This window comes from Cohaesibacter sp. CAU 1516 (genome assembly GCF_005771485.1).
Lineage (GTDB): Bacteria > Pseudomonadota > Alphaproteobacteria > Rhizobiales > Cohaesibacteraceae > Cohaesibacter > Cohaesibacter intestini.
In genome coordinates this window covers 57672-173014 of sequence record NZ_VANT01000001.1, presented here as the reverse complement: position 1 = coordinate 173014, position 115343 = coordinate 57672, and the positions used below count along the sequence as shown (strand labels likewise).

The 115343-nt window shown below is 56.5% G+C and carries 96 protein-coding genes (1 of these 96 only partly in view); 49 read left to right on the top strand and 47 right to left on the bottom strand.

The genetic code is table 11. The features are described 5' to 3' along the window. The 3 genes from FDK21_RS00735 to FDK21_RS00725 all read right to left on the bottom strand — a co-directional run. Window positions 1–605, bottom strand: partial view of an ATP-binding cassette domain-containing protein gene (locus FDK21_RS00735; protein ID WP_245418507.1) — the 5' portion only. 208 nt of this gene lie to the left of the window's left edge; 605 of the gene's 813 nt are visible here — the first part of the coding sequence; its start codon is at window positions 603–605; its stop codon lies off the left edge, out of view. Then, complete coding sequence (locus FDK21_RS00730) at window positions 581–1663, bottom strand: ABC transporter permease (protein ID WP_138147167.1); 1083 nt, start codon at window positions 1661–1663, stop codon at window positions 581–583. The genes FDK21_RS00735 and FDK21_RS00730 overlap by 25 nt, the downstream gene beginning before the upstream one ends. Before the next feature lie 118 nt (window positions 1664–1781). Further along, entirely contained in the window at window positions 1782–2804 is a 1023-nt protein-coding gene (locus FDK21_RS00725; protein ID WP_114010729.1) for a sugar ABC transporter substrate-binding protein, read from the bottom strand. Window positions 2805–3072: 268 nt separating this feature from the next. On the opposite strand from FDK21_RS00725, the gene FDK21_RS00720 reads away from it, so the two are divergent. Next, window positions 3073–4290, top strand: coding sequence for an ROK family transcriptional regulator (locus FDK21_RS00720; RefSeq protein ID WP_138147166.1), 1218 nt, complete (start codon window positions 3073–3075; stop codon window positions 4288–4290). A 34-nt stretch (window positions 4291–4324) separates the two neighbouring features. Here FDK21_RS00720 and FDK21_RS00715 read toward each other — a convergent pair whose 3' ends face one another. Both FDK21_RS00715 and FDK21_RS00710 read right to left on the bottom strand, forming a co-directional pair. Next, entirely contained in the window at window positions 4325–5329 is a 1005-nt protein-coding gene (locus FDK21_RS00715; protein ID WP_138147165.1) for an aldose epimerase family protein, read from the bottom strand. A gap of 39 nt (window positions 5330–5368) precedes the next feature. After that, a complete protein-coding gene (locus FDK21_RS00710) occupies window positions 5369–8764 on the bottom strand; it encodes an acyl-[ACP]--phospholipid O-acyltransferase (RefSeq protein ID WP_138147164.1) in 3396 nt (1131 codons plus the stop codon). 490 nt (window positions 8765–9254) lie between these two features. Between FDK21_RS00710 and FDK21_RS00705 the strand changes: the two genes are divergently transcribed. Continuing rightward, window positions 9255–9878, top strand: coding sequence for a ferric reductase-like transmembrane domain-containing protein (locus FDK21_RS00705; protein ID WP_114010724.1), 624 nt, complete (start codon window positions 9255–9257; stop codon window positions 9876–9878). A 23-nt stretch (window positions 9879–9901) separates the two neighbouring features. Here FDK21_RS00705 and FDK21_RS00700 read toward each other — a convergent pair whose 3' ends face one another. The 5 genes from FDK21_RS00700 to xylF form a co-directional block, all read right to left on the bottom strand. After that, window positions 9902–11551 (bottom strand): VCBS repeat-containing protein, encoded by a 1650-nt coding sequence (locus FDK21_RS00700; protein WP_138147163.1) that lies wholly within the window; start codon window positions 11549–11551, stop codon window positions 9902–9904. Then, window positions 11548–13005: a di-heme oxidoredictase family protein gene (locus FDK21_RS00695; RefSeq protein WP_171021894.1), complete on the bottom strand. Its 1458-nt coding sequence runs from the start codon at window positions 13003–13005 to the stop codon at window positions 11548–11550. The genes FDK21_RS00700 and FDK21_RS00695 overlap by 4 nt, the downstream gene beginning before the upstream one ends. Before the next feature lie 231 nt (window positions 13006–13236). Next, window positions 13237–14016: an ATP-binding cassette domain-containing protein gene (locus FDK21_RS00690; RefSeq protein WP_114010721.1), complete on the bottom strand. Its 780-nt coding sequence runs from the start codon at window positions 14014–14016 to the stop codon at window positions 13237–13239. Between the two features lie 3 nt (window positions 14017–14019). Then, entirely contained in the window at window positions 14020–15321 is a 1302-nt protein-coding gene (locus FDK21_RS00685) for a sugar ABC transporter permease (RefSeq protein WP_114010720.1), read from the bottom strand. A 190-nt stretch (window positions 15322–15511) separates the two neighbouring features. Continuing rightward, the gene (xylF, locus tag FDK21_RS00680; RefSeq protein WP_138147161.1) at window positions 15512–16537 is read right to left on the bottom strand and encodes a D-xylose ABC transporter substrate-binding protein; all 1026 of its coding nucleotides are present in this window, start codon (window positions 16535–16537) and stop codon (window positions 15512–15514) included. A 206-nt stretch (window positions 16538–16743) separates the two neighbouring features. Here xylF and FDK21_RS00675 point away from each other — a divergent pair, with 206 nt between their 5' ends. From FDK21_RS00675 to FDK21_RS00660, 4 genes are all read left to right on the top strand, one after another. Further along, entirely contained in the window at window positions 16744–17976 is a 1233-nt protein-coding gene (locus FDK21_RS00675; protein WP_114010718.1) for an ROK family transcriptional regulator, read from the top strand. A gap of 345 nt (window positions 17977–18321) precedes the next feature. Further along, window positions 18322–19770: a xylulokinase gene (gene xylB / locus FDK21_RS00670; RefSeq protein WP_138147160.1), complete on the top strand. Its 1449-nt coding sequence runs from the start codon at window positions 18322–18324 to the stop codon at window positions 19768–19770. Next, window positions 19770–21077, top strand: a complete 1308-nt coding sequence (gene xylA, locus FDK21_RS00665) for a xylose isomerase (RefSeq protein WP_138147913.1) — start codon at window positions 19770–19772, stop codon at window positions 21075–21077. The genes xylB and xylA overlap by 1 nt, the downstream gene beginning before the upstream one ends. A gap of 274 nt (window positions 21078–21351) precedes the next feature. Further along, entirely contained in the window at window positions 21352–21618 is a 267-nt protein-coding gene (locus FDK21_RS00660) for a hypothetical protein (protein WP_114010716.1), read from the top strand. Window positions 21619–21757: 139 nt separating this feature from the next. Here FDK21_RS00660 and ugpC read toward each other — a convergent pair whose 3' ends face one another. The 6 genes from ugpC to FDK21_RS00630 form a co-directional block, all read right to left on the bottom strand. After that, window positions 21758–22813, bottom strand: a complete 1056-nt coding sequence (ugpC, locus tag FDK21_RS00655; RefSeq protein ID WP_138147159.1) for a sn-glycerol-3-phosphate ABC transporter ATP-binding protein UgpC — start codon at window positions 22811–22813, stop codon at window positions 21758–21760. Between the two features lies 1 nt (window position 22814). Then, window positions 22815–24080, bottom strand: a complete 1266-nt coding sequence (locus FDK21_RS00650) for a hypothetical protein (RefSeq protein WP_210238654.1) — start codon at window positions 24078–24080, stop codon at window positions 22815–22817. A 4-nt stretch (window positions 24081–24084) separates the two neighbouring features. Beyond that, complete coding sequence (locus FDK21_RS00645; RefSeq protein ID WP_114010713.1) at window positions 24085–25284, bottom strand: carbohydrate ABC transporter permease; 1200 nt, start codon at window positions 25282–25284, stop codon at window positions 24085–24087. Next, the gene (locus FDK21_RS00640; RefSeq protein ID WP_245418506.1) at window positions 25281–26570 is read right to left on the bottom strand and encodes a sugar ABC transporter permease; all 1290 of its coding nucleotides are present in this window, start codon (window positions 26568–26570) and stop codon (window positions 25281–25283) included. The genes FDK21_RS00645 and FDK21_RS00640 overlap by 4 nt, the downstream gene beginning before the upstream one ends. Before the next feature lie 70 nt (window positions 26571–26640). Then, on the bottom strand, window positions 26641–28005 hold the full coding sequence (locus FDK21_RS00635; protein ID WP_171021893.1) for an extracellular solute-binding protein: 1365 nt from the start codon (window positions 28003–28005) through the stop codon (window positions 26641–26643). Window positions 28006–28151: 146 nt separating this feature from the next. Beyond that, a complete protein-coding gene (locus FDK21_RS00630) occupies window positions 28152–29237 on the bottom strand; it encodes a substrate-binding domain-containing protein (protein ID WP_210238653.1) in 1086 nt (361 codons plus the stop codon). Between the two features lie 496 nt (window positions 29238–29733). Here FDK21_RS00630 and FDK21_RS00625 point away from each other — a divergent pair, with 496 nt between their 5' ends. Both FDK21_RS00625 and FDK21_RS00620 read left to right on the top strand, forming a co-directional pair. Next, a complete protein-coding gene (locus FDK21_RS00625) occupies window positions 29734–30186 on the top strand; it encodes an isoprenylcysteine carboxylmethyltransferase family protein (protein WP_138147156.1) in 453 nt (150 codons plus the stop codon). Beyond that, window positions 30186–30878: a TetR/AcrR family transcriptional regulator gene (locus FDK21_RS00620; protein WP_138147155.1), complete on the top strand. Its 693-nt coding sequence runs from the start codon at window positions 30186–30188 to the stop codon at window positions 30876–30878. Before FDK21_RS00625 ends, FDK21_RS00620 begins: the two co-directional genes overlap by 1 nt. 28 nt (window positions 30879–30906) lie before the next feature. Here the strand turns inward: FDK21_RS00620 and FDK21_RS00615 are convergent, their stop codons facing one another. From FDK21_RS00615 to FDK21_RS00605, 3 genes are read right to left on the bottom strand one after another with little or no spacing between them, the layout of a single operon-like run. Beyond that, window positions 30907–34398, bottom strand: coding sequence for an error-prone DNA polymerase (locus FDK21_RS00615; RefSeq protein ID WP_138147154.1), 3492 nt, complete (start codon window positions 34396–34398; stop codon window positions 30907–30909). Beyond that, window positions 34395–35960 (bottom strand): DNA polymerase Y family protein, encoded by a 1566-nt coding sequence (locus tag FDK21_RS00610; protein WP_246657463.1) that lies wholly within the window; start codon window positions 35958–35960, stop codon window positions 34395–34397. Before FDK21_RS00610 ends, FDK21_RS00615 begins: the two co-directional genes overlap by 4 nt. Next, window positions 35908–36606 (bottom strand): hypothetical protein, encoded by a 699-nt coding sequence (locus FDK21_RS00605; RefSeq protein WP_138147152.1) that lies wholly within the window; start codon window positions 36604–36606, stop codon window positions 35908–35910. Before FDK21_RS00605 ends, FDK21_RS00610 begins: the two co-directional genes overlap by 53 nt. Window positions 36607–36990: 384 nt before the next feature. Between FDK21_RS00605 and FDK21_RS21020 the strand changes: the two genes are divergently transcribed. The 3 genes from FDK21_RS21020 to FDK21_RS00595 all read left to right on the top strand — a co-directional run bounded on the left by FDK21_RS21020 (window position 36991) and on the right by FDK21_RS00595 (window position 39306). After that, window positions 36991–37125: a hypothetical protein gene (locus FDK21_RS21020; protein ID WP_280955318.1), complete on the top strand. Its 135-nt coding sequence runs from the start codon at window positions 36991–36993 to the stop codon at window positions 37123–37125. A 385-nt stretch (window positions 37126–37510) separates the two neighbouring features. Next, entirely contained in the window at window positions 37511–38815 is a 1305-nt protein-coding gene (locus FDK21_RS00600; RefSeq protein WP_138147151.1) for a DUF4147 domain-containing protein, read from the top strand. Window positions 38816–38835: 20 nt separating this feature from the next. Then, complete coding sequence (locus FDK21_RS00595) at window positions 38836–39306, top strand: YaiI/YqxD family protein (RefSeq protein ID WP_114010706.1); 471 nt, start codon at window positions 38836–38838, stop codon at window positions 39304–39306. A 15-nt stretch (window positions 39307–39321) separates the two neighbouring features. Here the strand turns inward: FDK21_RS00595 and FDK21_RS00590 are convergent, their stop codons facing one another. From FDK21_RS00590 to FDK21_RS00570, 5 genes are all read right to left on the bottom strand, one after another. Beyond that, window positions 39322–40479 carry an iron-containing alcohol dehydrogenase gene (locus FDK21_RS00590; protein WP_138147150.1) on the bottom strand — a complete coding sequence of 386 codons (1158 nt, stop codon included), beginning with the start codon at window positions 40477–40479 and terminating at the stop codon, window positions 39322–39324. 143 nt (window positions 40480–40622) lie between these two features. Next, window positions 40623–41501, bottom strand: coding sequence for a metal ABC transporter permease (locus tag FDK21_RS00585; RefSeq protein WP_138147149.1), 879 nt, complete (start codon window positions 41499–41501; stop codon window positions 40623–40625). Beyond that, window positions 41498–42364 (bottom strand): metal ABC transporter permease, encoded by an 867-nt coding sequence (locus FDK21_RS00580; RefSeq protein WP_114010703.1) that lies wholly within the window; start codon window positions 42362–42364, stop codon window positions 41498–41500. Before FDK21_RS00580 ends, FDK21_RS00585 begins: the two co-directional genes overlap by 4 nt. A 3-nt stretch (window positions 42365–42367) precedes the next feature. Further along, a complete protein-coding gene (locus FDK21_RS00575) occupies window positions 42368–43246 on the bottom strand; it encodes a manganese/iron ABC transporter ATP-binding protein (protein WP_114010857.1) in 879 nt (292 codons plus the stop codon). Between the two features lie 148 nt (window positions 43247–43394). After that, window positions 43395–44294, bottom strand: a complete 900-nt coding sequence (locus tag FDK21_RS00570) for a metal ABC transporter substrate-binding protein (protein ID WP_138147148.1) — start codon at window positions 44292–44294, stop codon at window positions 43395–43397. A 418-nt stretch (window positions 44295–44712) separates the two neighbouring features. Here FDK21_RS00570 and FDK21_RS00565 point away from each other — a divergent pair, with 418 nt between their 5' ends. The 3 genes from FDK21_RS00565 to FDK21_RS00555 are packed head-to-tail and all read left to right on the top strand — an operon-like array spanning window position 44713 to window position 48242. Next, window positions 44713–45405, top strand: a complete 693-nt coding sequence (locus FDK21_RS00565; protein WP_171021892.1) for a YiiX/YebB-like N1pC/P60 family cysteine hydrolase — start codon at window positions 44713–44715, stop codon at window positions 45403–45405. Window positions 45406–45419: 14 nt separating this feature from the next. Beyond that, on the top strand, window positions 45420–47708 hold the full coding sequence (locus tag FDK21_RS00560; protein WP_138147147.1) for an MMPL family transporter: 2289 nt from the start codon (window positions 45420–45422) through the stop codon (window positions 47706–47708). Between the two features lie 21 nt (window positions 47709–47729). Further along, the gene (locus FDK21_RS00555; RefSeq protein ID WP_114010699.1) at window positions 47730–48242 is read left to right on the top strand and encodes a hypothetical protein; all 513 of its coding nucleotides are present in this window, start codon (window positions 47730–47732) and stop codon (window positions 48240–48242) included. Window positions 48243–48265: 23 nt separating this feature from the next. Here the strand turns inward: FDK21_RS00555 and FDK21_RS00550 are convergent, their stop codons facing one another. From FDK21_RS00550 to FDK21_RS00530, 5 genes are all read right to left on the bottom strand, one after another. Further along, entirely contained in the window at window positions 48266–48958 is a 693-nt protein-coding gene (locus tag FDK21_RS00550; RefSeq protein ID WP_138147146.1) for an RluA family pseudouridine synthase, read from the bottom strand. 112 nt (window positions 48959–49070) lie between these two features. After that, window positions 49071–50483, bottom strand: a complete 1413-nt coding sequence (gene lpdA / locus FDK21_RS00545) for a dihydrolipoyl dehydrogenase (protein ID WP_138147145.1) — start codon at window positions 50481–50483, stop codon at window positions 49071–49073. Between the two features lie 12 nt (window positions 50484–50495). Further along, window positions 50496–51794, bottom strand: coding sequence for a dihydrolipoamide acetyltransferase family protein (locus FDK21_RS00540; protein ID WP_138147144.1), 1299 nt, complete (start codon window positions 51792–51794; stop codon window positions 50496–50498). Further along, window positions 51794–52810 (bottom strand): alpha-ketoacid dehydrogenase subunit beta, encoded by a 1017-nt coding sequence (locus tag FDK21_RS00535; protein ID WP_138147143.1) that lies wholly within the window; start codon window positions 52808–52810, stop codon window positions 51794–51796. The genes FDK21_RS00540 and FDK21_RS00535 overlap by 1 nt, the downstream gene beginning before the upstream one ends. Before the next feature lie 3 nt (window positions 52811–52813). Continuing rightward, the gene (locus FDK21_RS00530) at window positions 52814–54040 is read right to left on the bottom strand and encodes a 3-methyl-2-oxobutanoate dehydrogenase (2-methylpropanoyl-transferring) subunit alpha (RefSeq protein WP_114010694.1); all 1227 of its coding nucleotides are present in this window, start codon (window positions 54038–54040) and stop codon (window positions 52814–52816) included. 615 nt (window positions 54041–54655) lie between these two features. Here FDK21_RS00530 and FDK21_RS00525 point away from each other — a divergent pair. From FDK21_RS00525 to FDK21_RS00495, 7 genes are all read left to right on the top strand, one after another. After that, on the top strand, window positions 54656–54910 hold the full coding sequence (locus tag FDK21_RS00525; RefSeq protein WP_114010693.1) for a hypothetical protein: 255 nt from the start codon (window positions 54656–54658) through the stop codon (window positions 54908–54910). Then, entirely contained in the window at window positions 54897–55154 is a 258-nt protein-coding gene (locus tag FDK21_RS00520; protein ID WP_114010692.1) for a DUF4212 domain-containing protein, read from the top strand. Before FDK21_RS00525 ends, FDK21_RS00520 begins: the two co-directional genes overlap by 14 nt. Window positions 55155–55177: 23 nt before the next feature. Further along, window positions 55178–56953 carry a sodium:solute symporter family protein gene (locus FDK21_RS00515; protein ID WP_114010691.1) on the top strand — a complete coding sequence of 592 codons (1776 nt, stop codon included), beginning with the start codon at window positions 55178–55180 and terminating at the stop codon, window positions 56951–56953. Window positions 56954–57120: 167 nt separating this feature from the next. Further along, entirely contained in the window at window positions 57121–58962 is a 1842-nt protein-coding gene (locus FDK21_RS00510) for a DUF294 nucleotidyltransferase-like domain-containing protein (RefSeq protein ID WP_138147142.1), read from the top strand. A gap of 183 nt (window positions 58963–59145) precedes the next feature. Continuing rightward, window positions 59146–59667 (top strand): hypothetical protein, encoded by a 522-nt coding sequence (locus FDK21_RS00505; RefSeq protein WP_138147141.1) that lies wholly within the window; start codon window positions 59146–59148, stop codon window positions 59665–59667. A gap of 176 nt (window positions 59668–59843) precedes the next feature. Next, window positions 59844–60248 carry a response regulator gene (locus tag FDK21_RS00500; protein WP_198662986.1) on the top strand — a complete coding sequence of 135 codons (405 nt, stop codon included), beginning with the start codon at window positions 59844–59846 and terminating at the stop codon, window positions 60246–60248. A 76-nt stretch (window positions 60249–60324) separates the two neighbouring features. Further along, window positions 60325–62472, top strand: coding sequence for an exonuclease domain-containing protein (locus tag FDK21_RS00495; protein WP_171021891.1), 2148 nt, complete (start codon window positions 60325–60327; stop codon window positions 62470–62472). Here FDK21_RS00495 and FDK21_RS00490 read toward each other — a convergent pair. Then, window positions 62466–63416: a DMT family transporter gene (locus tag FDK21_RS00490; protein WP_246657462.1), complete on the bottom strand. Its 951-nt coding sequence runs from the start codon at window positions 63414–63416 to the stop codon at window positions 62466–62468. The genes FDK21_RS00495 and FDK21_RS00490 overlap by 7 nt on opposite strands. Before the next feature lie 136 nt (window positions 63417–63552). Here FDK21_RS00490 and FDK21_RS00485 point away from each other — a divergent pair, with 136 nt between their 5' ends. Then, the gene (locus tag FDK21_RS00485) at window positions 63553–65037 is read left to right on the top strand and encodes an ATP-binding protein (RefSeq protein ID WP_114010686.1); all 1485 of its coding nucleotides are present in this window, start codon (window positions 63553–63555) and stop codon (window positions 65035–65037) included. Between the two features lie 26 nt (window positions 65038–65063). Here the strand turns inward: FDK21_RS00485 and FDK21_RS00480 are convergent, their stop codons facing one another. Beyond that, a complete protein-coding gene (locus FDK21_RS00480) occupies window positions 65064–65486 on the bottom strand; it encodes an Lrp/AsnC family transcriptional regulator (RefSeq protein WP_138147139.1) in 423 nt (140 codons plus the stop codon). A gap of 112 nt (window positions 65487–65598) precedes the next feature. Here FDK21_RS00480 and FDK21_RS00475 point away from each other — a divergent pair, with 112 nt between their 5' ends. The 9 genes from FDK21_RS00475 (at window position 65599) to FDK21_RS00435 (ending at window position 75277) form a co-directional block, all read left to right on the top strand. Continuing rightward, window positions 65599–65910, top strand: a complete 312-nt coding sequence (locus FDK21_RS00475; RefSeq protein ID WP_114010684.1) for a cupin domain-containing protein — start codon at window positions 65599–65601, stop codon at window positions 65908–65910. A 357-nt stretch (window positions 65911–66267) separates the two neighbouring features. Further along, the gene (locus FDK21_RS00470; protein WP_114010683.1) at window positions 66268–67287 is read left to right on the top strand and encodes an ABC transporter substrate-binding protein; all 1020 of its coding nucleotides are present in this window, start codon (window positions 66268–66270) and stop codon (window positions 67285–67287) included. Between the two features lie 78 nt (window positions 67288–67365). Beyond that, a complete protein-coding gene (locus FDK21_RS00465) occupies window positions 67366–68877 on the top strand; it encodes a sugar ABC transporter ATP-binding protein (RefSeq protein ID WP_138147138.1) in 1512 nt (503 codons plus the stop codon). Beyond that, complete coding sequence (locus tag FDK21_RS00460) at window positions 68877–69851, top strand: ABC transporter permease (protein ID WP_114010681.1); 975 nt, start codon at window positions 68877–68879, stop codon at window positions 69849–69851. The genes FDK21_RS00465 and FDK21_RS00460 overlap by 1 nt, the downstream gene beginning before the upstream one ends. Next, complete coding sequence (locus tag FDK21_RS00455; RefSeq protein WP_114010680.1) at window positions 69848–70837, top strand: ABC transporter permease; 990 nt, start codon at window positions 69848–69850, stop codon at window positions 70835–70837. Before FDK21_RS00460 ends, FDK21_RS00455 begins: the two co-directional genes overlap by 4 nt. Before the next feature lies 1 nt (window position 70838). Then, on the top strand, window positions 70839–71870 hold the full coding sequence (locus FDK21_RS00450) for a LacI family DNA-binding transcriptional regulator (protein WP_114010679.1): 1032 nt from the start codon (window positions 70839–70841) through the stop codon (window positions 71868–71870). Between the two features lie 121 nt (window positions 71871–71991). Beyond that, the gene (locus FDK21_RS00445) at window positions 71992–73236 is read left to right on the top strand and encodes a Gfo/Idh/MocA family oxidoreductase (protein WP_138147911.1); all 1245 of its coding nucleotides are present in this window, start codon (window positions 71992–71994) and stop codon (window positions 73234–73236) included. A gap of 59 nt (window positions 73237–73295) precedes the next feature. Continuing rightward, window positions 73296–74315, top strand: coding sequence for an SIS domain-containing protein (locus tag FDK21_RS00440; protein WP_246657461.1), 1020 nt, complete (start codon window positions 73296–73298; stop codon window positions 74313–74315). Then, window positions 74312–75277, top strand: coding sequence for an ROK family protein (locus FDK21_RS00435; RefSeq protein WP_138147137.1), 966 nt, complete (start codon window positions 74312–74314; stop codon window positions 75275–75277). Before FDK21_RS00440 ends, FDK21_RS00435 begins: the two co-directional genes overlap by 4 nt. A 52-nt stretch (window positions 75278–75329) precedes the next feature. Here the strand turns inward: FDK21_RS00435 and FDK21_RS00430 are convergent, their stop codons facing one another. The 3 genes from FDK21_RS00430 to FDK21_RS00420 are packed head-to-tail and all read right to left on the bottom strand — an operon-like array spanning window position 75330 to window position 76737. After that, the gene (locus tag FDK21_RS00430; RefSeq protein ID WP_245418502.1) at window positions 75330–75836 is read right to left on the bottom strand and encodes a helix-turn-helix transcriptional regulator; all 507 of its coding nucleotides are present in this window, start codon (window positions 75834–75836) and stop codon (window positions 75330–75332) included. Continuing rightward, a complete protein-coding gene (locus tag FDK21_RS00425; RefSeq protein ID WP_138147136.1) occupies window positions 75833–76477 on the bottom strand; it encodes a cytochrome b/b6 domain-containing protein in 645 nt (214 codons plus the stop codon). The genes FDK21_RS00430 and FDK21_RS00425 overlap by 4 nt, the downstream gene beginning before the upstream one ends. Beyond that, window positions 76477–76737: a PepSY domain-containing protein gene (locus FDK21_RS00420; RefSeq protein WP_114010676.1), complete on the bottom strand. Its 261-nt coding sequence runs from the start codon at window positions 76735–76737 to the stop codon at window positions 76477–76479. Before FDK21_RS00420 ends, FDK21_RS00425 begins: the two co-directional genes overlap by 1 nt. Before the next feature lie 346 nt (window positions 76738–77083). Here FDK21_RS00420 and FDK21_RS00415 point away from each other — a divergent pair, with 346 nt between their 5' ends. Further along, on the top strand, window positions 77084–78784 hold the full coding sequence (locus FDK21_RS00415; RefSeq protein ID WP_171021890.1) for a tetratricopeptide repeat-containing sulfotransferase family protein: 1701 nt from the start codon (window positions 77084–77086) through the stop codon (window positions 78782–78784). A 72-nt stretch (window positions 78785–78856) separates the two neighbouring features. Here FDK21_RS00415 and mnmA read toward each other — a convergent pair whose 3' ends face one another. Then, window positions 78857–80035 (bottom strand): tRNA 2-thiouridine(34) synthase MnmA, encoded by a 1179-nt coding sequence (mnmA, locus tag FDK21_RS00410; RefSeq protein ID WP_171021889.1) that lies wholly within the window; start codon window positions 80033–80035, stop codon window positions 78857–78859. 304 nt (window positions 80036–80339) lie between these two features. On the opposite strand from mnmA, the gene FDK21_RS00405 reads away from it, so the two are divergent. The 11 genes from FDK21_RS00405 to FDK21_RS00355 all read left to right on the top strand — a co-directional run bounded on the left by FDK21_RS00405 (window position 80340) and on the right by FDK21_RS00355 (window position 94495). Beyond that, window positions 80340–82694 carry a flagellar hook-length control protein FliK gene (locus FDK21_RS00405; protein ID WP_171021888.1) on the top strand — a complete coding sequence of 785 codons (2355 nt, stop codon included), beginning with the start codon at window positions 80340–80342 and terminating at the stop codon, window positions 82692–82694. 22 nt (window positions 82695–82716) lie between these two features. Further along, window positions 82717–83394: a flagellar hook capping FlgD N-terminal domain-containing protein gene (locus FDK21_RS00400; protein ID WP_114010673.1), complete on the top strand. Its 678-nt coding sequence runs from the start codon at window positions 82717–82719 to the stop codon at window positions 83392–83394. A 258-nt stretch (window positions 83395–83652) separates the two neighbouring features. Next, window positions 83653–83925, top strand: coding sequence for a DUF1153 domain-containing protein (locus tag FDK21_RS00395; RefSeq protein ID WP_114010672.1), 273 nt, complete (start codon window positions 83653–83655; stop codon window positions 83923–83925). Between the two features lie 371 nt (window positions 83926–84296). Continuing rightward, window positions 84297–85934 (top strand): flagellar basal-body MS-ring/collar protein FliF, encoded by a 1638-nt coding sequence (fliF, locus tag FDK21_RS00390; protein WP_138147133.1) that lies wholly within the window; start codon window positions 84297–84299, stop codon window positions 85932–85934. 11 nt (window positions 85935–85945) lie between these two features. Further along, window positions 85946–87001, top strand: coding sequence for a flagellar motor switch protein FliG (fliG, locus tag FDK21_RS00385; RefSeq protein WP_138147132.1), 1056 nt, complete (start codon window positions 85946–85948; stop codon window positions 86999–87001). Window positions 87002–87100: 99 nt separating this feature from the next. Next, complete coding sequence (locus FDK21_RS00380; RefSeq protein ID WP_171021887.1) at window positions 87101–88087, top strand: FliH/SctL family protein; 987 nt, start codon at window positions 87101–87103, stop codon at window positions 88085–88087. Further along, window positions 88080–88424 carry a flagellar motor switch protein FliN gene (fliN, locus tag FDK21_RS00375; protein ID WP_114010668.1) on the top strand — a complete coding sequence of 115 codons (345 nt, stop codon included), beginning with the start codon at window positions 88080–88082 and terminating at the stop codon, window positions 88422–88424. Before FDK21_RS00380 ends, fliN begins: the two co-directional genes overlap by 8 nt. Before the next feature lie 13 nt (window positions 88425–88437). Then, window positions 88438–89811 carry a sigma-54 dependent transcriptional regulator gene (locus FDK21_RS00370; RefSeq protein WP_114010667.1) on the top strand — a complete coding sequence of 458 codons (1374 nt, stop codon included), beginning with the start codon at window positions 88438–88440 and terminating at the stop codon, window positions 89809–89811. A gap of 78 nt (window positions 89812–89889) precedes the next feature. Then, window positions 89890–92070, top strand: a complete 2181-nt coding sequence (flhA, locus tag FDK21_RS00365) for a flagellar biosynthesis protein FlhA (protein WP_280955317.1) — start codon at window positions 89890–89892, stop codon at window positions 92068–92070. Between the two features lie 299 nt (window positions 92071–92369). Beyond that, window positions 92370–93602 (top strand): FAD-dependent oxidoreductase, encoded by a 1233-nt coding sequence (locus tag FDK21_RS00360; protein WP_138147130.1) that lies wholly within the window; start codon window positions 92370–92372, stop codon window positions 93600–93602. Beyond that, entirely contained in the window at window positions 93587–94495 is a 909-nt protein-coding gene (locus FDK21_RS00355; RefSeq protein WP_138147129.1) for a glycosyltransferase family 2 protein, read from the top strand. Before FDK21_RS00360 ends, FDK21_RS00355 begins: the two co-directional genes overlap by 16 nt. Before the next feature lie 23 nt (window positions 94496–94518). On the opposite strand, the gene FDK21_RS00350 is transcribed toward FDK21_RS00355, so the two are convergent. Next, a complete protein-coding gene (locus FDK21_RS00350; RefSeq protein ID WP_114010663.1) occupies window positions 94519–94932 on the bottom strand; it encodes a universal stress protein in 414 nt (137 codons plus the stop codon). Window positions 94933–95004: 72 nt separating this feature from the next. Continuing rightward, on the bottom strand, window positions 95005–96369 hold the full coding sequence (locus tag FDK21_RS00345) for a sodium:alanine symporter family protein (RefSeq protein WP_114010662.1): 1365 nt from the start codon (window positions 96367–96369) through the stop codon (window positions 95005–95007). A 450-nt stretch (window positions 96370–96819) separates the two neighbouring features. On the opposite strand from FDK21_RS00345, the gene FDK21_RS00340 reads away from it, so the two are divergent. Continuing rightward, window positions 96820–97677, top strand: a complete 858-nt coding sequence (locus tag FDK21_RS00340) for a DMT family transporter (protein ID WP_138147128.1) — start codon at window positions 96820–96822, stop codon at window positions 97675–97677. A 22-nt stretch (window positions 97678–97699) separates the two neighbouring features. Here FDK21_RS00340 and FDK21_RS00335 read toward each other — a convergent pair whose 3' ends face one another. The 3 genes from FDK21_RS00335 to fliI all read right to left on the bottom strand — a co-directional run bounded on the left by FDK21_RS00335 (window position 97700) and on the right by fliI (window position 100270). Then, window positions 97700–98131 carry a paraquat-inducible protein A gene (locus tag FDK21_RS00335; RefSeq protein ID WP_138147127.1) on the bottom strand — a complete coding sequence of 144 codons (432 nt, stop codon included), beginning with the start codon at window positions 98129–98131 and terminating at the stop codon, window positions 97700–97702. 374 nt (window positions 98132–98505) lie between these two features. Then, window positions 98506–98916, bottom strand: a complete 411-nt coding sequence (gene fliJ, locus FDK21_RS00330) for a flagellar export protein FliJ (RefSeq protein WP_114010660.1) — start codon at window positions 98914–98916, stop codon at window positions 98506–98508. A gap of 13 nt (window positions 98917–98929) precedes the next feature. After that, the gene (gene fliI, locus FDK21_RS00325) at window positions 98930–100270 is read right to left on the bottom strand and encodes a flagellar protein export ATPase FliI (protein ID WP_114010659.1); all 1341 of its coding nucleotides are present in this window, start codon (window positions 100268–100270) and stop codon (window positions 98930–98932) included. A gap of 368 nt (window positions 100271–100638) precedes the next feature. Here fliI and FDK21_RS00320 point away from each other — a divergent pair, with 368 nt between their 5' ends. After that, complete coding sequence (locus FDK21_RS00320; protein WP_114010658.1) at window positions 100639–101340, top strand: response regulator transcription factor CtrA; 702 nt, start codon at window positions 100639–100641, stop codon at window positions 101338–101340. Window positions 101341–101589: 249 nt separating this feature from the next. Here the strand turns inward: FDK21_RS00320 and FDK21_RS00315 are convergent, their stop codons facing one another. The 7 genes from FDK21_RS00315 to FDK21_RS00285 form a co-directional block, all read right to left on the bottom strand. Then, the gene (locus FDK21_RS00315) at window positions 101590–102549 is read right to left on the bottom strand and encodes a protein-glutamate O-methyltransferase CheR (RefSeq protein WP_138147126.1); all 960 of its coding nucleotides are present in this window, start codon (window positions 102547–102549) and stop codon (window positions 101590–101592) included. Further along, window positions 102549–103775 (bottom strand): chemotaxis response regulator protein-glutamate methylesterase, encoded by a 1227-nt coding sequence (locus FDK21_RS00310; RefSeq protein WP_138147125.1) that lies wholly within the window; start codon window positions 103773–103775, stop codon window positions 102549–102551. The genes FDK21_RS00315 and FDK21_RS00310 overlap by 1 nt, the downstream gene beginning before the upstream one ends. Before the next feature lie 35 nt (window positions 103776–103810). Then, window positions 103811–104176: a response regulator gene (locus tag FDK21_RS00305; protein ID WP_114010654.1), complete on the bottom strand. Its 366-nt coding sequence runs from the start codon at window positions 104174–104176 to the stop codon at window positions 103811–103813. Between the two features lie 33 nt (window positions 104177–104209). Beyond that, window positions 104210–104701 (bottom strand): chemotaxis protein CheW, encoded by a 492-nt coding sequence (locus FDK21_RS00300; protein WP_114010653.1) that lies wholly within the window; start codon window positions 104699–104701, stop codon window positions 104210–104212. Continuing rightward, window positions 104698–107508, bottom strand: a complete 2811-nt coding sequence (locus FDK21_RS00295) for a chemotaxis protein CheW (protein WP_138147124.1) — start codon at window positions 107506–107508, stop codon at window positions 104698–104700. Before FDK21_RS00295 ends, FDK21_RS00300 begins: the two co-directional genes overlap by 4 nt. A gap of 238 nt (window positions 107509–107746) precedes the next feature. Continuing rightward, entirely contained in the window at window positions 107747–108451 is a 705-nt protein-coding gene (locus tag FDK21_RS00290; protein ID WP_114010850.1) for a histidine phosphotransferase family protein, read from the bottom strand. 250 nt (window positions 108452–108701) lie between these two features. Beyond that, window positions 108702–109109 carry a YHS domain-containing (seleno)protein gene (locus tag FDK21_RS00285; protein WP_171021886.1) on the bottom strand — a complete coding sequence of 136 codons (408 nt, stop codon included), beginning with the start codon at window positions 109107–109109 and terminating at the stop codon, window positions 108702–108704. 513 nt (window positions 109110–109622) lie between these two features. Between FDK21_RS00285 and FDK21_RS00280 the strand changes: the two genes are divergently transcribed. The 4 genes from FDK21_RS00280 (at window position 109623) to FDK21_RS00265 (ending at window position 115266) form a co-directional block, all read left to right on the top strand. Next, window positions 109623–110141 carry a DUF1134 domain-containing protein gene (locus FDK21_RS00280; protein ID WP_245418514.1) on the top strand — a complete coding sequence of 173 codons (519 nt, stop codon included), beginning with the start codon at window positions 109623–109625 and terminating at the stop codon, window positions 110139–110141. A gap of 216 nt (window positions 110142–110357) precedes the next feature. Then, window positions 110358–111893 (top strand): hypothetical protein, encoded by a 1536-nt coding sequence (locus tag FDK21_RS00275; protein WP_138147122.1) that lies wholly within the window; start codon window positions 110358–110360, stop codon window positions 111891–111893. A gap of 200 nt (window positions 111894–112093) precedes the next feature. Next, complete coding sequence (locus tag FDK21_RS00270; RefSeq protein WP_138147121.1) at window positions 112094–113923, top strand: ABC-F family ATP-binding cassette domain-containing protein; 1830 nt, start codon at window positions 112094–112096, stop codon at window positions 113921–113923. A 239-nt stretch (window positions 113924–114162) separates the two neighbouring features. Continuing rightward, complete coding sequence (locus FDK21_RS00265; RefSeq protein ID WP_138147120.1) at window positions 114163–115266, top strand: DUF4062 domain-containing protein; 1104 nt, start codon at window positions 114163–114165, stop codon at window positions 115264–115266. Window positions 115267–115343: the final 77 nt, after the last annotated feature.

Sequence of the window (115343 nt, the reverse complement as noted above, 5' to 3'; positions counted from 1 at the left end):
ACCTTACGGGATTCTTTCACCCCAAGCGCTGCTGTCGGTTCATCCATGATCACCACACGAGAGCCAAACGCCGCAGCACGGGCCACAGCAACCCCCTGACGCTGACCACCTGACAGGGATTCAACCGACTGGTTGATATTCTGAATGGTCAACAGGCCCAACTCGGTGAGCTTGTCACGCGCGATCTTTTCCATCTTCGCCCGGTCGAGCATTCGGAAATAGGTTCCCAAAGGCCCTTCCTTGCGAATTTCACGCCCCATGAACATGTTGTCGGTGATCGACAAGGCAGGAGACAGAGCGAGATTCTGATACACTGTCTCGATACCCGCATTGCGCGCCGCCATCGGGGAGTTGAACTGTACCTTCTCCCCATAAAGCCGGATTTCCCCGGCATCTGGTATCAAGGCACCGGAAATCGCCTTGATAAGCGTGGATTTGCCTGCGCCATTATCCCCGATCACCGCACGGATCTCGCCCGGATAGAGATCGAAATCCGCACGATCAAGAGCGGTCACCCGACCATAGCGCTTGGTGACACCCCGCGCCGTGAGGATCGGTTCTGCTTCATAGTCAGGTCCGGTCATGACGCCACCTTTCTGATCCATTGGTCGATTGCAACAGCGATGATGATCAACAGGCCAATCAACAGATAGGTCCATTGCGGATCTGTCCCGATCAGCCGCAAGCCGAGCGAGAAGACGCCCACGATCAAAGCACCGAACAACATACCCAGAATGGAGCCACGCCCGCCAAACAGCGAGATCCCGCCAATCACCACAGCCGTGATGGATTCGATATTGGCATTCTGACCAGCAGTCGGCGACACCGACCCCAACCGGCCAATGAGCGCCCAACCGGCCAAGGCACAGATCAAGCCACCGATCACATAGACCGAAATCAGAGTTTTCTGTACCTGAACACCAGACAGCTCTGCTGCATCCGGGTCATCCCCGAGCGCATAGACATGCCGTCCCCATGCGGTGTAATTGAGCACATAGGCCAGAATGAAGACCAGCGCCAACATCATGATCACACCATAGGTGAAGACAGCGCCGCCAATGATGATCTTCTCGCCAAAAAACTGCAAAATGGGGGCTTCTGCGGCGATTTCCTGACTGCGGATGGTTTCGTTTGCCGAATAGAGAAAGTTGGTCGCCAGCACGATCTGCCACATGCCCAGTGTGACAATGAAGGGGGGCAACTTGACCCGAGCCACCAGCACACCATTGATGAAACCGCAAAATCCGCCAACTGCGAATCCGGCCAGCACCGCCAACTCGGGCGGCATGCCATATCGGAAAGCGACCTGCCCCATCACGGTCGAAGACATCACCATCACCGCACCAACCGACAGGTCGATACCGGCGGTGAGAATGATCATCGTCTGCGCGGCACCCAGAATGCCGACAATCGCCACCTGCTGCAGGATCAGCGTCAGCGCAAAGGGTGAAAAGAGCTTCGACCCCAAAATGAACCCGAAGATCAGCAGCGACAGGATCAGCACGATCATCGGCACGAAGGCCGGATTGGAGTGCAGGATCTGCTGAATGCGCTCAACGCCGCTTTTCTTGTTGCTGTCAAAGGAAGCGACGCCCTTTTCGCTGCCTTCCAGCACCCGTTCAAAATCCTGCATCTTGCTGGATTTTGTTTCCGTGTCTGCCATCTATACCTCCCACCGGGCCATACCCGAAAGCCCGGTTCTGTGCGATAAAAAGGGCGGCCTCCAGCACGCGAAAGCCGCCCTGTTTTGTCTCACATTAAAGTGGATGATCCCTCAAAGATCAGCCCCAGCACCGGTCGGTACCTTCTTTGACGTCGATGGATTCAACGCCAGCAGCAGGCTTGTCGGTGACGAGGTTCACGCCGGTATCAAAGAAGTTTTTGCCCGGAGTGTTGGCAGGTTTGGTACCGTCTTTTGCCCATGCAGCAATCGCTTCAATGCCTTTGGAAGCCATAAGCAAAGGATATTGCTGGGAGGTAGCGCCAATGACACCGTCTTTGACGTTGGCAACGCCTGGGCAGCCGCCATCAACAGACACGATCAGGGCATCATTTTCACGACCAAGGGCTTTCAATGCTTCATAAGCACCGGCAGCAGCTGGTTCGTTGATGGTATAGACCACATTGATTTCCGGATCCTGGGTCAGAAGGTTTTCCATTGCCTTACGGCCGCCTTCTTCGTTGCCTGCGGTCACGTCATGGCCAACGATACGCGCGTCGGTTTCATCACCCCATTTGTTTGGATCGCCGAGGTCGATACCGAAGCCTTGCAAGAAGCCCTGATCGCGCAGAACGCCAACGGACGGCTGGGAAACGGCAAGGTCAAGCAATGCGATTTTGGCGTCTTTGGCTTTGTCACCAAGCGTAGCAGCAGCCCATTTGCCGATCAGTTCGCCAGCAAGGAAGTTGTCGGTAGCAAAGGTTGCATCAGCCGCATCAATCGGCTCAAGCGGGGTATCCAGCGCAATCACCAGAAGGCCGGCTTCGCGGGCCATGGTCACGGCAGGCACGATGCCTTTGGTGTCGGAAGCGGTGATCAGGATGCCTTTTGCACCATCAGCGATGCAGGTTTCAATCGCTGCAACCTGGCTTTGGGAATCGCCATCGATCTTGCCAGCATAGCTTTTAAGGGTAATGCCGAGTTCTTTTGCCTTGGCCGTCGCACCTTCCTTCATTTTAACGAAGAATGGGTTGGTGTCGGTCTTGGTAATCAGACAGGCACCAATATCAGCAGCGGATGCATAGGTGACGCTGGCAGCGCTCATTGCCAAGGCAACAAGGGTGGTTTTGACGATGGATTTCATGGTTTCCTCCCAGGATTCAAATCCATTTTGATAATGCTTCTATGCAACCTGTTGCTCTCCCAAACGACATAGCTGCGAAGCTCAATTTCTCAATTGCGAAAAAAGAGTGACATCGAAATTCGACCTTGTCAATAAATAAATCCAATTGATTTATTAATTAGACTGTGAGAAGCTGCCGCTCGGCGCGCACAGACAAAAAGCGCAAAAAAGCGACAGAAAACACACTCAGAACAGGGTGCGCCGGGAGGAATTGTGTTGGGGAAAGACCATGCAGCCAGGTCTTGAGACAAATGACCGCATATCGGATCCATCTGGCGGCTCCAATCAGACGCGCGTGCGGGCCTATAATGAACGGCTCGTGTTATCGCTTGTGCGCCGTCACGGCCATTTGCCAAAATCCGAGATTGCACGCCGCTCCGGCCTCAGTGCCCAGACGGTGTCCGTCATCATGCGCAGTCTGGAGGCTGACGGCTTGCTGCTCCGTGGCGATCCGATCCGTGGCAAGGTGGGCCAGCCTTCGATCCCAATGGCGCTCAATCCCGGCGGTGTCTATTCCTTTGGCTTGAAAATCGGCCGCCGCTCGGCCGATCTGGTGCTGATCAATTTCCTTGGCGCCCCCCTGACATCCCAGCGCATCACCTATGATTATCCGATGCCCGATGCGTTGCTCGACTTCGCCAGCACAGCCATTCTTGACGCGTCAAAAACCTTCAGCGACGAAGACCGCCAGAAGATCGCGGGCATTGGCATCGGTCTACCCTTCCAGCTATGGAACTGGGAAGAACAGGTCGGCGCCCCCAAGGGGACAATGGATGTCTGGAAGCACTTTGACATCGCCGCCGCTCTTGAAGAACGTTGCCGTTTCCCGGTCTTCCAGCTCAATGACGCCACCGTGGCCTGTGGGGCCGAGCTGACCTTTGGCCGCGGCCCGGAATTCGCCGATTTCGTCTATTTCTTTGTCGGCACCTTTGTTGGTGGCGGCATCGTGCTCAATCATTCGGTCTATTCGGGTCGCACAGGCAATGCTGGCGCTTTTGGCCCGATGCCATTGATTTCAGCCGATGGCACATCCACCCAGTTGCTGGCGGAAACCTCACTCTATTCGCTGGAAAAGTCACTCCTCAAGGAAGGGCGCGACCCGACATTCCTGCGGCATGCAGAGGCCAATTGGGATGATCTGGGTGAAATACTCGAAGAATGGCTCGACCATGTGGCCCACTATCTGGCCATGGCGGTCATTTCTGCCTGTGCGGTGATCGACTTCGAAGCCGCCATCATTGACGGCTCCTTCCCGGTAGAAATCCGCAAGCGACTGGTCGAAAAAGTCAGTGCCTCGATCGACACCATCGACTTGCAAGGCATCGTTCTGCCTTCGATTCAAGAAGGCACCATTGGCTCAGGTGCCCGTGCCCTTGGCGCGGCCACCTTGCCATTGCTCAATCGCTATCTGCTGGATCAGAGCGTGCTGTTCAAAGAATTAAGGTAGCTGCCCTGATCTCGCTTGCCAGCAGATCAACCAATCAACCTTTGGAAAAGACATATTGCGTCTGCTGACGATAGGTCTCACCCGGTCGCAACACGGCTTGCGGGAAAGCCGGATGGTTGGGCGCATCTGGCCAGACCTGTGGCTCGAGACAAAAGCCTGCTCGTGGCCCCATCTCACACCCGTCAAGCCCAATCATCCCCGCCTCGATGTAAGAGCCATCATAGGCCTGCACACCCGGCTCAGTGCTCAACACAGCCATACGCACCCCGGATGCGGGGCTTTCAAGACGTGCAATCAGCCGCAGCGCCTGTCGCTCGTCCGTTAGACAGAAATTGTGATCAATCGAATGCTCCGCAAAGGCGTCCCCCAGCCGTTTTGGCGCCCGGAAATCCATCCAAGTTTCTGCCACCGGTGCAACCTCGCCGGTCGGAATGGCTTCCTCATCCACCGGCAGATAGTTTTCGGCCTTCACCTGCAGGACATGATCATCAATGGTCGGACCACCATCAAGATTGAAATAGCTGTGGTGCGCCAGATTGCACAAGGTCGCCTTGTCGCTGGTGGCTTCCATTTGAATGTCAAGGCAGCCACCATCCAGCAACGCATAACGCAGCCGGATCTCCATCGCGCCGGGATAGCCCATATGGCCGTCCTCAAGGTGGCAAACCAGTGTCACAGCATCCGCCTCCAGCGTCTCGATGGACCAGAGCCGCTGCGAGATGCCATCGACACCCCCATGCAAGCAGTGTTTGCCAAGGAAGTTCTGATCCACCTGATGGGTCTCCCCATCCAGCGTGAAACGACCATCGCAAATCCGATTGGCATAGCGTCCCGCCATTGCGCCGAAATAGGGCGACTGGGTGAGATAGGGTGCAAAGCTGTCAAACCCTAGCACCAGCGGTTTGTCATGACCATCAAGGCGCAGATCCTGCACCACGGCCCCAAAGGTCAGGACCGAGGCCGTCAGCCCGCCGCCCTTCAGAACCACCCGTTCTACGGACCGGCCATCCGGCATGGCCCCGAAAATCTCACGAGACATAACGTCCTCCCCCAAATCAGCGTCTTCCAGCCAAGCCGGCTAGGCCTGGCCATCCATATATTCTTCTTCAATCATCTTCTGTACCGAGACAAAATCCACCTTGCCTGTCCCCAGAACGGGCACCGTACGGACGACAATTTCCGCAGGCACCAGCAACTCGGTCGCCCCTTGCGACTTGGCAAAGGCTGCAAAATCCGGACGGTTGGCGTCTGGATTATCGGTGACCATGATCACCCGCTCGCCGCGTTTGGGATCGGGGATGCGAGCTGTAGCGGACAAAAAGCCCGGCCACAACTGATCGGCCAACGTTTCAATCGCAGCCATGGATACCTTCTCACCAGCAATTTCGACAAACCGCTTGGCACGACCAATGATGGTGATATAGCCATCGTCATCGATGGTAACGATGTCACCGGTATCATGCCAGCCCTCTTTGGGCGGCTCCAGCACGCCTGGATTTTCCGCCCGCAGGTAACCGGTCATCACGTTGGCCCCGCGGACAAACAATTGCCCGCCTTCCTTGACCCCCGGCACAGGTTCGAGTCTCGTCTCGATCCCCGGCAAAGCCTTGCCGACCGAGCCAGCCTTGAAGAACATCGGTGTATTGAGCGAAATGACTGGCGAGGCCTCTGTCACCCCGTAACCTTCAAGGATGCGCACACCGAACCGCTCCATGAACAATTCCCGCGTGGACGCCTTCACCGGCTCCGCACCGGCAACGCAATAGCGCACAGAACGGAAATCAAACGGATGCGCCGTGCGGGCATAGCCATTAAGGAACGTATCGGTGCCAAACATGATGGTCGCGTTCGAGCCATAGAGCAATTCCGGGATCACCCGATAATGCAGCGGCGAGGGATAGAAATAGACCGGCATGCCGCGCACCAATGGCAAGATCGTGCAAGCCGTCAGGCCGAAGCAGTGGAAGATCGGCAACACATTGAAGATACTGTCCTGCAGACTGAAATCAATCACGGCCCCGGCTTGTGCGGTGTTCGCCAGAAGATTGCGGTGATTGAGCACCACGCCTTTGGGCACCCCTTCCGAACCGGACGTGAAGAGAATAACCGCCGTGTCATCCGCGCCCCGCTCGACAATCGGCTTGGTTCGATTGAGCAGGCCGGAGATCTTCTCGAAGCTGCCAATCTTGTTGCGCATGTCGTCGACCCAGACAATCTGCACGTCATCCTTCAACCCTTCGATCAGCTCTTCCAGCTTGGCGCCCTCGATGAAGGCATGCGAGGTCAGCAGCACCTTCACTTCTGCCGTCTTCAGAGCGGAACGAATGCTGGCAAGACCGGAGGTGAAGTTGATCATCGCCGCAACCTTGCCTGCCGACATCAGTCCCAGCAGAACGGCCACAGTGCCATTGGCATTGGGCAGCATCACGGCAATCCGCTCGTCATTCGGGAAGTCGTGATAGAAACGGTTGCCCAGCACCCGCGCACCGGTCAGCAGCCGTCCATAGTTAAGACGCCCAGACAGAGGATCCTCCAGAGCATGACGACGCATACCCAGATCACGCCCCACATCGATGATCGATTTTAGCACCGATTGTTCGACATTGGTGGTCCGGTAGACCAGCTCCGACATCAGCCGTTGCAACGCCGCCCCTGCTGCCATCCGACGCTTGCGACCCTTGAAGCGCTCAGGCACTTGCAACCGCACGGGCTCCAGAATGGTGACCTTGACCTTCGGGAAAAACTGCCGCCGCACCTTTTGCGACCCCATCCGTGAGGAATAACTCCGCTCCAGCCCATCGATCCGGATCGGCACCACCATCGAGCCGGTCATATCGGCCGCCATCGCAGCAACATCATAAACCTTCATCAGGCCACCGGTATCGGTGACCCGCGCCTCAGGGAAAATCACCAGTGGCTTGCCGCTCTGGATCGCCTGAATGAGATCCTGAGAGGCCACAGGCAAGGACGGTTCGAGAATGATATAATTGCAAAAACGCAGGAAAGGATGGACCCACCATGCCTTGGCGGTTTTGGCATCAATGGCAAAGACAGGTTCGTCTTCGGTGATCGCCATCGCCAGCGGTCCATCGAGGAAGCTGACATGGTTACAGGCCAGAATCGGTGCTTTGCCAGCCTTCTCGAGATTTTCCCGCCCCTCGACTTCCAGCCGAGAGAAGGTCCGAAACAGAATACTGACCAGATCCCACAAAGGATTGGTCGGCAAATAGCGCAGCATCATCCATGCCACGACCACATTCAGCAGCCCAAGGAAGAAGAGGATCTGCGGGATCGAGACCCCTTGCGCCTGCGCCAGAGCCAAAGCCCCGCCCGACACGAAGATGAAAGCCGCATTCATCACATTGACCGCCGCGATCACCCGCGCCCGCCGGCTTTTCTTGGCCCAGGTCTGCAAGCCGGTGAAGGCAGGCACCACCAACAGCGCCCCCGCAATGGCAAGACCACTGAGATCAATTCCGACGCGGATGGCTGCGGTATGCGTGAAGAAATCAACCAGCCCATCAAAGGCGATCGGTGCTTTGAGATTTGAAAGGTTCCACGCCAGCTGGAAACAGAAAAAAGCGACCAAAGCCGCGCCAAAGGGTGCAGGCAGCAACACCACCCGCCCGGCGCAGAGCCAGGCCGCAATCGCCGAACCAAAGGCCACAGAGATCGCGAAAATAACCGAATAGATCGTCACCACCATCGGTGAGCCACCCATAATCTGGGTGACAAAGGTTGGCACCAGAGCGGTGATCACGCCCCCCAGCAACCAGAACCACGATACGATCAGGCTGGCGCGCCACAGCTTCTTGCTGCCATAAAGTTCCCCCAGCAGCTGGCTGGTCGAGGCGAATATGTTGCGATTGATCACCAGATCCGGCGCGCTGGAGCCCGTATTGGGGATTTTGCGGCTAATCATCCAACAGCCAACCGCAAAGATCAGCATCATCGGCCCGAACAGCGTGATATCAACCCCGCCCGTTGCCGCCAACCCTGCCACGATGGTGCCTGCCAGAATGGCAACAAAGGTCGCCCCTTCCACCCACGCATTGGCCACGGGCAATTCCCGCCGCGGCAGATGATCGGGCAGGATGCCATATTTGATCGGCCCGAAAAGCGCTGACACCACGCCGAACAGGAACAAGGCCACCATAGAAAGCCAGATCGAGCCAAGCCCGATACCAAGCACCGCCACCACGGCGGCCCCGATTTCGGCCAACTTGAGCTTTTCAGCCATCCGCCCCTTGTCATTCTTGTCGGCCAGTTCCCCGCCAAGCGCCGACAGGATCAGAAACGGAAACATGAAAATGGCGCCAGCCATGGTCACCAGTGAGCCAGCCTCTTGCGTCGCCATTTTGGCAAGGATCAGAAAGATCAGCGAATAGCGAAGAAAGTTGTCATTGAAGGCAGACAGAAACTGAGTCCAGAAAAGAGGCGCAAACCGTTTCGATCTCATCATATGCGGGCGCATGAGTGGGCTTTCTTTTTCTTGTTGCTATAGCGTCGGCACCGGCACAACGAAAAAACAGATGGAGCGGCGGCCTGGCAAAATACGAAAACCATGATGGTGCCTCAGCGTCTCAACAGGCCGCAAGGCTCCATGCATGCAATCGGTCAAGCCCGCATGGGCCCGGGAACAATCGGGGATCCACGAAAAGGCGGGCATGAGAACCGAAAAGTAGCCTACTTTCTAGGCGACAAAAACCGAGAAAAAATTGATCAAGAGCAGATTGCAAAAAAGATTCACAGCCAGTTCGACGAAAAAAGCACCGACCGACCCGCAACAGGCGACAGAAACGCCGTTCAAGCCCGTTACAGTTGAATACAATTTGATACCAAACATGACTGGAACTCACCCTGTCCGAGCCAATAATCTGTCCTGCATAAACGGGATCTTGGCCACCGTCAGATCCTGACTCCGATTTCAATCACCCTTGGCTTTCACGAACGGATTTCAGGATATGTCTGCATCCTCTACAATCAAACGCTTTTTCAGCAGCCCTTATGTCTTTTGGCTCCTCATCGCGCTTCCTTCCTTTGGCATGATCGCCGGAGCCCTGCAGGGCAACGACCTGCATCGGCTGCTCCATCCAACCGGGGAATTTGCAGCCCGCTTCATGATCATAACCATGATCCTGACACCCTTGAAAATGCTGTTTCCCAAAACTGGCTGGATCCGTTGGCTGGCCCGCCGCCGTCGCTATCTGGGCGTCGCCGCCTTTGGCTATGCCGCGCTACATACCCTATATTATGTGATTGATCTGGGCACCATGTCCGCCCTGCTGGCAGATTTTGTCAAAACCGGTATCTGGACCGGCTGGCTGGCCTTCGTGATTTTCGTGCCTCTCGCGCTGACGTCCAACGACCTGTCCATCCGCCTGATGGGGCCACGCGGGTGGAAAATTCTCCAGCGCACCGTCTATGGCGCAGCCCTTGCCACTTTCGCCCACTGGGTGTTCCTCGAATATCACTTCGGGCCGGCTCTGGCCCATTTTGTGCCGCTCGCATTGCTGGAAATCTACCGTATCTGGAAGAATGCCACAGCGACACCCAACCCAAGGTCAGGCCATCGTGCGACGGCCTGATTTAACACTGGCAGCAAGCGGCGTCAGTTTTGCAAAGCCGCCTGTGAAGGCAACCAGACATCGGCGGTGGATTTGCCCCGTGTGATCCGGGCATGCTGATTGGCAAACAGACGGATCCACGGGCTCCATTCTCCATCCGGCCATTGAACCCGCGCAACGGCACGTTCCGCCACTCCGATACCGAAATGATGCCATCCGGCCTTGCCCCCCGCATGGCCACCGCCAATGGTGATTTCCCGGCTCTGGGTTCGATCTGCAATTCGCACCTCAAGGAAGGAGCCTATGGCATCCCTGTTGGGACCATCCTGAAGCAGCTGGAGAGCCACCCAATTGCCCATGGGAGCAGCAATCGCCTCGTCCGTCGCGCCGTCCTTCGTTTCAACCTGCCCCATATTGCGCCAGATCTGGGCATTGACCTTACGATTGACCACAACACTGTCGAGCTGACCATCCAGATTGAGGTCAACCAGAGAGCCGCCCCGTCCGCGGGCAAAACTCAACATGTTGGCCTTGTCGGCAGCTTCCTCGAACGAACCATCTGGCATGCCAAGCAACAGGCTGTTTGGATCTTCCATGGCAAAATCCGTCATCGCCTCGACATTGCCCTTGGTCACGAACAGATCAATGAAACTGTCATTGTTGACATCATCAAACTGCGCATGCCACGAGGTCGACGGATTGACATTGTCGCCAACAAAAGGCCGATGGGCGGTGATGCCTCGCTGAAACGCCCCGTCTTCAAAATCCGGCTCTCCACGGCGGGAGGTCAGGATCTGCAACTTGTTGTCGGCCATTGAGGTGATGTAATAGTCGGGCCGACCATCGCCGGTCAGGTCTGTCGAGGCAATTCCCATGCCCCAGACCCGCACCCGACGCCAGCCATCGCCGGAGCGATATTCCTCTGGCTGTTCTCCTGCCCGGACCTTCCACAATTGCTCGTGACCGCCGCGATAATATTGCCGGTCATTGGCGATCCGCAAATCGGGTTTGCCGGAGCGATCCCAGTCGGTAAACATCATCGACAGGGCACAATAGCCCGGCTTCAGACTTTCATGCCGATAGCCGCCCGATCCATCGGAACCGCTGGGACGAAAGAAATCGGTGTCATGACAGGTGCCAAAAGGGGCACCCGGTTGGTCGCGATCCACATAATTGCCAATTGCCAGCGTTGGCAGGCTTTGGCCTTCTTCCCACATGGCCGCAAAGGCCGTCGACCAGGCCTGACCGCCATCAAACGACCAGCGTTTGTTGGCTTCCTCGAACTGGCAATTACCAAGACCGCGAAACAGCTTATTCTCGCCGACACGCAGGACCAGAAGGTCCTGAATGCCGTCGCTATCGATATCAAGGGGATAGGCCCCACTGACCGCTTCTATGGCCAGGGGGCTATCCGACTTTTTTTCAAATGACAGAGCTCCGCCAAGTGTGCTGCGATTGACATAGAGCGCTGCTGGATCAGAGCCCCCCGCCAGATAGAGCTCCGGATAACGGTCGCCATTGCAGTCAAAGGCTGCAACACCGCCGCCAACAAAATATTCCCAGCCGCCATTGTAGCTGTGCTCAACTCCGGATGTCTCCGTCACTTCAACCATATGAGGCGCTTCTACCGCCAGTGCATGGGACGCAAACACGCCGATGACACCGGCAGATATAGCATAGATAATCGCTCTCATTGCTGTATCTCCGTGGCTAGAGTAAGGGTAAGGGATTGTAGATATTGTATTATTTTTCGCTGTTCGAGATCTGACAGCTTTTCGAAGGCCAACCGTGCCTCTTTGGCTTGCCCACCGTGATGTCCGATCACTTCCCTGAGGGTAGAGACGTCACCACGATGACCATAAGGGGCCGTGCTGCCGACACCCCAAAGACGGGGTGTCAGGAATTGGTCATTCGGAATGAACCGCTGAGACAGACGCTCATTGCCAAAATGACTTTTCTCGGCATCGGCGATCACATGGCGCTTGAAGTCTGAAAAGACTGGCACCATCCATTCACCCTTCTCATTTTGCTCCAATCCTGCCGAGGACAATTGGAACGAGAAGACGGCATCAGAGCGATCAGACGCCCTGAGATTGCCCGCTGCGTTATAGGGGCCGGGTTCGACAAATGTCAGCGATTTGAGCGGCAAGGCCTTCACATGGCATTGCGAACAAAGCGCCTGATCGAACAGATCGGCTCCCTCTTTCACCGCATCCTGCAGAACGGGATGCTCGGGCATGGTCTGGACAGGCGTCGGCAAAGCCGCCTGAAACAGAACAACAGCAGTCAGGTCACCGGACAGCAATTCCTGTTTGTGACCATCTTCATCAAAATCGGCGGAATGGGTCCATTGCATACCCCAGCGCTCATCGCTCTGCATCCCATGGTGGGTGTTCATCGCATTGATGCTGAACTGGCGCAGAGAAGTGAAGACCCCTTTCTGGCTGAACGGACGAACGATCAGATCGTGATCAATGCCTTCGATCTGTTCGACATTGACGAACCCGTCCGGCTGCACGGTCAAGGAGCCGAATTCGACCCCCTTGGCAACCAGAGGCACGGTCACCGACTGACCGCTTGCACGCGCCTGATCGACCGCATCACGGCGCAGAGCACGAAGCTCGGCAGTCATTTCGCGCGCCAGCAGCTCCACAAGGCCGGAGCCATGCAAGTGCGGCGTGCCACGCTCATTGGAGAATTGTGCTTCAAGCGTATCAAACTCGGCATCAGACACGCCCACAGAGGTGAAAACATTGGCGACAAACTCACCTGCACCGCCAGACGCTGGCTGATTGTGACAGCCATTGCAAGCATTGGAATCCGGACCCGAAGTGCGGAACAGGGCCGGCACACGACCGGGGCGGCGCTTGACGGGCACTTCCGCCTGTGTTGCAGCAGGGCGCCCAGCTCCATCGAGTGTGGTGAATTTGGCGTCGAACAACATCCGGCCATGGGCGTTGATTGCCTCGACGGACATGGTTGCAAGGTCGGACAGATCAAGATGCTGGCGCACTGCGCGTTCATCACCGATCACCGGAGACGCACCTGTCTCCGCAGCGGCGGAACCGACCGCAGCCACCCCGAAAACGACATAAGACGCAAAGCACAGGGCAGCGCAATGCAAGGGTTGCTTCCAACCTGCTCGCATGGATTTCCTCCCGAAATACACCTTGATCATCCCCCCTCCTCAGGGTTTTTCGACAAAGCCAGCGCCTGATTGTTATCATTGACGTAAACTGGCCGACCAGAGTGTATGTTAACGTAAGCTGCCACAAACGGAAGCTCGACTTAGAGATGGGTTCCCCACCATTGAAAAAGGACCCGATGTGACTACTCAGCATAGCACATCGGGTCCTTGATTGTACTTATAATCTTGGATCTATATGGTTTCGCCCGTATGCGGATGTTTGCCAAGAATAATCATCCCCAGAATGTCATCCTCGGTCACCTCATCGACCTTGACGGTTCCGACAAGCTTGCCATTCTTCATCACCGACGCCCGATCACACAGCGCCTTAACCGCGTGAATATCATGATCGATAAGGAAAATTCCCAATCCTTGCATCTTCAGTTCCTGAATGAGATCGGCCACCATCTTGGTTTCTTCGACACCGAGGGCAGCGGTCGGCTCATCCATGATCAGGATCTTGGCATTGAAGTATACGGCGCGACTAATCGCGACACTTTGACGCTGACCACCGGACAAGGCAGACACCGGGGAAGAGAATCGCTGGAAGCGGGGATTGAGTCGTCCCATGATCTTCCGGGTTTCCGCTTCCATCTGCGCATCATCCACGAGCCCCACACCATTCACCAGCTCACGGCCAAGGAACATGTTGGAGGCGGCATCGAGATTGTCTGCCAGCGCCAAGGTCTGATAGATCGTCTCAATATTATATTCGCGTGCGTCGCGCGGATTGTTGATCTCGACCATCTCGCCATTGACGAAAATGTCGCCACTATTTTTCTTGTAGGCACCCGAGAGCATCTTCATGAGACAGGACTTGCCCGCCCCATTATGTCCCAACACCCCGACCACTTCGCCGGGATAAAGGTCAACCGTCACGTCATCGACCGCATTGATGCCGCCGAAAGACAGGTTCATATTGCGCATTTCAACGAGCGGCGTGCCGCGATCAGCTTGTGCAGAAGTTGGCATCGATCAGTCTCCCGTTCTCTTGCGATAGACAATGTCGACATAGACAGCCAGAACCAGCACGATACCGACGACAATATTCTGATAAGGCGCTTCAACGCCCACCATGGCCATGCCCGATTGCAGCGACTGCATGATCAACGCACCCAGAATGGCACCATAAATGGTTCCGACACCACCAGCCAGAGCCGTACCGCCAATGACCGCGGCGGCAATGACCCGCAATTCGTCAAGCGTCCCGATATCGTTGGAGTGGAAGTTGAGGCGCGCCGAGGCAACCACCGCAGAAATGGCGCAGAGCACGCCAACCATGGCGAAGATCTTGACTGTCAGCAGCCGGGTATTGATGCCCGACAGGGCTGCTGCTTCCGGGTTGCCGCCTGTGGCAAAGATATAGCGACCCAGACGGGTTCGCTGCGCAATCACCGTCATCACAGTCGCCACCAGGATCAGCACCAGCACCGAATATGGCACACCATAGCCTTCGCTATAGCCCTCAGGCATCACTTCTCCGCGCGCTTCGAACAGACGCTTCAAACGACCAATCGGCACATCATAGGCATTGAGCATCCAGACAAATCCGAGGATCGCTCCGACCGCAATACCGCCGATGATCAACTCTGCCCAGACCGGCTTGACCGGGAAATCGTGGGCAATCTTGTTGCGGCGCGCCCCGAACAGCAAATAGACAACAAACACGGCAACCAGCACGCCAAGTACCCAGCTGCCACTTTCCCCGAGTGTTCCCTCAATACCGCCAAGAGACACGAATGCTGTGTCGAGCGGCCCGATGGTCTGGCCATCGGTCAAGTGCCAGGCGACGTTGCGCCATACAAACAATCCACCCAGCGTCACGATAAAGGCCGGGATGGTCAGATAACCAATCAGCCAACCATGGAAGGAGCCAACCAGAGCCCCAACCACAAGGCCGACAACAATGGCGATCGGCGCGATCATGCCAGAGCCGAGCTCCAACCCGAACCAACCGGGCAGGACGGCAGTCTGGATCATGGCCATCACCGCCGAACAGGTCGCGAGCAACGCGCCCACTGACAGATCGATATGCCTTGTGACGATAACAAACACCATGCCGGTCGCCATGATGGCAACGGACACTGTCTGGATCGTGAGATTGAAAATGTTGCGAGGAGTTAGAAAACGACCGCCAGTCCAGAAATCAAAAACGATACAGATAATGACAAACGCACCGATCATGCCGAGCAGTCGGGTGTCAATTTCCATTGTATCGATCAGGGTTTTCCGCGCTTGTTTTGGCAGGCCGCGATTGGTAGTCACGCTATCGCCCATGTGCTGCTCTCCAGCATGCAAGTTATCATTACCTCTGCCGCGCAAGGCAGAAGCTGATGGTCAATGCTTGATTGTTGTAGCTTGTTTGCTCCCGCTTCCAACCCGGTGGCCTGCAGGCCACCGGGTCATTGCGGGTATTTGAAGCAAAGCATTGAACGGCCACCTGAGTGTTGGGGTGACCGCTAGTCGCTTAGTTACAAGGAGCCGGACCGTTGGTAACGCCCTGGCAAAGTGCTTCAACAGAGATCCAGCCACCATCGGTGACAACGGTGAGGTTGTCTTGGGTGATCGGGATCGGAGCCAGGAAACGAGCGGTCATTTTGGTGCCTGATGGGGAAGTCCATGCGCCAGCGCCTTCGACATCCGCCATTTCAGTACCACCAGCCAGAGCAACAGCGATTTCTGCAGCTGATTTGCCGAGGTCACGCGCGTCTTTCCAGACGGACACAGTCTGAGTGCCCTTGGCCACACGGTTCAAGGCGGCATGATCGCCATCCTGACCGGAAACCGGGATACCTTCCATGCCCTGAGCAGTCAGAGCCGCAACAACACCACCGGCGGTGCCGTCGTTGGAAGCCACAACAGCGTCAACCTTGTTGTCGTTGGCCGTCAGGATCTGTTCCATGTTGCGCTGGGCGTTGGCTGGCAGCCAGCCATCGGTGTAGGCTTCGCCAACAATCTTGATGTCGCCGGACTTCACCGCAGCATCAATGATTTCCTGCTGACCACCACGCAGGAAGTCTGCGTTTGGATCAGTTGGAGAGCCCTTGATCATGACATAGTTGCCCTTTGGCTGTTTTGCAAAAACAGCCCGAGCCTGCATACGACCAACTTCCACATTGTCAAAGGTCAGATAGAAGGCGCGATCATCTTCGATGAGACGGTCATAGGCAATCACAGGAATGCCTTCATCGGCAGCATTCTGAACAGCCGGAATGATTGCCTCGGTGTCCTGAGCCAAAACGATCAGCGCATTCACGCCCTGAGCCATCAGCGCTTCAATATCGCTGAGCTGTTTGGACGAAGAAGACTGGGCATCGGCGGAAACATACTTGGCGCCGGCAGCTTCAAGAGCCTTGACGATTGCTGCTTCGTCAGTTTTCCAACGTTCTTCCTGGAAATTCGACCAGCTGACACCAACGACGAGATCTGCGGCGAGCGCAGGCGTGAATACAGACGCGCTCAAAAGAGCCGCCATAAGCAGTGATTTTTTCATATCTGTTCCTCCCAAGAACATAACAGCCAGTTCAGCATGGGCTGCTGCAACTATCAATACCATCATTTATTTTAATGCTCAAATTAAAAATGCAACTCTTTTCTGTTGAGTTAGAAATTCTGCAAGATTTTCCGATCGAGGGGCGTTAGTATGTCGTTTGAAACACATCAAGATTTGCAAAAAGATCCACAAACAAAGCCAGCCAGATGAACAACCGCACAAGAAAGCCGTCACAAATTCCCGAACAACGCAATCAGGGGCGGCATCTGGTCTTCTCTCACATTCGCAACAATCATCAAGTTGCCCGCATCGATATTGCCCGCGAGACCGGTATGAGTCCGGCCACCGTTACGGCCATAACCGCAGAATTGCTCGGCGCTGGGCTGATCGAGGAAGTACAGCGCACGATCGAGCCGGGTCAGTCCCGCAGAGGCCGTCCGCGTGTCGACCTCAAGCTACGCGGCGAAGCCCATTTCGTGGCCGGGATGAAACTCACCAACAAATATGCCACGGCGGTGATTCTCGATCTGGAAGGCAACCAGTTGGGCAACGCCCAGCTACCCATGCCAAGACCGCGCCTGAGCAACAAGGAATTTCAGGATCTGATTGTCGCCATGGTGGATCTGGTCACCCAATCCGCCAAGATCGAGATCAAGGACCTGTCCTGTATCGGCGTCGGCATCCCCGGCACGGTTCAGGCCGAAAACGGCTTCGTCGACTGGTGTCCGCTGATCGAGGAAGAACAATGCAACCTGCAAGAGGTCTTGCAGGAAGTACTGCCCATGCCCGCCTTCATAGAGAATGACGCCAATGCGGTTGCCATGGCGGAGCTGTGGTTCGGGTTTGGCCGCGATGCCCCGGATTTTCTGGTTGTCACCATCGAACAGGGCGTCGGCCTTGGCATCGTGATTGACGGCAGGATCTATCGAGGCACACAGGGCTTCGGCGCGGAATTTGGCCACACCAAGGTCCAACTGGAAGGGGCCTTGTGCCGCTGTGGCCAGCGCGGCTGCCTTGAAGCCTATGTCTCCGACTATGCCTTGCTGCGCGAAGCGGAACTCTTCATTCAGAAACCCGGCAGCGGGGATGAGAACAACCGTCTGGCCGAACTGTTTGAAATGGCCCGCAATGGCGACATGATGGCCAAATCGATCTTCGATCGCGCCAGCCGGATGTTCGCCATGGGGCTGGCCAATCTGGTCAATCTGTTCGACCCGTCTCTGGTGATTTTGGCTGGTGAACAGATGCAGTTCGACTATCTTTATGCCCAGACCGTTCTGGATGCAGTCAAATCCTCGACCATTCAGAAAGGGCACCATGCCCCTGAAATCCGCATCCACAAATGGGGAGACCTGATGTGGGCAAAGGGCGCTGCTGCCTACGCTCTGGAAGAGATTGTCCGCATCACGATCGACCAGCTCAATGCCCCAGACCCGTAACATGCCTTCCTGACCCTTCCTGACCCTTCTTGACCCGCCAGATAGCCCCGAGCCGCGCGCACGTCTCCAGACCTTGTCACGGGACAGTTGGCCCAAACCCGAGGCCCCTCCCCTCGCAATGCCAAGGGCCGCGCACCACGGCAACTGTCCACAAGATCGCAACCGGTGACCACGACCGAAATATCGGTCAATCTCAATCATCTGCCGCATAAGCACAATCGGTTTCGCAGTGCGAACACTCCTTTCGCTTGATTTATTTTACGAACTAAAATAAACTTTTCTGGCGAAATATCTCCGGCCCGTTCACTCCGATCTTGGATGCCACGGACCGGTTGGGAGGAAATCATGTATTTAGGAATTGACCTGGGCACGTCCGGGATCAAACTGCTGGTTATGGACGAACGCCAGCAGATTGTGGCCACCGTCAACCAACCCCTTAGCGTCGAACGCCCAGACACGGGCTGGAGCGAGCAGGATCCGGAAAGCTGGATCAACGCCACCGCAAAGGCCTTCGACGAACTGGCTGCCAATGCCCCGCAGGCCGTCAAGGACATCCGCGCCATTGGCCTTTCAGGCCAGATGCATGGCGCCACCATGCTCGATGCAGACGACAAGCCCGTCGCCCCCTGCATCCTGTGGAACGACACCCGCTCCTACAAGGAAGCAGCCAAACTGGACGCCACCGAAGGCTTCCGCAGCCTGACGGGCAACATTGTCTTTCCCGGCTTCACCGCCCCGAAACTGGTCTGGATGCACAACAACAAGCCAGACCTGTTCGACCGGATCAAGAAAGTTCTGCTGCCAAAGGATTATCTCCGCCTCTGGTTGACCGGCGATTATGTCTCTGATTATTCCGACAGCGCAGGCACCGCCTGGCTTGATGTCGGCAGCCGCACCTGGTCGGACCAGCTGCTTGCCGCAACCGGCCTTGATCAGTCCCACATGCCAGCCCTTGCCGAAAGCATCGAAAGCACCGGCAAGATTCGTCAAGCGCTGGTCGAACGCTGGGGCTTCTCCCCTGACACCATCGTGGCTGGCGGCGCGGGCGACAATGCAGCATCCGCTCTGGCGACCGGCATCGTCGCTGAAGGCGACGCCTTTCTGTCTCTGGGCACCAGTGGCGTGATCTATGCCGCCACCAACAGCTACCGTCCGCTGCCAGACAGCGCCGTGCATACCTTCTGCCATTCGACCGCCAACCACTGGTGCCACATGGCAGTGATTCTGGCAGCAACCGATGCGCTCAACTGGTATGCCAAGCTGGTCGGATCGGATGCGGCCACCCTGACCAAGGCACTGGGCAATGAGGTTCACGCACCGGGGTCAACGCTCTTCTTCCCTTATCTGGGCGGTGAGCGCACCCCGCACAATGACGCCAGCATCCGCGGCGGCTTCATCGGCCTTGCCCATCCGGACGATCGCGACAGCCTGACCCGCACCGTGCTCGAAGGCATTTCCTATGCCTTCATGGATGGCATCAAGGCACTGGAAGCCGCAGGCACCCATCTTGACCGACTGATTGCCGTCGGCGGTGGCTCTTCGTCCGATTATTGGCTTTCTCTGCTCGCCACCATTCTGGGCAAACAAATTGACCGCCCCGCCGCCGGTGATTTCGGCGGTGCCTTCGGTGCGGCCCGCACAGGGCTGGTTGCCGATCTGAAATGCGATCCCGCAGAGGTCTGCACGATGCCGACCATCGACCAGAGCTTCCATCCAAACACTGACCTGCAGCCTGCATTTGCAGACGCTTATGCCCGCTATGCCGCTGCCTATCCATCCCTGAAGGATCTTTGATCATGACTGACTTTTTTGGTTCGCTCTCCAAAATCAAATATGAAGGCCCAGACAGCGACGATCCGCTCGCCTTCCATCACTATAATCCAGACGAGATCGTCATGGGCAAAAGCATGCGCGACCATTTGCGCTTCGCCGTGGCCTATTGGCACAGCTTTGCATGGGAAGGTGGCGATCCCTTTGGCGGCCGCACTTTCGATCGCCCATGGTATGGCGACGGCATGGACCGCGCCAAACTGAAAGCCGACGTCGCTTTCGAGCTGTTCGACATTCTCGACGCGCCTTTCTTCTGCTTCCATGACGCAGACGTTCGCCCCGAAGGCAACAACTTTGCCGAAAGCCTGTCGAACCTCAACGAGATCGTCGACTATTTCGAAGAGAAAATGGCAACCTCCAGCACCAAGTTGCTCTGGGGCACTGCCAACATGTTCTCCCATCGCCGGTTCATGTCCGGCGCCTCCACCAATCCGGACCCGGATGTCTTTGCCTACAGCGCGGCCACGGTTAAAAGCTGCATGGATGCCACCATGCGTCTTGGCGGCGAGAATTATGTGCTCTGGGGTGGCCGCGAAGGCTATGAAACCCTGCTCAACACCGACATCGGTCAGGAACTCGACCATATGGGCCGCTTCCTTGCCATGGTGGTCGACTATAAGCACAAGATCGGCTTCAAAGGCACCATTCTGGTTGAACCAAAGCCGCAGGAACCTTCCAAGCATCAATATGATTATGATGCCGCGACCTGCATCGGCTTCCTGCGCAAATATGGCCTTGAAAATGAGGTCAAGCTGAACCTCGAACAGGGTCATGCCATCCTTGCCGGCCACAGCTTCGAGCATGAAATCGCCGTGGCCTGCGCCGATGGCATGCTTGGCTCCATCGACATGAACCGCAACGACTATCAGTCTGGCTGGGATACTGACCAGTTCCCGAACAATGTGCCGGAAGTGGCCTTGGCCTATTATCACATCCTGAAATCGGGTGGCTTCACCACCGGCGGCACCAACTTTGACGCCAAACTGCGTCGCCAGTCCCTTGACGCCGAAGATCTGGTGGCCGGTCACATTGGTGGCATGGACATCTGTGCCCGTGGCCTGAAGGCGGCGGCTGCCATGATCGAAGATGGTGGTCTGGAAAATGCCCTCAAAGCCCGCTACGCCGGTTGGGAGCAGGATGCGAACAAGGACATGCTGGCCAATGGTACGTTGGAATGCATTTCCGAGCGCGTCCTCAAGGACAACATCAACCCAGAGCCACGCTCTGGTCAGCAGGAAAAACTGGAAAACTGGGTCAACCGCTTCGTTTGACTTTGCTCTCCCCCTCCCCAACTTCCCCAAGAGCGGCTCCGGCCGCTCTTTTTTTGTTCAAAGGCAAGAAACAGCTTCGCCCGGCTTTTGGATCGTTCTAAGTAAAGGTGCGACATATGCGACCTTTGTTGGCAGCCTTTAGAATATTCATCTAATTTACGAACAAAGTTACAAGTCAATTACACGAATCTGATTGCATTTTTCACCCATATATGCAGCCATTGATAGAACGGATACTTTCATCCGCAGCCCGAACCAATCAAAAGAGGGCAAAATGCTGGATATTATCATGTGGGGGTGCGTCAGCATGGCGGCGGCAAGCCTGCTGAAAACCATTATCCCGTTGCAACTGGACGAGCGAGCTTTGCTCTACTATCTGCGGACCGACCCGAAAGCCCAGAAATGGGTATATCGGTTCGGTGAAAAAAAAGCGGCCAGTTTGTCACGCCAAATCTTCATGCCACTTTGCATTGTCACCTCGGTCGCAATCATCGCCTACAGCCTGTGGCTGGTTGCGCTGGCCATGACGACAGGCGCCTGAAGCGGCGTTCGAACTGCAGCACCAGATCGGCCCATCGGCCCTTAGACCCATCTCCTGAGACACAAATAGGGAGCGGAGAACCGTTCCCTATTGTCGAGCAGAATGCTCTTGGGAGATTTTCTGGAAGGGCTACCCATCCTTACGAGCGGGGCAACGCCTGCCCCTCGGCATCGAAGAAATGCAGTTTTTCCGGATCAAAGACCAACCCGACCTTATCGCCAGATCTGACCGCCGTATTGCCATCAACCCGCAAGCCAATAGCCCCGAGTGAGCCGCAGTCAACCAGCAAGTGGGTGTCGGCCCCGAGATATTCGACAATATCGACCACCCCATCGCACTGCCCTTGACCGACATCACCCAAAGTAATGGCTTCAGGTCGCACACCGAGATAGACCGCAATCCCCTTTTGGGTCTGGGCGCCGCCTCTGCCCTCTTCCAGCTGGTAGCGGTCACCATCGGTCTGGCATGGCATGATATTCATCTTCGGAGAGCCGATAAACTGCGCCACAAACAGATTGTCTGGCCGCTCATAAAGGGTGCGGGGCGTGCCGACCTGCTCGATGATGCCATCCCGCAAAACGACAATCCGATCCGCCAATGTCATGGCTTCCACCTGATCATGGGTCACATAGATCATTGTGGTATCCAGCTCGCGATGCAGCTTGGCGATCTCATAACGCATCTCGACCCGCAAAGCCGCATCTAGATTTGACAGTGGCTCATCAAACAGGAACGCGGTTGGGTTGCGCACGATCGACCGCCCAATGGCAACCCTCTGTCGCTGACCACCGGACAATTCTTTCGGACGTCGATCCAGATAGGCCTCAAGCTTCAAGGCCTTTGCTGCGTCATCGACCTTGGACTGGATTTCCGATGTGGGTGCACCGGCGGTTTTCAGGCCAAAGCCCATATTGTCACGCACATTCATATGTGGATAGAGCGCATAAGACTGGAACACCATCGCCAATCCCCGCTCAGCCGGAGGCTTGGCCGTGACGTCTTGGCCTTCAATCAGGATTTCGCCACGTGAGCATTCCTCAAGACCGGCAATGGTCCTGAGCAAGGTGGATTTACCACAGCCCGACGGGCCGACAAAGATGATGAACTCCCCTTCTTCAATATCGAGATCCACCCCCTTAATCACCTGCAGATCGCCAAACCACTTCTCGACGCCATTGAGTTTAATGGATGACATATCACGCCTCCTTTGGATCTTTGGACACCCAGGCAAGCCAGCTGGCTGCCGTCCAGGTGAAGACACCCCCGCCCGCAGGTGTGCCATCTTCCGGGTCAAAATATTCAGCAAAGCCGCCGCCTTCAATCAGCCGCGCACAATCGGAGCGAATCCGCTCGGCCTCTGACCGATAGCCAGCATCCTCAAGCCCGATGCCAATCAGTGTATTGACAATCACCCAGACCGGACCGCGCCAATAGCGCTTGGGATTATAATGTGGGCTGGTCGGATCAAGGCTCGCCACTGCATGGGGGGAAGCGATCAGGAAGCGCTCCAGATGTGGCAGCATGCGCTTGTCATCAATCCCCGCATACCAGCACAGAAACGCCGCCGACGTGACATTGCCCGCAAACAGTCCGGTACGCAGATCCTTGGCATCATAGCAGCCAATATCCTCGTTCCAGAGGCTCTTCACGCCCTCTTCGAGCGCCACGATCCAGCCATCAATCTCGGACACGTCGCGGCCCAGTTGCTCACCCATCCATTTCAAATCGCGGTTGGCCCGCAACAGGGTGAAGGTGAGGGTCGGGTCTGCCACACGGAACAGGCCATCATCCAGAATCCGCTGTTCGTCCCAACCATTGTCACGAGCGAAATAGAGGATCGCCAGATAGACGTCATAATCCCGCTTGGTTGGGCGCATCTCCGGATTGACGTGAGACGTGTCGCGCCGCGTATAGTCACCGACATTGCTGGCATCGACATTGGCCATTGCCGCATCCCAGTCGGCAGCATTGTCGCGCCCCGATTCCCACGGATGGGTTACACAGATTGCCCCGCTTTCGCCGCGATGACGCATGAACCAGCCATGCCATGCAACAAATTTGTCAAACAGAGCCTCAAGCTTCTCCTTGCCAAACGCGATGTCCTTTTCAAACAAGGCCCGCGTGAAGGTCGCTGCCACCGGTGGCTGGCTGATGCCCGACGAGGACACAGCATTGCCCGAACACTTGTCCGTGCCCCAGACGTCGGGACCGGGAAAATAGCCATCGTCTTTCTGGTGAAACAGGATATGAGGCACCATGCCATTCTGCCACTGGCCAGAGAAAAGCGTTTCGATTTCCTGCCATGCACGCGGCAGATCGAATTCGGCAAAGCCATAGGCCGCAAAGGCACTGTCCCAGTTCCATTGATAAGGGTAGAGCCCTTCGGTTGGAACCGTATAGCCGCCGCGATCATTGCCACGCAGAATGGCAATGGCCTGATCGGAGAGGGAAAGTGTCGTCATCATCTTATCCTTTAACAGAGCCTGCGGTCAGGCCTTTGGTCATGAAGCGTTCAAGACCGAGAAACAGCACCATGATGGGGAGCGTGGCGATCACCGCACCTGCCATCAAATGCTGGCGCGGCACTTCTGACGAGTTGAGCATGGAGACGCCCCGCGTCAGAGTGAATTTGGAAGGGTCATCAAGCAGCATGAAGGCGAGCAGAAACTCGTTCCACGCAATCATGAAGACATAAAGCGACACCGAGGCAAGGGCTGGCAGAGACAGAGGCAGAGTGATTTTGAGGATCACCCCAAGACGGCTGAGACCGTCCATCAGGCCTGCCTCCTCCACCTCGGCCGGAAGACCGCGGAAATAGCCTTGCAGCATGTAAAGCGCCACCGGAATGGTCGTCACCGGATAGATTAAAAGCAGACCAAACAACGAATTACGCAGACCGAACATCGAGAAGCCGACATAGATCGGCAGCGCCAGCACGATCATCGGCACCATATAGATCAGCAGGATCGAACGGGACATCATGGCCTGCCCACGAAAGCGCAGCCGCGCCACCGCATAGGCCCCCGGCACACTGAAGAGCAGCGTCACCAGCACCGTCATGATGGAGATCAGTATCGAGGTGAACAGATAGCTGGCGAAATTATAGTCGGTGAACAGCTCGGAATAGGAGCGGAACAGATCCCAGCCCTTGTCCCACTCAATAGAGAAATCGAGCGGATTGAGCAGCAAAGCCTGCTGGCCCTTGAGGGACGTCATCACCATCACATAGAAGGGCACAATCACGACCGCAGTGAAGAAGACATAGCCAAAACCGGTAAGGAAACGAACGATGGCATCCTCGAATTGGTGCCGATTGAGCGCGGCGGCTGGCAGATGCCCCAGCATGACCCGAAGCGGCAAATACAAACCGGCTGCCAGCACCAACAGGCCCAACCCTTGTGCCACCGGGCTCTGATCAAGCGGGATGGCAAAGGGCTGCATCAGGCTCGTTGCCAGAATGACGATCAAAGCAAGCCCGACACCCAGCAGGCGATGCCCGACATAAAGCGCAATGCCACCGATCGCCACCCCTTGCAGCAAGGACACCAGCCAGATAGGCCGCACCGGCAGGCCAGTGGAGAAGGCCAGCAGAATGGTCAGGCAGACAATGATGGTGAGGCTCCACAAGGCGCCCAGCACCGGAGCAACAAACAATCCGTGTTTCATAGTCCTTCCTCCCGGCTCATGAAACGGAAGAAGAAGAAGGAGAAGGCCAACAGACAGGCAAAGATCACCACGGCGACGGCTGCACCCGCGCCAATGTTGGAAATCGCAAAGGCCTGCTCATAGACATTCACCGTCAGGGTTCGCGTCCCCGCATTGCCGCCGGTGAGCAGAAAAATGTCGTCGAACTTGTTGAACGTCCAGATGAAACGCAGCAGGAACAGGACCGACAGAATGCCCATCAATTGCGGCAGGGAGAGATAGTAGAATTTCTGGAAAGGTGAGGCCCCATCCATATCCGCGGCCTCATACATATCCGTATCGATCGATTGCATGCGCGCAAGAATGAACAGGAACGACAGCGGGAAATAGCGCCAGATCTCGAAAATCGTCACCGAAATCAGCGCCAAAGGACGATCGCCAAAGAAGTTGATCGGCGCAGAGATCAGCTCCATCTGCACCAGAAGCGCATTGAAGGACCCGGAGAAAGGATCAAGCAGGGTCACCCAGGTGAAGGCCACCGCAATCACCGGAGCCACATAGGGGAACAGAAACAGACCGCGCAGAATCCCCTGCCCTTGGAAGCTTTTGTTGAGAATAAGCGCCGCCATCATGCCAACGATCAAGGCCCCCACCGTGCCGACCACCGTGTAGAAGGTGGTCACCCACAGCACTTCAACAAATTCGGAGCTGTCAAAGACCGCACGGAAATTCTCGAAGGTGAATTCAAGACTGAACAGATCAGACGAGGCATCCCCTTCCATCACAGGCACACTGTCGCGGATGTTGATGCCACTATCCAGGAAGGCCTGTTCGGCAATCACCTCGATTTGCAGCTTCTCGCGATAGCCCGGCTTCCAGTCGCCGAAATTACAGGACAAGCGCCCTGCAGCGATGGCGCATCGCTCATCAAGCTCTACCGGCACAAGTCCGTCCGGCCAGTCATCCACCATCGTGACATTGGCAATCGGCTTTTCGCGCGAAGAGTTTTTCAGACGGAACTCAACGATCGATGCATCCCCGGTGGCCTTTGGCTTGCCTTTGAGACGCTCATAGACATCGGGTGTCGTGGGGCGCAAATCGCCCAGATTGATCGGCTTGGCGCTGATCCAGAAGATCGCCAGCAAAGGCAGGATAATCACCAGAGCCACGCTGATTAGCGTGGGCAGCAACAATCCCCAGGCAAGGCGCGCTTCGCGCTTGGCCAGTGGCCCGGCGCTGGGTGGCGTGGATACAGGATCCCGCGTCCGGCGTCCGCTGGGACCGGCTTGAGGTTCGGACATCGACATGAGAATGCGCTCCATTGTCATGCCGGGCAGACCGCGCCGCCCGGCATGGAAGGATCAGGATGAGGCTGGCTTACTTGATTTTGGCCAGTTCTTCATTCAGAGCAGCCACCGCTTCGTCAGCCGAGATGGCATCATCGGTGAACTTGCGCACGATCTGGTTAAACACCTGAGCGTTGATCATCTTGGAGGCAAGCGCCAACTGGCCTTCCTTGACGCCCCAACGCTGGGCCACATCCAGACCACCAACGATTTCGCCAATCATCTCGGAAGGATACAGATCACCCAGCGGTTTTTTGCGATCCACACCGACAGGCAACTTGGCCCATGCTTCGGTGAATTTGGTTGGATTGCCCTTGTCACCACGGCGGGTCGGGAATTTGCCTTCCGGCGCGATGCTAAGGGTTTTGGTATAGCCTTCATTCATCGAATAGGAGACGAATTTCTGAGCCGCTTCGATATCCGCATCAGACGTGATGCCGAAATAGCGAGAGTCACCCCAGGCAGCCCCGCCTTTGTTGGATGGTCCGGCAAAGTTGGTGACGATACCGGTTTTTGAAGCCAGTTCCGGGCTGGTTGGATCATCATTGATGGTTGGAGGAGCGGAATCGCGCAGACCCGCCAGCTCGTCAAGAATGAATGGCGACCAGATGATCATCGCAGCCTTGCCAGCGAAATAAAGTTCGCGGGACTGTTTCCAGTAAAGCTCGCCCGGAGGAGAGGCCTTGACGATGGCCTTGTAGAATTCGAGCACTTCCTTGGTTTTCGCCGGATCAAGCGCCTTGAAGCCATTGTCATCCACTGGCGACACACCATTGGCAAGGAAGACATGCTCGAGCACCTGGCTCATGAAATTCTCGTCAACCTTGGTCGCGGCAACGAAGCCGTACATTTCCGGCGGATTATGAAGGGCCTTCAGTGCAGCTTCCACGTCTGCAAAGGTAGACGGGGCCTTGAGGCCCTTGGCATCGAACAGATCCTTGCGATAGACAATCATCTGCGTCCAGCCATCGACCGGCACAGAGGCGTACCCATTGTCGGTCGCTGCCATGCTCAAGGCACCGGGTGCAAAGGTATCTTTGCCCAACTGATCAACCACCTCGGTCGCAGCATCCGAATCCAGAATGCCCGCTTCCACCCATGGCAGCGCATATTGCAGCGGATGATAGATAACGTCAGGCAGATCACCGGCCGCAAAAGCAGCGGTGGCGCGGGTGCCAAGGTCTTTTTCCGTTACCGGAATGACTTCGACCTTGATGCCCGTTTTGGCTTCAAAGTCTTTGGCCATTTCCTGCTGTTTGGCCAGACGAGGGGTCTGTTCTTCGGTGGTCCAGAGCCGGATGCCATCGGCCGACGCAGTGACCATGGAGAAGCCGAGCGCCAGAGCGTACCCGAGCAGCAGGCCTGTCAGTTTTTTGCTGGTGCTAGAAAATTGCATTGTCGAACCTCCCAATTCAACGGTTTTGAAATATCGGAATTTTGGTCCGATGCAAGCTGATGACTGGATTAGCCGACTGCATCGGACCTTGACGAAAAGCGGTTTGCCAATCGCCCGGACCAGCCAGACGACCGCCAAACAGCCAGTTAAGGTGAGACCGGCGGGCCGTCAGAGGCTCGCTCGATCAATTTTGCTTCGCCCAGCTGGCGGAGAGTTTCAGGCGCAGCCCCACGGATGCGCTTGATCAGCAAATCGGCAAGGCGTCTTCCTGCCTCGCGATTGTCAACGGAAAAACTGGTCAGCGGCGGCGAGGCAAACTCGCCTTCCGAAATACCGTCATAGGCCATGACCGACAGGTCCCGTCCAATGTCGAGATTGGCCGCCTTGGCCGCCTGATAAAGCCCAAGGGCGGCAAGATCGACCGCACAGATGATCGCCGTTGGGCGGATGGGTTGCGACAGCAGGGCGATCCCCTCGCGCAACCCGTCTTCCTTGGTGACGGCATTGGACCGCATCAACGCCCGATCCACCGGCAGCCCAACCTTTTCCAGACCAGCCAGATAGCCCTGAAGCCGCAGCCGGGCATACATGTAATAGTCGAGCCCATTGATAAAACCGATGCGTCGATGACCAAGCCCGTAAAGGCGCTCGACGGCCTGCTCCATTGCCAGTTCGCCGCGAATATCAAACCAGCCGCAGTCTTTGTCGTCGCCAGTACGGCCAAACATAATGAAGGGGATATCGTGGGACCGCAGATAATCAACGCGCGGATCATGCTCACGGGTCCGCGGCAGGATGAAGCCATCCACTTTGCGCTCGCCACTCAAACGTTCGATGGTCTCCAGAACGGCTTCGGAATTTTCCGCCGTCGCCACTGTCAGTGTCCAGTTTTCCTCACTGGCCCGCCGCGAAATACCGTCAATGAAATTGGCGAGGAAGGGACGGTGGCTGCCATGCCCCCCCACATTGAGCACCATCCCCAATGACTGGATGAGCCCTGTACGGATCGCCTGTGCCTGCGCCAAGGGCTTGTAACCCAGCTGGGCGGCTGCCTTGGCCACTCTCAGACGGGTGAGCTCGGCAATATCATTATAGCCATTCAAGGCCCGCGACACCGTGCTCTTGGACATACCCAAATGGTCGGCGACGTCATTGATCGTCACGCGCGGCTTGCCCGAGCGCCTGTAGCCGTTCCGCCGAATAGCATCTTGGATATCTTCAACTTTACTCACGATGTCCTCCACGAGAAAATGCTGATTTACGAAACCGGTTTCGGCAACAGCCAGAGTCCAAGAAACCGTCATTTTTGTCCAGTCAAAGAAGATTTATTTCCCAATTGGCGAAATCGGTTTCTGAGACTGGTTGAGAAGGCCTGCATCGCTGGTTTGCAAAATGTTACGAAGAATCAGCTTTTTAACACAGATCTGCCACCTCACCGGTTGCCCATGTAGAACAATCGGATTGCGTGTTTTTATTGACGTCACACGCCCATACCAACCTGTGGACTTTATCGGTTTGAGGGGTCAGTGGTGTCTCAAAAGTGAATATCTGGCGTTGTAGCCATGCTCTCATCGCAACAACTCAGGTCCCTGAAATGACAACCGCATTTGGCATTAGGTGTCATTGGGTCCAACACCACCTCTTGAATAAATTTATACTTGATCATATTTATCAAACTACAATCTATCAAGCACCACCCCACTTTACCATTCCTCGCAAGAGCATCCGATGATCCCGTTGCTTCCCCCTGCTCTGACGGCCCTGCTGACCATCGCACCCCTGTCCCTGCTGGGCCTTTCCGCCCCATCTGGCCTGCAGATAGCCCCCTTTTGGCTTGTCTGGACAGGCGCAGCCTTGTGCATACCGGCCGGACTTCTCATCGCCCTTGCCGGCAAGATACAGTTCCATCGCAATGACAGCGAAATCCACCCTTTCCGTACACCGCGCAATCTGGTCACCGGCGGTTTGTTTCGCATCAGTCGCAACCCGATGTATCTGGGCTTTCTGCTGCATCTCACCGGCATCGCCTTGCTCGTCAATCTCTGGCCCGCCCTGTTGGCACCTCTTGCCTTTTTCGCGGCAGCCAATCTCTGGTACATCCCACACGAAGAACAAGCCGCGATAGACAGTTTCGGCGAGGCCTACATAACCTATTGCAACAATGTCAGGAGGTGGCTCTGATGGCACGCCCACGCATCGACGCCGACCGCGTCAAGGAACAGATCATCGAGATTGCCCGTGAATTGGTCATCGAATCCGGTGGCAAGCGTCTCGTCCTGTCCGACATCGCCGACCGAATGGGGGTCTCCCAACCCTATATCTATACCCACTTCAAGAACAAACAGGCCTTGTTCGCTGTTTTGGCCGAGCGCTGGTTCACCGAGCTGGAAGAAGCGGGCCAAGCCATCTGTGCCACCGAGCGTGCATGGCAATGCAAACTGCGCGACCTGATCCAAACCTTCCTGACCATCAAGAAGGCGGAATATGAAAGAGACCCGGCTTTGTTTGTTGCCTGTCTGGAATTGGCGTCGCCCCATCGTGACATTGTCGAACGCCATGTCGCCCACCTGCACGGTTTGGTGCGGCAAATACTGACCGAGATCGTCCCACCGTCCCAGCTCAACACCATGGCCCATATGGTACTGGATGCCACATCGGCCTTTCGCGTTCCCTATGAAATTGCTCGTGCCCCCGAGCGTGCAACGCCAGAACGGGCCGAAGAGGTGATCGCCGCTCTGATCCACTATCTCGAAAGCTGCTTTGCAGAAAATCTCACCACAAGCGATATCCTGTCCGATCCGTCTAATGCAGACGCGCACCCTGCCTCCAATCAGGCATCCCGGACGCAGAAGACGGATATTCTCCCGGTCTAAGCTTTGCCGCACCAACAAGACCCCCTGTTTAATGGAAATCCCGGCTCGGAAACAGTTTCTTGGCCTGCTCACGCGGATGCCGTGCCCGCGCCACACTGCGCGACCGCGCCAAGGCTTTGGAGGGCTTGACCCGTGGCGCCTCATCAGCCTGAGGATTGGTGATGCCCACCGCATCATCCAGCGGGTGACCAAGCTCGGACAGGCGGTGAGACAAATCCTCCACCCGCTCGGCAATCAAATGAACGACAATGCCTTCCTTCTGCAAATGGCCATGCACCCGCAGCAACCGCCCGGCAATCACCGCCCGGCGGAAGGCTTTGTAGACTTTCGGCCAGACCACCACATTCGACACTCCGGTTTCATCCTCCAAAGTGACAAAAATCACCCCTGACGCCGTCCCCGGCCTTTGCCGTGTCACCACCAGCCCACAGACGCTGACCTTCTTTTGCGTGCAAGTCAGCAAGTCCCCGTGGCAGGTCAAATCCGGCATCGAAGGGCGCAGCAATTCCATCGGATGAGCTCTAAGAGACAGGCGCGTGGCGACATAATCCTCCACCACTTCCTCTCCCAGATGCATTGAGGGCAACTGGACCTTCGGCTCGGTGATGCATTCCCCGTCAATCGGATCATTGAACAAAGGCAACGGCTTGAGGCCCGACAAAGCCTTGACCTGCCAGAGCGCCTCGCGCCGATCCATTTCCATACTAACAAAGGCATCGGCCTCTGCCAGCCGCTCCAAGGCCGCCGAGGACAGACCCGCCCGCTGCCACAAGCTCTGCGGATCGGGATAGCCATTGCCTCGCGCAGCCTCGATCCAGACCGCATCCTCCTGCGAAAACCCCTTGATCTGGCGAAAACCAAGCCGCAAGGCCCATGCCCCGTCGCCGCGCCGCTCCAACCCATTGTCCCAGCCGCTATGATTGACGCAAATGGGCCGCACCTCGATCCCATGCTCGCGCGCATCGCGCACAATCTGCGCCGGAGCATAAAAACCCATCGGCTGGGAATTGAGCAAGGCGCAGGCAAAAATCGCCGGATGATGGCATTTCAACCATGCCGACACATAGGCCAGCATGGCAAAGGCCGCCGCATGGCTTTCGGGAAAGCCATATTCGCCAAAGCCCTCAATCTGCGAAAAACACCGCTCGGCAAAGTCCCGGTCATAGCCCCGCGCCATCATCCCCGCCATGAAACGCTCACGGAAGGTATGGATCGTCCCCATCCGCCGGAAGGTCGCCAGCGAGCGCCGCAGCCGGTCGGCTTCTTCGGCCGAAAAGCCCGCCGCCACAATGGCGATCTGCATCGCCTGTTCCTGAAACAAAGGCACCCCGAGGGTCTTGCCCAGCACCGCTTCCAGCTCGGCTGACGGATAATGCACCGGCTCACGCCCCTGCCGCCGATTGATGTAAGGATGCACCATGCCGCCCTGAATGGGCCCGGGCCGGACAATCGCCACCTCGATCACCAAATCATAAAAGCGCCGCGGACGCATCCGCGGCAGGAAATTCATCTGCGCCCGGCTTTCCACCTGAAACACCCCCACCGCATCGGCAACGCACAGCATGTCATAGGTCGCCTTATCCTCCTGCGGCACGGTGCCGATGACAAAATCCAGCCTCTCATGGCTGCGCAACAGATCAAAGCTCTTGCGGATGCAGGTCAGCATGCCAAGGCTCAGAATATCAACCTTGAGGATACCCAGCGCATCAATGTCATCCTTGTCCCATTCGATGATGGTGCGGTCTTCCATCGCCGCATTCTCGATCGGGCAAAGGTCATCCAGCCGTCCCTTGGTGATGATAAAGCCGCCCACATGCTGGGACAGATGGCGCGGAAAACCGACAATCTCGGCAATCAGCCGCAAGGTCTGCATCAGCCGCCGGTCGCCGGGTTCCAGCCCCAGCTCCCGCATCCGCCCCATATCAACGCCCTCATTTGACCAGCCCCAGATCTGGCCGGACAGGGCCGCCGTCACATCCTGCGACAGCCCCATCACCTTGCCGACCTCACGGATCGCCGAGCGCGAGCGGAAATGAATGACCGTGGCGCAAAGCCCCGCCCGGTGGCGACCATATTTCTGATAAATATGCTGGATCACCTCTTCGCGCCGCTCATGCTCGAAATCGACGTCAATATCCGGCGGCTCGCCGCGATGCTCCGAGACAAAGCGCTCAAACACCATGGTGATGGTTTCCGGCGCCACATCGGTGATGCCCAGCGCATAGCACAAAATGGAATTGGCCGCCGACCCGCGCCCCTGACACAGAATGTCCTGTCCCTTGGCAAAGGCAACAATGTCATGCACCGTCAGAAAATAGGCAGCAAAGCCGAGCTTTTCGACCAGCGCCAGCTCCTTGTCGGCCAGCTTTTGCGATTGCTCTGGCACCCCTTGCGGATAGCGCCGCTTGAGACCTTGCCGGGTCAGGCGTTCAAGCCGCGCCTGCGGCCCCTCGTCCCCCGCCACCTCATCGGGATATTGATAGCTCAATTCGCTGAGACAAAAATTGCAACGCCGGGCAATTTCATTGGCCCGCCTGAGCGCCGCCGGATACCGCCGATAAAGCCGCACCATATCCGCCGCCCCCTTTAACCGTCGCTCCGCATTGGGCAGGGCGCGCGCGCCGATTTCATCGATGGTGATATGCTCGCGCATGCAGGTCAGCACATCGGCCAGTTGCCGCCTTTTGCCGTGATGCATCAACACATCCCCCACCGCCACCATCGGTGCGGCCAGCCGATAGGCAAGGCTTGAGCAAGCATCAAAATAAAGCTGATCCGAGCCATTATAGGCAGGCGCCGCGCCTAAAAAGACCGAGCCGGGAAAGCGCTGCACCGCCGCCTTGATGTGCGCCACCACATCCCCATGGCCAAGCCCTTGCTGCGGCAGGGCAATCAACATCATCCCCGAACAGCCGCCCAGCATGTCCCCATGCAGCAAATGGCACGCGCCCTTGCCCGCCCGCCTTTTGCCAAGGGTCAGCAAGCGGGTCAGCCGCTCGTAAGCGGCCCGATCCGTCGGCAACGCCACCCAGTCAAGACTGCTATCCTCCAGCACCAGCCGCGCCCCGACAATCAGCCGCGGCAGCTTCACGCCTTCGGGTCGGGTCAAAGGCTGCTGATGGGGAGTGTCCAGCACCGCGCGGCTCGAGGGATTGATCCGCTGGCTCGAGCGCACCTTGATCGCTTCATCGCTTTCGCGCTGCAATTCTTTGAGCGCAGAATAAGCCCGCACCACCCCGGCCAGTGAATTGCGGTCGGTGATGGCGATCGCCTCCAATCCCAGTTCAGCGGCCCGTGTCACCAATTCCTCCGGATGCGAAGCGCCCTTGAGGAAGGTGAAATTGGATATCACGCAAAGCTCGGAATAAAGCGGCGGTCGCAATTGCTCGAATTGCTGCGCTGAAACCGCACCGGGCTGAGGTCCGGGATGCGGGCCGCTGGCCGGTGTTCCTTGGGCTGACTTTCCTTGCGCCGCTGTGCCAGCGTTCTTGCTCTGCACCTGATCATCTGGGGCGCTCATGCAAATTCCCCCTGCACGAACCAGCTCGACAAGTGGGACAGCCGGTTCTGTGGCGTATGAAACAGCCACAAGCGCCAGCCCTGCCGGGTTTCCACCCACCAATAGTCCCTCAAACCCGACCGCCAGAGCGGGTCTTCCCACCACCATTCCGGTGCAATCCGTTCCGGCCCACGGGCGCGGCTGACTGCCAGCTGCATCCGCCGCCAACGGAAATGGGCCGGAGGCTCTCGCCGGGCGGTGTGCTCGTCTGATGAAAGGGGCAAGACAATCGGCTCGGGCGGAAACAGCCGCACAGGGCGCGGTAAGCCAGAAACAGGGCCAGAGACTGGGCCAGAGACTGGGCCAGAAACAGGAGCTGCTTTAGATCCAGCTTTGGGCCATTCATCCACCGCCATGCTCCACGCAGCAGGCTGCAGCGAAAAGCTGCGCTCGGGCACATGGCTGTCGGCGGGCAAAAAGCGCAACACATTGTCCAGCCCGATCCGACTACCAAGCCGGGTGATCAGATCATCAAGCGGCTGGGAGACTGCCTTGTTCTTCGCTCCTGCGTCCATCTGAGAAACGAGTGCAGCAGGCACCGTCTGCTCGGCCGCCATCGGCTCGACGGCCAGCGCTTCCAGCCGCACCATGTCGATGCCAAAGCCTGCATCCACCTCGCCAACCCCGCGTTCGAACAAAGGCAGGATCCGCTCGGCCTCCCGCATCGAGCGCGCGAGGCGCAATTCCACCTGACTGGCGGCCAGATCCAGCCGCCGCATGGTCAATTGCAACACCCGCGCGCCAGCGCCGCGCTGGTCCAGCTTGTCGCAGAGCCGGTCCAGCAATTTCCCCGCCACCGCCATCACATCCTCGGTCAGGCCAATCGGCTCGGGCAAACTCATCCGCACCCCATAATGGGCCGGTTCCGTCAGGGGCGAAATTGCTTCCTCCCGATGCCCCAAGGCCTGATCGAGCCGCATCAAAGGCTCAAGACCAAAGCGCCGGGTCAGTGTCGCGCGCGGCAAGGCATAAAGCTCTTCGATGCTGCGCACCCCCAGCCGCAACAGCCCGGTCACCAGCTTGTCCTCAAGCCGCAAGGCCGCCACTGGCAAGGCCCCGAGCGCCGACAAGCTTTGACCCGGCGCCACCAGCCGCTCGGACAACGGCCGGTCTTGCGCATAATGAGCCAGCGCCCACGCCCCGCCGCGTGTCTCCGCCAGCCCCATTTGCACTGACAGGCCCGCATGGCCCAGCCGCTCCTCAAGCCGCTCAAGCAAAGCCAACTCGCCACCAAACAAATGGGTCGATCCGGTGACATCCATCACCAGGCCATCCTCCCCTTCCAGCCCGACCCAAGGGCAATAGCGCCCCGCCCAACGGGCCAGCAACAGAAGAAACTGATGATCGGCGTCCTGATCCGCCGGCATGGTCTGCAAGTTTGGACACAGGGCACGGGCATCGGCCAGTCCCATGCCCCGCTCCAACCCCTCCTGCTCGGCCAGCCCATTGAGGCAATAAAGGCGCTCGGTGTTATTCTGCTGCCACGTGAGCGCAAAAGGCATCATCGCCGGTTGGTGCCGCATAATGCGGTCGCTCGCCAGCCTCGGAAACCACAATGACACGACGCGTCTCTGCATCCCAGATGATATCCCAACTTCCCAATGTTCCTGATTTGTTCTTTATAATCTGCCAGCGTTGTAGAGTCGAGTCACCAGACCGCCCTGCATAGGATGACAGGGAGGAGTCCGCAGGAGTCTGCCGAAAAAGCGGTGCACAATGCCAGCGGCTTTCCGCTGCATTGGTCCCCATCCCCTCGCCAATCAACAGGATACCCGTCGCCCGCCCCTCTTCAGCAGCCAGCTGCAGCCGTCGCCCGGCGGTGAAGGAAACCGGTTGCGCCATTTCCGCCACCACAGCCGCCACCGCACCGGAGCGCAAGGCCTCTTCGGCACAGGCCTGCATCGATTTGTGGTCGGGCACCCGTACCAAAAGCAGATGCTCCGGGTCACAAAAGGCAGCCAGCCCGTGCGGATTGAGCTGATCGCTGCGCCATCCCTCAACCAGCCACAAAACAGCCCGTGCCTGATACCCGGTCTTGCGATCGGGGCAACGGGCCATACCGGCAGCGATCGCCGCAAAAACCACCCCCCCATGGCCGACCACTTCATGCACCCGCCCCTGTTTGAGCGGAAAAGCATCCGCCAAAGACTGGGAAAGAGACTGAGACATGAGAACCCCCTCCTTGATAAGCACCAGTGAAAGCCCGGAGGATGCATCAACAAAAGCGACGCCAAAACCGGGCACAAAAGGAACATAAAGAGAACGTATCACAAAAAGTCAATCCCGTCAGCCTTTTGTATCGTCATAATTATTTTGCATTCCGAAAAATATATCCATGCATTTTATGCATAGGTGTGTCGCACAATCATCTCTTCCGAAAAATTAGAAAAATGGCAGAATAGAGCCAACAACAGACAGAAAACACACACAGCAACCACAGCATCCGATCCAATCAGCCCCGGAATTTAGACATCAAACCAGCTGAAAAGATCATACAGAATGCAGCGCAAATTCGGGCCAAGGCAGGCTCGAAACAGCATGATGAGGTAAGCCATGTTCGACAAAAACAGCACGCCCTTTTCTTTCGCCCTCAACATCTTCAAAAATGTAGGCAAATCCGAGCCACGCATCCATCCGGACCGCCGCGACTGGGAATCCATGACATTCTATCGCCGTGGCGAAGAGTGACCATCTGACCGCAAGAATGGCGGAAATCTGGGGATCGAGTGGAAAATCTGGGGATTGGACAGGCCTGTTCAAAGGTATAACTTCCCCGGCTAAGACGAAAGTATTAAAGTTACTTTCGTAAGTGAGCCAACGAAGCCTCTCCCCAGAGGCACCGTCATCTGCGACGGGGGGCCGCCGAAACGCATACTGCCTCTCCCCGATAACGTATGCAATCGGACCCGCCCGGATGACCCTCATGCCCTGCACCCGATCACTTGGGAGCAGGGCATTATTTTTTTGTGCCTCACCCAACAATCCACCCATAAACTCTGGCCCTTTGCTGTGGCCACTTCTATAGTCTGCCCAAATTCGATGACAGAAAATCACGCCAAAGGGAGAGAAGCAGATGGCAGAGCAGCAGAAGGACAACCAATCCTTGAGAGATCTGGCTCTGGCGTTATTTCAGGTGGGTGTGGATGCGGCCAATCCGGCCCATGGGCTGGCACGCGCCTTTGAAAAGCACCCTCTGCTACCGCTTGAAACCGGCCGTTACCTGATCATTGCGCTGGGCAAGGCCGCCAACGCCATGGCGGAGACCTGCCTCAAGGCCCTGCCCGACGGCACGCCCTTTGAGGCCTTGGTGGTCACCAATTATGAAAATGCCAAGGCGATTGATGGGGCCTCCTGCTTTGCCGCCGGACACCCGGTCCCAGATGCCAATGGCCTTGCCGCCGGTCAGGCCATCATCGCTCTGCTAGAAGGCGCAACGGCTAAAGATCAGGTGATCGTGCTGATCAGCGGCGGCGGCTCCGCCCTTGTCCCTGCTCCGATTGACGGGATCAGCCTTGAGGACAAGATCGCCGTCAACAAGCTGCTGCTGGCCAATGGCTACGCCATCCATGAAATGAACCTCGTCCGCCAGACCTTGTCGCAGCTCAAAGGTGGCGGTCTCAGCCAATTGGCCCACCCGGCCAAGGTGCAAAGCTATATTCTCTCAGACGTGGTCGGCGATGATCTGAGCACCATCGCCTCCGGCCCGACCAGCCCGCCGCTGGGAACTGCCAAGGACGCCATGGCCCTGTTCGCAGACAAGGGCTTGCTTGATGCCTTGCCCGGCGCGGTACGAACGGCCCTTGAAACCAAGGCCAGCAGCGAGCAAGACAGCCCCCCCGCCGATCTGTCCAACAGCAGCAACAGCCTGATCGGTTCGAACGCCATCAGCCTTGAAGCCATTCTCGAAGCCCTGCCAATGGGCTGGCGTGGACTGATCCTCGATGATTTGCTCGAGGGCGATGTCGAAGAGGTCGCGCCCATGCTGCGTGACGCAGTGGCCGAAGCCCCAAATGGTCACAAGACAGCCTATATCTGGGGCGGAGAGACCACAGTCACCCTGAAAGGCGATGGCAAGGGGGGCCGCAATCAGGAACTGGCAGCCCGCTTTGCTCTGGCCGCAGAGGCCGAACCAATCACCGGGTGTTGGGTGTTCCTGTCCGGTGGCACCGATGGCCGCGATGGCCCGACCGACAGTGCCGGAGGGCTGGTTGATCCGGATAGCCTTGCAAGAATGCGAGATGCAGATACAGACCCTGCGGCTCTGCTGGCCAACAATGACAGCTACAAGGCATTGCAAGCCTCAAGCGATCATATCGAGATCGGCGCGACCGGCACCAACGTCGCTGACATCCAGATCTGTCTCATCGATCGCAGCTAACGGAATCAAGAGGCAAGACAATGACGAGCAAAGACACCAAGCCGCTCGAGATTCTCGTTGATGCGGATGCCTGCCCGGTGAAGGAAGAGATTTACAAGGTTGCCGAGCGGCATCAGGTGCCGGTCACGCTGGTCGCCAACAGCTTCATGCGCATCCCCCGTGACCAGCCGGTCACCTTCATCAAGGTTGAGGATGGCCCGGATGTCGCCGATGATCGCATTGCCGACGCGGCGCACGGCAACAGCGTGGTGATCACCGCCGATATCTTGCTGGCCCAGCGCTGCATAGACAAGGGTGCGCCAGTGATTGGCACCAACGGCAAACCCTTCACCGACAGCAGCATCGGCTCGGCTGTCGCCATGCGCAATTTGATGGCCGATCTGCGCGAGCAGGGAGAAGTGGGGGGAGGCCCGCCGCCTTTTTCCAAAGCCGACCGCTCGCGCTTTCTCTCAAGCCTGCATGAGACGCTGGAGCGCCTCAAGCGCAGCTAAGGGCATTAAAGCACCCTACCAAGCGGCCTTATAGATCGCCAAAGCAGCCACCTCATCCACTGGGCGCGGATTGTTGACCAACAGGCGGGTCTGCTTCATGGCTTCTGACGCCAGATGTGGTAGATCACTGCGCTCGATCCCCACCTGACGCAATTGGGTTTTCAGCCCCAATTCCGAGCAGAGATCGGCCATCCGGGCAACGAACTGGGCCGTCCGGCGATCCGGCGCAACCAGCCGCAGATCCGGGAAGACCAGCGGGGCCAACTTCCCATAGGCTTCATCACAAACGGCTGCATTGAAGGCCATCACATGGGGCAGAACCAGCGCATTCGATAGCCCGTGCGGCACATGATAAAGCCCGCCGATTGGGTAGGCCAGCGCATGCACCGCCGCCACAGGACTGTTGGCAAAGGCCTGACCTGCAATCAGCGACCCCAACAGCATGTTGCTGCGAACCTGGAGATTGCTGCCATCGCGTACCGCTGCCACGATATTGGCCCCGAGCAACTCAAGCGCCCCCTTGGCGAGGCCCTTTGAAATCGGATTGTTGTTGAGAGACTTGGAGCTATAGGCCTCAATGGCATGCACCATGGCATCCACCCCGGTCGCTGCCGTCACTTCAGCAGGCAACCCAAGGGTCAGCTCCGCATCCAGCACCGCCCAATCAGGGATCAGTTGCTGCGTCACCACCCCTTTCTTCTCCCCTTCACCAACGGTGATGATGGAAATCGGCGTGACTTCCGACCCTGTTCCGGCAGTGGTGGGAATGAGGATCAACGGCAGGCGGTTACCCTTGGCCTGATCGACGCCATACAGATCCTCCAGAGCCTCGCCGCCGCCAACCAACAGAGCGACAAGCTTGGCCACATCAAGAGATGAGCCACCACCAAAGCCGATGATCGCCTCCACCTGATGGTCCAGCGCATGGGCTTTTGCCGCTTCCACGACGCAGGCGGGCGGATCCGCCACCACTTCATCGAACACAGCAACCTTGACGCCTGCCTTTTCCAAAGACGCGATAAAGGGGGCAAGCAGCCCGGCTGCCACCAGCCCCTTGTCCGTCACGATCAGGATCGAACGGCCAAACTGGGCGGCAATCTCCGGGCCAAGCTTTGCTGACACCCCAGCCTCAGCACGGATGCAGGGCGTGGTTCGAAAGGTAAAAGCAGACATGATTCCTCCAACTCAAATCTGCGACAGGGATACTCCCACTCTCCCGTCACAAACAAGCCCCGGATAATCACTAAGCCGAAACAGCAGATCCATAAACGCGCTTTGCTGTTCACAACTTGCGCAAGGCAGGCCCACCACGTCCGTTACGGGTGATAGTGATGATCACCACCGCGCGAAACCACCATTTGTCGTGAGATCGCTCGATTGCGTGACAAGCTCATCACAAAGCTGATCACGAACAGGGTGGACATGACCAGCACGATGGTCGGCGCCGAGGCACTATCGAGAAAGAAGCTGAGATAGACCCCAACAATCGAACAGCCCACAGCCACCACCACCGCAACGATCAGCATGGCATTGAAGGTGCGGGTCAGCAAGAAGGCAATCGCTCCGGGTGCAATCAGATAGGCAATCGCCAAAATCAGCCCCACCGACGTCAAAGCGCCCACCACGGTGAGAGAAATCACCGCCAGCAATCCATAATGCAAAAACCGCGTCGGAAGACCTATGGCCATCGCATGTTGCGGATCAAAGGCATAGGCCAACAGGTCAAGCCGCTTGAGCAGGATGAACGCACAGGTCACCAGTCCGACAAGCAACGCAGTCATCAGCTCATGCCACTGCACACCCAACATGTTGCCATAGAGAATGTGATCGAGATGCACCTCTGTCTCAATTTTCAGATAGAGCACAATGCCAAAGGCAAACATGCCGGAAAAGACGATGCCGAGGATCGTGTCTTCCTTCACCCGGCTATTCTCTTTCAGCCAACCGGTAAAAACCGCACAAAACATCCCGGCACAAAAGGCCCCAACAACCAGTGGGATATTCAACAGATAAGCGATCACGACGCCGGGGAAGACGGCGTGGGAAATGGCGTCCCCCATCAGGGACCAGCCCTTCAGCACCACATAACAGGACAAAAGCGCCATCGGCACGGCGACAATCACCGCCACCCAAAAGGCCGACTGCATGAAAGGAAACAGAAAAGGCATCAAGGCCATATCGAGAAAGTCGCTCATACCACCGTCTCCTTGGGCTTCAGTGCCTCGCGCGCCTTGCGGCGGGCGGCCAGCATGCCATGCTTGGGGGCCAGCAGAAAAACCACCAGAAAGATCAGCGTCTGCAGAACCACAATCACGCCGCCCGTCGCCCCATCCAGAAAGTAACTGATATAGGCACCAACAAAACAGGTAAGAGAACCAATCAGCACCGACACCAAAATCAGCCGTGGAAAGCGATCACACAGCAAATAGGCTGTCGCCCCCGGTGTCACCACCATAGCAATGACCAGAAAAGCCCCCACCGTCTGCAAGGCCGCCACCGTCGACGCACTGAGCAAGGTGAAAAACAACACCTTCAGCCAATCGGGATTGAGTCCGATGGACCGGGCATGGCTTTCATCAAAGAAAGCGACCATCAAATCTTTCCATTTGAGCAACAGGATCGTCAGGGTCACCCCGCCAATGATCAACAATTGCAAACTGTCGCTTTTGGTGATCGCCAGAATATTGCCCAGTACGATGGTTTGAATATTCACCGAGGTTGGTGACAGGGACACCATGAACAAGCCAAGCCCGAAAAAGGAGGTAAAGATCAACCCGATGATCGTGTCTTCCTTCAGCTTGGTACGCTGATTGAGAAACAGCATGGTGGTCGCGGCCAACCCGCCGGCAATGAATGCGCCAATCGAGAAAGGCAGTCCAAGCATATAGGCCCCGGCGACACCGGGCACGATGGAGTGGGACAAGGCATCGCCGATCAGCGACCAGCCCTTGAGCATCAGATAGGAAGACAGAAAGGCACAAATGGCTCCGACCAGCGTGCTGATCAACATGGCATTGCGCATATAGTCATAGGCAAAGGGTTCAAGCAGTGTCTCCATGTCTCACCCCTTGCTGCCGGACACATGGCCAGCAGCATCGCCATCGGTCTCTTCGGCCTCGCCATAGAGCACCAGCGGCCGCTCATCATCGGTCAGCACGGTGACTTGACGCGTATCATCATCATCATGCAGCTCTTCGCCACCCAGAATGAAATGGCGCAGAACCCCGCCAAAGGCCTTTTCGAGATTGGCCTGAGTGAAAACATCGCTCGTCAGACCAGAGGCCAGCACCGTGCGATTGACCATGATGGTGCGGTCGCAAAATTCCGGCACCGACCCCAGATTGTGGGTGGAGACCAGCATCACATGGCCTTCATCGCGCAAGGTTCGCAGAAGAGTGATAATCTGCTCTTCTGTCTTCACGTCGACCCCGGTGAACGGCTCGTCAAGCAGAATGACTTTGCCTTCCTGTGCCAGCGCTCGAGCGAGAAAAACCCGCTTCTTCTGACCGCCGGACAGTTCACCGATCTGGCGCTTGCGGAAATCCTGCATACTGACCCGTTCCAGCGCCTGCTGGACCATCGCATGATCATGTTTGGACGGAATGCGCAGCCAATTCATATGGCCATAGCGCCCCATCATCACCACATCCTCGACCAGCACGGGAAAGTTCCAGTCCACGTCTTCGGCCTGCGGTACATAGGCCACAAGATTATGCTTGAGAGCCTCCGCCCCCGGCATACCTAGAATGGTCACAGAGCCTTTGGCCAGTGGCACAAAGCCCATCAGCCCCTTGAACAGGGTGGACTTGCCCGACCCATTGACCCCGACCAGCGCTGCAATCGAGCCACGCGGGACGGTGAAATTGGCGTCATGCAGGGCCGTATGGCCATTGCGATAGGTCACAGTGATATCGCAGGCTTCCAGTCCGATTTCCGACATCTCACCCTGTCGGACAGGCGCATTTTTCATGGTCATCTTCAACAATCAACCAAAACAAAGCTTGTCACATGGAGCCAGGCTCATGCGACAAGACAATGCCTTCTAGCGTTTCAATTGCCCGGCACTTGGGAGCATGCCGGGACAGGTCCTATTGCTTTGCCAGCCCATCCGCGATGGTCTGCGCGGTCACTTTCAACAGATCAAGATAGGTCGGAACCGGTCCGTCGGCTTCGGACAGGGAATCCACATAGAGAACGCCACCATACTTGATCCCGGTTTCCTCGGCCACCTGTTTGGCGGTCTTGTCAGATACCGTGCTTTCGGAAAAGATCACCGGTATGCCCTCGGCCCGGATTGTGTCGATCACCCGCTTCACCTGCTTGGGTGTACCCTGCTGATCCGCATTGATCGGCCAGAGAAACAGTTCCTTGAGCCCAAAGTCCCGTGCCAGATAACTGAAGGCGCCTTCACTGGTCACCAGCCATTTCTTATCGTCCGGAATCGCCGCCAGACTGTCCCGGATCGGATCAGAAATCGCCCGTATCTTGTCCTTGTAGATCTCAGCATTGCGATTGTAGATGTCGCCATGATCAGGATCATACTTAACCAGCGCCTTGCGGATATTCTCCACATAGATCAACGCGTCACTGAGCGACATCCAGGCATGTGGGTTCGGTTTGCCCTCATACGGCCCCGCATTGATTGACATCGGCTCGATACCCTCTGTCAGCACGACACTCGGCACATCGCGTAAATTCTGGAAAAAGCGCTCGAACCAAAGCTCCAGATTGAGACCATTCCACAAAATGAGGTCCGCCCCCTGACCGCGGATCAAGTCACGCGGGGTGGGCTGATAATTGTGGATTTCGGCACCCGGCTTGGTGATCGATTCCACCTCGGCAACATCCCCTGCAATGTTGCGCGCCATATCGGCAAAGACCGTAAAGGTCGTCACCACCTTGAATGTCTTCTCAGCAGCGAAGGCCGCCTGCATTGGCAACAGGGTGATCATCATCACCACCACGGCCAATCTCTTCAAAAGCTTCATCAAACCATCTTTCCATAAGGCAAAGAACTGCAACAGGGACGAGCCTAACAAGCCCTTCCAATAATTACAACTGCTTTTAAGAAGCATTCGCAACTAGTAACAAAAAATCGCCATTTTCAGGACGTTTCCGAGAAACTCCCGATCAACCTTTGTGCCCAAATCGTACAGATGTAGCCCTTGCTAGGCGCATAAGTTGCAGTTTTATGAAAAGAGGCGCATCCTTTTATCAAAAAGCGACCACAAAGCTGACCTAACAGAACAAGCGACCATCCAGAAGCCACCTCAGAAGTGACCCGAACCGATCATGAGCACAACAGACCAGACCTGTTATCCCGACGTGCAAAGACTCAAGCCCGTCAGGCTCCCCACGGTCAGACTGGGGTTGCTAATCCTGCTATTGGGTCTTCTTGGAGCAGATATGGGCAACAGCCTTTATCGAGCCAAACCCCTGTTCAGCAGCTTTTTCACCCTTGTTACCCGTTCCTATGCCAACAGTATCGGGCTGATCGAAACACGCAAAGGCCATCTGTCCAATCATCCCGAGCTGGTCCAAACGGTCACTGACGGCCTAAAACCCTTTGATATTTTGCTGATCGCCGCCCCCTTCAAGGCGACAGCCATGACCACACCGGGCCATTATACCCATGTGGCGATCTGGCTTGGCGACGGAACCGATTGGCACCAACGTCAATGGGACGAAAATCCGCGTTACAAAAAGCTTCTCAACGCTGTTCGGGATGGACGATCCGTCGTCCAGTCGGACCGTTTTGGTGTTCGCATGGGCAGTCTTGATGAGCTACTCAATGCTGATGAAATCATTATTTTCAGGTCGGACAATTTGCAGAAGACCGATTTTTACTTTGACCGCATCGTGGAAAATATGGGAAAAGCCTATGACTACAATTTGGACGGGCTCAACCAGCAACAATTGATCTGCACTGAACTGGTCTCCAGCATCTTCCCTGATCTTCCGGTCGATATGACCAGATGGCTGGGACGCAGTTTCATTGTTCCTGATCAGATCAAGCAGGGTCTTGAGCAGGCAAGCAACTGGCACAGCTGGTTCTATGCCGATGCCCAGACCGAGGAGAGCGCCCGCCTCGACGAGTGAGAGTATCGACCGACATGCAAAGTCTTGGTCTGAACAAGGCGGCTCCCAAAATTGCCTCCAATGCCCCGTTGATTGCCATTATCGCACTGGCTGTCACCCTGCTGACCACCTATTTGATGGTCACACAGACGCGCTTCACCGGTGACATCACCGACAATCTGGCCAATGATAGCGAGAGCTATCGCAGCTTTGTGGCACTGGAAAACCGCTTTCGCGCCTTCTCGCAGGACGAACTGCTGCTGATCAAGAGCGCGGATCTCTCCAACCCCGAGACCTATCAGGCCTTTCAGACTTTCCTGCTCGATCTGCAATTTGCCAGTCAGGTTGAAGCGGCCTTCTCCATCTTTTCCCTGCCGGATGTCACACGGGCAACGCAAACCGCTTCACAGGACAGCGACGAGCTGGCAGAGCCATCCTTTTTCCTCACCAGCCCGCAAATCCGCACCAAACCGATTGCCGAGCGGCTTGACGCCCTCCGACAACAGGTACCGCTCGCAGACAAAATGCTCAGCGAAGACCTGACCGTAACGCTCATTTCCCTGATGACCGGCTCTGCCGAAGAGGGCAAATCCGCCAAACTGACCCCGGAAAGTCTTGCCGAAATCAAGGCACTCGCCGCCCCCTATCAGCAAGCCTTCACCCTGTCCTTTGTCGGCATCCCGGAAATCCAACGCACCATCCGCGACACCCTGCATGGGGACCAGACCAAACTGACCATCGCCTCGATCCTGCTCTGCGTCGTGGTGGCTGGTGCCATTTTCCGGTCTTGGCGCGGCGCGCTGATCTGCTCGGTGCCTCCGGTCACCGGGGTGATCTGGTATTTCGGCTTTCTGGCACTTTTCTCCATTCCGGTTGATTTCCTCACCACCATCGTGCCAACCATGGTCATTGTCGTCGCCTTTGCCGATGGGGTGCATCTCTATATGTCGATCCAGCGCAAAAGGTCTGACGGCCTGCCGCGCAAGGACGCCATCGCCTATGCCATCACCACCACGGGCCCGGCCTGTTTCCTTGCCAGCCTGACCACCTCGCTCGCCTTTATCGGCATTGGCCTTGGCGGCGCAACCACCATGGAGCGCTTGTCCTTCACCGGTGCGGTCGGCATCATGCTGGCCTTCCTGTCCGTCATTCTGATCGTGCCGACCTTGTCTCATTTCCTGCTCAAGAAGGGCAACACGGACACAGTCGCGACGCCTCCCTTTCTGCAAAGTCCCGGACGCCCGGCCATCTGGCTTGCCACCTTCCATCGCAAGACCATCCTCAGCGTCGCTTGTGCCCTGTCGGTCGGCTTGATTGCCATCCACATCATCCTGCCAGCCAGTTTCCGCGTGACAGACTATCTGTCTGAAGACCTGCAAATCCGCAAGGATGAAGTGCTGATCGAAAAAAAGCTCGGAGGCTCCGGCCAGCTCTATGCAATTCTCAAAGACCCAGATGGCCAGAAAGGCCTGAATGCGTCGGACCGGGAGACCTTTGAGGCCATTCTGACCTCTCTCAACAAACGCATCACCAAGCCCATCGACCCGGAACCGATTGTGGCGATGCTGCAACGGTTCGAAGGGGCTGACCTGCCAGAGGACAATGTGCTCCTCTCCCGCTTCATCAGCAAGGATGGGCTGGCCTATCTGGTACCGATTCCCCTTGGCACCATGCTGGCGGCAGAACAGATCAGCGCCTATGCCGATGGCTTGATCAACGGGCTGGAAGCCGATGGTTTGGGAGATCATGTCACGTTGGCCGGGCTATCCCTGTTGACCGCCAAGGAAACGCCGAACCTGATTTCCGACCTTAGAACCGGTCTGATCGGCGCGATCATCATTGTCATTCTGGCCATCATGCTGCTGGTTCGCTCAATCCGCTTCGGCATTGCATTTCTGTTGCCAAACCTCATTCCCATCCTCACGGTCGAAGCCTATTTCTGGATCGTTGACAAACCGCTCAACATGACGGCCGTCATCGCCCTGACCATTGCCTTTGGCATCGCGGTCGACAATTCGATCCACCTGCTCAATCAATATCGCCTCTGCCGCCATACCAATCCGGACGACAGCCACAGTCAGGCCATGGCCCGCGCGATTGGCGCCATCACACCCGCGGTTCTGGCCACCACCATGCTTCTGGTTGCCGGTCTGGGCATGACACAATTGAGCACCCTGCCGTCGGTTGCCCTGTTCGGCCAGCTGGTCATCACCGCCTTATTTGTGGCGCTTTTGGCTGATCTCTATATTCTCCCGAGTTTCCTGCTTGCCCTCGAAAAGCGGGCCGAAAACGGCCCGACTGAAGCGGGCAAAAGCAAAGATTAGGAAGACTGAAAGGAAGATAGAATGAGCCTCAACCGCACCATCCGGTTATTGCCCCTCATGCTTCTTGGCGCGTCCGCCTTTGTCACCGCCAGCCCGGCCTCGGCCAAGACCTTTCTGGAAGAGCTCCATGGCAGCTGGCGCGGCCTTGGCACCATCCACCACAAGGGCAGCAACCCCCATGATGATCCGATCGCCTGCCGTATCAAGGCCAAGTTCCGTGCCAACAGTGACACCCTGTCGCTCAGTGGCCGATGCGGATCGGTCTCTTTGACCTCAAGCTTCAGCTCCACCCTGACCGAAGATGCAAACGGCTATGTGTCTGGCACACCGATACTGCAAACCGGCAGCATGGCCAAGATCGGTCTGGAAGGCAACGCCGAACCCAACCGGTTGCGCCTGAAAGGCACGGATGGCACCAACGAGGTTTTCATCAGCTTTTTCCTCACCGGAGACGGTAAGTTTCAAACCATCTCGGGGCGCAACAAAGGGCCCAAAGAAGTCAACGAGATCGTCATCAACTGGAAAAAGCAATAAGCCGCTTCGCCGCAAAACTTTGATTATGCAAAGGGACAGGGGCTCTCAAAATCCATCCACTCGCCTCTTGCAGGATGGATGAGCCCCAGTCGCTCCGCATGCAGCATCAGCCGATCCGCAGAAGCGAGCGCCTCGCCTTGCGCATAAAAGCGATCTCCCAAAATCACATGCCCCAGACTGAGCATATGGACCCGCAATTGATGTGAGCGTCCCGTATGGGGTATGAGGCGCACCAGACTGCTCGTCGCATCACGACTGAGCAATTGCCAATCGGTTTTGGCAGGCTTGCCTCGCTCAAAACAGACCATCTGTTTGGGTCGGTTCGGCCAATCGCAAATGAGCGGCAAATCTACATTGCCCGCCTCTTCGGCCAGATGCCCCCAGACCCGCGCAACATAGCTTTTCTGAGTTTTGCGTTTCTCGAATTGCCGGCCCAGATTGCGGTGGCTGTCGGCATTCATTGCCAAAACCATGATGCCCGATGTATCCATATCAAGCCGATGGACAATCCGCGCGTCGCCCAACTGCTGCTGGGCGCGATATTCCAGACAATCCCAATGATCCGGATCCTTGCCCGGCACGCTCAACAGCCCGGTCGGCTTGTCGACCAGCGCAATATGGTCGTCCGCATAGAGCACCGACAGGTAAGGCTCCTGTGGTGGCAGATAATTGACCAGCGGCGGGGTCAGACTGGGCGGATGGGCTGTTTCACTCATGGCTGTTCTATGCCCCAAAGCCTGCGGCAGGGCAAGCCAGAACAAAAGCCAAATAGAAACAACAATAGAAAAGGCGACCATCAGGGCCGCCTTCTTTGATCTTGCGCATAGCTCAGATATGCAGCGTATGCCCCAGCGCCCCGAAGGCCGCCTCCTGCAAGGCTTCCCCTTGGGTCGGGTGGGCATGGATGGTGCCAGCAATATCTTCCAGCCGCGCCCCCATTTCCAGCGCCAGCCCGAAGCTTGCGGCCAGCTCAGCCACACCCTTGCCAACCGCCTGAATGCCCAGCACCAGATGATTGTCCTTGCGAGCCACCACCCGGACAAAGCCACTTTCAGCAACGCTCGCCATCGCCTTGCCATTGGCAGCAAAGGGGAATTGCCCGATCACAGTTTCATACCCTGCGGCCTCAGCCTCATTCGGCGACAGACCAGCCGAGACCACTTCCGGGTCCGTGAAGCAAATGGCAGGGATCGCAGCCGGATCAAACCTTCTTGGCTTGCCCGCCAGAATGTCCGCCACCAGCTCCCCTTGGGCAATCGCCCGATGGGCCAGCATCGGCTCGCCGGTGACATCGCCAATCGCATAAATATCGGTCATCGAGGTTTGGCATTTATCATTGATCGCGATGAAACCGCCCCGCATGGTCAGATAAAGGTTATCCGCCCCCCAGCCCTCAAGCCGGGGCTTGCGCCCTACTGTCACCAAAATCTTATCCGCAGGCAGGGTAACCTCGCTGCCATCATTGAGGCCCACCACCAAACCGGAGCCATCCTCGCTCAGTTGCTTGGCCGCAGCCCCTATTGTCACGGTGACACCGAGACTATTGAGCGATTGCAGCACCAGCTTGCCGATTTCCCGGTCATAATGGGGCAGGATATGGTCGGCAAATTCCACCACATGCACCTCTGAGCCGAATTTGGCAAAGGCGGTGCCAAGCTCAAGCCCGATATAGCCGCCACCGACCACCACCAGCTTGTCCGGCACTTGTGTCAGGGCCAAAGCCTCGGTCGAGGAGATCACCTTGCCGCCAAAGGGCAGAGACGGCAAAGCACTCGCCACCGACCCGGTTGCCAGAATGACATGCTCCGCATGGATCAGCACCGGCCCATCCTTGCCGCTCACCTCGCAGGTCTTGCCATCCAGCATCCGACCCCAGCCAATGATATGCTCGACCCCGGCCTTTTTCAGCAAGCCTTCCACGCCCTTGTAGAGGCGTTCCACAATGCCATCTTTCCAGCCAATCGTCTTGGAGAAGTCGATCTCGACAGAGCCGCCTCCAAGGCTAATGCCAAAGACATTCTCCTGTTCGCACCCTTTGACCTTTTGGAACTGCGCCGCCGCATGGATCAGCGCCTTGGATGGAATGCAGCCGACATTGAGGCAAGTGCCGCCGGCTTTTTCGCCCTCGACAATCACCACCTTCAAGCCCGCCTGCCCTGCCCGAATGGCGGCTGTATAGCCCCCCGGCCCGGCCCCCAGCACCAGGACATCGCAGGATTTCGATCCTTTTTTCCGATTCATCCTCTGGCCCTCCTATTCGACAAACAGCAATGCCGGATGTTCCAGCAGGCTCTTGATTTTCTGGATGAAGACCGCCGCATCCCAGCCATCAATGATCCGATGATCAAAGCTGGAAGAGAGATTCATGATCTGTCGCGGCTGGAATTCCCCGTCGATATAGATTGGACGGATCACCACCTTGTTGACGCCGATGATCGCCACCTCCGGGCTGTTGATGACCGGGGTCGAGACGATCCCGCCCATTGCCCCAAGGCTCGAAATGGTGATGGTCGAACCGGTCAGCTCGTCCCTTGTGATCGAACCATCGCGGGCCGCATCCGCCAGACGGCGGATTTCATCGGCCATGTCCCGCACCCCGCGCGCTTCAGCATGACGGACAACGGGCACCATCAGGCCGCCATCGGTCTGGGTCGCCATGCCGATATGCACCGCCTCATATTGGCGCACCAGATTTTGCTCATCGTCATAATGGGACGAGATTTTCGGCACTTCGCGCGCCGCCACGACCATCGCCCGCATCAAAAACGGCAGAATGGTCAGCTTCGGCTGATCGCTCTTGCGGGTCTCATTCATGTGACGACGCAGCTTTTCCAAATCCGTGACGTCAATTTCCTCGACATAGGTGATGTGCGGAATGCGGCTTTTGGAATCCTGCATCCGCTCGGCAATCTTGCGACGAAGACCAATCACCCGCCATTCTTCCACGCCATTTTTGAGCGGCACGGCGGCCTCGCTCACTTGCACTGGCAAGCGCACCCCACCCGCAATATAGGCGTCGAGATCCTCATGCAAAATGCGCCCGGCCGGACCTGTCCCTTGCACAAAGGCCAGACGGACCCCCGCATCCATCGCCCGCCGCCGCACACTTGGGGAGGCCAGCGGCTTCTCGCCCACAGGACGCGGCAGACCGGTCGGAGCCAAAGCCTGAAAGGTCGGTGCCACGGCAGCAACCTCTGGCTGGACGTCCGGTGTTTCGTCCTTGCTGGCGACTTGAGAGACGTCCTGAGCGACATCTGAGGCAGCGTCTGACAGATCTTCGGCTTTGTCGTCTGCGTGTTCTTCCCCGTCACCATCCACTTCCAGCGCGATGATTTCAGCCCCAACGGCAGTGGTCTCACCCAACTCCCCATGCAGCGCCAAAATCGTCCCGGTCACCGGAGACGGGATCTCCACCGTCGCCTTGTCGGTCATGACGGCGGCAAGAATGTCATCTTCTTGCACAAAGTCGCCGACCGACACATTCCATTCCACGATTTCCGCTTCCGTGATGCCTTCGCCGACATCGGGCATCTTGATGCTATACCGGCCCATCAGATTTCCTCCATCATGGCAACAAGCGCCTTGCCGACCCGCTTCGGTCCGGGGAAATAATCCCATTCCTGCGCATGCGGATAAGGCGTATCCCAGCCGGTCACCCGCGCAATCGGCGCTTCGAGATGATAGAAACAGCGTTCCTGCACTTGGGCGGCCAACTCGGCTCCGAAACCACTGGTCAAGGTCGCCTCATGCACGATCATGCAACGACCGGTTTTCTGCACCGACGTGACAATGGTTTCGATATCGAGCGGCAGCAATGTGCGCAGGTCGATGATTTCCGCATCAATCCCTGTTTCGGCAACAGCGGCTTCGGCCACATAGACCATCGTACCATAGGCGAGAATGGTCACCGCCGCCCCTTCACGGCGGATCGCGGCCTTGCCAATCGGCACAATATAATGGCCCTGCGGCACATCCCCCCAAGGGTGCCCCGCCCAGCTTTTCGACGGGCGATCATGATGACCGTCAAACGGGCCATTATAGAGCCGCTTGGGTTCGAAAAAGACCACCGGATCATCATCCTCGATCGCCGCAATCAACAGGCCTTTGGCGTCATAGGGGTTGGACGGAATGATGGTTTTCAGCCCCGAGACATGGGTGAACAAAGCCTCCGGGCTCTGGCTGTGGGTTTGGCCACCAAAGATGCCGCCACCGCATGGGGTGCGAATGGTGATCGGCGCGGTGAAATCCCCCGCCGAGCGATAACGCAGCCGTGCGGCTTCAGAGACAATCTGATCATAGGCCGGATAGATATAATCGGCAAATTGCACCTCGACGCAGGGCCGCAGACCATAGGTCGCCATGCCGATCCCCACCCCGACAATGCCGCTTTCATTGATCGGCGCGTCAAACACCCGGTCCTTGCCATATTTTTCCTGCAAACCGGCAGTGCAGCGAAACACGCCACCGAAATAGCCGACATCCTCGCCAAAAACCACCACATCCCGGTCCTGCGCCATTTTGATGTCCATCGCATCGCGAATGGCTTCCACCATATTCATTTCAGCCATGGCTCACACTCCCAGCTTCTGGCGCTGCTCGCGCAAATGGGGCGGCATGTCTTTATAGACATCGTCGAAAATGTCCCGCGCGGTCGAACCGCCACCCATCACGCCGAAGGATTCGGCCTTTTTGGTCGCCGCTTTCACTTCCTGCGCATATTCAGCCTCGGCCTGCACATGACGGTCCTCGCTCCAGAGACCCCTTTTAATGAGATGATTCTTCAGCCGCAGGACCGGATCTCCCAACGGCCAGGCGTCCGATTCCTTGCGTGGCCGATAGCGGGCCGGATCATCCGAGGTAGAATGCGGAGCAACCCGATAGGTCACCCATTCAATCAGCGTCGGGCCAAGATTGCGCCGCGCCCGTTCAATCGCCCAGCGCGAGACATTGTAAACCGCGATCCAGTCATTGCCATCAACCCGCAGGGACGGAATACCAAAGCCATGGGCCCGCTCGGCAAAGGTCGCCGAATCCCCCCCGGCAATGCCTTGGAAGGAGGAAATCGCCCACTGATTGTTGACCACATTCAGAACCACAGGCGGCTTATAGACCGAAGCATTGACCAAAGCAGCGTGAAAATCGCTCTCTGCCGTCGAGCCATCACCAATCCAGGCGGTGGCGATTTTGGTGTCACCCTTGATGGCCGAGGCCATCGCCCAGCCCACCGCATGCACATATTGAGTGCCCAGATTGCCCGAGATGGAGAAGAAGCCATGTTTCTTCGAACTATACATCACCGGCAACTGACGCCCGCGCAATGGATCATTGGCGTTGGACAGGATCTGGCTGATCATATCGACCAGCGGATAATCCTGACACAGCAACAGCCCCTGCTGGCGATAGGTCGGGAAATTCATGTCCCCCGGCGCAAGAGCCAGTTGTTGCCCGATGGCAATTGCTTCCTCGCCGGTGCATTTCATGTAAAAGGAGGTTTTGCCCTGCCGTTGCAGGGTCATCATCCGTTCATCAAAGGCGCGGGTGCGGATCATGCTGCGCAGAGCATGCAGGATCGTCTCATCCTCGACCGGATCGGCCCATTCGCCAACCGCATCTCCATCCCGGTTCAACACCCGGATCATGGTGCGGGCCAGATCGCGAATATCCTGATGGTCAACATCCACCGGCGGCTTGCGCACGGTGCCCGCCCTTGGCACATCCAGATAGGAAAAGTCCGGCTCGTCACCGGGACGCCCCATCGGTTCAGGCACGTTGAAAGACAGAGGTCCATGTTCGGACATCTTGAAATCCTCCCTCATTGAAACATGGCCGCCCCCTTGCCTCTCCGCGCAGACACCAGAGAAGACAGGAGACCGGGATACGCACCGTCAGACCTCCACCTGAACGGCACTTGCATTGACAGCAACCCCTTGCTTTTTTCTTTTAGGGGCCTTGCATTCATGCCAATGCACTTATGTCAGCACTATTGTCCTATCTTCGCACAAATGGCCAAAACAGACATTCCTATTTCTTCTCAAAACCAAAAGAAACAAAATAAAATTCACCTAACAACGCCAATAATCTGGAACATTAATACCAATAGCATCAATTTTCTAGTTCAAGCATTCCAAATCATCTCAGCGCCAAATTTTCCCCCGACCGCCTCGAACCTCCTCACCCATCCACCGCGTGCGATCAGTGGGTTTTTACCCCTAGAAAGAACAACACTTCTAAAGACCGGGCAATTTAGACAAAGTCAAAACAAGGTATGTGAGTCTCTTTGAAGTCATTTCGCACATGCAGAAAAATACAAAAGGCAATTATACTTTCATAGTAAGACTAGAGACAACTTTTTCTCTAGACCAGCGCCGAATGGACTCAAATCCAGCAAAGAAAAGTCCTTTCGAGACTAAAGGATGATGGAATTATACGAAACATTAATTGAAACCATCTCGCCACTCATTTTACATCGTGACACGCCAGAAGGTGCCTTCACCTGTCTGGTTTCTTTCGCAAACATTGCTCAGGTGCGCGCGATGGCAAAGGATGTGGGAGCAAAAGAGGAATGGCCCCCGACAACAAAACATCCGCCTTCAAACAAACCGAGTTTCCAGGAAAATGGACCGCAAGCCCGGTTCATCACCATGGGGGGAATAAATGGCCGAGAATAATGACTCCGGTGCCTATTGGAAAGCCAACCTCAACCTGATCACGGTCTGCCTGATCATCTGGTTCGTGGTTTCGTTCGGCTTTGGTCTTCTTCTGCGTCCTGCATTGTCTGGCATCTCTGTCGGTGGAACCGATCTGGGATTCTGGTTCGCTCAGCAGGGATCTATCTATGTGTTCCTTGGACTCATCTTCTTCTATGCGGTGCGCATGAATGCCATCGACAAGAAGTTTGGCGTTGAAGAATAAGAACAGGACGTTGGAGCTAGATTATGGATCTTAAAACTCTTACCTACATCGTTGTGGGCGCGTCCTTTGCGCTTTACATCGGCATTGCCTTCTGGGCCCGCGCCAGTTCAACCGGCGAATTCTATGCAGCCGGTCGCGGCATTCACCCTGTTGCCAACGGCATGGCAACCGCCGCCGACTGGATGTCGGCAGCCTCCTTTATTTCCATGGCAGGTCTGATCGCCTTTAACGGCTATGGCGCATCGGTCTTCCTGATGGGCTGGACCGGTGGCTATGTGCTGCTCGCCATGCTGCTGGCCCCATATCTGCGCAAATTCGGCAAATTCACCGTGCCAGAATTCATCGGTGACCGCTTCTATTCATCCACCGCACGCATCGTGGCTGTTATCTGCCTGATCATCTGCTCGATCACCTATGTTATCGGCCAGATGAAGGGCGTTGGTGTTGCCTTCTCGCGCTTCCTGGAAGTGGAAGCCTCCACCGGCCTGATCATCGGCACGGCCATCGTGTTCCTGTATGCAGTGCAGGGCGGCATGAAAGGCATCACCTACACCCAGATCGCTCAATATTGCGTTCTGATCCTTGCCTACACCATTCCCGCCATCTTCATCTCGATGGAACTGACCGGCAACTTCCTGCCACAGCTCGGCCTGTTCGGCGATCACGCCGCCTCTGGCACGCCGCTGCTGACCAAGCTTGATCAGGTGGTCACCGACCTTGGTTTCAAGGAATATACGGCCTATACCAGCAACCCGCTCAACATGTTCATGTATACCATGTCCCTGATGATCGGCACCGCTGGCCTGCCACACGTCATCATCCGCTTCTTCACCGTGCCGAAAGTCTCTGACGCACGCTGGACTGCGGGCTGGTCACTGGTCTTCATTGCGATCCTCTACACCACCGCTCCCGGCGTTGGCGCCATGGCTCGCCTCAATCTGATGGACACCATCCAGACCGGCACCATTGGTGCGGAAGATGGCAACCTTCAGTATGAGAATCGTCCTGACTGGTTCAAGAACTGGGAAACCACTGGTCTGCTGAAGTTCGAAGACAAAAATGGCGACGGCCGCATCCAATATTACAACGACAAATCCGAAACCTTTGCTGCAAAGGCTGAGGAATTTGGCTGGAAGGGCAACGAGCTGAGCGTGGACCGTGACATCATGGTTCTGGCCAACCCGGAAATCGCCAAACTGCCAAACTGGGTGATTGCTCTGGTTGCTGCCGGTGGTCTTGCTGCCGCGCTGTCAACTGCAGCCGGTCTGTTGATGGCTATTTCGTCTGCCGTCTCTCACGACTTGCTCAAAGGCACCTTTACTCCGGATATTTCCGAGAAAAAGGAATTGCTCTATGCACGTATATCCATGGCGGTTGCCATCGTGATTGCTGCCTATCTTGGTCTCAATCCTCCCGGCTTTGCGGCACAGGTTGTGGCACTGGCCTTCGGTCTGGCTGCATCCTCGATCTTCCCGGCTCTGATGATGGGTATCTTCTCCAAACGCGTGAACTCCAAGGGTGCAATCCTTGGCATGGTTGCCGGTATCCTCTCCACCCTGCTCTACATCTTCATGTATAAGGGCTGGTTCTTCATCCCGGGCACCAACATGCTGGCAAACACCACTGCCAACCATTTCCTGGGCATTGCTCCGGAAGCCTTTGGTGCCATCGGCGCGATCATCAACTTCGCCGTCGCTTATGTTGTTTCTTCGGCCACCGAAGAGCCACCACAGGAAATTCAGGAACTGGTGGAAAGCATCCGCGTTCCAAAAGGTGCTGGCGCGGCAATCGACCACTAAGACCATCGTCACGAGGCTCCTTCCAGATCCTCGTGACCTTGATCAAGGACATGTTGAAAGATCCCGCCGACCCTACTATCGGCGGGATCTTTTTTACGTCCCCTGTGGAGACCATTCTGATCAGGGGCAAAATTCGACGGTTCAACGCGTTCGTGGGGAGGCTTGTCATGGCCACGCGTGACTTTGCAGACTTTGCAGCACATCGACATCCATTCGACCTTCTGGAAATGAGCCGATTGGAAGAGATCGGGACTATGACCTCGTTCATTGGCGTCAAGGCTGGCGAGACCATTGTCGATGTCGGCCAGCGCATGACCGGCCTTTATGTCATTCATTCCGGTGCGGTGGACCTGATCACCCCGGAAAACAATCTGCTGCTGCATCTCAATGTCGGCAATTGCTTTGGTGAACGGGCGCTCCTGTCCAACGGAGAGGCCCCCAACAAGGCGGTCGCATCCGAAGACACCACCCTGTTCGTCATTCCCAAGGCCGAATTCAATCGGCTGGTGCAAGGCAACAAAGCCTTTCACGGCTTTTTCGACAGCTCGATCATCAAACGGCAGGCGAAGCCGCAAGGGATGGATCAGACCACCAACCTGATCTCCATCACCGTTGGGGAACTGATGACCCCGGACCCAATCACCATCACGCCAGAGGCCACAGTCACCCAAGCGGCGAAAGCCATGGCGGAACGCCGGATTTCTTGCATATTGGTCACCGAAGAGGACAGATTGATCGGCATTCTCACCTCGGGCGACCTCACCGACCGGGTGGTGGCTGCGGGCAGGCCGCTCGACACACCGGTTCGCGCCGTGATGACCCCGGATCCCTTCACCCTTGGCCCTGACGCGCTCGGTTTTGATGCCATGACCTCGATGATGGAGCGTTCCCACACCCATTTGCCGATTGTCTCGGGCGGCACTTTGGTGGGCATCCTGACCAACACCAATCTGGTGCGCCAGCAGGCGGTCTCCGCCCCCTATCTGATCCGCGACATCCAGCATCAGGACGACTTTGAAGGCCTCAATTCCATTGTCGCCAAAGTGCCGCAAATGCTGGCTCAGTTGGTCGGCAGCGGCGTTGATGCCCACCATATCGGTCGCATCGTCACCAATGTCACCGACACCCTGACCCGCCGCCTCATTCAAATGGCCGAAAACACATTCGGCCCCGCCCCCATCCCCTATCTCTGGCTGGCCTGCGGCTCGCAGGGGCGGCAGGAACAAACCGGCATATCCGATCAGGACAATTGCCTGATGCTCGACGACAGCTATAACGCGACCGAGCACGGACCCTATTTCAAGCACCTCGCCCAATATGTCTCGGACGGCCTTGACGCCTGTGGCTTTTACTATTGCCCCGGTGACATGATGGCCACCAACCCGCGCTGGTGCCAGCCAAGCTCGGTCTGGCGCCGTTACTTTGATCAATGGATCGACAAGCCCGACCCAACGGCCCAGATGCTGGCCAGCGTTATGTTCGATTTGCGCCCGATTGTTGGCCAAGAGGATCTGTTTGCCGGCATGTTTCAGGAGACAATGGAAAAAGCCAAGAAGAACAGCATTTTCCGCGCACACATGATCTCCAATTCCCTGTCCCACACCCCACCGCTCAGCTTTTTCCGCGGCTTTGCGCTGATCAAGAAGGGCGAGCATAAGGATACGGTCGACCTCAAACACAATGGCGTCGTGCCGATTGTCGATCTTGCCCGTGCCTACGCCATTCAGGGTGCCATCACCGCCGCCAATACCCGCGAGCGGCTGATCATTGGCCGCGATCAGGGCACCATCAACAAGACCAGTGCGCAAGACCTGATCGACGCCTATGACCTGATCGCCGACATGCGCCTTGAGCATCAGGCCCGGCAAATCCGCGAGGGCCGCGCCCCGGACAATTATCTGGCCCCGGCCAGCCTCTCCGAACTGGAACGCAATCATCTCAAGGATGCCTTCCTGATCATCAAGACCCTGCAATCAGCTCTTGGACAAAGCCAGAGCGCCTTTTCTTAAGGCAAAGCAAAGGGCGGCAGGCAAAACCGCCCGCCCCGCCCCCGACGAAATGCGGTCTTACCAAGGCCCGTCAACCATTGTATCTGTCAATCAAAGTAGTTTCAGGATCTTAGCGCCTGAAAGAGCAGTCAAATTCGAGTATATCGCACCCTTGTATCGGGTTGCGCGGGAGAGAGTGAAGCCATGTTATTCATCTTGCTTGGAACCTTTGTTGCCGGGGTCGGCGCGGCGGGCTTCATCATCCTGTTCTACAAGATGATCCTCAAGCGCCCGCGCCCGAAGGCAGCCGTGCCATTGGCCGCAGGCACCGCAATGATCCTGCTGCAAATTGTCCTTGATTATGGCTGGTATGCCCGCGCAACGAGCGACTTTGACGACAATGTCGTCATCCTGCGCACCGCCGAGGGCACCAGCTTGCTCCAGCCCCTGTCCTTCATCGTGCCCCGCACCGACCGTTTCCTTGCCATCGACAAGGCAACCATCAAGAAAAATGACGACTATCCCGGCATTCGGCTTGCCACTTTGTTTCAGGCAGAGAAAGACGGCCCGACCACGACCATTCTGCAAATGATCGATTGCATTGGCGGCAAACGCGCCGACTGGTCCGCCAACAAGCCTTTGACAGAGGATGCCATTGGCACGGCCAACTGGTTCGACATCGACGGCACCGATCCGCTTTTTGACGCGGTCTGCAACCAGCCCTGACAAAGGTTCTCTCGCCCGATGGCACCACCTTGCTGAGCAGAAAGGCCAATAGCACGAAAAGGCAAAAACAGACATACTTTCAATGAAAAAGAGAAAGCGGTCAGTCGTCAGTTTTCATACACGATAGCCCCGCTCTAAACTTCATGTCATCTTCGGTCTCTGGGAGGAATACCATTTTGGCTCATTCAGTTTTGGTTGTCGATGATGAACCATCTATGTCCTTCGTGCTTGAACATTTGATGAAAGCGCAAGGCTATCATGTCATGACCGCCCCTGACGGCAGCAGCGCCCTCAGCTCCACGCAAGAACATCATCCAGATCTGGTGTTGCTCGATCTTTCTCAGGATGATCGCAGTGCCTATGAGACCTGCCAGACAATCCGGGCCACGGCTCAGACGAGCGACACCAAGATCATCATGATCAGCGCCCGCAGCCGTGAAATCGAAATCGAAAAAGGTCTCGCGCTTGGAGCCGACACCTATCTCACCAAGCCTTTCGCACTTGAGGCTGTCGTCAAGGCGGTTGATGCCTTGCTGACCGAACCCGGCTCGAAAAATACGCATGACATGGCCTTCGGCTAAGTCAACCGACCCGCAAGCCCGACCGATCAACCTGAATTCAGCTCAAAGACCATTTTGTCAGATCCATAGTGTTTCCATGCCTTTACTCCAGCGGCTCAGCCTGCGCCTACGCATCTTTCTGTTCTTTGCGCTGATCGCCCTTGGCTCCAGCGCGCTGGTCATCATCGATCTTTATCTTGCTCTCCAGCGCATTGGATTTGACGCCCTGCCACATTTGGTTCTGTTCGGCGGACTTACCTGCTTTGGCATTCTGTTCCTCACTGGTTGGGTCTGGCAGAAATTCGATGTGAATGTTGCCAACCCGATTGAGATGATTGTCAAGGATGTCCGATCCCTCGTCCATGCTGGCGCAGGCCAGGGGCTTGATCAGGAAACCGGCAAATATCTCGGCTTTCTCAATCCGGCCATCCGGGAAATATCCGAAGCGCTGGTCGAGGCGCGCAACGAGACCGACCGCCAGATTGCCGTGGCAGTCAACAATGCCAACAAACAGAAACGCCGCCTTGAAAGCGTCCTGAAGGATCTCAGTCAGGGGGTACTGATCTGCAATCTTGACCACAAGATCCTGCTCTATAACCACCGGGCGCTGGAAATTCTCCACGTATCCGGCGATCTCGGCCTTGGTCGCTCACTCTTCAGCGTGGTCTCCGCCGCCCCGTTCCATCATGCCCTCGAGCGCCTCACCCGCCGTTTTTCTGAAGGCCGTCACAAACGCCACAAGGAAGGCCTTGGACAACTGGTCATCTGCGCCACGGCTGATGGACGCCACACCTTGCAAGGGCGCATGTCGCTGCTGCTCAACGAACAGGAAACCAGCGCCACCGGCTTCATGATTACCTTCGACAATGTCACCCGTCAGTTGGCCGAAAATGTCGAGCGCGACCGCCTCTTGCACAATGCGCTGGTGAATTTGCGTGACCCGGCAGCCAATCTGCAAGCCACAGCGGAAATGCTGACTGGCGACTTTCATCTCGACAGCCAAACCCGCCAGGCGCTTGAAAAGATGATCGCCCGCGAAGCCTCAGCTTTGGCCAAACGCATCACCGCCCTTGACGACACCGCCCACGCCATGCTCGCCAATGCATGGCCGATGAGTGATGTCTATTCCTCCTCCCTTTTCAACTCGGTCCTGCGCCGCAACAGTGCCGAAAGCCTCAAGATCACCTGCGAATTCATCGGAGAGCCAATCTGGCTCCACTGCGATTCTGTGACCATTGTTGAACTGGTGGAATTTGTCCTGCGCAAGGTGGCAGAGACCACCGGGCTCAAGGCCTTCCAGCTTCAGGCCACCGAGACCGGACGCAAGGTCTATATCGATCTCCACTGGCATGGAGACGAGGTTCCAAGCGTTGCCCAGATCAATTCCTGGCTCGATGAACCACTGGATCGCGATCTGGGTGAGATAACCGGCCGTGATGTGCTCGACCGCCACAAAACCGACTTCTGGTGCACCCGCGTGCCACAAGGCACCATCCATCTGCGTCTGCCTCTGGCTCCCGCCCGCGATCACCACACCGATGAGGCACGCGAGGAAACGCAAATCCTGCCAGAGCGGCTGGAATTCTATGATTTCGATCTGATGGAGCGCACCAACCTTGGCTCACTAGAGGATACGCCCTTGCGTGAGCTGGACTTTGTCGTCTTTGACACCGAAACGACGGGCCTTGATCCATCCGGTGGCGACGAGATCATCTCGATTGCCGGGGTGCGTATCGTCAATGGTCGCATTCTTTCGGGCGAGTTTTTCGACCAGTATGTCTATCCGGGTCGGACCATTCCACCCGCCACCACCAAGATCCACCACATCACCGACGCCATGGTCGCCAACGCCCCGCGCATTGACGCGGTCTTGCCGAAATTCCAGTCTTTTGCCTCTGATGCCGTTCTGGTGGCCCACAATGCAGCCTTCGACATGAAATTCCTCAGCCTCAAGGAGGAAAGCACGGGGATCAAATTCACCAATCCGGTGCTCGATACGGTGCTGCTCGCCGCCCATCTACAGGGACAAAATGCCAGCCTGACCCTTGATGCTCTGGCAGAACAGTTCGGCATTGAAATCCTGCCCGACATGCGCCACACCGCTTTGGGCGACACCATGGCCACGGCGGAAGTCTTTCTGCGTCTCGTCGATCTGTTGGAAGCCTCCGGTATCACCACCTTGCGACAAGCGGTCGAGGCAGAAAACAAGATCGCCGCAATCCGCCGCCAGCAGGCCCGTTACTGAGCCCGCCGGACAAGGGCCAGCAACCGCCCGTCAATCGCCGCCAACCCGCAACCGATCAAACCCATCCCGACAAAATGCAGCAGCTCCAGCCGTTCACCAAGCACCACAGCGCCCAGCAGAATGGCAGAGACCGGAATGAGGAAGGTAACCAGCAACAAATTGGTTGCCCCCGCCCGTTCCAATATTCCAAAATAGAGGATATAGGCAAAGGCGGTCGACACCAGTGCCAGTGCCACCAGAGCCCCAATCACCCCCATGGAGGGCACCGACAGGCTTTGCGGTGTATCGAACAACCACACCATCGGCAGCAAGATCACACTTGAGGCACTCACCTGCCCCGCAGCGGTCATCACCGGCTCAACACCCAGTGCCTTAAAGCGCCGCCCGAAAACCCCGGCAAAAGCATAGGACAAGGCCGCCCCCAAAACGGCCAGTTGCGCCCAGACTCCTTGACCAAGGCCCCAAAGCGCATCGCCGCCAATCATGATCACCACCCCGACAAAGCCAATCACCACACCAAACCCTTTGCGCAAGGTCATCCGTTCATCGGTGAGCAACAGCCCCGCGACCAGAATGGTAAAAAGGGGTGTTGAGGCATTCAGGATCGACGCCAATCCCGACGCGATGGTCTTCTGTCCCCAGACAATCAGCGCGAAGGGGATGACATTGTTGAGCAGGCCCATCATCAAAAATGCGCGCCAGACGGCAAAGCTGCGCGGCACCGCTCGCCCGGTCAGCAGGATCACACCCCACAGGGCGATTGCGGCCAAGAGAACCCTTGTGAAAACGATGGTCAGTGTCGGCAACTGGGTGACCGCAACCTCGACAAAAAAGAAAGATCCACCCCAGACCAGAGACAACATCAGCAACATGGCCCATTCCCTCGGCCCCATCGACTGTTGAATGTCGCTCGAAGCGCGCATTGTTTGCTTTTTGATGGCCATTATCTATCCCCGTTCCTCACAAGAGACCTCTGAATATCAACCAGATCCTCTTTGCAGCCACCCATTTCTTGCGCAAGACACACGAATCGGCGACGTTCCCCGCCCGACCCCTCCTTATCATCAGAGCAGAAACCGTATGACCGTCAGCATTGATCTCGGAACCATGAAACTGGGCCAGCCTGCCCTTATGGATCTGGAAGAGTTGCTGGCAACCCGTCTGCTGGTTCAGGGCAATTCCGGCTCGGGCAAATCCCACTTGTTGCGCCGCATTCTCGAGCAGAGCGCCCCGTGGGTTCAGCAGGTCGTCATCGATCCGGAAGGGGACTTTGTCACCCTGGCCGAAAAATATGGCCATGCGGTTGTCGATGCCATCGGCACCGAGGATGACTTGTCAATGATCGCCGCCCGCGTGCGCCAGCACCGGATATCGGCGGTTTTGAACCTTGAGGGACTGGATGCCGACCGCCAGATGCGGGCCGCAGCCGCGTTCCTGAATGGCCTGTTCGATATCGAACGGGACTTCTGGTATCCGGTCGTCGTGGTGGTCGATGAGGCCCAGCTCTTTGCTCCCGCCGCTGGTGGTGAGGTGAGCGAAGAGGCCCGCCGCACCTCGCTTTCCGCCATGACCAACCTGATGTGCCGCGGCCGAAAACGCGGTCTTGCGGGGATCATCGCCACCCAGCGTCTGGCCAAGCTGGCCAAAAACGTTGCCGCCGAAGCCTCGAACTTCCTGATGGGCCGCACCTTTCTCGATATCGACATGGCACGCGCTGCCGACCTACTCGGCCTTGAGCGCCGTCAGGCCGAAACCTTCCGCAACCTTGATCGCGGCCAGTTTGTCGCCCTCGGCCCGGCCCTCTATCGCCGCTCGGAAACGGTCAAGATCGGCGCGGTCGAAACCTCGGCCCGTTCCACCAGCCCCAAATTGATGCCGTTGCCTGAAGTGAATCGGGAGGCCATGGACGACCTATTGTTCAAGCCAAGCGGCGAGGATGAGCCGCGCCGCGCGATCGCCCCTCCAACCCAAACCACCGCGCAAGTGCTCCAGCAGTTGGCCCATATGCGCCTTGATCAGCAATTTGAAGGGGAAACCGAACCGCAGCTCGACCTCGACCCCGGCCTCAGCGCCGAGGAGCGCGAGGAGATCCTACACCAGATCCTGACCGATCTGCTGGAAGATCCGGACGCCGCCTATCAGCCGGTCTCGGTGCTTTATCAGGATTTTCAGGTCCGCTGTCGTATCGAAAAGCGTCTCAAGCGTACCCCTGAATTGCAGGAATTCCGACAGCTTCTGGCCGTTGCTCGGGCAGGCGTCGATGACAAGGAAGACACTCTGGATGAGGACCAGTGGAAACAGGCGAGCCTGATCGCAGACCAATTGCCCGAAGACATGCGCGGCGTCTATCTGTTGCTTGCCAAGGCGGCTTTGGGCAAGAAGCCCTGCCCGACCAATCTGGAACTTGCCACCGCCTACGGCACCCGGTCGCCGTCCCGTGCCCGCTTCCTGCTCACCTACATGGAAGAACGCGACTATCTGGTCTGCGCCAACGACCTGCGCGGCAACCGCATTGTCACCCTCAAGGATCTGGGCGTACAGACCGAACCGGGCAATCCGGACTAAAGGGCGCGACCTGTGCGACAGCTTTGTTATGGGATGACGCGCAGGATAACACTCGAGTTTGCACTGGTGATCAGCTCACTTTGACCGATCTTGTCATTGAGTGCCGTCAAGGCTGCCACGTCAGGAACCGCGCATCTGACCAGAGCGTCGATGTCACCTGACAAGGACACCACCTCCTGCACCCCATTCAGAGACGCAATCCAGTTCAGAGCCGGCTCACATGGGCGAACCGCAATTTTGACAAACAAGGCGGCACGGATCAGATCCCCTTCAGCATCGGAAATCACAACGCGGTAGCCACCGATGATACCGGAGGTTTCGAGCTTTGACAGGCGATCCTGCACCGCTGTTCGGGACAACCCGATCCGACGTCCGATTTCAGCGGCACTTGTCCGTGCGTTGCCTTCCAGAACCGCCAGTATCCGTTTATCCGTTTGATCCAACGTCATTTCCCTCCAATAGCAGGCCAATTACGTCGCAACGCAAGTGTTCGTTCGCCCATGTCGGCGGTAATATCCCACCAGTCACGACTTAGATCAACGGCCAGAGCGAGGAGAACCTATGCAGAAAATCACGGCGAATGAATTCACCGGTCAGAAGGCTTGGGAGGCGCTGGATATCGAGCGCATTGAAGACGCCACAATACGGCTTCATTGGACCGACTCCCCCTACAAATGGCACGTGAATGACGGCCCTGAAGTGTTTGTTGTTCTGGATGGAGAGGTCGACATGCATGTACGCGAGAAAGGGATGGAATCCGTTTTGCGCTTGAAGCCCGGAGATATCTTTCATGCCCAGGATGGCGATGAACATGTGGCGCACCCGGACGGGCCTGTTCGGGTGCTGGTGATTGAAAAAGCTGGCAGTGTCTGAAAATCTCCACCGTCAGGGAAGGTACAAAGGGATCCCAGATAAGGATTATCCTGCCATCTCGTCAGCCCTGAAATTGACCTGCCTGTGACAGAGAGAGCTTCCATTTTGGGCAATGTCATCTCGCAGATTTGTACCTATCCATGAACAAAGTTATCCAGATGCACAATGTGCGCATTGTCAATCATGAAGCTTAGAAAGAAAACAGTAATTTCAGGGATTTAATCACCAAAACTTAACTCCGCTTCATCTTGTAAAAATCGGCTGAAAACGGCCAATGAAATCGAATTCATTATTCTATTGAAATCGATTTCATCTGTGTCATTCTAATAACAGCAAAGATGCATAGGGAGAAAGCTGATGAAGTTGAAAAATGCACTTTTGGCCGTTGCTGCGATGGTCGTGACCATTCCGGCGGCCAGCGCGGAGGAATTTGTGATTGGCCTGTCCAATGGATGGGTAGGGTCTGAATGGCGCACTCAAATGATTGAGGAAGCTCAGGCCGCAGCAGAAAAATGGAAAGAGCGTGGCGTTGACGTCAAGGTTGTCGTCCAGAGCGCCAATGTGGATGTGCCTGGTCAGATTGCCCATGTGCGCAATTTCATCAATCAGGGCGTCGATGCCATCATCATCAACCCCAACAGCCCAACAGCCTTTGATCCGGTATTCAGCCAGGCCAAGGAAGAAGGCATTTTGGTGATCTCGACAGACGCCGAAGTCTCCTCTCAGGATGCGATCTATGTGGGGATCGACCAGACCAACTGGGCAGCAATCAGCGCCAAATGGCTGGCTGAAAGCCTCGGTGGCAAAGGTCAGGTTGTGGCCATTAATGGCTTTGCGGGCCATCCGGCCAATGAAATGCGGATTGCTGGCTATCGCAGCGTGTTCGAACAATATCCGGACATCAAGATCGTCAACGAGGTCAATGCCAACTGGGATCAGGCGCAAGGCCAACAGGCCATGCAGAACCTTCTGGCAACCTATCCCGACATTGACGGCGTATGGGTACAGGACGGCATGGCGGCTGGTGCCTGGCGGTCACTGATGGATGCCAAGAAAGCTGGCGAAATCTCGGCAACCGGCGAAATCCGCAAGGACTTCATCGACTTGTGGGTTGGCAACAACTTCAAGTCTGGCGCCTCTGTGAACCCTCCAGGCGTGATGGCCAGTGCGTTGAACGTGTCCGTCTTCATGTTGCAGGGACGTGAACTCAAAGAGCCAGCCACCGCTGGCCAGTATAAGAATGCAATGTATCTGCCTATCCCGTTCATTGGCAGCGACAATGTCGGCGAGATCGCCAAGGAACTGGCTGACAAGCCGGGCTTCTATTCCTATACCAGCTCCCTCACGATCGAGGAAGCAGAGGCTTACTTCAAGTAAAAAGTGAGCCGTTGGCGCCGCAGGTCAGGGGACGGCTTGCGGCGCCGATCTTAGGTATGGAAAGAGGGACACCAAAGCATGTGTCGATTGAAACTCCAGCAGATCGTCAAGCGATATGGAGCCACGACAGCGTTGGCCTGCGGCGATCTTTTGCTGGAACGCGGTGAAATTCACGTCTTGATCGGAGCCAATGGCTCGGGCAAATCCACGCTCTGCAAGGTGATTGCAGGCAGTGTCAAGCCGGACGGCGGCCTGTTCGAGTTGGATGGTCATCCCGTTTCGCTGAACAGCCCACAGGATGCGCGCGCTGCAGGTGTCTGCCTGTTCTATCAGGAGCTGAGCCTGTCCGGCCATCTCTCGGTGGCCGAGAATATTTGCCTTTATGCCCTGCCCAGCAAAGCCGGCATTTTGGTCGATAGCGCCCAGCTGACGCAGAAAGCCTCGCGTTATGTCGAGAAGTTTGCAGCGGTTGCAGGGGACGATTTCTCTGTAGATGTTCCGCTTGCCAAGCTGCGCCCGGATCAGAAGCAGCTGGTCGAGATCATGAAAACGCTGGCGAGTGAAGCCGAGATTCTGATTTTCGATGAGCCGACCTCAGCCTTGGACAGAGCACAGGTCGAGTGCTTCTTCTCCATATTGAGGGATTTGCGTGCTGAAGGACGCTCGATCATTTTCATTTCCCACCGCATGGATGAGATTTTCGAGATTGGCGACCGCATCTCCGTCATCCGGGATGGGACAACGATCTCGTCCCACAAGGTCGATGAGACCGATCAGGCTGCGGTTATCAGGGACATGATCGGTGAGCAGGCGACCCAACCCGCCTCGATGTCAAAGCCCGCAGCAGTAGTAAAAAACAAGGACAAACACGTTCGTCTTTCCGCCAGCGATGTGACGGGCGGCCGTCTCAAGGGCATTTCCTTTGATCTGGCCGAAGGGGAAATTCTCGGCCTTGGGGGATTGCATGGCCAAGGGCAATCACAATTGCTGCGCACGATATTCGGCGCTGAAAAAATGATGTCCGGTCAATTAATATCTGGAGATACAATCTACAAAAACACCACCCCCCGATCTGCCATTCGCAATGGCTTTGCTTATGTGTCAGGCGACAGGGTGCGCGATGGTGTGATCACCGGGCGTTCGATCCGGGAAAATGTCGCGCCGATCCATTTCCTCAAAAGCCGCAAACTGCTGGCCATGCCCTCCTCGCTTGGAGAGGTGGTCGAACCGGCCTTGGCTGCACTGAGCACCAAATATGCCAGCTTGTCCCATTCCATCGGGTCCTTGTCGGGCGGCAATCAGCAAAAGGCAGTGATTGCGCGCTGGCTAACCAATCCCCCGGACATCCTGTTGCTCGATGATCCAACCAAAGGCATCGACCTTGGAGCCAAGAACGAGCTTTTCGCTCTTGTGCGCAGGTTGGCGGATGAGGGTATGGCGATCATTCTCTATTCATCTGAAGATGCAGAGCTCCTCACCCACTCAGACCGCATTCTGGTCTTTAACAATGGTTCTGTGACAAGAGAATTGACCGGGGAAGACCGAACCCGCTTCAATCTCTATCAGGCAGCCTATGCAGGAGCGGAGTGATGCAGACCCAATCCAGTAAGTTTGATGCAGCAGCCATGCTGCGCCGTTTCCCTTTTCTGCCCGCACTGGGCATCCTGCTGCTGTTGATCGTGCTCAATGGCATCGCCGAGCCGAACAGCCTGACAATCCGCGCCATGAAAGGGGTGGTCAGCACCTATCTGGCTCTGGTTTTCCTCTCAGTTGCCCAGACATTCGTGGTCTATGGCTCCGATATCGATCTCTCGGTCGGAGCAATCCTGTCGCTGGTCAATGTCAGCATGATTGTCATCATGAACCAGCTAGGCGGCGGGCCTTTCGCTGTGCTGCTTGCCTGCTTCCTCGGTATCTTCATCGGAGCCCTGTGCGGCCTGTTCAACGGCCTGATGGTGGCCGGGCTACGCCTTCAGCCCATCGTGGCGACCTTTGCGACATCGATTCTGATTTCCGGCATCGCCCTTTGGGTCTTGCCAGTGGCCGGACTGCCCGCACCATCTGCCTTTTGGAAAATCTATGGCGGCCGCAGCTTTGGTATTCCAAATGTCTTTTTCTTTCTGACACTGCTTGTTGGTCTGCTGGTGGTGATTGCCAAAACAAAGCTTGTCACCAAGCTGCTGGCCGTTGGCAATGGTCAATTGTCGGCCTATCAGTCCGGTCTGCCAGTTACCAGAATCCGCATCTCCGGCTATGTGATCTGCGGAATTTTCTCCGCCTTCGCCGCAATGTGCATCACGGGCGATACTGCGAGCGGGGATCCATTGGTCGGCGGCGCCATGACCCTTTCAAGTGTGGCTGCCGTTGTTCTTGGTGGCACAGCCCTGTCCGGCGGGGCAGGCTCGGCGTTCGGCTCGGCCATCGGTGCCCTGATCATTGGCCTGATCAGTTCTCTGGTCTTTTATGCAGGCACCCCGTCCGAATGGCAAAATCTGGTACAAGGGGCCACCATTCTGGCCGTTCTCATGCTGGGTGTTCTGGCCTCAAGGAGGATAAACAAATGAGCATCCTTCAAACCAGCACCTCAAATACGAGCAACAGCATGATCACATTCGTCAAAAACCCGCTGATCGTCGCTTTGATCCTGATCGGCCTATTGCTTGCCATCGGTGAAACCCTGTCGCCCGGATTTGCCTCACCGGAGCAGATCCTGCGCCTGTCCATTGTTGCAGCCCTTCTGGGCATCGTTGCAGCAGGCCAGAATCTGGTTATTCTGGGAGGCCGCGAAGGCATCGATCTGTCGGTCGGCGGCGTTGTGTCTCTGGCTGCAGTTCTGGCCGGCAATGTGATGGATGGCAGCAATGCCAACATTGTGGCCTCGATTCTGGTCTGTCTTGCCGCCGGCGGCTTCATCGGATTGCTCAACGGTGTCGGCGTCACCATTTTCGGCATTCCACCGCTGGTCATGACCCTTGGCATGCTTGGCGTCTTGCAGGGACTGTTGGTCGTGATCCGCAATGGCATCCCCTCCGGCCTTGCCGCTCCTGCTTTGGCCAATTTTGTCTCGCAGCCCTTCCTTCTTGGCTTGCCGGGACTGATCTGGCTTTGGATTGCGGTCGGGATCCTGATGGCCTTCATGCTGATGCGCACAGCCTTTGGCTATCGCATCTATGCCATTGGCTCCAATGAGAATGCGGCCTTTATGGCGGGTGTTCCAGTCAAGGCGATCCGCATCACACTGTTTGTCCTGTCTGGCATGTTCGCAGCCGTGGCCGGGATTTGCATTCTGGGCTATTCGGGTTCTTCCTTTGCCAATGTCGGGGATCGTTATATGCTCTCTTCCATCATTGCTGTCGTGTTGGGCGGCACGGCCCTTGCCGGGGGGACGGGTGCCTATACAGGGACCATGGCCGGGGCGTTTCTTCTGGTCTTGATGCAGTCCATTCTCACCACATTGAATATGGGAGAAGCGGGGCGTCAGATCATCTTCGGTGCAACCTTGCTGATCCTGCTTCTATTCTATGGCCGCAGCAAAGCATTGAGAGGGTGACGTGAGTTCGAAAACAAGGATCAAGGATATCGCGACCGAGGCTGGTGTGTCTCCTGCAACGGTATCCCGCGCCCTCACCGGCTCGGGACTGGTGGCAGAGCCAACCCTGTCTCACATCAAGGCCGTCGCGAATGCCTTGGGATATCGCCCCAATATCAGTGCGCGCAATCTGCGCACACAAAAGACCATGTCGATCCTTGTGGTGGTTCGTGATATCGGCAATCCTTTCTATCTGAATGTTTTCAAGGGTGCAGAGAGCGTTGCCCGTGCAGCCGGTTACTCGTTGCTGATGGGCAATACCGAGAATGATCTCAAGCGGGAGGAAGACTATTTCCAGATGCTGGCAGATGGCCATGCCGATGGCATGATCCTGATGACCGGCAAAATGCCGCAAAATGGCGATCTCTCCGAGGACATCTCGCAAAAAGTCGTGATTGCGTTGGAAATGATCGATGATACCAACCTGTCCCATGTGGTCATCGACAATGAAAAGGCCTCAATGGACGCGGTTGATCATCTCGTCGCACTTGGACATCGGAGAATTGCCCATATCACCGGGCCGATCCCCGCCGAAGGCATGAGCGTGCGCCGCTTGTCTGGCTTCAAGAAGGCCGTGGCGCATCATCAACTGCCCGTCCCCGATGACTATATTCAACGTGGCACCTTCTCCTATCTGAGTGGAGAAGAAGCTGCATACCGATTGCTGGACCTGCCGGTCCCTCCCACAGCGATCTATGCCGCCAACGACGAGATGGCTTTCGGGGTGATCCGCGCGGCAAACAGCCGTGGCCTGACGGTTCCTCAGGACCTGTCCGTCTTTGGCTTTGACGACATTTATTTGGCTGAAGCTTTCGTCCCGGCCCTCACCACCATCAACCAGCCCTGCCTGGAGGTCGGGCGTGCTGCAATGACCCGGCTTCTTGATCATTTGTCCGGGCAATGCAAGGCAATCGATCCGATTGTCGTGCCGACCAGATTGGTCGTGCGGGAATCCACAGCGCCGCCAAAGGACAGCGCCATGACGGCCAGCTAGATCAACCCACCCGTTGCGCAGCTTCGGGTGGGGAAACACCAATCCAAGACTGATCCAACGACGCGCATTCGGCAGTGATTTTCGAGTGACGGCCAAGTGCGTCCAAATTCAAGGGAGAACCATCATGGCAACACCAAAAGAGACCCTCAATATCGGGATTGTCGGCACCGGCTTTATCGCGGAATTTCACCTCAAATCCATGATCGGCGTGCGCAATGTCAAGGTCGCAGGCGTCTATAGCCGCAACGGGGAAAACCGGCAACGCATAGCCGATCTTGCGCAAGAGCTGGCCTTGGGACCTTGCACACCGTTCGAAACGTTGGATGCCATGCTGGAATGCGACAAGATTGATGCCATCTGGATCCTGTCACCCAACCACACCCGCCTCGACATTATGCGTCAAATCCATCTTGCAGTGACCGAAAAACGCAGCAAGGTCTTCGCGGTCGCTTGCGAGAAGCCGCTGGCCCGGACCATTGCCGAGGCGCGCGAAATGCTGCGTCTGGTTGAAGATGCCGGACTGAACCACGGCTATCTGGAAAATCAGGTCTTCTGTACACCTGTCCTGCGCGGCAAGGAAATCATCTGGCGGCGGGCGGCCTCCACCACAGGACGGCCCTATCTGGCGCGCGCCGCAGAGGAGCATTCCGGCCCGCACAATGCCTGGTTCTGGCAGGGCGACAAACAAGGCGGCGGCGTCTTGTCGGACATGATGTGTCACTCTGTCGAAGTGGCCCGCCATCTTCTCACCGACCCGAGCAAACCACGCAGCTCCCTCAAGGTGAAGTCTGTCAACGGCACCGTGGCCAACCTCAAATGGACGCGCCCCAACTATGCCAAGCAGCTTTCGGATCGCTATGCAGGCAAAGTCGATTACATCAATCGTCCTTCGGAAGATTTTGCCCGCGGCACGATCACGCTGGAAGACGAGGATGGCAACGAGTTGATGATCGAGGCGACCACGTCTTGGGCATATGTCGGTGCGGGCTTGCGCATCCAGCTCGAGCTGCTGGGGCCGGAATATTCCATGGAGTTCAACTCCCTCGCAACCGGTCTGAAAATCTTCATGTCGCGGGAAGTCTCCGGTGAAGAAGGGGAGGATCTGGTCGAGAAACAAATGGCAGAGCAGGGTCTGATGCCGGTGCTTGAAGATGAGGCGGGTGTCTATGGATATACCGATGAAAACCGGCACATGGTCGAAGCGTTCCGCAAGGGCGAGCGTCCGTCTGAGACATTCGAAGATGGGCTGGCTGTTGTCCAGATGCTGATCGGTCTTTATCGCTCGGCAGAAATCGGTCAAACCGTTTCCTTCCCTGCCGATGATCTGGAGACCTATGTGCCTATCGTGGCGCGCATTCCATCCTGACCTGTTGCAAAGGAACGTGGCGCCATCTGGCACCGCGTTCCATCAAGGAGAACGCACCCATGACCATCATGGCCCAGGAAATCGCATCCATCCCGGACGTCGTGGCAGAACAAATCAGGCAGACCCTTCCGCTCTATCTTGAACAAGGGGAACAGTTGGCCAGACTGGATCCCCCCTGCTTGATCACATGCGCGCGGGGAAGCTCTGACCATGCCACGCTTTACTTCAAATATCTGGTTGAAAGCCAGTTGGGCGTGCCAGTCTGCTCCATGGGGCCCTCGATCGCCTCAATCTATGATCAGGGTCTTGCCACAAAAAAGGCAGTCTTTCTGGCTGTCTCCCAGTCCGGGGGCAGCAAGGATATTGCTGCGCTTTGCAACAAAGCCACCGAATCCGGTCTGACAACCATCGCGCTGGTCAATGAGAAGCAGTCATTGCTGGGCAGCACTGCAAAGCGCGTTCTGCCCTTGCAGGCAGGCAAGGAACAGGCAGTTGCAGCCACAAAAAGCTTTGTTTGTTCGCTCGTGGCACTGGCGTCAATCTATGCGGGCTGGCGCAAAGACAAGGCATTCATCGATGCGTTGACGGCACTGCCTGACGCGCTCGAACGATCCCTCGCATGTGACTGGCAATCGGGGCTGGAGGCGCTGACCGCCGTGAAGGGCCTATTCGTGATTTCCCGTGGGCCGGGTTACGCCATTGCACAGGAAGCAGCACTCAAATTCAAGGAAACCTGCGGATTGCACGCCGAAGCCTTCAGCGCGGCGGAAGTGCGCCATGGCCCCATTGCACTGGCACAAAGCAACTTTGCGGCCCTTTGTTTCGCCAGTCGGGACAAGGCTGGCCCCGGCATTGAGGAGACGGTCGGACATTTGCGAGATGCAGGCATTCAGACCTTGCAGACCGGTTTTGATCAGGTCGACAATGCCACCTTGCCGGTCGCCTCGGCATCCCATATCCTGCTGGATCCGATCTGCCATATCACCAGCTTCTACAAGGCAGTTGAACAACTGACCGTGCGCCTTGGCACCAACCCCGATGCGCCCGCCCATCTTTCGAAAGTCACGGTGACTCTATGACCAGCCTTCTATGTGATCTGGGTGGCACCAATTGCCGCCTTGCCCTTGTTTCTGCCAATGGCAAGGAACTGGAGAGAATTGACAGCGTCCCCAATGACCGATTTGCCTCTTTTGTGGATCTGGTATCGGCCTATCTGGCCCAGTGGAAGTTGTCCAGCCTAGACACAATGGTGATTGCTCTGGCAGCCCCCATTGAAGGAGACTGCATCTGGCTGACCAATCGGGACTGGAAACTGGACAAGACCGAGCTTGCAGAATGTTTCGATGCCCCTCATATCCATTTCATCAATGATTTTGAAGCATTGGGATATGCCTTGCGTCTCTCTGACCGGCTTCAGTCAAGCCCCATCGTTGTGCCAACAGAACAACGCCATCATGGCCCGAAGCTGGTTCTGGGAGCGGGAACCGGCTTTAATTGTGCGCTTCTGACTGGTGGGGAAGAGGTCGTTTGTTGTGAAGCAGGTCACAGCTCACTGGTCACTGAGACCCCCTTTGACCGGCGCCTTCAGGACACATTCATCTCGCGCTATGGGCGTTGTTCCACCGAGCGTGTTTTATCGGGCAAGGGCATGTTCGAACTCTACACAGCCGTGTGTGAAGACATGGGCTCTCCTGCGCTCTTGACAAATAGTCATGACATCGTCGACGTCGGACTGGCTGGCACCAATTCTGCGGCGACCCGGGCTTGCGAAGAATTTGCCCGTATTCTGGGACGATTGACCGGTGACCTCTCCCTTTTGATGCTTCCCTATTCTGGGGTTTTCCTGACCGGGGGCATCACGCGCGCCTTGGCGCCAATCCTGATGCAGCCGGAGGGGCCGTTTCTTCGGGCCTTCAAAAACAAGGGGCGCATGGCAGAGCATATGGAGAATTTTCCGATTCACCTGCTGCAGGACGACCATGTGGCGCTCTTTGGCTGCCTTTCCTTCCTTCAGTCTGCCACTTTGGGTGTTCGAGCGTGACCGCCATCACTGCCCGCCACACCCGTTCAAGCGCCGAAAATGGCGCTTGACCTTATTCCTGCAACGTCTCGACTGGCCCTGAGAGCAAATCTTCGACGAAGAAGGCCGCCAGCTGCGCCCGATTGGAAACCCCGGCCTTGGCATAGATCCGGGTCAATTGTGCGCGAACGGTGCCTTTGGCAGCACTGCGAAGAGTAGCGATTTCCGCAGCATCCAGCCCCTTGAGGGCAAACAAAGCCACTTCCCGCTCCGCAGGCGTCAAGGCCCAAAGCTCGAATTGCCGAGTGACCACGCTGGACAGATGCCCTCGGGCAACGTCGAGGGCACGGTTTGTGTCCGCAAGCTGCGCCATCAGATTGCGCAACAGAAGAATGCCGGAGACAAGCCCAGCAAGCAGCATCAGGGACGCAAAGAACTCCATCGCAGTCTCGACGGTCTCGGCACCTCGAAAGGTATCGCCGATCGCATCGGCCAGATAGAAAATGGCCGCAATCCCCTGCAGAATGATCAACAGGGTCAACGCGGCCGTTTTGCCTTTCGAGGAAATCGTCACAGTCACTTTCTGTCTCCAAGAAGCATGGGTTTGACAAGGTTGCGTCGCATCACGCGCCCTTCCACAAACACCCCTACCACATGCAGAGCAGCAAGGAACATAAGCAGATTGGCGGTCACCTCATGCACAAAGCCTGCAGCATGCTTGATCGCCATGTAGATTTCGCTGTCAACATCCAGAGCATTCTGCGCAAGCAGCGACCAGTCTCCGGCCTCAACAGCCGCCTGCTCCGCCGCAACCTGCATGGGAGAACCGGCATCGGTCATGATCAACCCGGTCGCAATCACGATACCCAATGAGGCCCACAGAGCATAGACCATCAACGCCCCTGCGGGATTATGCGAGGGATAGTCACGCGGCCTAGAACCCTGAACCAAATCAATGACATGCAGAACGGCAGCCCGCGGATCAGGCAGGAACGAGACAAAGCGAGCCTCGGAAGGTCCGATCAGGCCCCACACCAATCGCACGGCAAGGATTCCAAGCACTGCCCAACCAATCCAGACATGGAGCGCCTTGCCGGGATCGCTGATCAGGCCATTGACAATGACACAGGCCGCTATGGCCCAATGGGTCAACCGCACCAGCGGATCCCAAAGAGAGGGCGACACGACGTCGCCCTCATTCTTTTCACGACACGATGACATCAGTCGTCTGCCTTGATTTTGGTGACATTGCCGGATTTTGGATCAATATAGATTTCCCAACGTTTGTTGGAAGCATCATGGCATTTGGCTTCGATCTTGCCCCCTTCTGCTTCGAACTTGCTGACTGTGCAGCCAGCGGAGGCAAGGGCGGTGCGCGCCGCATCAGGGGAGGTGCCGACATGATCACCAACGACAGGCATGGCATGAGCAGCAAATGGAAGAGCGATAGCGGCGGCAGCAAACAGAATGGTTTTCTTCATCAAGGAATGTCCTTCTAAACAGAGTGAGGTTGCCCGGTCCAAACCGGATGACCCCAAAATGAAGCGTCCCCTCCCTCTGGTCGATTGCACAAAAGCTGCTTTGCCGCTCCGTAAGCACCTGCTTATGCCTTTATGAGACATGCGTATGGGCTTTTTAGATGCGTGTCGACCGCTTGCGCGCCGGTCGCATGCGCCCTCACGGCCGGGCCTTCCACATACGGACACGCCGCCCTCTTGCCATCTGTGCTGACCTCCCTCACCGTGCCCTCAGGAGCCGCCTGTCGTTGATTCGGTTGTTTCGCGGCAGGGACCCAGAAGCGAGTGAGGCTCGAAGATGACACAAAGCATGGATGATCTGCTTACCAAAGGCGCGAAAGCGCAGGCCAACGGGCAGTGGCAGGCAGCTGAACAGGCCTTCGCTGAAGTGCTGAACAGCGAGCCGGATCACCCCATCGCCAATCATCATATGGGTAGCCTCGCGGTCGCGGTCGGCAAACCCGCCGAAGCGATCCAGTTTTTTGGCGCTGCGCTCAAACAGCGCCCCGACCTGCCCCAATATTGGATCAGCTATATCGACACGCTGATTGCACTGAGCATGTTCCCCGAGGCAACTGCGGTGCTTGAACAAGCCAAACTGCACGGAGTGATGAACAAGGATCTCGCCAAACTGGAAGCCCTGATCACCAGCGACACAGATCAGTCAGCCACAGCAGACCTGCCACATGCCGCCGCTGTCCAACTGGGCCAATTGCTGGAGCGAAAACAGTTTGCCGAAGCTCTTGAGGCCACTGAAAAACTGTTACCCCATTTTCCCAGCTCGATTTTGTTGCACAATGTGCGCGGCAGCGCCCTTGCCCGCCTAGATCAGCATCAAGCGGCCATTGCAAGCTTTCAGCAATCACTGGCTCTCAATCCTGATGAGGCCTCGACCCATTATAATCGCGCGCTCGCCTTGCTCGAGATGGGTGATCTCGACGCCGCCCGCAGCGGTTTCCATGATACGCTGCAGCACAATCCGCGCCATATCGGCGCCCATCACAAGCTGACCCCGATCAAGACATTCACCGAAGAGGATTGGCAAGTCCAAGCCATGCGCGCCTTGCTTGAGGAAGGCGACCTGTCCGACGAAGGCCGCTTTTGCCTGTCCTTCGCCCTGTCCAAGGCCTATGAAGATCTCGGCCAGCTGGACGTCGCCGTCAGCTATCTGCATCAGGGCAACGACATCCGAAGCCGGATGCTGGACTATTCAATAGAAACGGACCGGGCACTGTTTGCCAATATCAAGCAATACCATACCGATGTCATCAAACAACTGGATCTGCCGACACCTGCGCCCACAAAAACGGTGCCAATCTTCATTGTCGGCATGCCGCGCTCTGGCACCTCTCTGGTTGAGCAGATTGTCTCGTCCCACTCTACGGTCGGTGCGGCAGGCGAGCTCGATCAATTCGGCACGTTGGGCAATGCATTGGTCAGCGAGCGAAGCCTTCTGACATCTGAAACCATCGATGGTTTCCGGAGTATTTTCGATCAAGTTTTGCAGGAACTCACAAAGGGTGAGGCCTTTGTAACCGACAAGATGCCGCAGAATTTCCGCTTTCTCAATCTGATCCGGATCTTCTATCCCGAAGCCAAAATCGTCCATGTCGAGCGCGACCCGATCGCCACCTGCTGGTCGAACTACAAGCACACATTCGGCAATCAAGGCCTTGGCTATTGTTACAACATCAAGGACCTGATCGCCTATTACGGTCTTTATCGCGACCTGATGGAGGTCTGGCACGCGGAATATCCCGGCCAGATTTACCGCCTCAATTATGACCAGCTGGTCGCCGATCAGGAAGCAGAAACCCGCCGGTTGGCGGACTATCTGAACCTCAGCTGGGAAGATGGCCTTTTGTCGCCAGAGGAGAACCAACGTGTCGTACGAACGGCCTCGCAACAACAGGTCCGTCAAAGCGTCTATCAGGACAGCTCACAACAATGGCGCAAGTTCGAACCCTACCTTGAAGGGGCCTTTGACCCCTTGCTGAGCGACAGCCCCTGATCATCACAAGCTCCAAACGAAAAAAGCCGGCTAGTTTGAGCCGGCTTTTCTACACCATCGTAACGTTCTCGATCACTCAGCAGCGCTGATGCCGATCGAAGCAGGAATGGCCACTTCGGTGGTCGTGCTGGCAATCCAGCCGCCGCCCCAAAGCTGGGCTTCCTTCTCAACGCCATTATAGAAGACGCAAGCCTGACCGGGCGCCACCCCTTGCTCACCATCGAGCAATTCGACCTCGAACGAGCCGTCAGCCATTGCAAACAGCAAAGCTTCTTTCGGCGGCCGTGTCGAACGGACCTTGGCAAAGATTTCAAGCCCGGTATCAGGGATTTCGGCAATCGATTGCGGCCCAAGCCAATTGACTTCACGCAACTTCAGGCGACGGGTCACCAGCGCCTCGCGCGGGCCAACAATCACCTGTTTGCGCTCGGCATCAAGCTTGACAACATACAGCGGATCGCTGGACGAAATACCAAGCCCCCGACGCTGACCGACTGTGAAGCGGATGATGCCCTGATGCTCGCCCAGCACGCGGCCATCGATATGCACGATCTGCCCCGGCTCGGCAGCACCGGGATGCAGGCGCTCGATCACATCGGTATATTTGCCCGTCGGCACAAAACAGATATCCTGACTGTCCTGCTTGTCCGCAACCGCCAAACCAAGCTCACGGGCCAGTTCACGGGCCTCCGGCTTTGGCATGCCACCCAGTGGGAAGCGCAAAAAGTCGATCTGGTCCTGTGTTGTAGCAAACAGGAAATAGGTCTGATCCCTGTCTTCATCGGACGGGCGGAACAAGACCCGACGATTGCCCACAATCTTGGAAGAAATATAGTGCCCGGTCGCCATACAATCGGCGCCGAACTCCTTGGCAGTGGCCAACAGATCCTCGAACTTGACCGTCTGGTTGCAGGTCACACAGGGCACGGGTGTCTCCCCTGCCAGATAGCTTTCGGCAAAACGGTCGATCACCGCTTCTTTGAAGCGGCTTTCATAATCCAGCACATAATGCGGAATGCCCAGATGCTCTGCCACCCGGCGCGCATCCTGAATATCCTGCCCGGCACAACAGGCACCGGCCCGGTGCATGGCCTTGCCATGATCATAGAGCTGCAGGGTCACGCCGATGACATCATACCCCTGATGCTTCAACAAAGCTGCGGTAACCGAGGAATCTACTCCGCCGGACATGGCAACGACAACACGGGTGTCTTCTGGGCGACCAGGCAAATCGAGACTGTTTAACATCAATCGATTCCATTCTTTCTTGTCTCCGGCAAACAGCTCTGGTCCTGCATGCATAACTGCCGGTATGTGTTTTGGCTCATATATAGCGTCTTTGGCTGATTTTGGAAGGGAAAAGGAGAAATTTCGTTGTCCATGCCCCCTGCATGACCCGGCAGTTTTTGCCAAGCCCCGGCAGTTTTTGACCTGTCAAGCGCGGAACTCTCACTAAGTAGAAACACAAGCCTTTGAATTAATAGACTAATTTTTCTGAAAATTTCTGGCACAATTCTTGAATACTTAGATCAGACACTGCGCAATGAGGACAGGTATGGTATCTCAGTATTCCGTCATTTCAGACCCGTTCACAGCTCCGACCAATCCGGCTGCGAACAAACAGTCTTCCCCAAAACAGGATGCATCCGCGTCCAGTTTCGAGAGCCATTTGCGCAATCAGGACCGGCGCGAGGCCTCCCGGCAACGCGAAGACCGGCAAGCAATTGAGCGCAATGAACGTGCTCAGGATGCGCGCGCGCAGGATATCCGTGCACAGAATGATCGCGCCCACAATGAGCGGGCCGAGGCACGGCGTGCACGTGCGGATGAAGGGGTCCGGACTGCCGCGCAGGACACACGGCCAGATACCCGTCCAGACACGCGACCAAATAAACAGACCAGCACGGAAGCGCCAGCGCAAGACACCAGAACCGCCAACACGCGTCCAGACGCTTCGGATCAGCCACGGCCAGAGGCCAATGAGGCACGCAAAACGGATGCGGCCCCATCAGGCACGGATCAATCACAGCCGCGCCCGACAGCGCAGTCCGACGAGACGCCCACATCGAATGACAAGCCTGACACTGATGCAGTGGTCAAAGAGCAGGCCGAAGGCTCACAGCCGGACCTCACATTGGCGGCCCAACCGGCAGTTGCTCAGACACCCAATGCTCCCGATGCAGGCCAATCTGCCGATGCACTGGCACAGGCACTGAATGATGCAGCCAACGCCAACATTGCTGCTTCGGAGCAGACAGGGACAGGCGCAACAGGCCAGCAGACCACTGTGGCAAATGCGGCCCAGCCCGCAAGTCAGGATGCGGATCAGGCTTCTACCCAGACGGTGACCCAGAATGCGGCCCTCAACGCGCCCCTGAGTACATCTCAGAATGCGGCCCAAACCCCGACCATCGACCCGGGAACAACGCCGCAGGTCGCCTCTTCGCAGGCCTCCGAAGGGCAAGCACCGTCTGGCCTTGCCGATGGATTGACTGGTAAGAGCACGCCACAGCAACCGGCAAACGAAGAATCTGCAGCGAAAGCCGCCGAACTGGTTGCCACGACTAAAGCCGGTGCCTCTCCGACCACGCAAGAAGCCAGCGCCCAGACAACAGGACAACAACCAGCGACCGAACAGGCTGACACCGAGGGAAAGGCAAATATCCAAGCCCAACCCGTGCTGGACGCAGATGGACAGCAGGTTACCCCAGCGCCAATCGATCCCGTACAGACCGAACTGGCACAGGCCCCTCTATCTGACGCCATCGCAGAACCGGTGAGCCAATCGGTCAGCAGCCATCAGGTCCAGACCGTCACGGGTGAACCCGTTTCGATCGACACTGCCCAGTCTCAACCACAGACGGAGACTGGCGAGGCATCGTCTGATCAATCAGCAGATGCTCTGGCCAAGATGGTGACCACACAGCAGCAAGAAGACAGCCAACAGGTCACCCAGCAACAGACACCATCGTCAACTCAGCCTCAGTCTGCACAGCAGGACGCTCCTGTCTCTGAGCGCACTGATCAGGCTGCCAGCACGACGAAGCAGTCAGCCACGCCGGAGGCTCAGCAAAGCCAGACTCAGGCTGCTCTCAACGCCATGACCCAAGGCCGCAAGGGCGCAGAACAGGTCACCAACGACCCACAGCAAACGACGGCGTCCGATGACACGGCCAACGCCGATGCGGATGCCGGTGACGAACCCGCACGCCCGAAAACGGTCAATCCTCTGACCGTGGCATCGGTGGAAAGCGGCACACTGCGTCAGGCCCCGAAAGCCGATGCCTTCACCAAAATGATGGCAGGAATCGACAATCAGGCAGGTCTCAAGGATATGGCGATGCAGTCTGACCCGACATTGAAGGTCGACGGCATGACCCCGATGCAGGGTGACGGCTCCACCGTGCGCCTGACCGGCATGGAAAGCTTTGCCCGGACCGGTCATGTGCCGCAACAGGCGGCAGCTGCCAACGCACAGGCCATGGCCGCCCAGATTTCCAAATTCGCGCAGCGTGGCGAAACCCGCTTCGAAATCCGCCTTGACCCGGCGGATCTGGGCAAGGTCGATGTCCGCCTGACCATTGGCTCGGATGGTCAGACCCGGGCGCATCTGTTTGTCGAACGGCCCGAGACCCTCGACATGTTCATGCGCGACCAGCGGATGATGGAACGCAGCCTGCTGCAAAGCGGCCTTAATCTCGACAAACAAGGCCTCGAATTTTCGCTAATGGATCAGCAGGATAGTGGCCAGCAGATGGCTCAAGACCAGCAACAAGCCATGGAGCAGGAAAATTTCGGCTCAAGCACCAAGTCAGATGGGTTCGCCGAGGAACAGGCTACACCATCCCTCACCCACCCCACCCATTCAGGCAGCTATGTCGCGTCGACTGGCGTCAATCTGGTAATCTGACCGCGTCTCTGGAGTAACGATCATGACCACCATCGGCAACATCACATCGCAAGCCGTTTCCAACAGTGCGCAGGACAAAACGGGACTCGTACAGAATTACGAGACCTTTCTGACCCTGCTGACCACACAGTTGCAGAATCAGGATCCGATGGAACCGATGGATTCTTCGAAATTCACCGAGCAGTTGGTGCAGTTTTCCGCCATCGAACAGCAGATCAAGTCAAACGAGCAGCTTGAAAATCTGGCGAACATGATGACGTCGTCCAACGCACTGGGCGTCCTCAATTTCGTTGGCACGACCGTTACTGTTGATGGCTCACGTGGCAATCTGTCGAGCTATGGCAGTGTCGATTACAGCTTGGAGTCCGAGAGCGCCGGCTCCGCTGAAATCACCATCCGTAACGATGCGGGCGATATCGTCTACAATGAAGCCGACGTCTCGCTGACAGAAGGCCAACAAACCTTCAAGTGGGACGGCACAGACAGCTCCGGCAACCGGATGGCACCGGGCACCTATTGGATCCAGATCAACGCCAAGGATGCCGAAGGCGCCGCCATCTCGGTCGACACGGATATGACCGGCGTGGTCGACAATGTCGATCTGTCCTCAAGCCAACCCATGCTGATCATCAACGGCAAGTCGGTTCCCACCTCACAAATCAAATCCGTCGCCCGACCCACCGACAGCGGCACTGCCTGATCCGTTTTGCACACGACAAGTGATGCAATTTGCGGCTTGGCCCCAGTCTGGAGGCCTGAGGTAGGATTGTGTTAACCTTCTTTGCAGCCTGCCCCCGTTGGCGCAAAAGGAAAAAAATGTAGGCCAGGCTCTCAATCTGCAACAACTGCCTCAAATTGAAAAAAACTATTACCAAAGTGTATCCAGAGGCTTAGGCTTTTTTTAAAGGCATTGTCCTATGCTCTTCCATGATGAGGTCAGGTTGAGTGTGAGAGTACAATGACCGATCAAGTACGTGCGAGAGTAAAATATGTCATCGGCCCCGATGGGAGTCCTTTGACTGTGGCTGATCTTCCACCAGAAAATACGAGACGGTGGGTGATCAGGCGCAAAGCCGAAGTTGTTGCTGCCGTCCGCGGTGGACTGCTGAGCCTGGAAGAGGCCTGTGATAAATACACTTTGACCGTTGAGGAGTTTCTCAGTTGGCAAAGCTCTATTGATCAACATGGTCTGGCCGGTCTCCGTGCCACACGGATTCAGCAATATCGGTAACAGTTCCAGCCCGGGGCATTTCGGACTGGCAAACCTTGCGAAAAGGTCGAGGGACTTCCCTCGACCTTTTTACGTTTGGCAAGGCATTCATTTCTGCCCCCCTCACCTCCCCCAAAGAAACGCGATGACACCCTGTTATAATTAACAAGGCAGCTGCCCCTCAAAGGCGTTCTAGCCATACATTCCCACAGGGTGACCCAATTCTTTTTCGACTGAATGGAAAAAAAAGACCGCTTTTGAGTCATTTTCATCGGTGCAATCTGCAGCATCAACCACTCGTTAACCAAATCCTTAACATCTTGTTAACCATCTCCTAGGAAAATATTGCCTAGTGATTTGGAGCGAACTCCCGAAATGATAGGGTGAGTGGTGTGAACGGCATTTTGGAATTCATCAAGGCATTGGGCCCGGCAAGACTTGCCGCTATGGCCGTTGTGACCGCTGTGCTGATTGGCTTCTTTGCCTTCATCATGATGCGCGTGACCGAGCCCGTGCTGTCGCCGCTCTATACCGACCTGTCATTCGAGGATTCCATCCAGATCACCAAATTGCTGGAATCCCAGAATGTAAATCACGAAGTGCGCAATGAAGGCGCAGTCATTCTGGCACCAAAGGAGCAGATCCTGCGCCTGCGCATGCAACTGGCTGAGAGCGGCCTGCCAACCGGCGGCAATGTCGGTTATGAAATCTTTGACAAGAGCGAAACTCTGGGCACCACCAGCTTCGTGCAGAATGTAAACCACCTGCGAGCGCTGGAAGGTGAGCTGTCCCGTTCGATCCGCACCATTCGCAATGTCCGCAGTTCCAGGGTCCATCTGGTGTTGCCCAAGCGTGCGCTGTTCAAGCGCGAGCAGAAACCGCCCTCCGCCTCCATTGCCGTCAAGCTGCAGGGCAATCTGAGCCCGGTTCAGATTCAGGCGATCCAGCATCTGGTCGCTTCGGCAGTTGAAGGCCTCAACCCCGAAAATGTCACCATCATCGACGGTCGTGGCCGTCTGTTGGCATCGGGCCGTGGCAATGATGACAATTATCTCTCCACGCGTCTTGAAGAGCGCCGCACCGAAATGGAGAGCCACCTGCGCACTCAGGTCGAGGACATTGTGTCTTCCATCGTCGGTCAGGGCCGGACCCGCATCGAGGTCGCCGCCGAGATGGATTTCAACAAAATCACCCAGACCTCCGACACCTTTGATCCCGATGGACAGGTGGTTCGCTCAACCCAAACCCGCAGCGAAACCGCCAAAAGTCAGGAAAAGGAAGGCAATGAAGGCGTAACCGTCGGCAACGAACTGCCCAACGCCAACGCCAACAATGCCAACGGCCCGGGTCGTCAGGAAGCCACCGACATCACCGAAGAGCTGGTCAATTACGAGATTTCGCGCAAAACCACCACGGAAGTGGTTCAGGGTGGCCGCATCAAGCGCCTGTCGGTCGCGGTTCTGGTGGATGGTGTTTATGAAAAGAATGCCAATGGTGAGCTGGAATATAAGCCGCGCACCCCTGAGCAACTGGAAAAGATTGCGACCCTCGTTCGCTCTGCGGTTGGCTACGACCAGACCCGTGGGGACAAGATCGAAGTCATCAACATGCAGTTCGCCGAAGGGCCGGAGCAAGTTTTCGACGATTCTGGCGACGAATTGTTTGCCTTCACCAAGGATGACTATATCCGCATGGTTGAACTTGGCACATTCTTCCTGATGACCCTGTTGATCTTGTTCTTCGTCCTGCGTCCAATGATGAAGCGGATGTTTGAAAAGCAGCAGGAAGAAGCAAGTCCGGACATTGTGATTGGCGCAGATGGCGTCCCGATGATTGTCGGTGAGAATGGGGAACTTGTCCCGGCCCCTGACGGGGAAGACACTCCGCACCCAACCATGCAGGCAATCGAGAATGCCCAGCTTCAAGGAGCCCTGCAGATGGACACCCTGCTCAAGGTTGGTGAACTGGTCAAAGAAAACCCTGAAGAAGCTGCCAAGATCGTGCGTCTATGGCTTCAGGATGCAGCGTGAGGTAGAAGATCATGTCAGCACTTACCAATGTAACGAAATCCCTTGCCAATGTCTCCTCAAGCAATGAAGAACGCGACCTTGATGGCGCGGAGAAAGCTGCCATTCTGCTGCTGGCGCTTGGAGATGAATTTGGCGGTCCGATCTGGGCGCGTCTTGATGACATCGAGATCAAGCAGGTCTCCATTGCCATGTCCAAGCTGGGCGGCATCACGCCCAACATGCTCGACAATCTGATCGTCGATTTCGTCGCCCGCCTGTCGTCCAAAGGCTCGGTCAACGGCAACTATGATTCCACCGAACGCCTGCTGCTCTCCTTCCTGCCGCATGAACGCGTCAATGTGATCATGGAGGAAATCCGAGGTCCGGCCGGTCGCAACATGTGGGAAAAGCTGTCCAACGTTCAGGAAAACGTGCTCGCCAACTATCTCAAGAACGAATATCCACAGACTGTTGCGGTGGTGCTCTCGAAAATCAAGCCAGACCATGCGGCCCGCGTCCTGTCGATCATGCCGGAGGATTTCGGCCTCGAAGTCATCAACCGCATGCTGTCGATGGAAGCCATTCAGAAGGAAATTCTCGAGAAAGTCGAACAGACCCTGCGTGTCGAATTCATGTCGAACCTGTCGACCACCCAACGCCGCGATGCGCACGAAGTGATGGCAGATATCTTCAACAATTTCGACCGTCAGACCGAAGCCCGCCTGTTGGCCGCTCTCGAAGAGGAAAACCGCGAGTCGGCAGAGAAGATCAAGCAGCTGATGTTCACCTTCGAAGATCTCTCCAAGCTCGACGCCGCTGGTGTTCAGGCTGTGCTGGCCAACATCGAGAAAGACGTTCTCGCTCTCGCCCTCAAGGGTGCCAACGAGACGATCCGCACACTCTTCTTCGACAACATGTCCCAGCGTGCTGGTGCCATGTTGCAGGAAGACATGGACACGATGGGTCCAGTCCGCCTGCGCGATGTCGACGAGGCACAGGGCACCATGGTCAACACGGCCAAGGATCTCGCCGCGCGCGGCGAAATCATGATTTCCAAAGGCAACAACGACGACGAGCTGGTTTACTAGGCCAACCGTCTGACCAAATCCAAACCCGACGATCAAACCGTCGATCCTGACTTGACCCGCCCCCAAAACCAAACAATGGGGCAAACTGGAACCCGCAAGATGCAACAGGCTGCTCGCTATCTGTTTGATCTGGATTTCTCCGCTCCACCGGAGCCGGAAATCGAGGAAGAGATCGAGGAAATCCCGCCCGAACCGATGATCACGGTTGCCGAGCATGAGCGCCTGCTTGCGGAGGCAGTGGCAGCGGCCCGCGCCGAAGGCGAGGCAGCTGCGCTTGAACAGCGCGAGCGTCTGGCAAGCGAGGAGAGCCTCAGCCTGCAGCGAACCATGTTTGACGAGATCGCAATGATCTACACCGAGGTCGGCACCCTGCTGCAACGGCTTGAGAAGGATGCTTCCAACCTTGCCTTCGCCTTTGCCTCGCGCTTTGCAGAACGTCTGGTCGCTCAGGAGCCGAAAACGGAAATTCTGGCTCTGCTGCATCAGGTCCTGGCTCCATTGCGAAAGGTTCCGCACATTTCCATTCGCCTGAATGATGAAATTGCCGGCGAGATCAAGGAACTGGTGGACCAGCAGATGACTGAGCTGGGCTTCAGCGGCAAACTGACCATCATTCCGGATTCCACCATCCTGGCAGGTGACTGCGAAGTGGAATGGGCCGATGGCGGCATTGGTCGCAATCTGCGTTCGGCGATCCGTCAGGTCGATCAGTTGCTCGAAGATCATTTTGCCCACATTCCGGACGCAGAAGATGACATGCAAGGCGACGCAGGCGCCGAAACCGAGACAGCCGCAGACAGTGACATGCCAACGGCGTCAGAGCCTTCAGACCAGAATATCGACCAGAATTCCGAAATGAACGGGGAGGTCAGCCCTGAACCGATGCCGGTCGAAACATCGGGGCAACAGGACCAAGCCGAAGATTTCATCCCAAACCAAGAGCCGATCCCGACTGACGCCCGTTCTGCGGATTCGCTCTCGACCGACCCGGAGTTGAATGATCCGTCCCAGATCAATCAACCAGATCAAGACCCAGAGATACCTGCCTCGACCGGCCAGATGCAGATGGAGATGAACAATGAGTGATAACGATCAAGATGATGGCCTCGCTCTGCAAGAACAGGATGGCCAGTCCCTCGCAGCCAATGGCGCGATGGATGTCGAGAATGTGCAGAAGAATGCAGCGGATCTGGAAGCCGTTTTCGATGTGCCGGTCCGTGTGTCGGCCATTCTAGGCCGGGCAAAAATGCCCGTCAGCGAATTGCTCAACCTTGATGTCGGCAACGTGCTGGAGCTTGATCGCAAGGTCGGGGAAGCCGTCGATATCTATGTGAATGCCCGCCTTGTTGCGCGTGGCGAAGTGGTACTTGTCGAAGACAAACTCGGCGTCACCATGACCGAAATCATCAAATCAGAGAAGTGATTGGGAGAGAACCATGCGCCTTTTGATTGCCGGAACATTGAATGGTCAGCTTTCCCAGGCCACCAAGATTGCCCTTGACCGGGGGGCACAGGTGTCCCATGCCGAAACCACCGCCATGGCGCTCAGCCATTTGCGGGCCGGTCGCGGTGCAGATCTGATGATGGTTGATGTCCGGCTCGACATTGCCAGCCTGATTGCCGATCTGGAAAGCGAACGCATCACCCTGCCCGTCGTCGCCTGTGGCATCGAAAATGACGCTCGCGCCGCGGTCAATGCCATCCGGGCAGGTGCCAAGGAATATATCCCGCTGCCACCGGATCCGGCCATCATCGCTGCTGTTCTGGAAGCTGTCTCGCAGGATCAGGGGGCGCTGATCTATCGCGACCCGGCCATGGGAGCCGTTGTTCAGCTGGCCAACCAGATCGCCCCGAGTGACGCTTCGGTGTTGATCACCGGCGAAAGCGGCACCGGCAAGGAAGTTCTGGCCCGCCACCTGCACACCAACTCCCGCCGGGCTTCCGCTCCATTCGTCTCGGTCAACTGCGCCGCCATTCCTGACAATCTGCTCGAGTCCGAGCTGTTCGGTCACGAAAAAGGCGCCTTCACGGGTGCTGTCGCTCGCCGGATCGGTAAATTCGAGGAAGCCAATGGCGGCACCCTGTTGCTCGACGAGATTTCCGAGATGGATATCCGGCTGCAAGCCAAATTGCTACGTGCCATTCAGGAACGGACCATTGACCGGGTCGGCGGGTCAAAACCGGTATCGGTCGACATCCGCATCATTGCCACCTCCAACCGCAATCTGGCCGACGCAGTGCGTTCGGGCATCTTCCGCGAGGATTTGCTGTTCCGCCTCAATGTCATCAACCTGCAAATCCCTTCCTTGCGTGATCGCCCGCAGGATATCGACCTGTTGGCCGAGCATTTTGCCGACAAATATGCGCAAGCCAATGGCCTGCCACAGCGCCGGATGAGTGCGGAATGCTCTCGCCATCTGCATGCAAACCAGTGGGAAGGCAATGTCCGCGAGCTGGAAAACACCATGCACCGTGCGGTTCTGTTGGCAACCGGCACCGAAATCGGACCCGAAGCCCTGCGTATGCCGGACGGCAGCCGGATGGACCAGACCATCATCGGCATGGCCTCAGGTCCCGCAGCACAGGCCGTGATGGCAGCAGAAGGCGTGACCCGCAATCTCGTTGGTCGCACGGTCGCCGAAGTGGAGCAGGAACTGATCCTTGACACCCTCGACCATTGCCTTGGTAACCGGACCCATGCCGCCAACATTCTGGGCATTTCCATCCGGACCCTGCGTAACAAATTGAAGCAATATTCCGAAGAAGGCGTCTCGATCCCGCAACCGGGTGAAGGGCGCATCGCCAGCTAAACGACAAGGTCGGATCTCACGGGAACGGGTCCGCCCCCCTCAACCAGACCAACAGGTCACTGACAGGACGACATCGGCATGAGCGAAGCAGACGCGACAATGGCTGACGCCCCCATCGCCCCGGCTCCAGCCCCTGATGGTGCTGCCCCGGAAGGGACAGCCCCGGCTGGCCCGTCTGTGCTTGCACAGCTGGGTGGCATTGTCACCTTCCTGCGTCAGGGGGATCTGGGCCTTGCCGTTGGTGTCATGACCATTCTGGTCGTGATGATCCTGCCGATGCCGGCAGCCTTCCTTGATATGTTCCTTGCCATCTCGATCATTTTCTCCGTCCTGATCCTGATGACGTCACTCTTCATTCGCGCGCCGCTGGAATTCTCCGCCTTCCCGACGGTTCTGCTGGTCGCCACCATGTTGCGGCTGTCCTTGAACCTTGCCTCGACCCGACTGATCCTGTCCTATGGCCATGAAGGGGGCGGGGCGGCTGGCAATGTCATCGAGGCCTTTGGCAATTTCGTCACCCGTGGCAACTTCATCATCGGTTTGATCGTCTTTGCGATTCTTGTAACCGTCAACTTCGTCGTCATCACCAAGGGTTCGGGCCGTATCGCCGAAGTCGCCGCCCGCTTCACTCTTGATGCGATGCCCGGCAAGCAGATGGCAATTGATGCCGACCTCTCCGCCGGCCTGATCACCGAAGAGCAAGCCAAGCAGCGCCGTAAGGATCTGTCTGACGAAAGCGCCTTCTTCGGGGCCATGGATGGTGCCTCAAAGTTCGTGCGTGGTGACGCCATTGCTGGACTGGTCATCACTTTCATCAACGTACTGGGTGGCATCATCATCGGCGTGGTGCAGAAGGAAATGGCCTTTGGCGATGCGGCACAGGCCTATACCCTGCTGACCATCGGTGACGGCCTCGTTTCCCAGATTCCGGCCCTGATCGTTTCCACCGCAGCCGGTATTCTCGTCTCCAAGGCTGGCGTCTCCGGCTCCGCTGACGCAGCAGTTATTCGCCAGTTGTCCGGCTATCCCAAGGCCCTTGGCATGTCGTCGGCAATTATGATCATCATGGCCTTCCTGCCCGGCATGCCGTTGATCCCCTTCTTCACACTCGGTGGTGCAGCTGGCTATTTTGCCTATAAGGCCACCAAGAAGCAGCAACGCGAAGCCCTTGAAAAGGTCATTCAGGAGAAGCAGGTAGAACTGGCCGAAGCAGCCCCACCTGCGGAAGAACCGATCAGTTCCGCTCTCAAAATGGACGAGCTGCGCCTTGAGCTGGGCTATGGCCTGATCAGCATGGCCAATGGCTCGGCCTCTCAGGCCCTCACGGACCAGATCAAGGCGTTGCGTCGCCAGCTTGCCTCGGAAATGGGCTTCATCATGCCGGCGGTCCGCATCATGGACAATGTCCAGTTGCAGGCCAATGACTATGTCCTGAAGGTCAAGGAGGTCGAAGTCGGGCGTGGTGTGGTCTATCCGAACCAGTATATGACGATGGATCCAACCGGCCGCGATATTGCCCTGCCCGGCGTGAAGACCACCGAGCCGACCTTTGGCCTGCCTGCCACCTGGATCGATGGATCCCTGCGTGAGGAAGCCGCCATTCTCGGCCTGACGGTCGTCGACCCGGCGACGGTCATCTCCACCCATTTGACCGAAATCATCAAGGCCAACATGGACGAGTTGCTCTCCTACGCGGTCGTACAGGGTCTGCTTGATGAGCTGCCGTCCGAACAGAAGAAGCTGGTCGATGACATCGTTCCGAGCCAGATCACGGTATCCGGCATCCAGCGTGTGCTCCAGACCCTGCTGGCTGAACGCATCTCGATCCGTGATCTGTCCTCGATCCTCGAAGGCATTGCAGATGCCTCTGGCTTCACCCGTTCAATCCAGACCATCAGCGAACATGTGCGCGCCCGTCTGTCGCTGCAAATCTGCGCCAGCCACCAAGCGCCGGGCGGCTATCTGCCGATCCTCAGCCTGTCGCCAGCATGGGAGCAGGAATTTGCCAGCGCGCTCATCGGCGACGGAGACGATCGACAGCTGGCCATGGCACCGACCAAATTGCAGGAATTCGTTGCCAGCGTTCGCGACGGCTTTGAAGATGCCGCCCAGATCGGTGAAATTCCTGTCCTGCTCACCTCTCCGGGCAATCGCCCCTTCGTGCGCTCGATCATAGAACGCTTCCGCGCTCACACCACGGTTCTGAGCCAGAATGAAATCCACACCCGGGTCCGGCTGAAGACTGTCGGCACGATCTAACCTCTGAGAACAAACCCAATCCAGTTTGCGACAGGGCCATCCCACTTCTGCTGCCAAGCCAAAGGGCAGCGGAGGTGGGGCGACCTTGACCAAAAGGCAACGGGATGAAAATCGTCCCATCAACGAAGCGCTTGTATCAAAGCCATTTCATTGGACCAGACTGCACATAATCGATTGACCCTGACGCCTGAAGAATTGTAGCTTCCGGGTAGATGTAAAAGCACAAAGCAACCAATCCGGGCAGATTTCTTCACCGCGCTTTGAAGGCGTGCCCGAGCGAAGCCGGTTAGAGGAAGCGAATGTCCGTTTCGATTATTGGGGGTGGCCTGACCGGATGTCTGATCGCCCTGGAGCTGGCCGAAGCAGGGCACAAGGTCGTGCTGTTTGACAGGGCTTCTGAGTTAATGGCCCGGGCCTCTTTTGCCAATGAAGGGAAAATCCATCTCGGCTTTGTCTATGCCGCAGACACCAGCTTCCAGACAGCCCGCCGCATGATTGATGATGCCTTGCGCTTCAGACCGCTGCTCGAACGTTGGATCCCGTCTCGTGTCTTCGAGGCATTGATCTATGACCGCTTCGACTATTTTGTTCCAGACAGCTCGATGCTGTCCGTTGAGGCGATCAACGCCCATTTTGGCAAAGTGATCCAGTATCTTAACGCCCAAACAAACCGCAATGCTGCCTCCTATCTGGGCCGCAGGGATTTTGCACCGGTTTCTCCCTCAGCCCCGCCACACGACACACTTCAGGCCCTGTTTCACACACCCGAACAGGGCGTATGGCCAGCCTCCATCGCTGAGGAAATACGCTGTTGCGTCCACAGCCACCCAAGGGTTGACATTCGTCTGAACACGACTGTCACCAAAATCCGACCGCAAAAGCAACAATGGCATCTGGACCTCATGCCAGCAAACAAGGCAGAGCAGACCACAGAAGGGCCGTTCGAGACGGTAATCAATTGTGCCTGGGCGGGACGCAGGCACCTCGATGCCGCATCAGGCCATCCGGACCATGCGCAATGGTTCTACCGCTACAAATTCGGTGTCGTGCTGTCCAATGCCCGAGCGGCATTTGGCGGTGCGCTTCCCCGCAACAGCACAGCGATGCTTGGCGCCTATGGCGACAGCGTCTATTGTGCGGCTCAAGACAGTCTTTATTGCAGTTGGTACCCGGTCGGTATGTGTTTCAGTTGCGCAGAACTGGTCAGCGATCAGCCTCCAAGGTTAGACGATCATGAAGCTGCGATCCTGAAGACCTGGCAAGGCTATGCCACCATTGACCCAACCTTCAAGGCCCTGTTGGAAACACAGCCGATCTCCAAGGCCCGGATCGTCGGAGACTATATCGCCGCCAAAGCCAAAACGGACATTCAGGACCCGAACAGCCGCCTGCATGAGCGGCACGGATATGGTGCCAAGCAGTTGGCGCCCGGTTACTGGAGCGTTGAAACCGGAAAATATACCTCTGCGGCCCGCTGTGCCGAGGATTGCGTCCGGGCAATTATGGAGCGGGAACCATGTTCCGGTTTTTAAGGCCTCGCCCCCTCGTCTCGATCTGCATCCCCGCCTATGACGCCCAGCCCTTCATTGCCCGGGTGCTGGAGTCTGCGCTATCCCAGAGCGTGGACGATATCGAAATCATTGTCTCCAATGACGGTGCCCTTCCAACGCCGGATCTGCAGTCCTATCGAAAGCACCCCAAGATCAGGGTGATCAATCAGCGCAAACGGCTGGGCTGGGTGGCCAATACCAACACCGTTCTGTCCAAGGCCAGAGGCCAGTATTTCATGGTCCTGCCCCACGACGACCTGTTGGCACCAACCTATCTGGAAGCATGCCTTTCTTGCCTTGAAAGCGAGCCTGACACCTTTGCAGCCTACAGCGACATCGAGTATCACGGCGGCATTTTGGAGGCGTCCGAACTGCTGGGCACGCTCGATGAGCGGATAAGCCATATGATGGAAAATCTCTATAATGGCTACAGCTTCCGAGCCTTGATGCGCCGACGGCCCGCCGACTGGCCCGCCCTTGCCATGCGTCACAATCCGCCCACAGATTGCTGTGTCGACACCACCTGGATCCTCCAGCAAACCCTGTTGGGCGCGCTGCGTCGCGTGCGGCAACCCCTTTACTTCAAGACTTTACACGAAACCAACACCCACGCCAGTTGGGAGCGGATCCCCCCCGACATGCTGGTATCCGGCTGGTGGCAGCATTGTGAAACCCTCGGCATGTTGGCACGCGAACGAACGAACAATCATACGCTGATCGATAGACTGGTTGCGCATCGGCGCGACCCCCGGCGCGTTATCGAAACCCCTCTCTTTCTCAGAAATGCCTTCGACGCCCTGTATCCGCAGGACCTGCACCTTCTGAACGAGAAAGGCGAGCAGGAACAATCCCGCTCGCCTTCACCCCTGTCATAGAATGCTGCTCTGCGCCGCACCGCTCAATCGCGGATAACCATCACCGTGCAATGGGCGTTGCGCACCACGCGACCCAAATGAGGACCCATTTCAAAATCAGGGAAGTCCCCCTTGGCCGAAGCCATGACGATCATGTCAAAATGGTCAGCATGGGCCAGCTTGAGGATTTCGCGATAGGCGCTGCCTTCCTCGATATGGATGGCGATATCGCTTGTTCCCTGCTCCGCTAAAATGCCTTCGATGACCTTACGCACATGCGCCTTTGCCCCGTCACCATAATTGTCCGGCAGGTTTGGCAGCTTGATGATTTCGGGAATGACCGAAACTACATGAAGCTCGGCCCCGTAGAATTTCGCCTGCTCCTGAGCCATCGGCAGAGCCTTTTTCCAGGACCGGGAGTCGGTGTGATCAATCGGCAGCAGGATTTTTGTGACCATCGGTCTTGTCCTTGCATAAACTGGGATTGGAAAGGAGGAAGGGAGCCGTCAAGCCGGCTCCCCGGATTGCGATCACTCGCCCGAATTTTCTTCCGACGCACCATTGGTTGCGAAATAGTCTCGCGTCAGTTTGAACACAACCGGGCTGAGCAAAGCCAGAGCGATCAGGTTCGGGATGGCCATCATCGCATTGAGCGTATCTGCCAGAAGCCAGATGAAACCAAGATCCGCCGTTGCGCCGAAATAAATCATCACGATCCAGGCAAGACGATAGACGATCAGGATGCGATGGCCCATCAGATAGCCAACGCATTTCTCGCCATAGAAGGACCAGCCCAGAATGGTGGTGAAGGCAAAGATCGAAAGCGACAGCGCAATCACGGTCCCCCCGATGCCCGGTAGCGTGGTTTCAAAAGCCAACGAGGTCAACGCCGCTCCGGATTCACCAGACGTCCACGCACCAGAAGAGATGATGGCAAGACCGGTGATCGAGCAAACAATGATGGTGTCGATGAAGGTGCCCAGCATGGCGACCAGACCTTGGTTGACCGGCCCTTTGGTGGCCGCCGCCGCATGGGCGATCGGGGCAGAGCCAAGACCGGCTTCGTTGGAGAAGACACCACGGGCCACACCAAAGCGGATGGCGGCCCAGACAGCAGCACCCGCAAAGCCACCTTCAGCAGCCGAAGGGGTGAAGGCATGAGCAAAGACCAGACCAAGTGCTTCGCCGATATTACCGATATTGATCAGCAGAACCAGGAAGCCGGCAATGATGTAGGCAACAGCCATGAACGGCACCAGCTTGCCAGCAACGGCCCCAATGCGGGAGATGCCCCCCAGAATAACCATGGCGGTCAGCAGCATCAGCACCACGCCGGTGACGGATGTATTGACACCGAAATTGCTTTCCAGCACCTGCGCCACACCATTGGCCTGCACACCATTGCCAATGCCGAAGGCGGCAATCGCACCGAACAGGGCAAAGGCAAAGCCCAACCAGCGCCAATTCTTGCCCAGACCATTCTTGATGTAATACATCGGGCCGCCGACAAAGTTGCCCAACTCGTCGGTTTCACGATATTTGACGGCGCAAACGGCCTCGGCATATTTGGTTGCCATGCCAATCAGGGCCGTCATCCACATCCAGAACAGAGCGCCGGGACCACCCAGAAAGACAGCCGTAGCCACACCGGCAATGTTGCCCGTGCCTATAGTGGCCGAAAGCGAGGTCATCAGAGCATTGAAAGGACTGATCTGCCCTTCCCCCTGCCCGGCGCGCCCCTTGAACAGCAGACTGAAGCCGGTGCCCAGCTTGAGGATCGGCATAAATTTCAGACCCACTTGCAAAAACAGGCCAACCCCTAGGATAAGAACCAGCATCAACGGTCCCCAGACGACTCCGTTGATGGAACTGACAAGAGCATTCAACGCTTCCATGAATTTGCCTTCCTTTGCAAAAGTGTCATGCCTCTACGCGTCTTGTCCTGACTTTCCAAATCGGAACAGACTCTTGGAGGAAAAAATCAAAAGGGATATAGCGCAGAAAACAACCAAGATGCACCGTATCCAAGCTGCATCGAATCGTCGCATTCGTACAAGCCCCCACTTGCATCCTCAAAATCCGTAACCGTCAGCCTCCGCAGACAATCCCACTGGAATGGCATGTCCCATTGCACGGAGACATGCGCCCCGATCTGGGATTGATTTGACGCCGATCCCCTTCTAGTCTTGGTGCCAGCCTTTCCATGTGCGGCTAGGGTTCCGTTGCCATTGGGCAAGCTGGTCCGAGCGCCGTTATGAGCCGGTGGCAGACACCCGAGGATGAAAAGACCAGAGGGGATGGACAGGGCGTGATGAAACACGTCTATATTTTGTCTGGAGTCTCAAATGTCCATCACTGGCTTTGCCCTCATTCTCACCGCCGCATTCTGTCACGCCACCTGGAATGTCTTGATCAAGCGGATCAATGGCGGGCCAGAATTGATCTGGCTCTTTTCCACGGTAACGGTCATCCTCTATTTTCCGCTTGCCCTCTGGATCCTGCTTGTCGAGCGTCCCCAGCTCGATGCCATGACTTTTTTGCTGATTCTCGGCAGCGCGACCTTTCATCTCGGCTATTTTCTGCTGTTGCAAACCGGGTATCGCAAGGGAGAATTGTCGCTGGTCTATCCAATAGCCCGCGCGACCGGTCCACTGCTCTCCACGACCTTTGCGATTCTGTTGCTGGATGAAAGCATCACTCCGCAAATGGCGGCCGGCGCCATCGCAATCGTGTTTGGCGTTCTTATGTTGACCGGGGGCTTCAGATCCGGTGCCCGCAATGTCAGCACGTCCCTCCTCTTCGGACTGGCTGCAGGGGTGCTGATCGGCAGCTATACCGCATGGGACGCCTATGCGGTGTCGATCCATCTCGTCCCGCCCCTGCTGATCGACTATGGATCCAGCGCCGGGCGAATGGTGGTTCTGGCACCTGTGGCATCGCGCAGTCACGGCCTCATACGCCAGCACTGGCAACAGCACAAATGGGGCGTCATTGCCATCGCGGTCTTCAATCCTTTAGCCTATATTCTCGTACTCTATGCGCTCACCTTCACGCCGGTGGCTCTAGTCGCCCCGTTGCGCGAAATCAGCGTGTTGCTCACCGTGTTGGCGGGCAGCTTGTTGTTGGGAGAAGGCAATCTCAAGCATCGGCTCGTCTGGGCACTGGTGATCCTGATTGGCATGTCCATACTGGTCTCTGCCTGATCTCTTGCCGTTTGGTGCTGCCCTACTTCTTGATCATCACCGACGCGAGAACCGAGGCGGTGGTGGCGGTGCCATAGAACCATAGTCCCGGCAAGGCACTGGCCTCGGCCAACCCGCTGGTCTTGGCGGAAAAGACCACCAGAGCCACCAACAGCACATCCATCATCGACCATTTGCTCGCCAGCCCCAGCAGGATCACCGACCGGGACCGTTTGCCACGAAAGGCGGCAATATGCAGAAGGAGAATTTTGACAGCGGGAAACACCACAGAGAAGGCGCAGACAATCACCGCCAGCAATTTCTCATGGTCGTACCACAGCCCGAATATAATGCTCATCAGCGACGGCGTCTCGGTGAAGAACAGCAATCGGTCGAGGGACACCAGCGGCAGGGTCAGCCCGAGGGCGAAGGAAAAACTGGAAATTGCCAACAAAAGGGGCAAGAGAAAGGACATCTGATCCAACCCGACAAACAGCAAGCGCCCGAAACAGGCGTGGCCAAACAAGGCGCCTGCCCCCTCTAGCGCAGTTTACCGGGCAAGAGCAAGGGCCAACCCGAGGCAAACACATGGCCATAGCCAAACAGGGAGCATCCCCGAAGGCCGCGCCATTGTGCGGAACGGATCGAAATGTCTGAAACAATGCTGCGTTGGCCTCGCGCGGGGTACACAGCTCCCTCGCGAAGATCGGATCATGGGGGGCAGGTCACACCCCATCGTCATACCGCATCAGTCCCGCAGCTTCATACGAAGCGCAGATCTGATGCAGAAGACCAGGAACAATGATCGGCGCTTTGCGCGATGTGCCCATGGATGGGCGAGCATCTTAATTAGCGGCGGCGCCTTCCGATTGTGCTGAAATCATCCAGCTCGTCCTGCTCGGCCTGTTCACGGGCAGCCATTTCACGCTGGTGGTCGCGCTCTTCGAGCTTCTCGACTTTCTTCAGCTCGCCGATTGCCTCGCGCAATTGGTCCTGTGCCCGCTCCAGCTGTTCATTAAGATCAGCAATGGAAACCTGCAGATTTTCCTTGCGCTGCAAGGCTGCCTTGGCAAAGGTCGGATAAGCGAAATGCCCGATATCATCGATGCCCGCTTTTTCTTCCTCAACCGCGATTTGTGCATCCAGATCACGGATCATTCCCTGAAATTCCGTGACCATCAACTCAATCTGTCCGACTTGACGACGCTTTTCATCAACCTGAAAACGTTTCAGACGGATTAGACTCTCGCGCGACTTCATTACTCAATACTCCTTAAAGCCCCGTATTGCCCTGTTCTGACCGCGCCCCAACGATGGCTTCCAGCCTTTGGTATCCCTCTTCCAAGCTGGTCGCCTCTCCCTTTCCTTGAGAGAGAAATGCTTCCAGAGGCTCATGAAGAGCGATGGCCAGATCCACACTTGGATCGCTTCCCTGCCTGTAGGCTCCCAATCGGATCAACTCTTCCATATCCGAATAGGTCGCCATATGCTGCCGGGCCTTCAACACACTGGGCCAGAAGGCCGGATCGGCAGCGTTGGGAAGTGTACGCGAAACAGATTTCAAAATGTTTATCGCCGGGTACCTTCCCCTCTCGGCAATGGCCCGTTCCATGACGATATGTCCATCCAAAATACCCCGGACGGCATCAGCAACGGGTTCATTGTGGTTATCACCTTCCACCAAAACAGTAAAAAGACCTGTAACGGCTCCCTCATTTTTTTCGCCCGGACCGGCTCTTTCCAGAAGTTTTGGCAGTTCTGCGAAGACTGTGGGGGTATAGCCCTTAGAGGTGGGGGGTTCGCCGGCAGCCAAGCCAATCTCCCGCTGCGCCTGAGCAAAACGGGTGACCGAGTCCATCATACAAAGAACCTGTTTACCATCTTCGCGAAAATACTCGGCCAATGCCAAAGTCAGATAGGCAGCCTGCCGCCGCATCAAGGCCATTTCATCCGAAGTGGCCACCACGACGATGGAGCGTTTCAGCCCCTCCTCGCCCAGATCATCCTCGACAAACTCCTGCACCTCGCGCCCGCGTTCCCCGATCAGGCCAATCACATTGACCTCGGAACTGGCGTTGCGCGCCAACATCGAAAGCAGCACCGACTTGCCAACACCGGAGCCAGCAAAGATGCCCATGCGCTGGCCCTGACAAAGAGTAATGAAGGTATTGAGCGCCCTGACCCCCAGATCCATCGGCCCGCCGACCCGGGTCCGCTTATGCGCGGCGGGTGGCTTGCGTCGCAGCGGCACCGCATGGTGGCCGCGGGGCAAGGGGCCCTTGCCATCAATCGGCTCCCCATGGGCATTGATCATCCGTCCCAACCACGCCTTGGTGGGTCGGATCACCGCAGGACCGTTGAGCACGGCTCGGCAGCCAAGACGAATGCCATCAAGCTCAGAGAAAGGCAAACACAGGGCCCGATCGGTCGAAAAGCCAACCACTTCGCACTTGGCAGGCTCCCGTCCATCGGCATGAATTGTCAGCATCGAGCCCACGCTCATTTCGAACAGCGGACCGGCCACCTCGACCAGATGCCCCTGAATCGACGTCACGCGGCCATAGGCGTGTCTGGGCGAGATGTCATCTACCTTACCGATAAGTTCCTGGACCATTGCTAAGCCTTTAATGATTCTACTGCATGGTAATGATTCGTTTACCCGATTGGTTAATTATTATCTCGAGGGATTTTGACCGGCAAATATTTCCCAGCTGGGTAATCGCTTGCGTAGCTGAGTCTCGTGAATCACTTAAGAATGTTTCTTAAAGTAAAACATTAAGAAAGCTGGTAGGAAAAGATTTCCTAGGAATCAACGAGATAGCATTTTTTTTGTAAAGTTACGAGACGAGGCTTGCACGATGGAATCAGGATTTGTTAACCATTATGGACTAGCCTTAACAACTGGGATGAAATTTGGTCCTAAGCAATCGCCAGAAAGGCAGGTTGCTCCGAGCCCAGGAAAGGCAAACAAAGGGGATTGGCATGCGAGTTTTGCTAATTGAGGACGATAGCGCCACAGCACAGAGCATCGAGTTGATGCTCAAGTCCGAGAGTTTCAATGTCTATACCACCGATCTTGGTGAGGAAGGCGTCGACCTCGGCAAATTGTACGACTACGACATTATTCTTCTGGATCTGAACTTGCCAGACATGAGCGGCTATGAAGTGCTCCGCACTTTGCGCGTCTCCAAGGTCAAGACTCCTATTCTCATCCTTTCTGGCCTGGCAGGCATTGAAGACAAGGTTCGTGGCCTTGGATTTGGCGCTGACGACTATATGACCAAGCCATTCCACAAGGATGAGCTGGTGGCACGTATCCATGCGATCGTCCGCCGCTCCAAGGGCCATGCCCAGTCGGTCATCAATACCGGCGAATTGACGGTCAATCTCGACACCAAAACTGTCGAAGTTCAGGGCCAGCGCGTCCACCTGACCGGCAAAGAATATCAGATGCTCGAACTGCTTTCCTTGCGCAAAGGCACCACGCTGACCAAGGAAATGTTCCTCAACCATCTTTATGGTGGCATGGACGAGCCAGAACTGAAAATCATCGACGTATTCATCTGTAAACTGCGCAAGAAGCTCGCAACCGCGACCGGCGGCCGCAACTATATCGAAACGGTATGGGGCCGCGGCTATGTTCTGCGCGAACCAGATGAAGATGGAATGCGAGAAAGCGCCTAACTTCGGACAGTCCCTGTCAGGAAGGGCGACCAAATCCCGCTCCTGACACGGCCCGAAACTGGCAATGCTCCCCTATTCCTTAAAAGCCGCCTTTGCAAAAGGGCGACTTTTTTTTTGCCTAACTCCCCTGGCTCGACCTTATCGGCAGCCGCCATCTTCCCTCCTCGGCATAGATTGCAGCACGCCAAGCAAAAAACCGCTCCCTTGAGGGGAACGGCTTTTTGAATTCTTGTCAGATAGTGGCTTGGGTTACTTCCGACCGCCATTGATGCTTGAAAAGCGTGAGGCGGAAAAAGTCGATGCACCCGCGCCCGGCGCAGCACCCGAAGACTGGGCTGAAAGGCTACCACCGGCAGCAAGCGCCCGCTGACCAAATCCACCGGCAGAGCCAGTCTGCGCACCAGCAGCATTGGTATAAAGGCCACGTTTGCCAGGCACCGACTGGAAAGAGGTCGTCAATCCAACCACGGTTTCAGCAGCACCGAGCAATAGATAGCCATCATTTGGCATCTGCTTGGCGAGACGGTTCATGATATCGGTTTTGGTTGCCTGATCGAAATAGATCAACACGTTACGGCAGAAAATCACGTCAAACTGACCCATCGAGGCAAAGCTTTCGAGCAGATTGAAGTGACGATAGCTGACCATCGAACGGATCTCCGGAGAGATCTGCCACATTTCACCATGCTGCTTGAAATATTTAAGCAACAACTGCACCGGCAGCCCGCGCTGTACCTCAAACTGGGTATAAAAGCCAGCTTTGGCCTTCTCCAGCACTTCATGGGAAATATCGGTACCAATGATCTCGAAGCTCAAACCACCAAGCTTGGCAGCATTTTCCTTCAGGCACATGGCCAGAGAATAAGGCTCCTGCCCGGTTGACGCAGCCGCGCACCAGATCCGCACGCGGCCCCGCTGGCGATTTTGCACCAAATGCGGAATGATCGTTTCGACGAAATGCTCAAAGGGTGTTTTGTCGCGAAAGAAGAAGGACTCGTTGGTGGTCATCGCCTCGACGACCGCCGTCTGCAAGGCGCGATCTCCTGAAGACCGCAGCTTGACGATCAAATCAGCAATGGTCCCAAGCCCGGCTTTGCGCGCGACAGGCATGAGACGGCTTTCAATCAGATATTGCTTGTCTTCAGAGAGCACAAGTCCGGACTTTTGTTTCAAAAAGCCCTGCAAGAAAGCATAGTCTTGTGGTGTCATTATCGCTCCCCTTTGAAAATTCGCAATACTTTGGAGCCAATCTGGTTGAGAGGCAGAACCGCCGCACAGACACCGGCATTCGCGGCCGCACCCGGCATACCCCAAACAACACTGGTCGCCTGATCCTGAGCCAGAACACTGCCACCCGCATCGACAATAAACTGAGCACCTGCAGTGCCATCATGTCCCATACCGGTCAAAATCACTGCCAGAGTAGCCGACCCATAAACGGTGGCGGCGGTCTCGAACAATGGATCAACGGCAGGTTTACAAAAATTGACAGGCGGCTCATCGGTCAATTTGACGACCGCTTGCCCGGCCTGTTTGACAAGTTTCATGTGCTTGCCGCCCGGCGCCACATAGATATGCCCGTTCTGCACCACTTCGCCATCCTTGGCCTCAGCGGAAGGCATGCCGGAAGCACGCGCCAGATGGTCCGCCAAAATAGCGGTGAAAGTGGCGGGCATGTGCTGGGTGATCAGAATAGGGACGGACCGCATTTGCGGGCCAATTTCTTGCAGCAGCTTCTCGAGTGCCTGTGGCCCTCCCGTAGAGCTACCAATCAGCAAGGCACGCGGCCGCGCGGATCCAAGCTTGCGCAAGGCGATGCCATTGGCCCCAGCCACCGGCGCAGCAGCTCGAGGTGTCGCCGCAGCAGCAGACGGTCTTGGGCCTTCACTTGCAAGCGTTTTGCGACTTTGCAGTGCCCGTGCCCCCCCTGCCCTTGCGACAGGTGCGCCACCGCGGGACGCGCGGAAGGTCGGTGCAGTGCCGTCCTCGATGCCGCCAATCGCCTTGATCTTGTCGACCAACTCATTGCGGAAGCTCTTGGACGTTGTAATTTCACTGTTCGATTCCGGCTTGGGCACATAGTCGGTTGCCCCCAGCGACAGAGCGCGCAAGCTGATTTCGGCATTGCGGCGCGTCAATGTCGACGCCATGATGATTTTGGTGGAAGGACAGCCACGCAACAACAGTGGCAGAGCTGTCAGGCCGTCCATATCCGGCATTTCGATATCGAGAACGACGATGTCCGGTTTGCTCTTGGCAATATTTTCAACCGCGAGGCGACCATTGCGGTGCGATCCGACCAGTTCCAGAGCGGGATCTTCCTCGACCCAGCGACTGATCAATCCGCGAATAACCACAGAATCGTCAACAATCATCACCTTGATTTGACGCGATGCAGCCTTGGCAGCCGGAACGGTTGCGGACATCAGACCCATGTTATTCAACTTTCATAAGGGACCAAAAAGCAGGATCAGATCAGTCCGACTTCCTGCAATTTTGCTTCAACGATTTCTCGATCAAACGGCTTCATGATATATTCGTTGGCACCCGCGCGGATGGCTTTGGCAATATGCGCAACGTCATTTTCCGTGGTACAGAAAATCACTTTCGGGTCAGAGCCGCGTTCGAGTTTGCGCAACTCGACCAGAAAATCCATGCCGTCCATGACAGGCATATTCCAATCCAGCAGAACAGCATCAGGCATGTTGCCAGCGCAGCTATCCAGCGCCGCCCTGCCATCTTCTGCTTCCAAAATCTCGAAATCGAGATCTTCGAGAATCCGCCGCGCCACTTTGCGGATAACGCTGGAATCGTCGACAACCAGACACGTCTTCATATTCACTCTCCAGAGACACCTTTATCTCAGCAATTAAGCCGCGACAGTGGTGGTTGTAACCATTTCACCGAGCACCTTATCGACATCCAGAATAACCATCAGGTCATTTTCGAGCCGATGGACCCCGGCAGCGATGCTCGCCCAGCGTTGATCCAGATTGCTGGGAACAGCTTCGCGGCTATTCTCACTCAAATCCAGAACTTCACCGACAGAGTCGATGATCAGACCATAGGATTCTTCCTTGAACTCGATACCGATCGCCATCATGCTGGACTGTTTTTCCAGAGGACGAATCCCCAACCGCCTGCGCATGTCGATGGCCGTAACGATCCGCCCACGCAGGTTCAGAACCCCAGCGATTTCTGTCTGGGACAGCGGAACCCGTGTCACGGATTCCGGCACGAACACATCATGGACCCGGCTGATCGGCAGGCCGAACAATTGTTCGGAAATGTAGATGGTGACATACTGGATGGTTTCATCCATGTTTTCGACTTCAGCGTCGTTTACAAACTGCTCGGTCATGCTGCAGCTCCCAGTTCAATATGCTGTTCTTTCAGAGAAGCAATCAGACCCGGACGATCGAATTTCGCCACATAGTCGTTAAAGCCTGCCTGACGTCCCCGTTCGATCGCAGCTGGCGTGCAGAGCGATGACAGGGCGATGATCGGAATATCACGGGTTGCCGGTTGGCGACGGATAGCCTCGCAAAGCTCGAAGCCATTCATTTCCGGCATTTCGATATCGGAGACGACGATTTCGTAGCTCGGATCCCGTTCAAGTACGGCGAGGGTTTCCTTGCCACTCGCACAAATGGTCACTTCATAACCAGCTGCCTTGAAGACAGGGCCGAGCATATTGCGGAAGAAGCTCGAGTCGTCGACGAAGAGCAGTTTCTTGGCCACCACGTCCTCGATGCCCATTTCCTTGCGATGGAACCAGTCCTCGAAGGCCTGTGGCAGGAAGTGGCCGACATCGATGATCTCGGTCGCCTTGCCCTTGATGACGGCTGTACCCAGGATACCCGGAACTTCGGACGACACCTCAATATTGAGCTGCTCGTCGACAATATCGACGATCTCATCGACCACCAGGCCCATCGAACGACCGGCATCGGAGAAGACCAGCATCGGCTGGGATCCCTCGGTCCGGCGCTGAACGAAGTCGTTGACCTGAACCAGTGGCATCAGGGCACCACGATACTGCACCATGTCGCGACCATTGGAGAATTCGATCTTCTCGATTTCGAATTCCTCCAGACGCGTGACGAGCGACAGCGGAACCGCCTTTGGTTCTGCGGAGCCGGCACGGAAGATCAACAGCGAAACGGTATTCTTCTCTTCCGGCAGGGCTTCCTTCTCAGCCTGTTCTTTGTTGGTTTCCATATCGGTTCCAACATGGCTGCCAAAGGCCTGTGCGACGCCATTCGGATCGAGGATCATGATCACCGACCCGTCACCCAGAATGGTGTTGCCGGAGAACATGGTCAGGTGCCGCAGCATGGAGGCCATCGGCTTGACGACGATTTCCTCGGTATGGAAGACCGCATCGACCACGACGCCGAAGGTCTGTGCCCCGACCTGCATGACAACAATAAAGCCATTGTCATCCAGCTTGAGTTCTTCTTCGGATTTCTCTTCGATCCCGAGCAGATTGCTCAGGTGAATGAGTGGCAGCAGCTTGTTGCGCAAGCGCAGAACAGGCGTGTCCTTGATCCGCTCGATCTTGTGCTCGGAATTGTTCTGGACACGCACCAACTCAACAACGGACAGCTGAGGGATTGCGAACCGGTCGCCGGACGCTTCGACCAGCAAGGTCGAAACAATGGCCAGCGTCAGCGGGATCTTGATCGAGAAGATCGACCCCTTGCCAGGCACCGACTTCAGGTCAACCGAGCCACCGATCACTTCGATATTGTTGCGCACGACATCCATGCCAACGCCGCGACCTGAGACATTGGTCACCTTCTCGGCGGTCGAGAAGCCAGCAGCAAAGATGAATTTGTTGATCTGCTGTTCGGACATCTTGTCGAGCTCGGCTTCGGTCGCCAGCTCGGACTTGAGGATCTTTTCCTTCACCTTCTCGGTGTTGATGCCGCGACCATCATCTTCAATGTCGATGATGATATGGCCACCTTCGTGATAAGCGGACAGCTTGATGGTGCCTTTGACAGGCTTGCCCATCGCGACACGCTCGTCGGAGGTTTCAAGACCATGGTCAGCGGAGTTGCGCACCATGTGGGTGAGCGGATCCTTGATCAGTTCCAGAACTTGACGGTCAAGTTCGGTATCCTGACCGACCATCACCAGATCGATATCCTTGTGCAGGTCGTTGGCCAGATCGCGTACGATACGCGGCAGCTTCTGCCAGGCATTGCCGATCGGCTGCATCCGGGTCTTCATGACCCCTTCCTGCAATTCCACTGTCACATTGGACAGACGCTGCAGAGGCACCTTGAACTCGGAATCTTCGTGGCGACGGACAATTTCCAGCAACTGGTTGCGGGTCAGCACCAGCTCGGACACCATCGTCATCAGATGCTCCAGCGTCTCCACATTGACGCGGATCGACTGATTGGCAACAGACTTGGTTTCCTTGTCAGCAGCCTTCGGCTCTTGCTTCTTCTTGGCAGCAACCGGCTTTTCAGGTGCCTTGGCAGCGGGCATCTTACCATGACGCTTCATCGAAGCGGCATCAGCAACGGCTTCCTCTGCGGCTTCCTTGGCGCTTTGGGCGACGTCAAAACCATCAGGGCCGTCTGCTTCGCGGAAAGCCCGCTCCAAGTCATCCAGCGACACCTCGCCCGCTTTCAACTCGCGCTCAAGCACCTGATAGACTTCAACCGGCGCATTGTCCTTGCCTTCTTCAGCTGCTGACGCTTCAACAGGAGTTGTATCGCTTACGGCGTCTTCCGCTGGCTCAGCGGCATCCACTGCAGTGGACTGGCCGACATATTTGCCAACCCCTGCCAGTCGATCCAACTGATCGATCAGATCCTCATCCGAGCCATCCGGTTCCGCCTCGTTCGCTTCAAGCTCGCTCATGATTTCTTTAATACGATCCAGCGACAACAAGATCACCGACACGGATTCTCCCGTAACCGGCGCGCCGTCCCTGAACTTGCCCATCAACGTCTCTGCGGCATGTGCCAGGCTTTCCAACCGCGGCAGTCCGAGGAACCCGCAGGTTCCCTTGATGGTATGCACAAGTCGGAAAATATTATCGAGAATCTGAGCATTGTTCGGTTCTTGCTCGAACTTCACCAGCTCAACGTCTACGACGTCAAGGCTCTCGTTCGTTTCCTCGATAAATTCGCGTAACAGATCATCCATGGCCTAAAACCCTGATTTTTGGCGGAAACCAGCCCTTAAATACAGCTATTCCGCCTCAGTGTCGGCCTAAACTGTTAATTTAGACTGAAACAAATCACTTAATTTCATAAACTTTAGAGATAAGCCTATAACCTGTTGGTATTTCACCATAAAGCACGGAAAAATAATAAGAAAAAGGGCCAGACTATGCTGACCCTTTAACCATCTTAAGGCGTATTTTACTGCGAAATTCTACCCGCTAACCAATCGTTTCAGATGGCTGGGCCACCCCGATCATTTCATCAGGGCTGGGAATGTGAACGGGTTTGGCCTCAATGGTAATCACGTCATCTTTCCAATCAAATGACAGATCCATTTTGCTTTCGCGGGCGAGCAGGCCGGTATAGTAAGGCTGGATTGAATGGGAATCGATGCCCTGATCATCCGCAGGACGACCACGCAGCAGACGATCCAGCTGCGCGGGAATGCGCGCATGCTTGCCTTCGCACACCAGACGGAAGGTCGGATAGCGAGCATCCCCTTCCAAAGACACGTTAATCACCCCGCCCCGTGGAATGGTGGACCCACCGATCAGGACCAGATTCAGCAAGAGTTTGACCAAATTCTTTGGCATCAGGACACGGGTGCCTTGCCATTCCAGATCTGCTTTCTCGCCTGCCATGAAATTGCGGGCAACGCTTTCCGCATCTCCAGTATCAATTTCGGCCCCGGCGGATCCGGCAGCACCAAAGGCCAGACGGGCAAATTGCAGCTTTGCCGAGGCCGTTCTGGTGCTCTTAACGATTAGTTCCATGGCGAAGGTTCGCATTTCCTCGCCATTGTCTTCCTCAAGCACTTCCAGACCATTGGCGATTGCACCAACCGGATTGATAATATCATGGCAAACGCGGCTACAAAGCAGCGCGGCAAGGTCCATGGAAGAAAGCGTGTCGATACCAGTCATTGCATCCTCGAAAGCTGTCACACCCTTCACCACTTTTGCCGTCTCTGATCATCTGGACAGAAGACAGACCGCAAGCGACTTGCGCTTCAAAGGGCGCGTCGATCCGCAACCGGCGCGAATCAGACCAAAATTCCTTTTATGAGGATTACCTTCAAGCAGGTCCCCTGCCAAGACCGGACTTGCCGCAACCGAGGAGTTTCACGGGAAAGATGGCCGGTCCACAGGCCAGTCGTGCTGCACTGCAGCTTGTCTAGCGCGACAAGGTGCCTTCCAGCACGGTCCAGACCTCGTCAGATTTGCGAATATGGGCCTCAACCGCTTCGGCCCAGGCCGCACGGGATGTGTGGGTGTAGAACAGAAACAGGCGGTCTCCGTAAAGCGCCCAGACCGTGGGATTGCACCCCGCCGCATATCCGCGTGCCATGGCCAGGGCGCCATGTCCCCCATAAGCGGGCGCATACACGTCCGGGTCAGCCTTGAAGACTTCAAGATTGGCGCGCGTTTCGAACAGCCAACTCACCCCATTCCAGACAAATTCATACTCTCGTTTGCCACGCTTGGCTGCATGATCTGTGAAATAGGCCACCGGATCATATCCGTAAATGGCATAGCCGGAGAAGGAGTCTGTCACCACGCGCCGCGATTGCGCCGTGGCCATCGCTTCCGTGACCCAAAACCCTGTCAGCAGGCACAAGCTCATGACGGTCAGGCCAATAAAACCCCTTGCATAGCAGAACATATTCCTAGCGGTCTTCATCGTCCTGTCCATTCTGCCATCACACAAACGGATTTCCCCTCCATCTTTCACCCAAGCCCCATGAGTGGCTTGACTGGTACGGAGCGGGCAAAACCCGAAATGACCATCATTTCTTCACAATCCAGACTAATCTGGTGGCCATAATCATTTCGTTAATAATTAAGCGAGATCCCACCCGTATGGTAAACAAAAGCTTGCCGCGCCTCAGAGCCGACAGGCATAGAAATGATCGCTCCTGCTGCCCGTTCTGGAACCAACACCGGTTTGGCACATTGTTGTGAGGGTCACACTCTTTAGATGCGATGATTCAAAGGAAAAGATGCAATGCCTCATAAGACTTTGCCCCTGATGGCTCATTTCTGGCGCACCACACTGTTGCTGGTCGCCCTTCTCACCGTCTCGATTACGACGCCAATGCAGGCCCGGGCGCAAAGCGCGCCAAACGATAATCATTACTCAGCCGATGAAATCGTCAATGCAGGCCACGTCTTTTTCGGCGGCGTCACCGGTGAGCTGGCCTCGCTGGTCGAGAAGGCCATTTCCCGCTTCGGCCTACCTAACGGCTACATACTGGGTGAAGAAGGCAGCGGCGCGATGATTGTCGGCGGCCGGTTCGGCGAAGGCATGCTGCACACCAAGAATATGGGGGCCCACAAGATCTTCTGGCAAGGTCCCTCGATCGGCTGGGACCTCGGAGCCGATGGCAACCGCACCATGATGCTGGTCTACAACATTCCAAGCGTCGACTATGTCTTTCGTCGTTGGGGTGGCGTGAACGGCTCTGCCTATCTGGTTGGCGGTCTCGGTTTCACGGTGTTGGCAACCGAGAGCAGGAAATATATCCTACCAATCCGCTCTGGTGTCGGCGCCCGTCTGGGGGTCAATGTCGGCTATCTGAAATTCACCCGCAAGCCAACCTGGAACCCGTTCTAAACGGCCTCCCGGATAGCAAGACGACAGGATGCGGCGCATATCGCCTCAACCAGTGAGAGGCAGATTGGCAGGGTTTTGTCGGGCAAATTCGCAAATGTCCGGCAAAATGTACGCGCGTGATGCTTTTTTGTATTTCACTCATCCGGATTGACTGCTAACTGTTGTAGTCTGCCAAAAGCTGGATAGAAGCCGCACAGAAACAAGGAATTGGGCGCCGTGATTGCCATCGCATTGTATATATCGCTAGGAGTGGTTGGCACTCTTTTGCTGGTGTTGCTGGCGCTGCCCATGATCTGGCGACGTGCAGTCCGTTTGACCGAAAAGCGCATCACTGCGGAGATGCCGATCAGTTATGGCGAATTGCAGGCCGAGAAGGACATGCAACGCGCCGAACAGGCGATTGAGTTGCGCCGCCTTGAGGTCTTGGCTGAGACCCGCCATGAGGAGGTATCCAACCAAACCCTGAAGATTGACAATCTCAACCAAAAGCTTGCAAGTCGCGATCAGACCATCACCGAGCGCCTTGCGGAGATTGAAGACCTGCAGACTGCGTTGGCAAACCAGAAACAGGCCACTGCCGACACAGAGGCCAAGCGGCAAGCCACCGCCGAAGAACTGGCAGGCGCACGGACGGACATCGCAACGCTTGAAGAGGCCAAAGCCGACATCGAGCAGGACTTTGCCGACACCAAGGCGGCCCTGCAAGAGACGATCGATGAGCGTGAAAACCATATCAACGAGCAGAAAATCGAACTGGCCGCCCAGATGGCCCGCATCGAATCCGACAAGCAGGAAATCAACGAGCTCAATGCCAAACTGACCAAGGAATCCGATCTTCTGGCCGAGACAAAGGGATTGCTGGCACAGAAAAGCTCCGACTACGAGCATCTCAAGGAACGGCAGGACAAGCAGCAAACAAAGATCGATGCCCTGCAATCAGAGCTGGCCGACAAGGACAGTGAAATCGACACGCTCACGCGCCGTCTGGAACGGGCATTGGAGCAGAGCAACGCAACGGTTGATGATTCCGCTGAACGCCTTGAGGAATCCGAAGCACGCCGGGCGGAAGCAGAAGCCAAGATTGCCAGCCTGTCCGGCCAACTGGAAGACCAGAAAAAGGTTGAGCCCGACACAAGCGCATCTGACGAACAGGACACAATCATCGCCACGCTCAAGCAGGAGAAGGCGGATCTGGAAAGCACATTGAAAGCGGCCCACCAGATCATCGACCGTCTGGACCGCAAAGTGAAGAAGCAAGCAGACAAAGAGGCTGGCAAAGACAGTACCAGACTCAGCGACACTCCCCTGACCTCAGGCGAGATTGCCCTGCGCAACCAGATGAAGTCGATGGCAGCGATCATCACCGAAATGGCAGCCAGACAGGAAGGGGCCAAATCACCCATTCCATCCCTCCTGAAACAGGCCGACGCAAGCATCGAAAAAGCAGCCAAGGGACCTGAGAAGGACATTCCCAAAACGGCACCCTCTGAAAGCGAGATGACAGCCTCCGGGGATGATCATCCGGCGACTGGCCAATCCAACGGCAAGACGACGGGCCAGAGTGACGATCAAAAGGCGGATCAGGCAGAGGCCAAGGCCGATTCCTCCCCTGACGCATCTGCGTCTGCCACCTCCACCGCCAATATCGAGGCGGCGACCCCAGCCCAAAATCCTTGGGAGCAGGTCTTCTCTCTCACCGACCGCATCAAGCAGATGCGCAAACCCGGTGAAGACAAGAAAACCGCCCCCTGACTCCCGCTTCTCTGAACAGCCACTCTGACAGTGTCTGCGCATATCACTGGCGGAAAAAATCTGCTGCGTCCCTTGCAACGACGGCCGAGCCCACAAGGCAGCAAGTGCCTATTGGACTTGTCATTACTTTCCACATTCGGTAAAGGCAGGGTCACCAATTCTGCAGGCATCGCACCCGCGAACAACCAAAAGACAACATCATGGCCCCTCCTCTTCTGCATATTCAGGACATCCACCTCGCCATTGGCGGTCAGGCTCTGCTATCGGGCGCAGAACTTGCGGTGCATGAAGATGATGCCATCGCGCTGGTGGGGCGCAATGGATCGGGCAAATCCACCCTATTGAAGATCGCAGCTGCCCTTGTCGAGCCTGATCACGGCGAGCGTTTCTTCCAGCCCGGCACCACGTTGCGCTATCTGCCGCAGGAGCCGGACCTGTCTGCCTATGCCACGGTGCTGGAATATGTCGAGGAAGGCCTTGCCCCGGGCGACGATCATTATCGCGCCCAGTATCTGCTTGATGAGCTGGGCATGACCGGCAAGGAAAAGCCGTCCGACATTTCCGGCGGGGAAGCCAGACGGGCAGCACTCGCACGCGTGCTGGCTCCGGAGCCGGACATTCTGCTGCTCGATGAGCCCACCAACCATCTTGATCTGCCTGCCATCGAATGGCTCGAAAGCGAGCTGAAACAGATGCGGTCGGCCAAGGTGATCATCAGCCACGATCGGCGCTTTTTGGAAAATCTGACCCGCAACACGGTCTGGATCGATCGCGGCACTGCCCGCCGGTCCTCCCGTGGCTTCGCCCATTTCGAAGCGTGGCGGGACGAAATCTTCGAACAGGAACAGGTCGAGGAGCAGAAGCTCAAGCAAAAGATCCTCGCCGAAGAAGACTGGATCCGCTATGGCGTCACCGCCCGCCGCAAGCGCAATGTCCGCCGTCTTGGAGAGTTGCACAATCTGCGCTCCAAGAAACAGCATATGGCGCAAAACCGCCCCCAAGGCGATGTCAAACTGAACGCCTCCGAGGGCGATAGCTCCGGCAAGTCAGTGATCAAGGCCAAGCAGATCGCCAAACGCTATGGGGACCGCGACATTGTCAAGGATTTCTCCATCGAGATCCTGCGCGGCGACCGGATCGGCATTGTCGGCCCCAACGGAGCAGGCAAGTCGACCCTGATCAATCTGTTGACCGAAGGCCTTCAGCCAGACCGGGGCGAGGTCAAGCTCGGCACCAATTTGCAAATGGTGACCCTCGACCAGAAACGCGAAAGCCTCAACCCAAACTGGACCCTGAAAGAAGCACTGACCACCCATAGCGGTGACATGGTACAGGTGGGGGACACGTCCCGTCACGTGGTTGGCTATATGAAGGACTTCCTGTTCCGTCCCGAACAGGCGCGCAGCCCGATTTCGGTCCTCTCGGGCGGCGAACGGGGTCGCCTGATGCTGGCGCGGGCCCTCGCCAAGCCCTCCAACTTCCTCGTCCTTGACGAACCGACCAACGATCTGGACCTTGAAACCCTCGATCTGCTGCAGGAAGTGCTCAATGACTATTCCGGCACCGTCCTGCTGGTCAGCCATGACCGAGACTTTATCGATCGCATATGCTCAACCACCCTGTTTGCCGAAGGCGATGGCCGCTGGACGGAATATGCCGGCGGCTATAGTGACATGGTCGCCCAGCGTGGCGAAGGGATCGCGGCCCGCAAGTCAGCCAAGAAGGAAAAAGGCGTCAGGGCTGAGGACAAATCCGTTGCCAAGGAAAAGCCCCAGCAGCCCAAACAGCAAAAGGGGCTGACCTTCAAAGACAAACATCTGCTTGAAACTCTGCCTGCCAAGATGGAAGAGATCGAAGCCAAGATCACCCGCCTACGCAGCCGCCTCGAAGACCCAGAGCTTTTCGCCAAAGACCCGGAAACCTTCAACAAGGCCGCCAAAGCCCTAGAAGCACAGGAAGAATTGCTCGCCAAGGCCGAAGAAAAATGGCTTGAGTTGGAAATCCTGCAAGAGGAAATGGGTGATGGCTGAGAGCACAAGCCTCAAGACAAGGGACGGCAAGCTTTTATCACAAATGGCACCAATGGGCGGTATGCGGACCTTGCTGGCGTTCAACTTGCCTCATACAATGACTGCTATCAGTCCGAACCAGACCTTGGTAATGCACCTAACCTAACTGCACAGCAGCCTTGTAGACTTTCCGAGCAATAGAGGCTTGGATCAACTTCGCCAGTCCAGAAGTTTGAGACCTACAGCAAGGAATTCACGCAATGGCGTCACACGAGAAACGGTATCAAGTTTTTATCAGTTCAACGTTCGAAGATTTGAGAGAAGAGCGTCGTGCCGTGCAAGACGTGGTCATCAGCACCGGTGATTTTCCTGTCCAGATGGAGTCCTTTCCGGCTGCGGATTTAGATCAGTTCACGTTCATAAAATCGCTAATTGATCTTTGCGACTACTACGTACTCATTATCGCGGGCCGTTACGGTACAATAGCTGAAGATGGCATGAGCTACACCGAGAAGGAATATCGCTACGCGGTTTCGAAGGGTGTCCCCGTGTTGGTAATGGTCCATAGCGACCGTGGTTCCATAGCTGTAGACAAGAGCGAGAAAACTGAGAAGGGCAAGGCAGATCTGGACCGCTTCATCCACGAAGCCTCAGACGGACGCCTGCGGAAGTCTTGGAATACAATCGATGGACTGAAGTTGGCTGTTCGCGAAGCTCTCGACTATTCCAAAGCGACGCAACCACGCGTAGGTTGGGTTCGTGGGGATCAGATTTCCAGCCGTGAGACACTTGAAGAGTTGAACGAGGTACGCAAGGAGAACGCAAAGTTCCGTGATGCTCTGGGCGAGTTAGAGATAGATCTGCCATTACCGGACCTTCCTGCGCATGATGACGAATTGGACATCGACCTCATTCCGAACATGTCAAATTCTGGCTATGGCGGCTATGCTGGCTACGGGAGCCACGTGACGATCCGGTGTAGCTGGATCGCAGTCTTTCCCCACTTTTTCACCAATCTAGAGTGGAAACAAAGCGATTGGGACGGTCACTATTCCTACTACGTTGACGATGACGATAGCAGTGTGAAGATTGGCTCTGCGTTGGCCGCAGAAACCTCAAACAAGGACACCACAAAGAGCTTCAAGATCAGCCACAATACCCTCGAGAAACTCACCAGTTACTACATTGAGTTGGGGTTCATGCGACAGCTTGGCGCGGAGGAGCCCTTTACAGATCTCGCCAAGAGATTCGCTCGCAGACAGATGGTCACGAACAACCCATCCGCTGGTTTTAAAGTAATTAGGGGCGACGTAGAGGTGACGAAAAAGGAACAAGAAGACCTTGATGACGAAATTCCGTTCTAACGTCTGACAATCAGCCTGACGTAAAGAGACTTAACAAGTTCCATTTTCTTCATATTGCCGCCATCAGTCCATTGTGC

What these genes read in the sequence shown, in the direction of transcription:
- FDK21_RS00370 (WP_114010667.1), top strand. Translation starts at nt 88,438, where the DNA reads ATGCGCCTTTTGATTGCCGGAACATTGAATGGTCAGCTTTCCCAGGCC.
- FDK21_RS00590 (WP_138147150.1), bottom strand. Translation starts at nt 40,479, where the DNA reads ATGTCTGCTTTTACCTTTCGAACCACGCCCTGCATCCGTGCTGAGGCT.
- FDK21_RS00600 (WP_138147151.1), top strand. Translation starts at nt 37,511, where the DNA reads ATGGCAGAGCAGCAGAAGGACAACCAATCCTTGAGAGATCTGGCTCTG.
- FDK21_RS00515 (WP_114010691.1), top strand. Translation starts at nt 55,178, where the DNA reads ATGGATCTTAAAACTCTTACCTACATCGTTGTGGGCGCGTCCTTTGCG.
- FDK21_RS00685 (WP_114010720.1), bottom strand. Translation starts at nt 15,321, where the DNA reads ATGGGCGATAGCGTGACTACCAATCGCGGCCTGCCAAAACAAGCGCGG.
- FDK21_RS00360 (WP_138147130.1), top strand. Translation starts at nt 92,370, where the DNA reads ATGTCCGTTTCGATTATTGGGGGTGGCCTGACCGGATGTCTGATCGCC.
- fliN (WP_114010668.1), top strand. Translation starts at nt 88,080, where the DNA reads ATGAGTGATAACGATCAAGATGATGGCCTCGCTCTGCAAGAACAGGAT.
- FDK21_RS00580 (WP_114010703.1), bottom strand. Translation starts at nt 42,364, where the DNA reads ATGGAGACACTGCTTGAACCCTTTGCCTATGACTATATGCGCAATGCC.
- FDK21_RS00570 (WP_138147148.1), bottom strand. Translation starts at nt 44,294, where the DNA reads ATGAAGCTTTTGAAGAGATTGGCCGTGGTGGTGATGATGATCACCCTG.
- FDK21_RS00610 (WP_246657463.1), bottom strand. Translation starts at nt 35,960, where the DNA reads ATGCGGCACCAACCGGCGATGATGCCTTTTGCGCTCACGTGGCAGCAG.
- FDK21_RS00505 (WP_138147141.1), top strand. Translation starts at nt 59,146, where the DNA reads ATGTTATTCATCTTGCTTGGAACCTTTGTTGCCGGGGTCGGCGCGGCG.
- FDK21_RS00475 (WP_114010684.1), top strand. Translation starts at nt 65,599, where the DNA reads ATGCAGAAAATCACGGCGAATGAATTCACCGGTCAGAAGGCTTGGGAG.
- FDK21_RS00555 (WP_114010699.1), top strand. Translation starts at nt 47,730, where the DNA reads ATGAGCCTCAACCGCACCATCCGGTTATTGCCCCTCATGCTTCTTGGC.
- FDK21_RS00350 (WP_114010663.1), bottom strand. Translation starts at nt 94,932, where the DNA reads ATGGTCACAAAAATCCTGCTGCCGATTGATCACACCGACTCCCGGTCC.
- FDK21_RS00290 (WP_114010850.1), bottom strand. Translation starts at nt 108,451, where the DNA reads ATGACTGGTATCGACACGCTTTCTTCCATGGACCTTGCCGCGCTGCTT.
- FDK21_RS00405 (WP_171021888.1), top strand. Translation starts at nt 80,340, where the DNA reads ATGGTATCTCAGTATTCCGTCATTTCAGACCCGTTCACAGCTCCGACC.
- FDK21_RS00705 (WP_114010724.1), top strand. Translation starts at nt 9,255, where the DNA reads ATGTCTGCATCCTCTACAATCAAACGCTTTTTCAGCAGCCCTTATGTC.
- FDK21_RS00530 (WP_114010694.1), bottom strand. Translation starts at nt 54,040, where the DNA reads ATGTCCGAACATGGACCTCTGTCTTTCAACGTGCCTGAACCGATGGGG.
- FDK21_RS00455 (WP_114010680.1), top strand. Translation starts at nt 69,848, where the DNA reads ATGAGCATCCTTCAAACCAGCACCTCAAATACGAGCAACAGCATGATC.
- FDK21_RS00525 (WP_114010693.1), top strand. Translation starts at nt 54,656, where the DNA reads ATGATGGAATTATACGAAACATTAATTGAAACCATCTCGCCACTCATT.
- FDK21_RS00285 (WP_171021886.1), bottom strand. Translation starts at nt 109,109, where the DNA reads ATGGCCACGGCGCAATCGCGGCGCGTGGTGACAGACTCCTTCTCCGGC.
- FDK21_RS00615 (WP_138147154.1), bottom strand. Translation starts at nt 34,398, where the DNA reads ATGAGCGCCCCAGATGATCAGGTGCAGAGCAAGAACGCTGGCACAGCG.
- FDK21_RS00645 (WP_114010713.1), bottom strand. Translation starts at nt 25,284, where the DNA reads ATGAAACACGGATTGTTTGTTGCTCCGGTGCTGGGCGCCTTGTGGAGC.
- FDK21_RS00345 (WP_114010662.1), bottom strand. Translation starts at nt 96,369, where the DNA reads ATGGAAGCGTTGAATGCTCTTGTCAGTTCCATCAACGGAGTCGTCTGG.
- FDK21_RS00560 (WP_138147147.1), top strand. Translation starts at nt 45,420, where the DNA reads ATGCAAAGTCTTGGTCTGAACAAGGCGGCTCCCAAAATTGCCTCCAAT.
- FDK21_RS00305 (WP_114010654.1), bottom strand. Translation starts at nt 104,176, where the DNA reads ATGAAGACGTGTCTGGTTGTCGACGATTCCAGCGTTATCCGCAAAGTG.
- FDK21_RS00635 (WP_171021893.1), bottom strand. Translation starts at nt 28,005, where the DNA reads ATGCAATTTTCTAGCACCAGCAAAAAACTGACAGGCCTGCTGCTCGGG.
- FDK21_RS00320 (WP_114010658.1), top strand. Translation starts at nt 100,639, where the DNA reads ATGCGAGTTTTGCTAATTGAGGACGATAGCGCCACAGCACAGAGCATC.
- flhA (WP_280955317.1), top strand. Translation starts at nt 89,890, where the DNA reads ATGAGCGAAGCAGACGCGACAATGGCTGACGCCCCCATCGCCCCGGCT.
- FDK21_RS00660 (WP_114010716.1), top strand. Translation starts at nt 21,352, where the DNA reads ATGCTGGATATTATCATGTGGGGGTGCGTCAGCATGGCGGCGGCAAGC.
- FDK21_RS00550 (WP_138147146.1), bottom strand. Translation starts at nt 48,958, where the DNA reads ATGAGTGAAACAGCCCATCCGCCCAGTCTGACCCCGCCGCTGGTCAAT.
- FDK21_RS00380 (WP_171021887.1), top strand. Translation starts at nt 87,101, where the DNA reads ATGCAACAGGCTGCTCGCTATCTGTTTGATCTGGATTTCTCCGCTCCA.
- FDK21_RS00490 (WP_246657462.1), bottom strand. Translation starts at nt 63,416, where the DNA reads ATGGCCATCAAAAAGCAAACAATGCGCGCTTCGAGCGACATTCAACAG.
- FDK21_RS00605 (WP_138147152.1), bottom strand. Translation starts at nt 36,606, where the DNA reads ATGTCTCAGTCTCTTTCCCAGTCTTTGGCGGATGCTTTTCCGCTCAAA.
- FDK21_RS00625 (WP_138147156.1), top strand. Translation starts at nt 29,734, where the DNA reads ATGATCCCGTTGCTTCCCCCTGCTCTGACGGCCCTGCTGACCATCGCA.
- FDK21_RS00520 (WP_114010692.1), top strand. Translation starts at nt 54,897, where the DNA reads ATGGCCGAGAATAATGACTCCGGTGCCTATTGGAAAGCCAACCTCAAC.
- FDK21_RS21020 (WP_280955318.1), top strand. Translation starts at nt 36,991, where the DNA reads ATGTTCGACAAAAACAGCACGCCCTTTTCTTTCGCCCTCAACATCTTC.
- FDK21_RS00355 (WP_138147129.1), top strand. Translation starts at nt 93,587, where the DNA reads ATGTTCCGGTTTTTAAGGCCTCGCCCCCTCGTCTCGATCTGCATCCCC.
- FDK21_RS00510 (WP_138147142.1), top strand. Translation starts at nt 57,121, where the DNA reads ATGGCCACGCGTGACTTTGCAGACTTTGCAGCACATCGACATCCATTC.
- FDK21_RS00535 (WP_138147143.1), bottom strand. Translation starts at nt 52,810, where the DNA reads ATGGCTGAAATGAATATGGTGGAAGCCATTCGCGATGCGATGGACATC.
- FDK21_RS00595 (WP_114010706.1), top strand. Translation starts at nt 38,836, where the DNA reads ATGACGAGCAAAGACACCAAGCCGCTCGAGATTCTCGTTGATGCGGAT.
- FDK21_RS00495 (WP_171021891.1), top strand. Translation starts at nt 60,325, where the DNA reads ATGCCTTTACTCCAGCGGCTCAGCCTGCGCCTACGCATCTTTCTGTTC.
- FDK21_RS00480 (WP_138147139.1), bottom strand. Translation starts at nt 65,486, where the DNA reads ATGACGTTGGATCAAACGGATAAACGGATACTGGCGGTTCTGGAAGGC.
- FDK21_RS00730 (WP_138147167.1), bottom strand. Translation starts at nt 1,663, where the DNA reads ATGGCAGACACGGAAACAAAATCCAGCAAGATGCAGGATTTTGAACGG.
- FDK21_RS00470 (WP_114010683.1), top strand. Translation starts at nt 66,268, where the DNA reads ATGAAGTTGAAAAATGCACTTTTGGCCGTTGCTGCGATGGTCGTGACC.
- FDK21_RS00585 (WP_138147149.1), bottom strand. Translation starts at nt 41,501, where the DNA reads ATGAGCGACTTTCTCGATATGGCCTTGATGCCTTTTCTGTTTCCTTTC.
- FDK21_RS00310 (WP_138147125.1), bottom strand. Translation starts at nt 103,775, where the DNA reads ATGGGTCTGATGTCCGCAACCGTTCCGGCTGCCAAGGCTGCATCGCGT.
- xylB (WP_138147160.1), top strand. Translation starts at nt 18,322, where the DNA reads ATGTATTTAGGAATTGACCTGGGCACGTCCGGGATCAAACTGCTGGTT.
- FDK21_RS00300 (WP_114010653.1), bottom strand. Translation starts at nt 104,701, where the DNA reads ATGACCGAGCAGTTTGTAAACGACGCTGAAGTCGAAAACATGGATGAA.
- fliJ (WP_114010660.1), bottom strand. Translation starts at nt 98,916, where the DNA reads ATGAAGTCGCGCGAGAGTCTAATCCGTCTGAAACGTTTTCAGGTTGAT.
- FDK21_RS00575 (WP_114010857.1), bottom strand. Translation starts at nt 43,246, where the DNA reads ATGTCGGAAATCGGACTGGAAGCCTGCGATATCACTGTGACCTATCGC.
- FDK21_RS00265 (WP_138147120.1), top strand. Translation starts at nt 114,163, where the DNA reads ATGGCGTCACACGAGAAACGGTATCAAGTTTTTATCAGTTCAACGTTC.
- FDK21_RS00270 (WP_138147121.1), top strand. Translation starts at nt 112,094, where the DNA reads ATGGCCCCTCCTCTTCTGCATATTCAGGACATCCACCTCGCCATTGGC.
- FDK21_RS00715 (WP_138147165.1), bottom strand. Translation starts at nt 5,329, where the DNA reads ATGTCTCGTGAGATTTTCGGGGCCATGCCGGATGGCCGGTCCGTAGAA.
- FDK21_RS00690 (WP_114010721.1), bottom strand. Translation starts at nt 14,016, where the DNA reads ATGCCAACTTCTGCACAAGCTGATCGCGGCACGCCGCTCGTTGAAATG.
- FDK21_RS00460 (WP_114010681.1), top strand. Translation starts at nt 68,877, where the DNA reads ATGCAGACCCAATCCAGTAAGTTTGATGCAGCAGCCATGCTGCGCCGT.
- xylF (WP_138147161.1), bottom strand. Translation starts at nt 16,537, where the DNA reads ATGAAAAAATCACTGCTTATGGCGGCTCTTTTGAGCGCGTCTGTATTC.
- FDK21_RS00440 (WP_246657461.1), top strand. Translation starts at nt 73,296, where the DNA reads ATGACCATCATGGCCCAGGAAATCGCATCCATCCCGGACGTCGTGGCA.
- ugpC (WP_138147159.1), bottom strand. Translation starts at nt 22,813, where the DNA reads ATGTCATCCATTAAACTCAATGGCGTCGAGAAGTGGTTTGGCGATCTG.
- FDK21_RS00565 (WP_171021892.1), top strand. Translation starts at nt 44,713, where the DNA reads ATGGGCAACAGCCTTTATCGAGCCAAACCCCTGTTCAGCAGCTTTTTC.
- FDK21_RS00280 (WP_245418514.1), top strand. Translation starts at nt 109,623, where the DNA reads ATGCAGGCCCGGGCGCAAAGCGCGCCAAACGATAATCATTACTCAGCC.
- FDK21_RS00420 (WP_114010676.1), bottom strand. Translation starts at nt 76,737, where the DNA reads ATGAAGAAAACCATTCTGTTTGCTGCCGCCGCTATCGCTCTTCCATTT.
- FDK21_RS00395 (WP_114010672.1), top strand. Translation starts at nt 83,653, where the DNA reads ATGACCGATCAAGTACGTGCGAGAGTAAAATATGTCATCGGCCCCGAT.
- FDK21_RS00315 (WP_138147126.1), bottom strand. Translation starts at nt 102,549, where the DNA reads ATGACACCACAAGACTATGCTTTCTTGCAGGGCTTTTTGAAACAAAAG.
- FDK21_RS00485 (WP_114010686.1), top strand. Translation starts at nt 63,553, where the DNA reads ATGACCGTCAGCATTGATCTCGGAACCATGAAACTGGGCCAGCCTGCC.
- FDK21_RS00700 (WP_138147163.1), bottom strand. Translation starts at nt 11,551, where the DNA reads ATGAGAGCGATTATCTATGCTATATCTGCCGGTGTCATCGGCGTGTTT.
- FDK21_RS00335 (WP_138147127.1), bottom strand. Translation starts at nt 98,131, where the DNA reads ATGTCCTTTCTCTTGCCCCTTTTGTTGGCAATTTCCAGTTTTTCCTTC.
- FDK21_RS00425 (WP_138147136.1), bottom strand. Translation starts at nt 76,477, where the DNA reads ATGTCATCGTGTCGTGAAAAGAATGAGGGCGACGTCGTGTCGCCCTCT.
- FDK21_RS00540 (WP_138147144.1), bottom strand. Translation starts at nt 51,794, where the DNA reads ATGGGCCGGTATAGCATCAAGATGCCCGATGTCGGCGAAGGCATCACG.
- FDK21_RS00725 (WP_114010729.1), bottom strand. Translation starts at nt 2,804, where the DNA reads ATGAAATCCATCGTCAAAACCACCCTTGTTGCCTTGGCAATGAGCGCT.
- FDK21_RS00720 (WP_138147166.1), top strand. Translation starts at nt 3,073, where the DNA reads ATGCAGCCAGGTCTTGAGACAAATGACCGCATATCGGATCCATCTGGC.
- FDK21_RS00695 (WP_171021894.1), bottom strand. Translation starts at nt 13,005, where the DNA reads ATGCGAGCAGGTTGGAAGCAACCCTTGCATTGCGCTGCCCTGTGCTTT.
- FDK21_RS00465 (WP_138147138.1), top strand. Translation starts at nt 67,366, where the DNA reads ATGTGTCGATTGAAACTCCAGCAGATCGTCAAGCGATATGGAGCCACG.
- FDK21_RS00435 (WP_138147137.1), top strand. Translation starts at nt 74,312, where the DNA reads ATGACCAGCCTTCTATGTGATCTGGGTGGCACCAATTGCCGCCTTGCC.
- FDK21_RS00415 (WP_171021890.1), top strand. Translation starts at nt 77,084, where the DNA reads ATGGATGATCTGCTTACCAAAGGCGCGAAAGCGCAGGCCAACGGGCAG.
- FDK21_RS00340 (WP_138147128.1), top strand. Translation starts at nt 96,820, where the DNA reads ATGTCCATCACTGGCTTTGCCCTCATTCTCACCGCCGCATTCTGTCAC.
- FDK21_RS00640 (WP_245418506.1), bottom strand. Translation starts at nt 26,570, where the DNA reads ATGTCGATGTCCGAACCTCAAGCCGGTCCCAGCGGACGCCGGACGCGG.
- FDK21_RS00710 (WP_138147164.1), bottom strand. Translation starts at nt 8,764, where the DNA reads ATGCGCCCGCATATGATGAGATCGAAACGGTTTGCGCCTCTTTTCTGG.
- lpdA (WP_138147145.1), bottom strand. Translation starts at nt 50,483, where the DNA reads ATGAATCGGAAAAAAGGATCGAAATCCTGCGATGTCCTGGTGCTGGGG.
- FDK21_RS00650 (WP_210238654.1), bottom strand. Translation starts at nt 24,080, where the DNA reads ATGACGACACTTTCCCTCTCCGATCAGGCCATTGCCATTCTGCGTGGC.
- fliG (WP_138147132.1), top strand. Translation starts at nt 85,946, where the DNA reads ATGTCAGCACTTACCAATGTAACGAAATCCCTTGCCAATGTCTCCTCA.
- FDK21_RS00295 (WP_138147124.1), bottom strand. Translation starts at nt 107,508, where the DNA reads ATGGATGATCTGTTACGCGAATTTATCGAGGAAACGAACGAGAGCCTT.
- FDK21_RS00400 (WP_114010673.1), top strand. Translation starts at nt 82,717, where the DNA reads ATGACCACCATCGGCAACATCACATCGCAAGCCGTTTCCAACAGTGCG.
- FDK21_RS00620 (WP_138147155.1), top strand. Translation starts at nt 30,186, where the DNA reads ATGGCACGCCCACGCATCGACGCCGACCGCGTCAAGGAACAGATCATC.
- fliI (WP_114010659.1), bottom strand. Translation starts at nt 100,270, where the DNA reads ATGGTCCAGGAACTTATCGGTAAGGTAGATGACATCTCGCCCAGACAC.
- FDK21_RS00675 (WP_114010718.1), top strand. Translation starts at nt 16,744, where the DNA reads ATGAACAACCGCACAAGAAAGCCGTCACAAATTCCCGAACAACGCAAT.